Genomic DNA, 111952 nt, shown 5'->3' on the forward strand with positions numbered 1-111952 from the left:
CGCGGTGCGCCTCGAGCGCCTCGCCGAGCGCCTCGAGCAGCCGGATCTCCTCGGCGTGGTCCTCGTTCATGAACGGCAGCGGCAGCTCGGGGATCTGGCTGGGGTCGACGAAGCGCGCATGGGGCGGGCGGCCTCCGGCGGCTCCGGCGCGAGCCGCGGCAGCCCTGATGTAACCCGCCGCGAACCGCGGCGCCTCGCCCTCCGCCGGGGCGGCGGGCGCGCGGCGGACCGGGACGAAGCCCCCCTCGCCGGCGATCCGGCGAGGGGGCTCGAGGGGGGCGGGCGAGCGGGCGGGCTACTTCGCCTGGATGTAGCCGTCGGCGGTGAGGAGCTCGGCGGTGAGCACCGCCCCGCCGGCGGCGCCGCGCACCGTGTTGTGCGACAGGCACACGAACCGGTAGTCGAAGATCGCGTCCGGGCGCAGGCGGCCGATGGTGACCGCCATGCCGTCGCCGGCGTCGCGGTCGAGCCGGGTCTGCGGGCGGGACTCGTCCTCGAAGTACTGGAGGAACGGCTTCGGCGCGGAGGGCAGGCCCAGCTTCTGCGGCTTGCCGGAGAAGCTCTTCCACAGCTCGAGCACGTCCTCCTTCGAGGGCTTCCGCTCGAAGGACACGAACACCGCCGCCATGTGGCCGTCGGAGGCGGGCACGCGGATGCACTGGGCGGTGATGACCGGGTCCTGGGCGGCGACGATCTTCCCGCCCTCCACCCGGCCCCAGATCTTCATCGGCTCCTTCTCGCTCTTCTCCTCCTCGCCCTTGATGAAGGGGATGAGGTTGTCCACCATCTCCGGCCAGGACTCGAAGGTCTTCCCGGCGCCGGAGATCGCCTGGTAGGTGGCGACCGCGATGCGCTTCGGGCCGAACTTCATGAGCGGGTGGATGGCCGGCACGTAGCTCTGGAGCGAGCAGTTCGGCTTCACCGCGATGAACCCGCGCGACGTGCCGAGCCGCCTGCGCTGCGCCTCGATCACCGCGGCGTGCTCCGGGTTGAGCTCGGGCACCATCATCGGCACGTCGGCCGTGCCGCGGTGGGCGGAGTTGTTCGAGACCACCGGCGTCTCGTGCTTCGCGTAGTCCTCCTCGAGCCGCGCGGTCTCGTCCTTCGGCATGTCCACCGCGCAGAAGACGAAGTCCACCTCGCCGGCGATGGCCGCCACGTCGGAGGCGTTCTTCACCGTGAGCCCGGCGGTCGCCGCGGGGAGCGCCGACTTGAGCGCCCAGCGCCCCTTCACCGCGTCGGCGTACTTCTGCCCGGCCGAGTTGGCGCTGGCCGCGACCAGCGTGACCTCGTACCAGGGGTGGTTCTCGAGCAGGGCGACGAAGCGCTGACCGACCATGCCGGTGGCGCCGAGGACTCCGACCTTCAGCTTCTTCTGGCTCATGGCTCCTCTCCTCCGAGGAGGGGCGAACGCGAGGGGAAAGGCGGAGAGGGTAGCACACCGGGGGCGCGGGCCGACGGCTCCCGCGTCGTGGGGAGCGGCGGCCGCCGGGCGGCTCAGTAGAAGACCTCTTCCAGGAACAGCCCCTGCGGCGGCGCCGTCGGCCCGGCCTCGGTGCGATCGCCGCGCGCGAGCAGGGCGAGCATGGAGCCGGGCGCCCGCCTGCCCCGCCCCACCTCCACCAGCGTGCCGACGATGTTCCGCACCATGTGCTTCACGAACGCGGTCGCCTCGATGACCACCTCGACCCGGCCGCCCGCCTCGCCCAGCACCTCCAGCCGGCGCACCTCGCGAACGGCGTGCTCGCAGGCGCAGTCGGCCGCCTGGAACGCGGCGAAGTCGTGGCGCCCGACCAGGTGCGCCGCCGCCTCGCGCACGGCCGCGAGGTCGAGCGGGTGGAAGTGCTGCCAGGCCTGCAGCCGGGTGAGCGGGGCGCGGGTGGGCAGGTTCTCGACGACGTAGCGGTAGCGCTTGCCGCGCGCGCTGCGGCGGGCGTCGAAGCCGTCGGGCTCGAGGCTGGCCGCGCGCACCGCCACGTCGGGCGGCAGGAGCGCGTTCATGCCCATGACGTAGGCCTTCACCGGGAGCGGTCGCTCCTCCGGGAAGGAGACCACCTGGCCGCGCGCGTGGACGCCCGCGTCGGTGCGCCCCGCCGCGGTGACCCGGCGCGGCGCCTTGTGCAGGGTGGCGAGCGCCCGCTCGACCTCCGCCTGGATCGAGGGCCCGTTCGGCTGGACCTGCCAGCCGACGTACGCGGTCCCGTCGTACTCCAGCACGAGCTTCACCACCGGCACGCCGCGAAGGTACCACGCCCTCGCGGCCGGGCGGCCCGATGCGCAGGGTCCCGGCATGCGGACCGCCGCCGTCTCCGCCGTGGCCGTGCTGCGCCCCTTCGCCCTGCTCGCGCTGGCGCTCGTCGCCGCCGCCCTCCTCGCGCGGTGCGGCTCCGGCGGGAACGGGGGCGGCGCGCCGCCGCCCGGCGACGGCGGGCCGAACCCGCCGCCGGGGGCGCCGGGCTGGGCGGTGGCGGCCGCGGAGCGCTTCGAGGCGGCGCTGCCCGACGGCGCGTTCGCGCCGGACCCGGTGCCGGACGACGGCCCGTTCTCGGACGGCGGGGCGTTCTTCGCTTCACGGAACGTCACGCCGCCGGCGGCGTTCCGCGCCTCGACGCCCGCGGGCGCGGGCGGCTGGTTCACGGTCGAGTCGTACACGCGCCGCGCGGGCGCCTCCACGCGCGAGCTCGCCGAGGTGGTCCAGGATCCCGCCGACCCCTCCAACCACGCGCTGCGGATCACCTCGCGCGCGCACACCGACGCGACCGTGCTCCGCCCCTCCGCGCCGCTCCCGGCGCGCTACCGCATCTCGGTGCGGGTGGGGTTCCCGTCGTTCGGCGACGGGGTCGCGGGCGGGCTGAACGGCTACGACGGGCCCGCCGACGCCGGGCCGTGGTGGCCGGGCGAGGACGCCACCCGGCAGAACGGCTTCTACTGGCTGACCATCCTCGACCGGCTGCCGCGGCCGCACGTGAACACCTGGATCCACCACCACCGCAAGGTCGTGGTGGACTCGGACAACCACTACCCGCCGTGGATGGAGATCTGGGACGGGAGCCGCTTCGTGGGGTCGGGCGAGCACCCGGTGATGCTGTTCGCGCTCGACGGCACGCAGCCCGGCACCGAGCGCACCGGCCCGCCGTTCCTGTCCTTCTCGAACGGCGCCTGGCAGCCGTCCGGCGCGATCCGCGCGGTGGACGCGTACCTGCCGGACACCTGGTACCGCGTGACCCTCGAGCGCGACGGGCCGCGCTACACCGTCGAGGTCTCGGGGAAGTTCCGGTACGGCGGCGAGCAGACCTACCGCGCCACGGTCGACGCCGCCGCGGCCTGCGTCTTCCACTACCCCGTGGACGCGGCCGAGGCGGCGGGCGCGGCGCGCTGCGTGGACGAGGGCGCGTTCGCGTCGGTGGGGCCGGCGTACCCGCGCTGGCCGGCGGGCGGCGCCTGGCCGGACTGGTTCATGCTCGGCGATCCGCACGTGAACTACTACGAGGGCAGCGTGCTCTACGACGACCTCGTCCTGGAGACGTGGCGGGAGTGACCCGGCAGGGAGGCCGCCCGCGCGGCCGGGACCGGTAAGCTCGCCGCGTGGATCCGTCCCGCCCCGCGCGCCGGCCGTTCCTCGACGCGCCGCGCGCGCTCGCCGCGCTCGCGTTCGCGCTGCACGCCGCCTGCGGCGGGCGCTACGGGATCTTCCGCGACGAGCTGTACTTCGTCGCCTGCGGGCGGCGCCTCGCGGCCGGCTACGTGGACCAGCCGCCCGGCATCGCGGTGGTGGCGCGGCTCGCCTCGGAGCTGTCCGGCACCTGGGTGCCCGGGCTGCGGCTCCCGGCCTGGCTCGCCTCGGCGGCGACGGTGCTCCTCGCCGGACGCCTCGCCGCGCGGCTCGGGGGCGGCGCGGCCGGGGCGGCGCTCGCGTCGGCGGCCACGCTCGCCTGCGGCGTCCTGCTCGCGCTCGGGCACTACCTCACCATGAACGCGTTCGAGCCGCTGCTCGTGCTCGCGCTGGCGCTGCTCCTGGTCCGGCTCGCGGACGGCGGCGACCCGCGCCTGTGGGTCGCCGCCGGCGCGGTGGCCGGGCTCGCCGCGCTCTTCAAGTACACCTCGGCGCTGGTGGCGCTGGCGCTCCTCGCCGGCGTCGCGGCGACCTCGGCGCGGCGCGCGCTCCGGACGCGCTGGGCGCTCGCGGGCGCGGCGGTCGGGCTGCTCGCGGTCCTGCCCAACCTCGCCTGGCAGCTCGCGCACGGGCTCCCGTTCCTCGAGCTGGTGCGGAACGGGCAGCTCCACAAGAACGCGCCCACCTCGCCGCCCGCGTTCGCGCTCGGGCTCCTGCGCGACGCGAACCCGCTGCTCGCGCCGCTGTGGCTGGGCGGCCTCGGCTGGCTCGTCGGCCGGGCGGGCGCGCCGGCCGCGCGGGCGCTCGGGATCGGGGCCGCGCTCTACCTCGCGCTCCTCGCCGCCACCGGCGGCAAGCCGTACTACGCCGCGCCGGTGCTGCCGATCCTGCTCGCGGCAGGCGGGGCCGCCGCGGCGCCGCTCCTCCGGCGCCCGGCGCTGCGGGTGGCCGCCCCCGCGCTGGCGCTCGCCTCGCTCGCCCCGGGGCTGCCGCTCGCGATCCCGATCCTGCCCGAGCCGGCGTTCGTCCGCTGGCAGGCCGCGCTCGGCCTCGAGCCGGAGCGGATGGAGCGGACCGAGTACGGCGTCCTCCCGCAGATCTACGCCGACCAGCACGGCTGGCCCGAGCTCGCGCGCGGCGTCGCCGAGGCGGCCGCGACGCTCGCGCCGGCGGAGCGCGCCACCGCGGCGGTGTTCGGCCAGAACTACGGCGAGGCGGCGGCGGTGGAGGTGTACGGCGCGGCGCTCGGGCTGCCGCCGGCCGTCTCCGGCCACAACCAGTACTGGCTCTGGGGCGTGCCGCCCGGCCGCGGCGACCCGCTCATCGTGATCTCCGACGCGGACGAGGACTGCGGCGGCGCGTTCCGCGAGCGCGTCCTCGCGGCGCGGCTGCCCGCGAGCCCGTGGGTGATGCCCTACGAGGACGCGCGCTGGATCTGGATCTGCAGGGGGCTGCGGCGCCCGCTCGCCGGGCTGTGGCCCGCGCTCCGCTCCTACCAGTGAGGCCGGGCCGCATTCGTTGACCCCGCGGCGCCAGCCGCGCTATATGCGGCTTCAACTTTCGTTGAAGGTTCCCCCGGAGGCGCGGAAATGGCGGCGCAAGAGCAGGCCATCCTCTCCCAGCTCGACGCGAGCGCGCAGCGCGGCGTGCGCCCGGAGCGCGCGCAGGCGGCGCTCGCCGGCGTGCCGAGCCTCCCGGAGAGCCTGCTCGAGCTGGAGGCGCAGCTCACCCGCGCCACCGAGGACGCCGAGGCGAAGCTCCAGGCGGCCGCGCGCCACCTCGTCTCGGCCGGCGGCAAGCGGATCCGCCCCATGGTCACCCTGCTCGCCTGCGGCGCGTGCGGCGGCGAGATGCGGAGCGCCGTGCCGTACGCGGTGGCCGCCGAGCTGACCCACTCGGCCACGCTGCTGCACGACGACGTCATCGACGACGGCCCGGTGCGGCGCGGCCAGCCGGCCTCGCGCGTCATCTGGGGCAACGCCGTCTCGGTGCTCTCCGGCGACTGGCTGCTCACCCGCGCGCTCGAGATCGTCTCGGCCGAGGCGGCCCGCTCCGCGGCGCTGCCGCCGCTGCTCGCCACCATGCGGCGGCTGGTGGAGGGCGAGGTGCTGCAGCTCTCGCTCCGCGGCGGGTTCTCCGCCACCGAGCAGGCGTACATGGACGTGGTGATGGGCAAGACCGCGTCGCTGTTCGGCTGGGCGGCCGCGGCCGGCGCCTGGGCCGCCGGCGAGGTGGGCGAGATCCCCGCCGCGCTGGTGCGCTTCGGCGAGGGCATCGGGGTCGCGTTCCAGCTGGTGGACGACGCGCTCGACTACGCCGCCGATCCCGCGCTCCTCGGCAAGCGGCTCGGCACCGACCTCATCGAGGGCAAGGCCACGCTGCCGCTCATCCGCGCCTGCGAGGCGGAGCCCGCGCTCCGCGCGCGGCTCGGGGGCGTGGTCGACGGCACCGCCGACGTGGAGGCGGTGGCCGGCGAGGTGATCGAGGTCGTGAAGCGCGTGGGCGGGGTGGACGCCGCGCGCGCGCTCGCCCGCGAGCACACCCGCAGCGCGCTCGAGGCGCTCGAGCAGGTGCCGGACGGCGTGCACCGCCGCGCGCTGCATGCCGCCGCGCTGCAGCTGACGGAACGGGCGTTTTGATCGGATCGTAACGAGGGCTGCGCCCCTCCCCCGCTGCGCGGGGGCCCCACCCTGCTCGCCTTCGTCCGGCGTGGATTCGCCGGTCGGCGGGATGCGAGAGCGGTCGCCCCGACGCTCCGTCCGGCACCAACCGGGGACTCCGCTTCGACGGTTCGGGTCCATACTTGCCCATCGATGCGCGCCCGCGTCGCCGCGCTCGCCCCGTTCCTGCTCGCGTCCTGCGCCTTCGGCAGGCCCCGGCTCTCCACGCCGGCCTGCGCCACCGGCGCGGAGGCGCTGCCCTCCGGGATCCAGCTGGTCGCCTACGCGCTGCCGCACCGCCCCGACACGCTGGTGGCCGCCTCGTACCGGGTCGGCAGCGCGCGCGACCCCGCCGGGAAGGAGGGCCTCGCGCACCTCGTCGAGCACCTCTCCTTCCGCGCGCGCCACGGCGAGGGGCGCGCGCTCTCGGCGCGCCTCGAGGCGGAGGGGGTCGAGTTCGACGGGCGCACCTCCGCGGACGCCACCGACTTCCACGCGGTGGGCGATCCCGAGCAGCTCGACGCGCTGCTCCGCATCGAGGCCGACCGGCTGCGCGACCCGCTCGCGGGGGTGGACGAGCCGGAGCTGCGCCGGGAGCGCGAGGTGGTCCTGCAGGAGCTGGCGCTGCGGGGCGACCCGGACGCGCTCTGGTCGCAGGTGGACCGGCTGACCGCCCGCGCGCTGGCGGGCCACCCCTACGGGCGGATCGCGACGCCGGAGTCGCTGCGCGCCATCACGCTCGAGGACGTGCGCGCCTTCGCGCGCGCGCACTACCGCCCGGAGAACCTGCTCCTGCTCGTGGCGGGGCCCGCGCCGGCGGCGGCGGTCGCCGCGCGCGCCCGCGCCGCGCTCGGCGAGCTGGCCACGCGGCCGGCCGGGGCCGCCGATCCGCCCGTCCCGCCGCCCGAGCTCCGCGCGTCGCGGCCCGCGGCGCTCGACGTGGTGCGCGCGCCGGTGGAGCGCGCCTGGCTCCTGCTCACGGTGCCGCTCCCGGGCGACGCGGGCGCCGGCGGCGCGCGGGCCTACCTGGCGCTCCGCGCGCTCGAGGCGCAGGTGGAGCAGGTGCTCTCCGGGCCGGACCGCGACCGCGCGCTCTCGGTGGAGCTGCTCGTGCACGGGATGGACGGCGCGTCGCTGCCGGTGATCCGGATCGGCCTGCGCGGGCCGGACGACGCGCGGCCGCTGGTCGAGCGGCTCCGCGCCGGGCTGCGCTTCGCCGGCTGGCAGGGCGGCCCGGACCCGGGGGGCGAGGAGCTGCGCGACCGGCTGGTGATGGACGCGCACGTGCGGCTCGAGGCGCTCGACGCGTCCGAGGTCGCCCGCTGGATCCGCATCACCGGCCGCACCGACTACCTCACCGGCATGCCCGAGGCGGTCGGCGCCGCGGTGACGCCGGACCGCGCCGCGTTCGCCCGCCACTGGCTGCGCGAGGAGCACCTCGTGGCGCTGGCGATCGTGCCGGGCGAGGCCCCGCGGGACGAGGCGCCGCCGCGCCTGCCCGGCGCGAGCGCGCTCGACGACGACGACCCGCACGGCGCCGCGGCCGCCGGCGACCCCGCCCCGGCGCGCGACGCGGCCCGCGCCATGCGCCCGCCGCACCTCGACAGCGCGCGCCGGCGCAAGCTGAAGAACGGCGTGCGCGTGATCGTGTCGCCGCGCCCCGGCTACCGCGTGCTCTCGGCCCACCTGGTGGTGCGCACCGATCCCGCCGGGCCGCTGGAGCGCGTCTTCGAGGTGCTGGCGCTCCGCGCCGCGCGCTGCGCCGACCGGCCCGCCACCGTGGGCGGCGACCGGCTGGAGTTCGGCGCGCGCGCCCCCACCGAGCTCGTGGACCTGGCGCTCGCGCAGGTGGCCTGCCGCGCGGGCGACCTCACCGTGGACGCCGCCGCGTTCGAGCGCGAGCGCGACGCGATGGCGGATGCGCTGCGCCGCCGCCCGCCCACCCTGCACGAGGCCGCCGGGCAGCAGCTCGTCGAGCTCCTGTACCCCGGGCACCCCTACTCGGCCGAGGTCACCGAGGCGCGGGTGCGCGCGTTCCGCGCCGCGGACGCCGCGAAGTGGCTGGGGCTGAACGTCCGGCCGGAGCGGGCCGCGCTCGTCATCGCGGGCGACGTCGCGGCCACCGACGCGCTGTTCGAACGGATCGAGCAGCGGCTCGGGCGCTGGCGGCCGCGCGGCGGCGACGGCACGCTGCGGGCCCGTCCCCCGGCGCCGCTGCCCGCCGGCCGGGAGGTCGTGGTGGTGGACCGTCCCGGCTGGCGCGTCGCCGAGGTGCTGGTGGGCGTGCGCGTCCCGCCGCGCGGCGCGCGCGACGAGGCGGCGTTCCGGACGCTGTCCTGGCGGCTCCAGCACGCGCTCACCGCCCGGCTCCGCGACGGCGCGGGCCTCACCTACCGCGTGTCCATGTCCCTGCTGGAGCAGTCGCTGGGCAGCGCGCTCGTGCTCTCCACCGCGGTGGACCGCGCGCGCGCCGGCGAGGCGCTCGCCGCCGTGCTGGAGGAGCTCGGCGGCTCGGCGCGGCCGCTCGACCCCGAGGCGCTGGCGCAGGCCCGCTGGCGCGCGGTGCGCCGCGCCGGCCGCGGCCTCGGCACCTCCTGGCGGAACGCGCTCCGGCTCACCGAGATGTTCGTCCACGACCTGCCGCCGGACGAGTGGGACACCTTCGCGGCGCGCGCCGCGGCGCTCGACGCCGGCGCGCTCGTCGCCGAGGCCGGGCGCTGGGCGCTCGGGCGCGAGGCGATCGTGGTGGTGGGGGACGCCGCGGCGATCGCGCCGGAGCTGCGGGGCGCGGGCCTGCCGGCGCGGGTGCTGCCGGGGATGGCGCGGCGATGGCCGCCCCAGCCCGCGGAGCCCGCGCCTGGGGCGCGCGCGGCGGTGCCGTGAGGACGTGGGCGCGCGGCGCGCGGGGCGCGCGCCCGGGTCAGGCGTTTCGCCAGGCCCGCTCGGCGCGCAGGATCACCTGTCCGAGCGGCACGTCGTAGGGCCAGGAGTCGAGGATCAGCCGGCCCAGGTCCTCCGCCCGCTCGCGCTTCGGCGGGAGGGCGTCGCCGTCCAGCGCGGACAGGTAACCCTGCAGGCGCGACCGGCAGGTCCCGAGCTGCTCGGGGCAGAGCCGGTGCTGGTTGGTGGACAGCTCGCCGTCGAGCTCTGCGAGGGCGAGCACGATGAGGTCGCGGGCGCGGTTTCGGCGTTCCATCGCAGGGCACCATCACGCGTCCGCTTGACCGAAGTCAAGCGGCCCGGGCCAGCGTCCCGGAATCATGAGGCTCTCCCGGCCGGCGCGGCGGCCGGGGATGCTTTCAACGAACATTGAAACCCCCGGGAACCTGGGGTACAGATCCGCGCCATGGCCTACCGCTCGCTGCGTGAGTTCCTCGCCCGGCTCGACGAGGCCGGCGAGCTGGTCCGGATCACCGAGCCCGTCGACCCGGTCCTCGAGATGGCCGCGCTCGCCGACCGCGCCGCCAAGCAGGGCGGCCCGGCGCTGCTGTTCGAGCGCCCCGGCGCCCTGCCGGTCGCGATGAACCTGTTCGGCACCCGCCGGCGCACCAGCTGGGCGCTCTCCTGCGACGACTTCGAGCAGCACGCGGACGAGCTGCGCGCGCTGCTCCGCACCGCGCCGCCCCAGTCGTTCTGGGACAAGCTGAAGATGCTCCCGAAGCTGGGGAAGCTCGCGGCGATGGCGCCGAAGCACGTCTCCTCCGGCGCCTGCCAGGAGCTCGTCGATCGCGAGCCGGACCTCCGCACGCTGCCGGTGCTCACCACCTGGCCGCACGACGGCGGGCCGTTCATCACGCTCCCGCAGGTCATCACCCGCGACCCGGAGACCGGGATCCGCACGTGGGCATGTACCGGCTCCAGGTGCTCGGCCCGCGCCGGCTCGCCATGCACTGGCAGCTCCACAAGACCGCCACCGCGCACTACCGCGCCTACCAGCAGCGCGGCGAGCGGATGCCGGTCGCCATCGCGCTCGGCGGCGACCCCGCGCTCACCTACTGCGCCTCGGCGCCCCTGCCGCCCAACGTGGACGAGTACCTGTTCGCCGGCTTCCTGCGCGGCGCCTCGGTCCACACCGTCACCGGCGTCGCCACCGGGCTCGACGTGCCGGCCGACGCCGACCTCGTCATCGAGGGCTTCGTGGACACCGCCGCGCCGCTCGTCCGCGAGGGCCCCTTCGGCGACCACACCGGCTTCTACTCGCTCGCCGACGACTACCCGGCGCTCGACGTGGTCGCGATCACCCGCCGCAGGGACGCGGTCTACCCGGCCACCGTGGTGGGCCCGCCGCCGGTCGAGGACCAGTGGCTCGGCAAGGCCACCGAGCGCATGTTCCTGCCGCTCATGCAGATCGTGGCGCCCGAGATCGTGGACATCTGCATGCCGGTGGAGGGCGTCTTCCACAACCTGTGCCTCGTCTCCATCAAGAAGGAGCACCCGGGCCAGGCGAAGAAGGTCATCCACGGGCTGTGGGGCTCCGGCCAGATGGCGCAGACGAAGACGCTGGTGGTGTTCGACGAGGACGTGGACGTGCAGGACGTGCCGCAGGCCGCCTGGCGCGCGTTCGCGAACGTGGACGTGAAGCGCGACCTCGTGATCGCCGACGGGCCGGTGGACGTGCTCGACCACGCCGCCTCCGGCTTCGCCTACGGCGGCAAGATCGGCGTGGACGCCACGCGCAAGTGGCGCGAGGAGGGCGGGCGCGAGTGGCCGGAGGTGTGCGTCCACCCGCCCGAGGTGATCGCGCGGATGGACGCGCTCTACGACCGGCTGGTGCCGGGCGCGGCGCCGCTCCGCCGCCCGCGCATCGCCCCGCCCCCGGCGGCGTCCTGGACGCCGCGCCGCGGAGGGATCCTCCAGTGAGCGTGAACGTGCCGCTGCCCGGCGAGGCGCACCGCGCCTCCGCGGTCCGGGCCATGTTCGACCGCATCGCCCCGCGCTACGACCTGCTGAACCGGGTCATGACGCTGAAGGTGGACCAGGCCTGGCGCCGCCGCCTGCTCTCCGACCTCGCCCCGAAGGACGGCGAGCGGATGCTCGACCTGTGCGCCGGCACCATGGACGTCGCCGACCTGGCCCGCCGCCGCGCCCCGGGCCTGCGCGTCACCGGCGCCGACTTCTCCATGCAGATGCTCCGCCGCGGGGTGGAGAAGACCGCGCTGCCCGCCTCGCAGGCGGACGCGATGGCGCTGCCGTTCCTCGACGCGCGCTTCGACCTCGCCACGGTGACGTTCGGCATGCGCAACCTGGAGCGCTACGAGGTCGGGCTCGCCGAGCTGGCGCGGGTGCTGCGCCCGGGCGGGCGCCTCGGGGTGCTGGAGTTCTTCCGCTCCGAGTCGCGCGGCTCGCGCCTCGTGCACGGGGCCTACAACCGGCTGGCGCTGCCGGTGCTGGGCCGCGTCCTCTCGCCCGACCCGGAGGCGTACCGGTACCTGGTGGCCTCGATGGAGCGCTTCGCCTCGCGCGCCGAGTTCGAGGAGGCGGCGCGCCGCGCCGGCTTCCGCGAGGTGCGCGGCGAGACGCTGTTCCCGGGCGTGTGCGGGCTCGTCACGGCGGTGCGCGCGTGAAGCTGGTGGTCGCCGTCTCCGGCGCGTCGGGCGCCCCGTACGCGAAGCGGCTCCTCGACTTCCTGGCCGCGAACGCGGACCTGGGCGTGTCGGCCGACCTCGTCTTCACCCAGACCGGCAAGCAGGTCTGGAAGCAGGAGCTCGGCGCCGAGCCGCGCTACCCGTTCAAGATCTGGAAGAACCAGGACTTCACCGCGCCGTTCGCGTCGGGCTCGTCGATGTACGACGCCATGGTGGTGATCCCCTGCTCGGCGGGCGCGCTGGCACGCATCGCTACGGGATCTCGGTGGACCTCGTCGGCCGGGCCGCCGACGTGATGCTGAAGGAGCGCAAGCGCCTCGTGCTGGTGCTGCGCGAGACGCCCATCTCGCTCGTCCACGCCCGCGCCATGACGCAGGTGATCGAGGCGGGCGCGTTCGTGATGCCGGCCTCGCCCTCGTTCTACTCGGGGCCGAAGACGGTGGACCAGGTGGTGGACACGGTGGTGGCGCGGGTGCTCGACCGGCTGGGCATCCCGAACGAGCTGATGAAGCGCTGGGACGGCATCTCGCCCCGCGCCCCGGAGCCGGTGGAGGAACCCTGACATGCTCTCGACCCTGGCGAACCGCGCGCTCGAGCGCGACGGCCTCGGGCCCATCCGCGACAAGGTGCTGGCCGGCGAGCGGCTCACCGACGCCGACGGCCTGAGGCTGTTCGAGGCCGCGGACCTGCCCGCGCTCGGCGCGCTCGCGAACCACGTGCGCGAGGCCCGCCACGGCGCGCTCGCGTTCTACAACCGCAACGTCCACCTCAACCCGACCAACGTCTGCGTCGCGTCGTGCAAGTTCTGCTCGTTCGCGCGCAAGGACGACCAGCGCGCCTCCGACGGCTACACCATGTCGGTGGACGAGGCGGTGGCGAAGGTGCTGTCGCGCAAGCCGCTCGGCGTGACCGAGGTGCACATCGTCTCCGGCCTGCACCCCGACCTGCCGTTCGAGTACTACACCGAGCTGCTCTCGCGGATCCGGGCGGGCTGGCCCGAGGTGGCCATCAAGGCGTTCACCGCCATCGAGATCCACTTCTTCGCCGAGAAGTTCGGCATGAGCTACGAGCAGGTGCTGCGCCGGCTGATGGACGCCGGGCTGCAGACCATGCCCGGCGGCGGGGCCGAGATCTTCGCGCCGCGGGTGCGCCGGAAGATCTGCGACGACAAGGCCACCGCCGACCAGTGGATCGAGATCCACCGCACCGCCCACCGCCTCGGCGTGAAGACCAACTCCACCATGCTCTACGGCCACATCGAGCGCCTGGACGAGCGGGTGGACCACATGCGCCGGCTGCGCGAGCTGCAGGACGAGACCCACGGCTTCCAGGTCTTCATCCCGCTCGCGTTCCACCCCGAGCACAACATGATCGGCAAGGCGTTCCCGAAGCCCACCGGCTACGACGCGCTGCGCTCGCTGGCGGTGGCGCGCCTGTACCTCGACAACTTCGACCACGTGAAGGCCTACTGGGTGTCGCTCGGCGAGCGGCTGGCGCAGACCGCGCTCTCCTTCGGCGTGGACGACCTCGACGGCACCGTGCTCGAGGAGCGCATCTACCACATGGCCGGCTCCACCGTGCCGCAGGCGCTCAGCGAGCGCACGCTGCACCAGCTCATCCGCGCCGCCGGCCGCGTGCCGGCCGAGCGCGACAGCCTCTACCGCGTGCTGAAGGTCCACGACGCGCCGCTCCCCGAGGAGCCGCCCGCGCGCCTCCAGGTCACCGCCTGATCCCCCAGAGAGCTCCCATGCCGAAGAAGATCCGCGCCGCCGCCGTCTCGTTCCTGAACGCCTGGCCGCTCACCGCCGGGCTGGAGGGCTCCGAGCGCATCGAGCTGGTCCAGGCCGAGCCGTCCCGCTGCGCGGCCATGCTGGAGGCGGGCGAGGTGGACCTGGCGCTCGTGTCGGTCGCCGCGCTCACCAAGGGCCAGTACGACATCGTGCCCGGAATCGCCATCGGCGCCGACGGACCGGTGCAGACGGTGGTGCTCGCCGGCGAGCAGTCGCCGGCCATCTGGGACGAGGTGTTCCTCGACACCGCCTCCCGCACCTCGCACGTGCTCGCGAAGCTGGTGCTCGACGCGAAGGGCGTCCACCCGAAGTTCACGCCCATGCCGGCGGAGGAGGGGCTGGCCCGCGCCAAGGGCACCAAGGGCGCGCTGGTGATCGGCGACCGCGGGTTCGGCGTCCGCGCCAACCACGTGCTCGACCTGGGGCGCGAGTGGACCCAGCTCACCGGGCTGCCCATGATCTTCGCGCTGTGGGCGGCGCGCCCGGGCGCGGTCTCGCCGGAGGACGTGCAGGAGCTGACCCGGGCCGCGCAGCACGGGCTCGGGATCCGCACCGAGCTGGCGCAGAGGTTCGCCGCGCTGAAGGGCGGCGACCCGGAGAAGTACCGCCGCTACCTCACCCAGAAGATCCGCTACGGCCTCGGCCCCTACGAGCTGCAGGGGCTGGAGGCGTTCCTGGAGCGCGCCGCCGCGAAGGGCTTCCTGCCGCCCATGCCGCTCCGCTTCGTGGACGACGTGGTCAGGACCCGGCGCGCGCGCCGCGCCGTCTCGGTGGACACCGCGCTGCAGAAGGGCGCCGACGGCGAGCGCCTCGACGCCGACGAGGCGGCCACGCTCGACGAGAAGGCGCCGCTGCTCGAGCTCGGGCTGGCCGCCGACGCGCGCCGGCGCGCGCTCCACCCCGGCGATCTCGTCACGTACATCGTGTCGCGGAACGTGAACTACACGAACGTGTGCACCACCGCGTGCCACTTCTGCGCGTTCTACCGGCCGCGCGGCCACGGGGAGTCCTACGTCCTCACCCGCGAGGAGCTGACGCAGAAGATCGACGAGACCGTGGCGCTCGGCGGCATCGAGATCCTGCTGCAGGGCGGCCTCCACCCCGACCTCGGCGTCGAGTGGTACGAGGACCTGTTCCGCTGGGTGAAGCAGACCTGGCCGGTGATCAACCTCCACGCGCTCTCCCCCGAGGAGATCTGGCACATCGCCCGGACCAGCGAGCTCGGGCTCGAGGCCACCATCGACCGGCTGATCGCCGCCGGGATGGACTCCATCCCGGGCGGCGGCGCCGAGATCCTGGACGACGAGGTCCGCCGCCGGATCGCGCCGCTCAAGTGCTCCACCGACGAGTGGCTCACGGTGATGAAGGCGGCCCACGTGAAGGGGCTGAAGAGCACCGCCACCATGATGTTCGGGGTGGGCGAGGGGCCGGAGCACCGGGTGGCCCACCTCATGCGCCTGCGCGAGCTGCAGGACGAGACGCACGGCTTCACCGCGTTCATCTGCTGGCCGTTCCAGTCGCAGAACACCCGGCTCGAGCCGGGCGACGGGAGCGCCCACGCCTACCTGCGCACCAACGCGCTCTCGCGGCTCGTGCTCGACAACGTCCCCAACCTGCAGGCGTCCTGGGTGACCATGGGCGGGGGCGTCGCGCAGGCCGCGCTGCACATGGGCTGCAACGACTTCGGCCAGGTGATGATCGAGGAGAACGTGGTCTCCGCGGCCGGCACCACCTTCAAGATGGACTCGGAGGAGGTGGAGCGGCACATCCGCGACGCCGGCTTCCGCGCCGCCCGCCGCAACATGAGGTACCAGCTGGTGGAGGAGACCCGCGCGTGATCCGCGTGGTGGCCGCCCCCTGGGTGCTCCCCGGCCTCGCGCCCGGCGCGCCCGCCGCGTCCGCGCCGGCGATCGCCGACGGCGCGGTGGCGCTGGAGGGCGACCGGGTGCGCGCGGTCGGCCCCGCGCCGAGGTGGAGGCGCGCTTCGGGCGGGCGGAGCCGCTCGACGCGGTGCTCCTGCCGGCGCTCGTGAACGCGCACCTGCACCTCGAGCTCTCGCACATGAAGGGCTGGGTGGCGGGCGGCGAGGGGCTGCCCGCCTGGATCCAGCTGTTCGTGGCCGCGCGCCGGCGCACCCGCGAGGGCGAGCCCGCGGAGGCCATGGGGATGGCCGCCGAGGACCTGGTCCGCGCCGGGGTGGCCGCGGTGGGCGACATCGGCAACTCGCTCGACTCGCTCGCCCCGCTCGCCGCCGCCGGGCTCGGGGGCACGATCTTCCACGAGGTGTTCGGCTTCACGCCGGGTCGCTTCGAGGAGGCCCGCGCCGCCGCGCGCCAGGTCCGCGAGGCCGCCGCCCCGCCGCCCGGGCTCCGGGTGGTGGAGAGCCCGCACGCGATCTACTCGACGAACGCCGACGGCCTGCGCGCGCTGCTCCGCGGCGGCCCCGGCTCGCTGCACCTCGCCGAGGACCCGGCCGAGCGCGCCTTCTGCGCGACCGAGTCGGCGGGCGCGTTCGGGCGCATGTACGCGAGCCTGGGCGCGGCGCTGCACGAGCTGCGGATCACCGGGCGCTCGCCGGTGGACGCGGTGAAGGACGAGCTCCGCCCGCACCACCTGGCGGTGCACTGCGTGGACCTCGACGACGAGGACCTGCGCCTGCTCGCCGCCACCGGCGCCACCGTGGTGCTCTGCCCGCGCTCGAACCGCTACATCCTGGGCGCGCTGCCGCGGCTCGAGGCGCTCCTCGCGGCGGGGATCCCGCTCGCCGTCGGCACCGACTCGCTCGCGAGCGCCCCCTCCCTCGCGCCCCTCGCCGAGCTGGCGCTCCTGCGCCGCGAGGTGCCCGCCGTGTCCGCGGCGCGGCTGCTCCCGCTCGCCTGGAACGGCGCCGCGCTGGGGGCGCCGCACGTGGGCCGGCTCGCGCCGGGCGCCGCGCCGGGCGTGCTCGCCGCGCCGCTCGAGGGCGCGCGCCCGCCGGATCCGGCCGAGTGGCTGGTCTCCACCTTCGGCGCCGAGGAGCGCCCGTTCACCTGGCTCGCCCGGCAGCGCCCGGGCCCGGAGCGTCCCGAATGACCGTCGCCGCGCTCGCGCGCATGGTGAAGCTCAGCCACTCGCTGTTCGCGCTGCCGTTCGCGGCCGCGGCGGTGGCGCTCGTCGCCGCCGAGGCCCGCCTGGACCCGGCGCGCCTCGCCCTGGTGGCGCTCGCGGTGGTGGCGGCGCGCACGGCCGCCATGGCGATGAACCGCATCGCCGACCGGGCCTTCGACGCCCGCAACCCGCGCACGCAGCGGCGCGAGCTGGTCACCGGCGAGGTCTCGTCGGCCGCCGCCTGGGCGCTGCTCGTCGGCTCCTCGGCGGCGTTCGTGGCCGCGGCCGCGCTCATCTCGCCCGTCTGCGGCGCGCTGGCGCTGCCGGTGCTCGCCATCCTGCTCGGCTACTCGTACGCGAAGCGGTTCACCTGGGCCTGCCACCTGTGGCTCGGGGTGGCGCAGGCGCTCGCGCCGGTCGGCGTGGCGATCGCGCTCACCGGGACGGCCCCGCTCGCCTCGGTGGTGCTGGGGCTCGGCGTGGGCGCGTGGATCGCCGGGTTCGACGTCTTCTACTCGATGCAGGACATGGACTACGACCGCGGGGCGGGGCTGAGCTCGATCCCGGCGCGGTTCGGCGTCCCCGGCGCGCTCCGCTGGGCGCGGGGCCTCCACCTCGTCGCCGCCGCCGCGATCTTCGCCGCCGGGGCGCTGGCCGGCCGCGGGGCGGGCTGGATCCTCGGGTCGGTGATCCTCGCCGCCACGCTCGCCGCCGAGCACCGCTACGTGGCGCCGGGGGGCGCGCTCCGGCCCGAGCGGATCAACGTCGCGTTCTTCAACTACAACGCCTTCGCGTCGATCGCGTTCGCGCTGTGCGCGCTCGCCGATCTGGCGCTTCGGTGACCGGGGGACCCGCATGACCGCCGCCGCGCAACGCGCCGCCGCGCCCACCTCCCACGCGCTGCAGAAGGCCGACCTCGCCGTCGCCGACGCGGTGGGCGCGCTCATGGAGCTGTGGGGCTTCCGCCGGCAGCTCGGGCGCATCTGGGCCGTGCTGTTCCTGTCCGACCGGCCGCTCGCCGCGCCCGACCTGTGCGACCGGCTGCAGATCTCCACCGGCCTGCTCTCCATGAGCCTCGCCGAGCTGCGCCGCTGGGGCGTGGTGCGGACGGTCGAGGTCCCGGGGGACCGCAAGGAGCACTTCGAGGCGGAGACCAACGTCTGGAAGCTGGTGGCCCGGGTGCTGCGCGAGCGCGAGAAGCGCGCGGTGGAGCAGGCGCTCGCGGCGTTCGAGCGCGCGCTCGGCGAGGTGCGGGCCGCGCTCGCCGACGTGGACCCCGCCGTGAAGGCGCAGGCGCGCTTCAAGGCGCGCCGGCTCGAGGTGCTCTCGGACCTCGCGCGCGCGGCGCTCACGGTGCTGAAGCTGCTGGTGGACTCGAGCCGGGCCGACGTCGGGCCCATCAAGGCGCTCTCGGAGGCGCTGGCGCGGCGGGACTGACCGCGGCGCCCGCCGTCTCGGCCTGCTCCGCCTCCGGCCGCGGGAGCGGCAGCGAGACCGTGAAGGTGGCGCCCTCCCCGGGCGCGCTCTCGGCGCAGATGGTGCCGCCGCTCGCCTCCACGATCTCCCGCGCGATCCAGAGCCCCAGGCCCAGCCCGCCGTAGTGGCGTGCCTCGTGGGCGCGCTCGAAGCGCCCGAAGATCCGCTCCAGGTCCGCCGGCGGGATGCCGATGCCCCGGTCGCGCACCCGCAGCACCGCGCGCCCGCCCTCCCGCCGCAGCGCGATGGTGACGGGCCGGCCGGCCCCGTACTTCAGCGCGTTCGAGGCGAGGTTGGTGAGCACCTGCTCGATCCGGAGCCGGTCGCCCTCGCAGGCGACGTCCGGCTCCACCTCCAGCTCGAGCGCGCTGCCCGCCCGCGCGGCCGGCTCGGCGAGCCGCGCCGCCGCCTGCCGGACCGCGTCGGAGAGGTCGTAGCGGCGCCGCTCCAGCGCGGTGCGCCCGGTGGCGAGGCGCGAGACGTCGAGGAGCGCCTCGACCAGCCGCCCGAGCCGCTCCACGCTGCCGGCGGCCGCCGCGACCTGCCCGCGGGCGCGGCCGGCGTCGGGCGGGTCGCGATCCAGCGAGCGGAGCGCCTGCTGGGCCTGGAGGAGCGCGGCGGTGACCGGCGTCTTCAGCTCGTGGCTCGCCACCGACAGGAACACGTCCCGCGCCGCGATGGCCTCCGACTTGTGGCGCTCGACCTCCTTCTGCGCCTCGATGTCGGTGAACGTCCCGAACCACTTCACCACCCGGCCGTCGGCCGCCCGCAGCGGCACCGCGGACACCAGGAACCAGCGGTAGCCGCCGTCGCGCCCGCGGAGCCGGTACTCGCCGCAGACCGTGCGCCGCGCGGCGAAGCCGGCCTCCCAGTCGGCGCGGGCCCGGGCCCGGTCGTCCGGGTGGAACTGGGCCGCCCAGCCCGCCGCGAGGATCGCCTCGTTGTCGAGGCCGGTGTAGGCCTCGAACTGCGGGCTGTGGAAGTCCGGCGTGCCGTCGGGCGCCAGCGTGAAGACGAGCTGGGGGATGGTCTCGACGAGCGTGCGGAAGCGCGCCTCGCTCTCGCGCACGGCGCGCTCGCGCGCCGCCCGCTCGGCGAACCCGTCCCGGATCGCGCCGATGGCCGCCACGAGCAGCGCCGAGAGCGCCACGAAGGCGGCGGTCGCGGAGAGCTCGCGGTCGCCCAGCCTCCAGCCCGCGGTGGGCCCGATCACCGCCAGGTTCACGAGCACTGCGGAGAGCGCGGCCGCCAGCACCCCGGGGCCGACGCCGCCGAGCCAGGCGGCGAGCACCACGGCCGGCACGACCGGCAGGAAGGGCGCGCGCTCGAGGTGATCCGCGCCTGCCGCTGCGAGCGCCGCGCCGGCCACCGCCAGCCCGGCCGCCAGCGCGTAGGCGGGCCCGGGGCGGAGCGTCGGCGGAGGCGGGATGCGGAGCGGCGGGCGCATGTCCATCCGGCAGGGCGGCTGCCTCCCATCTGCGAGGGTACCCACGCCCGCGCCGAACGCCACCGCCCGTCCCGGCCCTCCGGGGGTGACCCTCCCCGGCGCGCCGCACCGGCGGTGCGCGTGCGGCGCTTCGCCCGGCCGGCGCGCACCGGGCCGCCCCCGGGGCCGGCCGGCGGCCACACGCCTTGCCCATCCCCGCGTGGAAACGGTAAGAAGTCCCCCCCATGCTGTCCCCCGACGTCCTGAAGAAGCTCGAGGCCATCGAGCAGCGGTTCGAGGAGCTGACGCAGCTCCTCTCGGACCCGGCCGTGGCCAGCAACGGCGACCGGTTCCGGAAGGTGGCGAAGGAGCGCGCCTCCATCGAGCAGACCGTCACCGCGCTGCGCGCCTACCGCAAGCTGCTCGACGACGTGGCGGGCAACGAGGCGCTGCTCGGGGACAAGGACGCCGACCTCCGCGAGCTCGCCAAGGAGGAGCTGGCGCAGCTGCGGCCGCAGGTCGAGCCCGCCGAGGAGCAGCTCAAGCTGTACCTCGTCCCGAAGGACCCGAACGACGAGAAGGACGTCATCGTCGAGATCCGGGCCGGCGCGGGCGGCGACGAGGCGGGCCTGTTCGCGGCCGAGGTCATGCGCATGTACGTCCGCTACGCCGAGCGCCGCGGCTGGCGCGTCGAGCTGATGGACACCTCGGGCGGCGCGCTGGGCGGCGTGAAGGAGGCGACGCTCACCGTCTCGGGCGACGCGGTCTACTCCTCGCTCAAGTACGAGTCCGGCGTGCACCGGGTGCAGCGCGTCCCCGCCACCGAGGCGCAGGGGCGCATCCACACCTCCACCGTCACCGTGGCGGTCATGCCCGAGGCCGAGGAGATCGACGTCCAGGTGAACCCGGCCGACGTCGAGATGGACGTGTTCCGCTCCACCGGCTCGGGCGGCCAGTCGGTGAACACCACCGACTCCGCGGTGCGCCTCACCCACAAGCCCACCGGTATCGTGGTGAAGTGCCAGCAGGAGAAGAGCCAGCTGAAGAACCGCACCATGGCCATGAAGATGCTGCGGGCGAAGCTCTTCGAGATCGAGCAGGAGAAGCAGCGCAGCGCGCGCGACGCGACCCGCAAGTCGCAGGTGGGCACCGGCGACCGCTCCGAGAAGATCCGCACCTACAACTTCCCGCAGGACCGGCTCACCGACCACCGCGTGAACTACACGCGCCACAACCTGCCCGCGGTGATGGACGGGGACGTGCAGGACGTGATCGACGCCTGCCGGACCTTCTACGCGGCCCAGGCGCTGCGCGAGGCGTCGCGCGGCGAGGCCGGGGCGGCGGAGCGGCGGGCGTGAGCGAGGGCGAGGCCTGGACCACGCTCCGCCTCCTCGCCTGGACCCAGGAGTTCTTCGGCCGCAAGGGCGTGGACGCGCCGCGGCTCACCGCGGAGCTGCTGCTCGGGCACGCGCTGCGCTGCGAGCGGATGCGGCTCTACCTCGACTTCGACAAGCCGCTCGCCGCGCCGGAGCTGGCCGCGTTCCGCGAGCTGGTGCGCCGCCGGGCCGAGGGCGAGCCCACCGCCTACCTCACCGGCCGGCGCGACTTCTACGGCCGGCCGTTCCGGGTGGACGCGCGCGTGCTGGTGCCGCGGCCCGAGACCGAGCTGGTGCTGGAGGCGGCGCGCGACGCGCTGCCGGAGGGCGGGGCCGCGCTCGACCTGTGCACCGGGTCCGGCGCCCTGGGCGTGTCGCTCGCGCTGGAGCGGCCCGGCGCGCGGGTGGTCGCGACCGACCTCTCCGCCGACGCGCTGGCGGTCGCCGCGGAGAACGCGCGCGCGCTCGGCGCCGCGGTGGACCTGCGCCAGGGGGACCTGTGGGCGCCGCTCCGCGAGGGCGAGCGCTTCGACGTGATCGTGTCCAATCCGCCCTACGTGCCGCGTGGCGAGCTGGACACGCTCCCCCGGGAGGTGCGGCGCGAGCCGCGGCTGGCGCTCGACGGCGGACCCGACGGCCTCGCCCTGCTCCGCCGCATCGTGGAGGGCGCGCCCGCCCGGCTCGTGCCCGGCGGCACGCTCGTGCTGGAGATGCACGAGCAGCACCTGGACGTCCTGCCGCGGCTCTGCCGCGAGGCGGGGTTCGAGCAGGCGGAGGCCCGGCGGGACCTGGCCGGCCTGCCCAGGCTCACGGTGGCGCGCCTGGCGGGCGCCGCGTAGAATCCGCGCCGCCGCTCGCATCCCGCTTGCACGCAGCACCGTCCGGGCGATCCCCCGCCCGGACGCCGAAGGAGCCATTCGTTGGACAAGATCGTCATCGAGGGAGGCGTCCCGCTCCGCGGGAGCGTGGACGTCTCCGGCGCGAAGAACGCCGCGCTGCCCGTCCTCGCCGCCGCCCTGCTCGCCGAGGGCGAGCACGAGGTGCGCAACGTCCCCGACCTCGCGGACGTGCGCACGCTCGGCAAGCTGCTCGGGCACATGGGCGCCGAGGTGGCGCGCGGCGAGGCGGACCGGCGGACGGTCCGGCTGCGCGTGCCGGCCGCGGTGACGCCCGAGGCGCCCTACGAGCTGGTGAAGACCATGCGCGCCTCGGTGCTGGTGCTCGGGCCGCTGCTCGCGCGCTGGGGCAAGGCCCGCGTCTCGCTGCCCGGCGGCTGCGCCATCGGCGCCCGCCCCATCGACCAGCACCTGAAGGCGCTCACCGCGCTCGGCGCCGAGATCCGCCTCGAGCACGGGTACGTGAACGCCACCGTGCCGCGCGGCCGGCTCCGGGGGACGGTGTTCACCTTCGACGCCCAGACCGTCACCGGCACCGAGAACGTCATGATGGCGGCGGCGCTCGCCGAGGGCGAGACGGTGCTGCGCAACTGCGCGCGCGAGCCGGAGGTGAAGGACCTCGGCGACGCGCTGGTGGCGATGGGCGCGCTGGTGGAGGGCGCCGGCACCGACGAGATCTGGATCGAGGGCGTCCCGTCGCTGCGGCCGCTGTCGCACGCGGTCATCCCGGACCGCATCGAGGCGGGCACGTTCCTGGTGGCGGGCGCGCTGCCCGGCAACGACGTGACCGTCCGCGGCTGCGTGGCGGCCCACCAGGAGGCGCTCGTCGAGAAGCTCCGCGCGGTCGGCGCCGAGGTGACGAAGGTCGAGGGCGGCCTGCGGGTGGTCGGCGACGGTCGCCCGCGGCCGGTGGACGTGCGGACCGCGCCGCACCCCGGGTTCCCCACCGACATGCAGGCGCAGCTGATGGTGCTGCTCTGCCTCGCCGACGGGACCTCGCGCATCACCGAGACCGTCTTCGAGAACCGCTTCATGCACGTCCAGGAGCTGATCCGCCTGGGCGCGCACGTCGAGGTGGACGGGCGCGTCGCCATGGTGAAGGGCGTGCCGGAGCTGTCCGGCGCGCCGGTGATGGCGTCCGACCTGCGGGCGTCGGCGGCGCTGGTGCTGGCCGGCCTCGCGGCGAGCGGGACGACCGAGGTGCTGCGCGTGTACCATCTCGACCGCGGCTACGAGCGGATCGAGGAGAAGCTGGCGCCCCTCGGGGCGCGCATCCGGAGGGTGAGAGGCTGATGCCGGGCACGAGCGAGCTCATCACGGTGGCGGTGCCGAAGGGGCGCCTCCTGCAGGAGTCCTCGGCGCTGTTCGAGCGGGCGCTCGGCGTCTCGCCGCGCAAGCTGCTGGAGGGCACGCGCAAGCTGGCGGCCGACGCCCCCGAGGCCGGCCTGCGCTTCATCTCCATCCGCGCCGGCGACGTGGCGAGCTACGTGGAGCACGGCGCCGCCGAGGTCGGCATCGTCGGCCTCGACGTGCTGCGCGAGGAGCCGCGCGATCTCTACGAGCCGCTCGACCTGGGGATCGGCCGCTGCACCGTGATCGTGGCGCGCCCGAAGGGCGCCCGGCCGCTGCCGCGCGGGGTCGCGCCGCGGGTGGCCACGAAGTACCTGTCGCTCGCCGCCCGGCACTTCGCCGCGAAGGGGGTGCCGGCGGAGATCATCCCGCTGCACGGGTCCATCGAGGTGGCGCCCTCGCTCGGGCTCGCCGACTCGATCGTGGACATCACCGAGACCGGGGAGACGCTGCGCGCCAACGGCCTCGTCATCGAGGAGAAGGTCCTCGAGGTGTCGGCCCGCCTGGTGGTGAACCGGGTGGCCCTGAAGCTCCACCCGGAACGGCTGCGTCTCCTGATCGAGGCATTGCGCGCCGCCGTCGCCGCCGCGGGCGCCGAAGCCCGTTGAAACGTGGCACGGCTTCTGCCTAGTATGACCAGGACTCGGCAAGAGCCGGCCCTCGCTTGAAACCCCGATCCCAACCCGTCGTGTCACCGGTCCGAGGAGGACCCGCTACGTCATGGATTGCCCGCGGTGCAGCGTCGAACTGAACGAGATCGCGCATGAAGACAGCGCAGTCCAGCGCTGCGCCGAGTGCGGGGGCATCTGGGTGGGCGACGCCGCCGATCTCAACAAGGTGCTGCTGCACGCCAACCTGCCGGCGCTGTCGGCGCTCGGCGGCTACGTGAACGCGGACGAGATCTCGGGGATGTGCCCGGCCTGCAACGTGGACCTGGTCGTCGTCGAGGGGGGCGAGAAGCGCTCGCTCGCCTACGACACCTGCGAGTCCTGCGGCGGCATCTGGGTGGACGGGACCGAGGACGAGCCGCCGGCCGAGCTCGACTGGAAGGGCGCCACCTCGCAGGTCGTGGCCTTCTTCAAGGCGTTCGCGAAGAAGAAGTAGCCGGCGCCCGCGCGCGCGGGCCCCCGCTCACCAGGTCCGGTCGTCGCGCCACGGGTACGCGGTGTTGGAGTAGCCGCGGATCTCCCAGTAGCCGCGGCGGTCCTGCGTCATGAGCTCGAGGCGCGTGAGCCACTTCGCGCCCTTCCAGGCGTAGAGCTGCGGGACCACCATCCGCACCGGGCCGCCGTGATCGCGCGCGACCGGCTCGCCCTCGACGGCGTGCACGAGCAGCACGTCCGGCTTCAGCGCCTCCTCCAGCGGCAGGTTGGTGGAGTAGCCGTCGGCGGAGTGCGCCATGAGGTGCGTGGCCTCGGCGGTGGGCCGCGCCAGCGCCAGCACGGTCTCGAGCCGCACGCCGCGGAACGCCACGTCGAGGATCGACCAGCCGGTCACGCAGTGGAAGTCGGCCTCCTCGTCCACCTGCGGGAGCGCCAGCAGGTCGGCGTAGGAGAGCTCGAGCGGCGCCTCCACCGCGCCGTCCACCACCAGCCGCCAGCGCTCGGGGGCGACGTCCGGCGTCTCGGTGCCGAGGTCCATCACCGGCCACTCGTGCTTCTCGAACACGTTCTGGCCGGGCGGCTCCTTCGGCATGCCGTGCCGGTTCGCCGGCCCCTCGCCCTGCGGGCTCGCGTCCGCGAGCGAGGGGGTGGCCTTCATCCTCTCGCCGAAGCGCGCGCGCAGGAGCGCCACGCCCTCCGCGATCCGCCGCTGCTGGTCGTCCACCGGGTGCCCTTCCCCGGGCCCGCCGCGGGCCCGGCGCGACGAGCCTAGCCCGGCTCGCGCGCCGGCGCAGCCCCGATGCATCGGAGCGCGGCCGCGATCGCGCGCCGCCCGGCGCGCCCGCGGGGACCTCGCGCGCGCCCGCGAAGGCGGGCGCGCGAGGTCACGGGCCCCGCGCAGCAGGAGTGGGGCCCCGATGGCTCCGCCAGCGGGGCGAGGGCGCAGCCCTCGTCGGATCGGATCAGAACGGATACTTCTCCGTCTCGAGGACCGCGTCCGCCAGGCGCCGCTTCGCCTGGAGCAGGCCGGCGGCGTCGTACTTCGAGAAGCGGCGGATGCCGCCGAGCAGGATGGTGAGCGTGTCGCCCTCGCCCACGTAGAACGCGGCGCGGCGGGCGGCGGTGGCGGCCTTCTCGGCGGCGGCGAAGGTGTGGACCTTCACGGCGGCGGCGGCGAGCGCGCGGCGCGCCTCGGGCTGCGTGGCCGCGGTCTTCTCGGCGCGGAGCACCACGCTCTCCGCCGCGAACGCCTGGATGGCGACGTCGGCGAGCGCGAGCAGCACCTCCTGCTCGTCCTTGAGCGCCTCGCCGTACTTCTGCACCGCGGCGCCGGCCACCACCAGGAACGCGCGCTTCAGGTTGGCGACGGTGGCCTTCTCGGCCGCGAACGGCACCGCGGGGTCCACCTCGTCGAGCGACGGGTTCATGAGGGCGTCCATCGCCTTCATGACCTCGCGCTGCAGCGGCAGCTCGCCCTTCAGCGCGCGGCGCAGGATGGTGCCCGGGACGAGCAGGCGGTTGATCTCGTTGGTGCCCTCGAAGATCCGGTTGATGCGCTCGTCGCGGTAGTACTTCTCCGCCGGGTACTCCTGGATGAAGCCGTAGCCGCCGTGGATCTGCACCACCTCGTCCACCACGTCGGCGAGCACCTCGCTGCAGAACACCTTCGCGATCGCGCACTCGATCGCGTACTCCTCGATGCCCTGCTGGTAGGCCTCGTAGTAGCCGGGCTGCTCCGCCGGGATGGTGGCCAGCCGGTCGTCGATGAGGCCGGCCAGCCGGTAGATGAGCGACTCCGAGGCGTAGACGCCGGCGGCCTGGTCGGCGAGCTTCTCGCGGATCGCGCCGAAGCGGGCGATGGGCGTGCCGAACTGCTTGCGGGCGTTGGCGTAGGCGGCGCCCGTGGCGAGCGCGAGCTTCGCCGCCCCGGTGACCGCGGCGCCCAGCTTGAAGCGGCCCACGTTCAGCACGTTGAAGGCGATCTTGTGGCCCTTGCCGATCTCGCCGAGCACGTTCTCGACCGGCACCCTGGCGCTCTCGAAGATCACCGAGGTGGTGGAGGAGCCCTTGATGCCGAGCTTCTTCTCCTCGGGACCGACCGTCACGCCCGGGAAGGTGCGCTCCACCAGGAAGGCGGTGAAGTGCTTGCGGTCCACCTTCGCGAACACGGTGAACAGGTTCGCGAACGAGCCGTTGGTGATGAACTGCTTGGTGCCGTCGAGGAGGTAGTACTTCCCGTCGGGCGAGAGCGTGGCGGTGGCCTTGCCGCCCATGGCGTCGCTGCCCGCCTCCGGCTCGGTGAGGCAGTACGCGGCGGACCACTCGCCGGTCACCAGCTTCGTGAGGTACCGGTCCTTCTGCGCGTCCGTCCCGTAGTAGACGAGCGGCAGCGTGCCGATGCCGGTGTGCGCCGCGTAGGAGACCGAGAAGGAGCCGCCCATGCCCATGCGCTCGGCCGCGAGCATGCTGGTGGCCTTGTCGAGCGCCAGGCCGCCGTAGGCCTCGGGCGCGTCGATCATGAGCAGGCCCGCGTCGCCCGCCTTGCGCATGAGCGCCGCGGCCACGCCGGGCTCGTGCTGCTCGAGCGCGTGCTCGGCCGGGAGCGCCTCGGTCTCGGCGAACTGCTCCGCGGTCTCGGCGATCTGGCGCTGCTCCTCGGTGAAGTCCTCCGGGGTGAAGACGTCGTCCTTCGTCGCCTCGGAGATCAGGTACTCCGCGCCCTTGAACAGCCTGGCCATGGTCGCTCCTCCTCGTCGCCTTCCGTGAGCCGCCCGCGCGCCGTCAGGCGCGCTCGAACACCGCCGCCGCGCCCATCCCGCCGCCCACGCACATCGACACGATCCCGTGCCGCGCGCCGGTCCGCCGCATCCCGTGCAGCAGCGTGGCGGTGAGCTTCGCGCCGGTGCAGCCGAGCGGGTGCCCGAGCGCGATGGCGCCGCCGGTGGGGTTCACCTTCGCCGGGTCGAGCCCGAGCGCCCGCACGCAGGCGAGCGACTGGGACGCGAACGCCTCGTTCAGCTCGATCTGCCCGACGTCCTCGAGCCTCAGGCCGGCGCGCTTCAGCGCCGCCGGGATCGCCTCGACCGGGCCGATGCCCATGATCTCCGGCGGCACCCCGCGCACCGCGTACGAGACGAAGCGCGCCAGCGGGGCGAGGCCGGTGCGGGAGAGGAACGCCTCGGAGACGACCAGCGCGGCCGCGGCGCCGTCGGTGGTCTGGGAGGCGTTGCCGGCGGTGACCGTGCCGTCAGCTTGAACGCCGGCTTCAGCCTCGCGAGCGCCTCGAGGCTGGTGCCCGGGCGCACGCCGTCGTCGGCCGTGACCTGCTCGGTGCGCCGCACCGCCTTCCCCTTCTCGACGGTGACCTGCTCCACCTCCACCGGCACGAGCTCGTCCGCGAACAGGCCCTCCGCCTGCGCCCTCGCGGCGCGGGCGTGGCTCTGCACCGCGAACGCGTCCTGGTCCTCGCGGCTGACGTGGTCGCGCGCCGCCACCAGCTCGGCGGTGATGCCCATGGCCGCGAACGACTCCGGCCAGGAGGCGACCAGCGACGGGTTGGCGCTGAAGTGCGAGCCGCCCATGGGCACGAGGCTCATGCTCTCGGCCCCGCCCGCCACGAGGCAGTCCGCCTGGCCGGCCATGATCCGCTCGGCGGCGGTGGCGATGGTCTGCAGGCCGGAGGCGCAGAAGCGGTTCACCGTCTGGCCCGGCACGCCCACCGGCAGCCCGGCCCGGAGGGCCGCGACGCGCCCGAGGTTCATGCCCTGCTCGCCCTCGGGGAACGCGCACCCGAGGATGACGTCCTCCACCTGCCCCGGGTCGACGCCGGTCCGCGCCAGCAGCGCGCGGATGGCGACGGCGGCCAGGTCGTCCGGGCGGACGTCCTTCAGCTTCCCCTTCTTCGCCTTGCACCCGGGGGTCCGCACCGCTGCGAGGACGTAGGCTGCGCTCATTCCAGGTCTCCTCTCGCGCTCGCGCGCTCGACGCCGTGCCCGACCGCTAGTTCCGGAGCGGCTTGCCCTTCTTCAGCATGTGCTGGATGCGCTCGAGCGTCTTCCGCTCGCCGCACAGCTTCAGGAACGCCTCGCGCTCGAGATCGAGCAGGTCCTGCTCGGTGACGAGCGTGCCCGCCGGCACGTCGCCGCCGGTCATGACGCCGGCGATGGTGCGGCCGAGCTTCTCCTCGTACTCGGTGATGAAGCCGCCCATGCGCATGTTCCAGAGCTGGGAGGCGATGCTCGCGGCCGCGCGCGGCCGGGGGCGCGCAGGCCGGTGGCGGGCGTGCCCGGGCGGAAGTTCGCGGCCAGCGCCAGCGCCTTCTGCTTCGCGTCGTGCACCAGCCGATCCGGCGAGAGCGTCACCGCGTCGCCCTCGCGGAGCATCCCCATGGCGGCGAGCTCGTCGGCGGAGGCGCTCACCTTGGCGAGCGCGACGGTGTTGAAGTGCTTGAACACGAACGGCGAGGCGTCGATCTCGTACTTCTCCGCCAGGCGGATGGCCCGGAGCGCCATCTCCTTGGTGCCGCCGCCGGCGGGGAGCAGCCCCACGCCGATCTCGACGAGCCCCATGTACGTCTCGGCGAGCGGGTTCAGCGCGGTGGCGTGCAGGCACACCTCGCAGCCGCCGCCCAGCGCCAGCCCGTGCGGCGCAGCCACCACCGGCACCCGCGCGTACTTGAGCGCCATCATCGCCTTCTGGAAGGCGCGGATGGTGAGCGCGATCTCGTCGAAGGCGCCCTCGGCGATGGCCACCGCGATGAGCATCAGGTTCGCGCCGGCCGAGAACGCCGGCTGGCCGCGGTTCGCGACGACGAGCCCCTGGCCGTCGCGCTCGGCGCGGGCCACGGCCTTGTGGACCATGGCGAGCACGTCCGGGCCGATGGCGTTCATCTTGGTGTGGAACTCGAGGCAGAAGACGCCGTCGCCGAGGTCGAGCACCGAGGCGCCCGCGTTCCGCTCCACCACCGCGCCGGACTTCTCCAGGATCGCGAGGTCGATCTGGTCGGCCGGGCGCGGCACGTCGCGGTACCCGCCGCCGGCGGCGAGGTCGAGGTAGCGGCGCCGCCCGCCCTCCTCGACGTAGAACCGCTCGATCCCGCGGAGCCGGTCCGGCACCGCCACGCCGTCCTTCTCCGCGCGGGCCACGAACGCGGGGACGCCCACCGCGTCGAGCATCTCGAACGGGCCGAGGTCCCAGCCGAAGCCCCAGCGCATGGCCGCGTCCACATTCACCACGTCGTCGGCGATCTCCGGGATCCGCTCGAACGCGTAGAGCAGCGTGTCGCGCAGGTTGCGCCAGGCGTGCTCGGCGACCTTGTCCTTCCCGGCGAGCGCGGTCCGCAGGCGCTGGGCCGGGTCGTCGATCCCCTTCGTCGCCTCCACCGCCGCGCTGCGCGGCTTCGCCGCCGGCACGTACTCGCCCTTGCGGTGGTCGTAGAAGGAGAGCCCGCCGCCCTCGCCCTTGTCCTTCTTGAAGAAGCCGCCCTTCGACTTGTTGCCGAGGATCCCCTTCGCGACCATCTGCTCGAGGAACGCGGGGAGCCTGAACTCGTCGCGGCGCGAGTCGCCCGGGAGCAGCTCGTACGAGTTCTTCGCCACGTGGAGCAGCGTGTCGAGGCCCACCAGGTCGGCGGTGCGGAACGTGGCGCTCTTCGGCCGCGCGGTGGGCGGGCCGGCGATCGCGTCCACCTCCTCGACGGTGAGGTCGAGCTCCACCATGTGCCGGATGGCGTTGCACATCGCGAACACGCCGATGCGGTTCGCCACGAAGTTCGGCGTGTCCTTGCCGGTGACGATGCCCTTGCCGAGGCGCACGCGGATGAGCTCGGCCATCCCCGCCGCGATGGCCGGGTCGGTGTGCCGGCTCGAGACGATCTCGACGAGCCGCATGTAGCGCGGCGGGTTGAAGAAGTGGGTGACGAGGAAGCGCGGGCGGAGCGCCTCGGGCAGCGTGTCGGCGATGGCGTTCACCGAGAGGCCGCTCGTGTTCGTGGTGAGGACCGCCGTGGGCTTGAGGTGCGGGGCGATGCGCCCGAGGAGCTGGCGCTTCACCTCGAGGTTCTCGAGCACCACCTCGACCACCCAGTCGCAGGTCGCGAGCCGCGGGAGGTCGTCCTCGAGGTTGCCGACGTCGATGCGCGAGGCGTAGGCGGGCAGGTAGAGCGGCGCCGGCTTCAGCTTCTCGAGGCCGGCGCGCGCCGCGGTCGCGAGGCGGTTGCGGACCACCGGGCTGTCGAGCCCGAGGCCGGCCGCCTTCTCCTCGGCGTTCGGCTCCTTCGGGACGATGTCGAGGAGCAGCACCCCGAACCCCGCGTTGGCCAGGTGCGCGGCGATGGTGCTGCCCATCACGCCCGACCCCAGCACCGCCACCCGCTCGATCCGGTCCATCGTGGCCTCCGTGGTGCGTTCGCGTCCGCTGCGCGGCCCCTGCCGGCCGCCGCGCCGACGCGCACAAGTTGCACGTGCCGCACCACGTCATCGGCCGCGGCCGGCCGAGCGGCCAAGGCGGCGGGTTGACATGCGAATCAACGCATGGTCCCCGCGCGGGTCCCACGCCCCGATATGTTCCGATCCGTTCCGTAGCTGGCGCACCTCGTTCCGGTTTCGGTACACTTCCCGGCACACCATGCCCGCCGCTCCCGAACCCAGAGTCGTTTCCTCCTGACCCAGAGTCGTTTCGCGAGGTGCCGTCATGACCCCCGCCGACCGCCGGCCCATCGTCTGGGCCTTCAGCACGAGCCGACTCCGGCACGTGTTCGAGAGCGTGGCGCCGCTCATGGCCGACGTCGCCGAGGTCCGGGTCTTCGACAAGGGCTTCGAGGAGGCGCTCCAGATCGCGCGCGAGCTCCGGCAGGCCGGCGAGGAGGTGGACGCGTTCGTCGCCGCCGGCACCAACGGCGCGTACCTGCGCGACCACGCCGACGTGCCGGTGGTGGTGGTGACCGCCTCGACGGTGGACGCGCTCCAGGCGCTGGTGCAGGCGCGCAAGCTCTCGAAGCGCATCGGCGTGGTGAACTTCCGGCGCACGGTGGCGGGCCTCGAGGGCGTGCACCTCATCGACGACACCGTCATCGAGCAGCGGCCCTACGTGACGCCGGAGGAGGGGCAGGCCGCGGTGGACGACCTCTCCGCGCGCGGCTTCAAGGTGATCGTCGGCCCCGGGCCGATCTGCTCGGTGGCGGAGCGCGCCGGACTGCGGGCGGTGCTGCTCTACGGGCAGGACTCGCTCGAGGAGGCGATCCGCCAGGCCGCCGAGGTGGCGCGCATCGCGCGCGCCGAGGTGGCGCGCCGCACGCACCTCCAGGCGATGTTCCAGCACCTCGAGGTCGGGATGGTGGCGGTGGACACCGAGGAGCGCATCCAGGCCATCAACCCGGCGCTGCAGCGGCTGCTCGGCGTGACCGCGGCCGAGGTGCAGGGGCGGAGGCTCTCCGCGGTGGCGCCGGAGCTCGCGCTCGGCCCGGTGCTGGAGGGCGGCCCGCCGGAGGTCGAGACGGTGCAGCGCATCGGCGTGTCGGCCGCGGTGGTGAGCCGGTTCCCGCTGCACGAGCACGGCGTCCAGCTCGGCGCGGTGCTCACCTGCCAGCCCGCCCCCATGATCCAGCGCCTCGAGCGCGGGCTCCGCTCGACGCACCGCCCGCCCCGCTTCGTGGCGCGCTACGCGCTCTCCGGGCTGGTGGGCGACTCGCCGGCCATGGTGCGCCTCCGCGAGCTGGCCGGGCGGTACGCGCGCACCGACGCCACCGTGCTCATCACCGGCGAGAGCGGCACCGGCAAGGAGATGGTGGCGCAGGGCATCCACGGCGCGAGCCGCCGCCGCGACCGGCCGTTCGTGGCGGTGAACTGCGCAGCCTTCCCGGAGACGCTGCTCGAGGCCGAGCTGTTCGGCTACGAGGAGGGCGCGTTCACCGGCTCGCGGCGCGGCGGCCGCCCCGGCCTGTTCGAGGCGGCGCACACCGGCACGCTGTTCCTCGACGAGATCGGCGACGTGCCGGTCACCTTGCAGACGCGGCTGCTGCGCGTGCTGCAGGAGCGGCAGGTGCTCCGGCTCGGCAGCAACGATCCCACGCCGGTGGACGTGCGCGTCATCGCCGCCACGCACCGCGACCTGCGCCAGGCCATCGCGCGCGGCGAGTTCCGCGAGGACCTCTACTACCGGCTCGACATCCTCCCGCTGCACCTGCCCCCGCTCCGCGAGCGCGGCGAGGCGGACGTGGAGCTCATCGCCTCCGACCTGCTGAAGCGCGCCCTGCTCCGCCACGACGCCGCCGACGCGCACCGGCGCGCGCTCTCGATGGTGCTGCCCCGCCTGCGCGGGCACGCCTGGCCCGGGAACGTGCGCGAGCTCGAGAACGTGCTCGAGCGCGTGGCGGTGCTGTTCGCCGACCGCGACCCGCGCGCGAGGGTGACCGAGGAGGAGCTCGCCGCGGTGATGCCGGAGGTCTCGGAGTCCGCGCGCGCCGCCGTGCCCGTGGATCCCCCCGCGCCGCTCGCCGCGCCCATCGACCTCCGCGCCGCCCGCGCCGCCCAGGAGCGGGCGCTCATCGAGCGGACCGTGGCCGAGTGCGGCGGCAACCAGGCCGAGGCCGCCCGGCGGCTCGGGATCGGGCGGACCACGCTCTACCGGAAGCTCGGGAGGGCCCGGACGTAGGCGCCGGCCGCCCCCTCCCGAGCGCGCCGCCGATCTCCTTGACTCCCGCCCGGCTTCACGGCAAAAACGGGGTCGCGACGCGGGAATAGCTTGGTAGAGCATCAGCTTCCCAAGCTGAGGGTCGCCGGTTCGAATCCGGTTTCCCGCTCCAACCTTGAAGGCCGGAACTCGTGAGGCTTGGTCGCCCGGGTTCCGGCCTTCGTCTTTCCCGCGGTGGGTTCGGGTAGCAGCCGGGTAACAGACTCGCGCGTCTCCACCCCCGTTCGCCCTGAGCGTAGCGCCCGCGCAGCGGGCGCGGAGTCGAAGGGCCCCGGCGTGCCCGGCACCGTCTCCAGCACCGCCGCCCCGAACGACAGCCGGTCCACCTCCGCCCGCAGGTACTCCGGTGCAAGGTGGGCGTAGACCTCGGTCGTGAGCTTCGGGTCGCTGTGGCGGAGGATCCGCTGCACCGCCGCGAGGTCCACGTCCGGCATGATGAGCAGGCTGCCCATCGTGTGGCGCAGGCCGTGGAACCGGATCGGCCGGACCACTGGCTTGACCCAGAGCTTCCGGCCGTCCTCCGGGCACCGATGCTGCTCCTGGTCGGCCGCGGCCTCGATGTGGCCGCAGTCCTTCCGGCGACACACGTGCCTGTAGCCGTCGACCACGCCGGTGCGTCCCAGGGCGCGCCGGAGCGTGTGCTCCAGGTTCACGTTCCGCCGCATCATCGAGCCATCCGTCTTCGGGAACACGAGCGCGGACGGCGACGCCGCGATCGCGACCTTCAGAAACGGCACGAGCTCGGTCGCGATCGGGATGCCGTCCTGGTAACCGCCCTTCGTCGTCGCTCGCTCGTGCGAGCGCGCGACGGTCAGGACCTGGCGACCGAGATCCACGTCCGACTTCCGGAGCGCGAGCAGCTCGCCCTTGCGCAGACCCGTGTAGATCGCGGCCGCGAACAACGGACGCCAGCGCGGGTCGAGTGCCCTCAACAGCAGCGGGACCTCGTGGACGCGCAGGAAGTCCGGCTTCCGCTTCGGCACCTTCCGCTTGCGCACGTCGAGCACGGGGTTCGGCCCAGGATACCGCCCCGCGCGCCGGGCCGCGTTGAACGCGCGGCTCAGGTAACCGCGGAGGTGGTTCACCATCTGCGGCGACACCTCGCCCGTCTTCGCCTGCAGGAAGCTCTCGACCCGCCCCGGACTGATCGCGGCGAGCGGCAGCGCCGCGAGCTCGGACTCCAGGAAGTGGACGCGGATCGCGCTCTCGTTCGTCGCGTGCGACGCGAGCGGCTTCGAGTAGGTCTCGAGCCACCACCGCAGCAGCTCGGCGAGCGTGCCGCCGCCGTCCTCAGGGATCCCGACCTCCACGCCCAGCCGGACCCGTTCCGCCCGTCGCTCGAGCTGCGCCTGGAGCTGCCGCGCCTCCGCCTTCGTGCGCGCACCGCACGCCTTCGCGCGCCAGCGCCCGGCCTCGTCCTTCCACCGCAGGTACCACGTGCCGCGCTTCAGGTACGGAGACGCCATGGCTGCACCTGCCTTGCTGGCATTCTGTAGAGGCCCGACCGTGCGTGACAACACCGGAGCGTCGTGCTCCGATGCGCTCCGTGCGCTGGTCGTTCGAGGTTCTGCCCGGTCTTCCGGGAACCGGACCCTACCCGGAGCAGTTCACGGCAAGCGGAGGGACTCACCGAGAAGGTTTCGTCGTGCGCTTCACCGCGGAAGAGGGCGAGACCTGGGTCGGCAACTTCCAGCGCGGGTTCGGCGGCTGGTATCTGTCGGCTGCATTCGAACATCCCGCGATGGAGCGATTCGTCGTGATCTCGGGCGGCCAGGCGTACGTCGTCGCCCCATCGACGCGAGCGTGCGTCGAGACGTTCGGGGGAAACATCCGGGAAGCAGTTCGCGACGACCAGAGGCTCATCCTGGCGACGGACACCGAAGCGATCGTCCTCGAACGGTCTGGACGGTGGGTTTCGGAGCGCCTGGCGTGGGACGGACTCGCAGACCTGAAGGTCCAGGGAGACCTGCTCAGAGGCCAGGGCAGAGACGCGCTCAACGACGAGTGGCGTCCGATCGAGCTGGACCTGCAGACACACGCCGTCCTCACGTCTGCTTACGAGTTCCGAACTGCTCCACTCCCGCGCCCACGCGAACGGGACTGGCGAGCACTCGTTTCGCGGTTGGTGTCCCGCTTCCGAGCGCGAAGGCCCTGATTCGCTCCGGCACGAACCGCACGAGCCCGCCGACCTTGAGGTACGGGAGCAACCCGGCTTCCGCCTTCTGGTAGACCCACGAGCGGCTGACCTTCAGGTAACGCGCAACGTCGCGCGCGTCCCACAGCGTCTCGATCCCGTCCGGCCCGTCGTCCATGCTGCTCACCTCTTCGTCCGCTTCGCGTCGAACCCGGGCCCCTTCTCCCGGACGGCGATGCTGCGCTCGTAGAGCAGGTGCAGGAGGTAGTCGGCCGGGTCGAGCCCGAGCGCCTCGCGGTCCTGGTCGAGCAGCCGCGCCGCCGGCGGCGGCAGGCCGAAGTGGTTCCGCAGCCCTTCGAGCACGCGCGTCACGTAGCCTGTGAGGTCGCTCCCTCGCCTCGTCGCCTCGCCCTTCAAGAACGTCACGAGGTCCCGCGACATCCGGAACGTCTGCATGAGCTTCTCTGCGGAAGGGAGCGGCTCCGTCGCCGATGACTTGCGCTGCGCCATGTATAGATATCGTCTATACGTCGCATGTACGCCGTCGCAACCCCCTGCCCCATCTGAACCACGCCTCCTCGACGAACGCCCAGCTCACAGCCGCCCGTCATCCCGTCACCCACCGTCACACCACCACCCTCACCATCACGCCCCGTCTGCTCCATCTTGAACCACGTGGTTCAGAGAGACCCGGCCCCGCCGCCCAGCGTCACTTCGATGCTCAGAAGCCAACAGCCCGACCCCTCGATCCGGTGGTTGGGAGCGAGGGGTCGGGCTGATGGCGCCCTCCGCGACGCGGCGAACGTCGCGACAACGCGGCGGGGCCGGGCTGCAGGGTTCTCGCGTAGTTACATCCGCGAGCCCTCCTCCCAAACCTGATCCCATTCCTGCGCCCAACCCTGATGACTCCGGGGCACAGGCCACGAGAGCAGCCCTTCCGAGCACTTTGGACCACGTGGTCCAACGATCAGGCCGCCGGCACTTCGCCTCTTACGCTCCGCGTGTACCCGTTTGCTCCATTTTGAACCACGTGGTTCAAGGTGGCGGATTCGGGCACCCGCACGCAGCTCTCAGCGCGGTACCGTCCTTCCCGGCAGGTGCCTGCATGGAACACGAGACGTTGATCGTTCCGGCGAAGCCGGATGTGGAGCGAGACGCGGTCGCCGACGCGTGGGTGTCGGGTGGCGGCAAGGTCCTTCGCATCGATCGCTTCTGGGCTCGACCCGACGTCGAGCCGGCGCGCGTCGCGCTGTACGGAGCGGACACGTTCTGCCTCGTTCTGGCACAGCTGCTCGGAATCGAGCTCGTCTCTCCCCCGGATGACCTGCTCCTCGGCGCGGACCGTCGCCTCACCCGTCGCACGGTTCGCGGGGTCAGCCTCGACGAGGCGCTCCGTGGTCCGTTCCCGCTGTTCGTGAAGCCCCCTCGTCCCGAAGCAGTTCCGCGCTCGCGTGTGGCGAGCAGCGGACGAGCTTCGAGCCGAGTGCGCTGGCCTCGCGCTCGATACGGCCGTCATCACCTCGAAGGTGGTGGAGATCCGCGCGGAGGCGCGCGCGTGGGTTCTGGATGGTCAGGTCCTCTCCTGTGCCGTGTACGACGGGGTCGGGGATCGAGATGATGCATCGAGCTTCATCGCCGCGGGCGTCACGGGACTCGACCTGCCCAGCACATGCGTCATCGACGCGGCACTCGTCGAAGGTGGCTGGTGCATCCTGGAGGCGAACGCTTCCTGGGGCGCCGGGCTCAACGGCTGCGACGCAACCGCAGCCGCTAGATGCATCGACCGCGCGACGCAAGTGCACGCCAACGGTGGCTAATCCCGCAAGAGTTCCCACCCGCTGCTACTCTTTGCCAAGTGGAGCATCGTCCAAAGGGCCTTGCGCCGATCGACCCGCTCTCCGTCCCGCTACCGCACGGGACGGAGGTGACCACACGCGTGGAGCGGCTCGCGGGTGACCGCCGCGTTCCTCAGGGCGTCGTCGGCCGAGTCGTTGCGATCCGCGACGACGGGTTCGACGTCCTCATCACCGGCATCGGAACCCTGCGGTACGCACGCGACGAACTGCTCCCTCGCCGTCCTGGCCAGGTCCGGTTCGCGGAGCAGCGTGCAGCAGACTGGGAGACCCTCCGGCCTTGCGTCGTCCTCGAGGCGACGGTCGGCTCCCGCGCGTGGGGGCTCGCAGAAGACGGGTCCGACACCGATCTGCGCGGCGCGTTTGCGTTGCCGTTCCCGTGGACGACCGGGCTCGTCGATCCGCCCCACACACTGACCAGCGCGGACGGCAGCGTCACCTACTGGGAGTGCCGGAAGACCGTCCACCAGGCGATCCGCGCCGATCCCAACACGCTCGAGCTCCTGTTCGTCGCCACGGCCCGGCCGCTCGACCCGATCGGCGAGTGGCTCCTGGCCGAGCGCGACGCGTTCGTTTCGGCCGACCTCTTCGGCAGCTTCGGGCGGTACGCGGTGAGCCAGCTCGGCAAGCTCGCGCGGTCGGCGCGCCTCGCGGAGCACCGCGGCCTCGTCCTCGACTGGCTCCGCGAAGAGCCCCCGCCCGACCTGGATGCCGTCGCGGCGAGGCTTGCGCAGGTCTCGCCGCGTCCCGCTCCGACGAAGGCAGACGCGATCCTCGCGGCGAAGGAGTACGTGAAACAGCTCTATCGGTCGCTCCACGATCAAGGCGTCATCGAGGCGAACGACTTCGCGTCGCTGATCCGGTATGCGCGCGAGGGCGGAGCGCAGCCCGAGCCGGCGCGCGAGCTCCGCCCGAAGAACGCGTACAACCTCCTGCGGCTCATCCACGTCGCGACGGGGTGGCTGAGGACCGGCGCGCCCGAGCTCGAGATGAAGGGCGCCGTTCGCGAGCGGCTCCTCGCGATCAAGCGCGGCGAGGTCGGGCTCGATGCTGTGCTCGCCGAAGCGGAGGGGCTTGTGCCCGACCTCGAGGCCGCGCGCGACGTGACCCGCCTTCCGCGTCGTCCCGATCTCGGCCGGGCAGACGCGCTCCTCCGGCGCATCGCCGAGGAAGTCGCCCGCCGCTGGCTGGAGCGCGTCCCAGGCCCGTTCGGCGCCGACGCGCCACCCCCGCCGGCCGTACGGGAGGTCAGCTCGTGATCGACAAGGTGCTCGACCCGAAACAGCGTGCCGCCGCCGCCCGGCTCCTCGACGAGGAGTCTGCGGCCCGTCGGCACGTGGTGGTGTCGCTGTCCGGCGCGCACGCCTACGGGTTCCCGTCCCCGGACTCCGACCTCGACCTGAAGGCGATCCACGTCGCGCCCACCGAGCGGCTCCTAGGCTTGTCGCCGCCGCCCCAGAGCGCGCCCGACCGGATCGAGGTCCTCGATGGCGTCGAGGTCGACTACTCGTCCAACGAGATCCAGCCCGCGCTCGTCGGCATTCTCCAGGGGAACGGCAACTTCATCGAGCGGGTCCTCTCGCGCTTCGTCCTGCGGTCGTCACCCGAGCACGACTCTCTTCGCGAGGTCGTGAAGCGCAGCCTGTCGCGTCGAGTGCATCGGCACTACCGCGGCTTCGCGACGGGTCAGCTCCGAGAGTGGGAGAAGGACGGGTTCCGGTCTGCGAAGAAGCTCCTGTACGTGCTGCGCACGACGCTCACGGGGACACACGCCCTCCTGACGGGCGAGATCGAGACGGACGTCACCCTCCTGCTCGATGCGCACGGGTTCGCGGCAGCCAGCGAACTCGTGGAGGCGAAGCGCCGCGGTGAGAAGTCGGAGCTGGCTCCTGATGTCGCCGAGCGCTGGAAGGGAACCGTCGGCCGAGCTTTCGACCTGCTCGACTCGGCGCTCCAGAGGTCCGCGCTGCCGGACGAGCCAAGCAACGCTGCAGAGGTGGACGCATGGCTTGTGACGCTTCGTCGGGCAAGCTTGGTCGGTTAGCGCGGTGACGTTTCGGGCCGAAAACGCCTGAAAACGTGCGGCTGTCGGTCACCCGCGGTATCGTCTGGCTCGGCCGCCCGGTAGCGGGCTCGGGGGACCTCGGACGTGGCGACAGCTGAACAGCTTAAGGCGCTCGTTCGGAGCTTTGGCGAGGGCGACCAGGCGACCTTCCTTGCGGTCGCCATGCAGGTCGCTGCGTACGCGGCGCGCCAGGGCCACGGCAAGCTTGCCGAGGAACTTCGCGCGGCGATCGACGAGGTCAAGGCCAGAGGCGCCGTCCTCCCCCGCAGGCACGAGCCCCCCACCCCCCTCGTCCAGCCACGCGGCGAACTCGCCGGCATTCTGTCCGTTGCGTATCCGAAGACGCGGCTCAGTGAGATGGTTCTCGATGCGTCCGTTCGCCGGAAGCTCGACCGCGTCCTGAAGGAGCATCGGCAGTCGTCGAAGCTCCAGGCGCATGGCCTCGCACCGCGGCATCGCCTCCTCCTCGTCGGTCCGCCGGGAAGCGGGAAGACGATGACGGCCGCGGCGCTCGCCGGAGAGATGAACCTTCCGCTGTTCACGATCCAGCTGGACGGCGTAATCACGAAGTTCATGGGCGAGACGGCCGCCAAGCTCCGGCTCGTATTCGACGCGATTCGCACCACGCGCGGCGTGTACCTGTTCGACGAGTTCGACGCCATCGGCGGTCGCCGGACGGCATCGAACGACGTTGGCGAGATCCGGCGCGTGCTCAACTCCTTCCTGCTGTTCCTCGAGCAGGAGCGGTCCGACAGCCTCGTTGTCGCGGCGACGAATCACCCCGACCTATTGGATCGAGCGCTATTCAGACGGTTCGACGACGTCGTCGAGTACGGAGCGCCGGAGGGCGCTGCCATCGACCGCGCCATCCGAGCGAAGCTCGGCGCATTCGACATTACCGGCCTGAGCTGGCCTCGCGTTCGCACCGCGGCACGAGGGCTCAGCTACGCCGAGATCGCGAAGGCGTGCGAGGACGCTTTGAAGGAAGCGGTCCTGGCCGACGGCCGGAACGTCTCCACGCAGTCGCTCGTTGAGGCGTTTCGCGAACGACGCAGGACCCGACGAAAGTAGGTCCGTCGGCCGAGGGGGGCCGTGGCCAAACCGAGAATTCGCCGACATCTCTTCGTTAGAGACGCTCCGAAGACGGAGCGTTTCACGTCTGTGCATGGGGGCGGGGGGAAGCGGCGGGTGAAGGCACAGGATCGCGGCGCTCACGCGCGCGACCTGAAGACGGAACTCGACGCCGCGACTGCGGCGGCGGAAGAGGCAGACCGCCCCATCCGGATCGACTTTCAAAGCGAACCCGGGTTCGAGCTTGCCCTCGCGAGCCTCGACTCGACGCGGCCCGGCACCTACGAGCTGCTGTCGGTCCGGCACGATGGCGACGTGACGATCGCGACGGTCCTGATCGAGCGGAAGGGAATCAAGCACTTCAGAAAGGCGATCGAGGAGTACGCGGCGAAGGACACGCGGAAGGGCCTGCCGGCACGCGAGCAGCTGGTCGCAAACATCGCGGCGATCCGCCGGGCATCCGTGCAGTCCATATGGACGGATGAAGGCTCGCCGTTCCCATCGCATGGGGAGGCGATCTGGTGGGAAGCGTGGCTCCGCCGCCGCGCGGGAGCGGTCGATGGTTTCCGGGTTCGCGCCATCGAGCAGGGACTGCGGCCCGGTCCTCGAACACTGGCTTTCATCGACCGGCTCGTCACTACGGTTTACGGCACCATCCAACAGATGGGCGCTCTGTTCGAGGAGGATGACGCCCTCGCCGAGCTCAGACGCGCGAAGGAACTCTCGACGGAGTTTCTGAGCCTCACGCCGCGTGAACAGGCCGAATGGGCGCGAGATCTAAGGCGCAGAATGGTCCTCCCGGGCTCCGACGCGCCTGTCGTGTGTCTCCTCGATACTGGGGTCAACCGCGGGCACATCCTCCTGGAACCGCTCTTGGACGAGAGGTCTACGTTGACCTGCAACGGGCAATGGGGCGCGAACGACCACGACGGCCACGGAACGGAGATGGCTGGCCTGGGAGGGTTCGGAGACCTTGCACCGCTTCTGCTGTCTGGCGGCCCCGTTCCGATCGGTCACCGGCTCGAGAGCGTAAAGATCCTTCCTCCTGCCGGTGACAACGAGCGGGACGTCTACGGCGCCATCACTCAGGAGGCCGTGGCACGAGCAGAGGCCGCAAACCCGAACCGTGCTCGGGCCGTATGCCTCACCGTGACGACCCGAGACGGCCGCGACCGCGGAAAGCCTTCCTCATGGTCCGCCGCGATCGATCAGTTCTCCGCCGGGGGGCTCGATGATCAGCGGCGCCTGTTTTGCGTTTCCGCGGGGAACGCGGACGTCGATGACGCGGTGAACTACCCGACGAGCAACGAGACCGACTCGATTCACGACCCCGGGCAGTCGTGGAACGCCATCACGGTGGGCGCGCTCGCCGACCGCGTCGACATCACAGAGCCCGAGTTCCACGGCTGGTCCGCGGTGGCGCCAGCCGGTGATCTGGGACCCTGCAGCACGACGTCATCGACGTGGCCTGCGCAAAGGCGTTGGCCGATCAAGCCCGAGATCCTGATGCCGGGAGGCAACGTCGCGATAAGCCCGGACCGGACCATCGTGGACGCGACGAACAGCCTGTCACTCCTGACGACGCACTGGATGCCCGTCGAGCGACAGTTCACGACCGCTGGGGACACGAGCGCCGCCGCTGCCCTTGCGGCGCGCCTCGCTGCGCGCATCCATGCGGACTACCGTCAGCTCTGGCCCGAGACGGTTCGCGGCCTGATCGTCCACGCCGCCGAGTGGACCGAGGCAATGCGACGGCGATTTCCCGCCAAGGGCGACGTCGAGAAGCGGCTCAGGTTGTACGGGTTCGGTGTCCCCGACGAAGCTGCCGCGGTTCGAAGCGCCGATGACGCGCTGACACTCATCGCGCAGAACACGATCCAGCCCTTCATGAAAGAGAAGAAGGGCAAGAGCACACGGTTCGTCACCGCCGATATGCACGTTCATCGGCTGCCATGGCCGACGGACGTTCTCACCGAACTCGGAGAGCGCGACGTGGAGCTCCGCGTGACGCTCTCCTATTTCGTCGAGCCAAGCCCCGGTGAGCGGGGATGGAAGCAGAGGCACCGGTACGCGTCGCACGGCCTCAGGTTCGAGCTCAAGACCGCCACCGAAACGTTCGAGCAGTTCCGAACTCGCATCAACCGCGCGGCACGCGCGGACGATGAGAAGCCTACGAGCAAGGGTGACCAACGCGGTTGGACGCTTGGTCCCGACCTGCGCACCGCGGGGTCGATTCACTCCGACACGTGGACCGGCCCTGCGATCGACCTCGCGCGCCGCAGCGCGATCGCCGTCTACCCCGCAATCGGTTGGTGGCGGGAACGGCATCACCTAGGTCGATGGAACAAGCAGACGAGGTACTCCCTCGTGGTCTCGATCCGGACGCCCGGCATCGAGACGGACATCTACACGCCTGTCGCCGTGCAACTCGGGATTCCGATCGCGACCGGGATCGTCACGCGGTAAGGCATCAGAGCCGAAGGACCATTCGCATGCCCGCTGGCACCATTCTCGAACGATGGCGCACAAGCCGCCGTCAAGCGCGGTTTCGGATCCTCACGGAGTGGCGTGAGGAGCTCAACGGCTTCGAGCGGGACCTCCTGGTTCCTGAGGTCCGCAGTCGACTGGAACTGATGCTGAAGTACTTTGAGAAGTTAGTCGCGGACTGCGAGGAGCAAAGGGGCAGTGCGGAATGGGCGGCCCTTGTTGACTCGCTCTTGAACCCGCCCGGGTCGGACCCTCGTGGACATCGCAGAGCTTCGGCGGAGATGTACTTCGGCGCGCTGATACCGCAGTTGCAGTCGAACTACATCGACCCTATCAAGGCAGTGCTGCCGCAGCTTGATCGCATTGAAACGTTCAAGACTCTGGGGGCGGCGCTCAACGAAGTGAACCTCATCTGCGAATCGGTCACGGGCGTCCATGAACTACTGTTGAAGTTCAAGATGCGTGGCATTGCGATCGTACGCGACATCGCTACGGGTGAGGCCGTAGTGCAGCCACCGCGCGAACTGCATCTCATCATGCTCCCGTTCGAGCAGATCTTGGGTCAGCTTGTAATGCTCGCCTCGTCGACCGCTGACTCGCTGAAGAGCTGGCGAAACGGAGAAGCACAGGCGAAACCCAAATTTCTTGAGCTTGAGAATGCGCGGACAAGTTTGGCGAACAACACCCGCGTGCTCTGGGTGAACATCGCCACGGTGCTCGTTGCCATAGCCTTGTCGGCCTTCTTCCTTGTCGCTGGGGATCCATTCGCACTCGCGAAGACGAACCGCGTTCTGAAATCGGATCTTGCCGCTGCACAAGCTGAACAGAATCGACTCGCGTCCGAGCTCGCTACCGTTCGCGCTGCCCAGTCGCTGCAGCTAACTCCGTCCGCCACGCCGAGTGCCGCCGACCCGAAGCCCTGACCTCCGGCTCGCCAGGAGTTCGGCTACTGCACGTGCCGGAACGCGAATGACGTTGAGGACTCTCTGGCGAGAGAGTGCGCCTGACGCGCACATCTTGTAGACAGTCGCCGTCGAGACCCTCAGCGAGCGCGCTACCTCCCGGACCGTCAGAAGCGCATCTGATTCGCGGATGGCTTCGTGACCGGGTAGCAAGCGGGTAGCAAAATGCCTGAAACGCGGGTCGGCGGGGTGGGACGGCTGGACGTCAGGCCGGTCCCCCGCTCCAGCATCTCCAAGGCCTTGCGAACCGCTGTGAACGCCTGGAGCAAGAGGGGATCCGTTTCCCAAGCTGAGGCTCGCCGGTTCGAATCCGGTTTCCCGCTCCAACCTTCGATGGACCGAACGCCCGGCGACCCCGGGCGTTTCGTCTTTCTGGCGACACCAGGGTACGGTGTGCACTGCGGGTCGAAGCCGAGCCCGCCGCAAGCGAACCCGATGCGCGACCGATGATGAACCTCCTCCCCTTCGCCCGCGCCGAGCTTCGATCGACCTCGACGCCCGAGGAGGTGACGGCGCGGGTCGCGGAGATCGTGACGCAGGGGCACTGGGCGCCACAGCGCCCGCTCCGCGGGAGGATCCAGAGGCGACGGCTCGAGCTCGTGCGAAACATCGCCCGCACGCACGCCGTGGTCCTCGGTGAGATCGAGGGCGCAGGGGCTGGCTCCGTCGTCCACCTCCGCTTCCGCCTTCGCTGGTGGCTCGCCGCGATCCTGGCACCTGGTTCGCGTTCTTCTCGTATGCGGCCGCGGCGAACCTGCGCTGGCTCGCATCCGGTGTCGCGGGGATCGTCCTCGCGCTCGCGGCCGGGGCCGTGACCGTCGGCTTCGCCGCCGCCCTGCTCACGGCGCCGTTCCGGCGCGACGTCCGGGCGATCCTCGAGGCGCTGCGGGACGCGGTCGAGCGCGGCTGAGCCACGCCTCGGGGAATCAGCCCCGCCTGCCGCGCCCAGACGCGAAGGGCATCCCGCCCCCGTCGTCGCGAGCACGATCCGCCTGGCCTCGTTGCGCCTGCCCCGCCCGGACCCGCGCGCCCGCTGCGCGTCACGCTTCGGGCGGCTACGTCGTCTCCCCGGGATGACCGACACGGGGGAGACCTTCGAGGCGCAGCGCCCCGCCCTGCTCGCGCTCGCCTACCGGATGCTCGGCGAGCTGGCGCGCGCCGAGGACGTGGTGCAGGAGGCATGGATCCGGTGGCAGCGGCGCCCGGGCGAGGTCGACTCCCCGAAGGCGTTCCTGCTCACCACGGTCGCGCGGCTGTGCCTCGACGAACTCGGCTCGGCCCGCGCGCGGCGCGAGGAGAGCCGCAGCGATCGCTTGCCGGAGCCGGTGGAGCTCGATCGCGCCGGCCTCGGGCGCGTGGAGCTGCTCGACCGGATCTCGATGGCGTTCCTGGTCCTCCTGCAGCGCCTCACGGCCGCCGAGCGCGCCGTGCTGCTGCTGCACGACGTGTTCGACATGACGCACGCCGAGATCGCGGCGCGGCTCGAGAAGAGCGAGCCGGCGTGCCGCCAGCTCCTGCGGCGGGCGAGAGAGAACGTCGCCACGGAGCGCCGCACGCTCCGGACGTCGCGGGACGAGCACCAGCGGCTCCTCGCGGCCTTCATGGAGGCGAGCGCGCGCGGCGATCAGGGCGCGCTGCTCGACCTGCTCGCGGAGGACGCCGTCCTCGTCGCCGACGCGGGTCCCGGCGTGGTGCGCTACGGGCGCATCCGGAACGTCGGACGGCCCGTGGTCGGCGGGCTCAAGGTCGCGGCGCTGCTCGCGTCCGTCGCGCGGCAGCGGGTCGGGCCGCCGCTCGAGCTGCGCGAGCGCACGCTCAACGGCGAGCCGGCCGCGGTGGCGTTCGAGGGCGGGCGCCCGGTATCCGCGATCCTGCTCGGGGTCGCCGAGGGGAAGGTCCGGCACGTGTACCTCCAGGCAGACCCGGAGCGGCTCCGGCATGTCGGCTCGCTCGACTGAGCGGCGCCGCGTCACGCTCCGCGGGGCTGCGTCGTCTCCGCGGCAAACCCAGCATGGAGGTTTGCCCAGATGACGGTGATGCCCTCGACTGCCGAAGCAGCCTCGCGCTCCGCGCCCCGCGGCGCGCGGCGCGCGGCGCTCGCGTACTGGATCAGCACCGGCCTGGTCTGTGCGGTGATGGTGTTCAGCGTCCTGTCGTTCACGTTCTACGACCACTTCCCCTTCCCGAATGGCAAGGAGGGCGCGTTCGTCCACCTCGGGCTGCCCCCGTACTTCAAGGTGGAGCTCACGATCGCGAAGGCGCTCGGCGTGCTCGCGCTGCTCGTCCCCGGCGTGCCGCGCAAGATCCGGGAGTTCGCGTACTTCGGGTTCGGCCTCACGCTCCTCTCCGCCGCCGTCGCGCACTTCTCGGTGGGCGACGCCCGGCTCAGCCCGCTCTACGTGCTCGACCCCCTGCTGTTCCTCGGGTGCCTCACCGTGTCCTACGCCGGGTTCCTCCGCGGCGGGCCCGAGGCGTTTCGCGGCCCCTCCGCGCAGCCGAGCGTCGAGTCGAACGGCGCCGCGACTGTCCGCTCCGTCCGCGTGGCACGCCCGCCTCCGCCCAGCGAGGCCTCGCCGAGGTGACGCGCTCCGGGTGAAGGGGTGTGCCGATCCGCGGCTCAGCCACCGCCCGCACGCTTCACGAAGGGTTCCGTCGGCACGCGGGAGTCCCTTCGCTGTACTCTCGGCGCCATGCCTCACCTCTTGCCCGTCCCGTATCTCGTGGCGCTCGGGATCCTCGTCGTCGGAGTCGCGCTCGGTGGCGCGCTCACGCAGCCGCGCTGGCCCCGGGCGGCAGGATTCCTGGCCGCGATCCTCGTGGCGTCGTTCGTGGCCCTCGCCGCCACCGCGACGGCGCTCGGCTGGCAGAAGGCAGGCTGGCTCGGTGAACGGCTGGTCCCGGACCTCGCCGCGGTGGGACTTCCCCTCGTCCCGGTGCTGGCGACGCTGGCGGTGTTCCGTCGCGCAAGAGCGCCCGTCCGGATCGCCTTCGCCCTCGCGCTCGGCGCGGCCGGGCTCTCGTATGCCGGGATGGCGGCCGTGGCCACTGCCTGCTTCGTGATCGGCGATTGCCTTTGACGTGCACGGGATCGCCTTCCCGGCGATCCCGTTCGCCTCTTCCCGAACGGCAAGCAGGGCGCGTGCGTCCACCCCGGACTGCCGCCGGAGCGAGGAGCCGAGCGCGCCGGATGACTCCGGATCGGGGGCCGTGGTCTATCTCGTTCGCGCGTCATCCTGCGAGCAGCGAGAGCGCCGCGGCGATCCGGTGCCAGCTGCATCGCTCGGCGTGGGTCCGTGCCGTGTCGAGCTCGGTCATGGCGCGCTGGCGAGCGCGGTCGGCGCGACGCCGCGCTAATGCGAGCCGAACTCCTGCAACCACGACCACGCGAGCGCGATCGTGAGACCGGCGTAGCTCACGGCGTTCATCACCCAGCTCACGTATCGCGGGTCAGGGCCCGCGGCGGCGCCGCGCGCCTCCCACCTGCGGCGAAGCGCCGGCGCCGCCATCCGCCGCCGCGATCCCGGGGAACGCGAGGAGGCTCAGAACGGCGGGCGCGTCCCGCGCACCTCGTCCGTTCGAGCTCGCGGCCGGCACGTTCGCGCATCGCCGCTCTCGCGGAGGGAGATGGGCGAGCGCGGCTGAACCGCGCCTCAGGGAATCAGGCCAGCCTGCCGCGCCCAGAGGCGCAGCTCGCCGTGATCGGAGCCCGTCTCGCTCGCCGCGGCCACGATGCGCCTGGCCTCGTCGCGCCGCCCTGCGAGCAGGGCGAGCGCCGCGGCGACCAACCGTTCGCCGCGCCCCTCGGCGCGCGTCCGCGCCGCCTCCGGGTCGGCCATCACCCGCAGCCACGGCAACCCGTGCGCGCGCACCGCCTCGGTGAGCTCCGCCGAGACCTCGTTCCAAGACGCTCCGACCTCGAGGTCCCACCAGTGGTCGCCGCCCTGCGCCGGCATGAGGGCACCGATTCGCTCGCGGACCTGGCAGTGCACCTCGGTTGGACCGGCCGCGGCCGGCACGGCCCAGCTCCCGAGCTGCAGGATGTCGATCAACGCCGGATAGAACACCCCGAGGTTGATGGTGAACCGCAGCGCGTCCCGCGTGCTGGTCGTGCTCGATTGCACGTTCACGACGAGCACGCACCCGGGGACGGTGCTGCGGAAGGTGTGGCCTGCCTTGCGGAAGCCCTCCGCCTTCAGCATCGGCGCGAGCCCGGACCGGACCACCTCGTCGAGCAGCTGCTGCGCGGGCGTCTTCGTCATTGGCGTACCCCGTGGCTCAAACCAACCCGCTCGCGGCTGCCAGCAGCTCCCGGGTCAGGCCGTCCGGGCTGCGCATGCCGATGGGACCGCAGGGAGTCTCCGCCAGCTCCAGCGCCACCGCCGTGAGAGATCCAGGCGGCCACCGGTAGGGCATGAGCCGCAGGAACTCGTTCATCGACCCGAGCACTTGACGGCTGGCGGTCTTGCCGATCCGTGGCTCCGCCATGGACCGCACCTCGCGGTCGATCACGGCCGAGGGAACCTTCAGCTGCGCGAGGACCTCGGCCAGGGCCGGCGGGAAGCGCGCGGCCAGCGTCCGAGCTTCCCGCGCCGGGACCACCACCGGAAGCAGGGTGCGCTCGCTCACCAGCAGGACCACCTGCATCCCCGGCGCGTGGACCAGGGTTCCGTACCAGTCGCCGAGGCGCGTGGTCGGCGGCTCGCGGACCCGCTCGGTGGCGGGGCCGACGCGCTTCAGCAGCTTGCCGGTGCAGCGGAGGGTGTACACGCGCGCATCTTGTCACGGAGCGTCGGCGCGACGGCAGCCCTCCTCACCTGGCCCGCTCGCCCTCGCGGCCGTGCCCGGCCGCGTACGCCCGCGCCAGCTCCGCCGTGTGCTGCAGCAGCTCGGGACCGCACGCCGCGCCGTGGCCCGGGACGACGGTGTGCGCCTGCGGATAGCGACGCGCGGCGGCATCGGCGCCCTTCGCCCACTGCTCCGGATCGATCTCCTCGAGGTTCCCGAGCGTCGTCGCCTCCGCTGCCTTCACGAAGCACCCGCCCACGAGCAGCGCGTCCGCCGGGACCCAGACGACGAGGTTGTCGGCGGTGTGCCCGTGCCCGGGGTACCAGGTCTCGAGCTTCACGCCTGCGAGGACGAGCCGTTCCTCGGGCCGAAGCTCGCGCTCCGGCACCACCAGGCCGTGGCTCCGCGCGAGCGCACGCGTCTGCCCGAGTGCGTACGTCTCGATGCGGTTCGGCCGGGCCAGCCCGATCCCGCCCATCCGGTCGGCGTGCCAGTGGGTGACGACGAGGTGGCGCACCGGCCGGTGCAGCGTGTTCGCCGCCCACGCGAGCACGGGCGCGGTCTGCGCCTCGGTGGCCGGCGTGTCGATCAGGACCGACTCGGCGGCGCCCGCCACCAGGACCGCGTTGGACTCGACGTCCCCGAATCCTTCGATCGGGCTCACCGACCGGATGATCCAGGCGTCCCTCGCGACGGGCCGCACCCACACGCGCTGGCCGAGGTCGACCTCCGCCTCGCCGTGGGCGTGAGCGTCGGCCAGGCTCGCGACAGGGAGGACCGCCAGCGCGACGGTGAGCAAGGTTCGCATGGGCGGCGAAGCTAGCGGCCTTCGGCGCGAGCAGGAAGCGCTGAGTCGAGTCCTCCGCGGAGCACGGCGCCGCAAGCGATCCCGGCTCGGGCCAACGAAGGCCGGATCCGCTACCCTGCCCCCATGCCCCGCCTCGATCCGCGCCGCCTGCAGTCGTTCCGCGAGGTCGCGCTCGCCGGCCGCATCTCGGTGGCCGCGCGCACGCTCCACCTGTCGCCGTCCGCGCTCTCGGAGCAGGTCCGCGAGCTGGAGCGCGAGTGCGGGCGGCCGCTCCTCCTGCGCACGGCCCAGGGGGTCCACCTCACCGCGGACGGGCAGCGGCTCCTCGAGCACGCGCAGCGCGTGGACGAGGCGCTGCGCGCGGCGGAGGCGTCGATGGACCGGGAGGCGGAGGAGGGCGGCACGCTGGTGCTGGGCGCGAGCCAGACGACCGCGGCCTGGGTGGTCCCGCACCTCGTCGCGGAGCTGCGCCGCGCGCGCCCGGGCGTGGCGGTGCGCGTGGAGGTCGGCAACACCGACGCGGTCCTCGGCTGGCTCGCCAAGGGCACCGTCCCGCTCGGCCTGGTGGAGGGGCTCTCCCGCGCGCCGCACGTCCGGCTGGAGCCGTTCGCGCGGGACGAGCTCGTCGCGGCGGCGTCGAGCGCGGCGCCGGCCGAGATCCTGCGGCTGCGCCGCGTCGCCGACCTGGACCGCGTGCCCATCGTGTGGCGGGAGGTCGGCTCGGGCACGCGCGCGGTGGTGGAGAAGGCGCTCCGGCGCGCGGGCGTCCGCCGGACGCGGCGCCACGCCGACCTCGAGCTCGGGACGAACGACGCGGTGAAGGCGGCGGTCCAGCTCGGCCTGGGCCTGGGCTTCCTGTCGCGCTGGGCGATCCGCACCGAGCTCGCCACGGGAGCGCTGCGCGCGATCCCGCTCGACGGCCTCCACATCGAGCGCGCGTTCTCGTGGGCGCTGCCGGCCGGCGGGGTGTCCGGGATCGCCGGCCGCTTCCTGCGCGAGGCGCAGCGGCTCGCGGCCGGGGCGGCGCGGCCGGCCTGGTTCCCGTGAGGCCGGCGGCGCCGCCGATGCCCCTTCGGAAATGCCGGCGGGCCTCGGCGCCGCCGAGCGGCTAGGTTCCCGCCGCATGGAACGGCCCACCCCCGAACCCCGCACCTCGCCGCCCCGGTCGATCGCGTCCTTCCTCGTGCCGGCCCTGGGCCTGGCCTGCGTCGCCGTCCCGCACGTCTCCCCGGCGCTCGCGCTCACCGCCGGCGTCGCGCTCGCGCTCTCCACCGGGAACCCGTACGCCCCCGCCACGCGCGCGCTGGCCCGCCGGCTCCTGCCGCTCTCGGTGGTGGCGCTCGGCGGCGCCATGGACCTCCGCGTGGTCGCGCACGTCGGCGCGCGCGGCGTGGGCTACACGTTCGTCAGCATCGCCGCGTGCCTGGCCCTGGGCGCGCTCCTCGCCCGCGCCGCGCGGGTGGAGGCGCGCACCGCGGCGCTCATCTCGGTCGGCACCGCCATCTGCGGGGGGAGCGCCATCGCCGCGGTCGCGCCGGTGGTCGGGGCGGACGAGCACGAAACCTCGATCGCGCTCGGCGCGGTGTTCCTGCTCAACTCGGCCGCGCTGCTCGTGTTCCCGCTGGTGGGCCACGCCGCCGGCCTGGCCGAGCCGGCGTTCGGCCTGTGGGCGGCGCTCGGCATCCACGACACGAGCTCGGTGGTGGGCGCCACGCTCGCGTACGGCCCGCAGGCGCTCGCGGTGGGGACGACCGTGAAGCTGGCCCGCGCGCTCTGGATCGTGCCGGTGACGCTCGCCATCGCGATCGTGGCGCGGCGCGCGCGCGGCGGCGGGGCGGCGACCTCGGCGCGCCCGCCCTGGTTCATCCTCGGCTTCGTGGCGGTGGCCGCGCTCGCGACCTTCCTGCCCGTCCTGCGTCCCGCCGGGCTGCTCGCCGCCGAGGCCGGGCGCCGCGCCCTGGTGCTGACGCTCTTCCTGGTGGGCCTCGGGCTCTCCCGCCAGGCGCTGCGCTCGGTCGGGGCGGGCGCCCTCGCGATGGCGGTCGCGCTCTGGATCGCGGTCGGGACCGCCACGCTCGCCGCCGTGCGGGGCGGCCTCGTGCACCTCTGAAGCGGGCACCACGGGATCACGCCGCCCCGGCCCGCGCCGCGCGCGGCACCTCGCGGACGCGCTCGAGCGCGAACGTGAGCGAGGGCAGCGTGGGCAGCTCGATCACCTCGGCGAGCCGGGCGCGCAGGAGCGGCGCGGCGCGGGCAAGCGCCTCGGCCGCCTCGCGCTCCGCGCCGGGTCCGTCGCCGCGCAGCACCTCGAGCGCGTACCCGATGCGCGCCTCCGCGCCCTCGGACGAGAGGCGGAGCGCGACGAGGTCGACGCCCTGGAGCCCGGGATCGGTGGACTCCTCGCGCACCACCGAGCGGAACAGGGCGAGGAGGATGCGCTCCAGCCGCTGGGCGCGGAGCGCGGCAGCGTCCGCCGCAGACGCGGCGGGCTGCGGGTCGGACGAGGTGGCGCGCGCGGGCGCGCCGGGACGGTTCGGGCGTTCTGGGGTCATCACGACGGGTTCCTGGCGCGCGCTCCCGCGGGAGCGCGGTCGCGTGGACGTGCCTGGGCGCAGCGCTTCGGAGGAGAGCGCGCGCAGCGAGAGCCGGTCGTGGACGATCGATCGGGTCGGCTAGGCGCGCTCCGAGGGACATCCCGGGCGGGCGACGAGCTCCAGCTTCATGGGACACCTCCTCCGGCGCGAACACCGAGCGTGAGAAGGGCGGACGGATACCTCACGGCTGGGCGGGCGTCAAGCGCGCCTTGACGATGCGTCGCCTCGCCGCGAGGGCGCGGGCGCGAACGCGCGGCTACATTCGCGTGGCGATGATCACGCCCTCGCTCGTGTTCCTCCCCGGCGCCGGCGGCCGGGCCGCCTTCTGGGCCCCGGTCGCGGAGCGGCTCGCCGATCTCGGCCCGCCGCGCTGCCTCGACTACCCGGGCTTCGGCGGCTGCCCGCCGGACCCGGCGATCCGCTCCACCGGCGACCTCTTCGGCTGGGTGCTGGCGCAGCTGCCGCCGGGAAGGAGCCATGTGATCGCGCAGTCGATGGGCGGCGCGCTGGCGGTGCGGCTCGCCCTCGAGCACCCGGAGCGCGTCGAGCGGCTCGTCCTGGTCGCGACCTCGGGCGGCGTGGACCTGCGCGGCACCGGCGCCGCCGACTGGAGGCCGGACTACCTGGCGTCGCTGCCGGGCGTGCCGCGCTGGTTCGTGGACGACCGGAGCGATCACACGGCGCGGCTCTCCGAGCTCGCCGCGCCCACGCTGCTCCTGTGGAGCGACGCCGACCCGGTGAGCCCGCTCGCCGTCGGGCGCCTGCTCGAGGCGCGGATCCCGGGCGCCGCGCTGCGCATCTTCCCGGGCGGCACCCACGCGTTCGCGCAGGAGCGGCCGGACGAGGTGGCGGCCGCGATCCGCGCGCACCTCGCCGGCGCCCCGACGCCGCCCCTGAGCGACGCGGGCGGCTAGAGGGTGATCCGCGTCCCGAGGACCTGGAGGAACTTCGCGATCCAGTCCGGGTGCGCCGGCCAGGCGGGCGCGGTCACGAGGTTCCGGTCCACCGCCGCCTTGTCGATCGCGATCTCGGCGTACTCGCCGCCGGCCAGCCGCACCTCGGGCGCGCAGGCGGGGTACGCGGAGACGAGCCGGCCCTTCACCACCCCCGCGGCGGCGAGCAGCTGCGCCCCGTGGCAGATGGCGGCGATGGGCTTCGCCGCCTCGGCGAAGTGGCGGACCACCTCGATCACGCGCGCGTCGAGCCGGAGGTACTCGGGCGCGCGGCCGCCGGGGATGCAGAGCGCGTCGTACTCCTGCGGCCGCGCCTCGTCGAACGTGGCGTTCAGCGCGAAGTCGTGGCCGCGCTTCTCGCTGTACGTCTGGTCGCCCTCGAAGTCGTGGATGGCGGTGCGCACCTTCTCGCCCGCCTTCTTGCCCGGGCAGGCGGCGTGGACGGTGTGCCCCACCGCCTGCAGCGCCTGGAACGGCACCATCACCTCGTAGTCCTCGACGTAGTCCCCGACCAGCATCAGGATCTTCTTCGCCATGGCTCGCCTCCTCGTGCGTGGCCGCATAGCCGCGGGGGCGGCGCGGATCAACGCAGTGAGGGGGTGTGGCGAGGGTGCTACCGGGCGCGGCCCGGCGGGGCGCCGGGCCGGGTCCGCGGGCGCGGTCAGTCGCAGAGGTCCACGACGAACCAGCGCGCGCCGAGCGCGCCGGGCCGCAGGTGCGTGCAGACGACGTCGCCGACCTCGACCTCGCCGTACAGCTCCGCGCCCACGTCCACCTCCTGCGGCTCGGCGACCGGTCCCCAGGGCGGGAGCCGGAGGTCGTAGCTCGTGTGCTTGCCGCTCGAGACGTGCTTGTGCAGCACCGGGACCTCGTGGACCTCGGCCGGCGCCCGGTCGAGCAGCACGTCCGCGGCGTTGAGCGCCCCCCACGGATACGGGGCCACGAGCGCGAGGATCAGGACGGGCACGAACCAGCGCCGCCGGAGCGCCGCGTCGCCCCGCACCAGCAGGGCGGTGAGCGCCACCGCGCCGACGGCGCTCCACCCGAGCACCCGCGAGACGTCCACCACCTGGTAGTCGAGCAGGGCGCGGAGCATGAGCACCATGCCCGGCCCGAAGACGGGCACCCCCACGCCCGGCCGGACCTCGTTGCGCTTCTCCTCCACCGCGTAGCGGCCTCGGCCGGCCAGCACGAGCGCGATCGTGGCGAGCGGGATCGCGGCCAGCGCGGCCATGGCGATCGGGTACGGCCGCGGGAAGAGCAGCCCCCAGCCGCACGCGACGACGGCGACGCCCTTCAGCGCCTTCGCGGCGCGGTGCGACCGCGCGAGCGCGGCCCGACGGGCTCCTCGTCGGCGCCGAGCCCGGTCGAGGCGAGCAGCGCCGCCTCGGCGCCGGCCCGGTCGGCCGCGTCGAGATCGGGGACGGACGCGAGCCACGCGTCGAGCGCGGCGTCGCGCTCGAACAGGAAGTTCACCGTGAGCGGCTTCGCCCCGGGCTCGCGCCGCTCCAGCACGAGCTTCTCCATCCCGTACTGCAGCGGGACGGTGCGGCGCCCCGCGATCTGGTCGGTGCGCAGCCGCCGCGGCGCCCGCCCCAGCGTGATCACCTCGACGCCGTCGGCGTGCAGGAGGAAGCGCTCGACGCGCGTCGCGGCGACGAGGTACGCGCCCAGCGCGCCGAACCCGAGCGCCACGACGAGCCCCGGCGCCGGGAGCGCGCCGCGGAGCGCCGCCACCGACGCCGCCGCGGCCGCCGCGAGGCCGATCGCGCCGAGCCCCTGGTTCAGGACGCGCCAGCGCCGGGCCAGCCGGTAGGTGCGCGGCCAGACGCCGTCGCGGCGGGCGGGGATGCCGAGGTATCGGTCGGATCGCATGCGCCGCATACAGAGCATGGGGCCGCGCGCGCCGTCCACGGAGCGTGCGGGCGGCGTTCGCCCACACCGGCGCACCGCGGCGGCGCCGCGGGACACGCCGGCCGCGGCCACGGGCCGCGGGCACGCCTCGCCCGGCCCGTGGAGCGCGGGCGCGCGCCCGCTTACGATCTCGGCCCATGCCCGCGCCCCCCGCCGTCGCCGCCGCCGCCCGCGCGCTCCAGGCCGGGGATCCGCTCGCCGCGCTCCGGCAGGTGGCGCTGCGGCGCGACGCGACCGGGCTCGCGCTGCGGGGCATCGCCATGGCCCAGCTCGGCGAGCTCGACGCGGCGCGGCGGCTGCTCCGGCGGGCGGCGCGCGCGTTCGGGCCGGCGGCGCCGCTCGCCCGCGCGCGCTGCGCCACCGCGGAGGCGGAGATCGCGCTCGCCGCGCGCGGACCGGCCGGACCGCCGGGCGCGCTCGAGGACGCGGCGCGCGCGCTCGAGGCGGGCGGCGACCGGGCCAACGCGGTGCACGCCCGGCTGCTCGCGGTGCGGCGGCTCGTCCTCGCCGGCCGCGTGGCGGAGGCGGACCGCGCGCTCGGCCGGCTGGATCTGCGCGGCGCGCCGCCGGCGCTCGCGGCGGTCGCCGGGCTCGCCGCGCTCGACGTCGCGCTCCGATCCGGGCAGGGCGCGGCCGCCGCGGACGCGCACGCGCGGGCCCGGCGGGCGGCGGCGCGCGCCCGGATCCCGGCGCTCGCGGCGGAGGTGGAGCGGGCCGGCCACGCGCTGGCGAGCCCGGCCGCGCGGCTCCTCTCGGCAGGCGCGGAGCGGCCGCTCCGGCTCGACGAGGTCGAGGCGCTCCGCCGGGGCGACCGGCTGCTCGTGGACGGCTGCCGGCGCAGCGCGGGCCGGGGCGGGGCGGGGGTGGACCTGGCGCGCCGGCCGGTGCTGTTCGCGCTGCTCCGGGCGCTCGCGGAGGCCTGGCCGGGCGACGCCTCGCGCGAGGCGCTGGTGCGCCGCGCGTTCGGCGCGGCCCGCGCCAGCCCGTCGCTCCGCGGGCGGCTGCGGGTGGAGGTGGCCCGCCTGCGCCGCGCGCTCCGCGGGCTGGCGTCGGTGCGGGCCACGCCGGCGGGCTTCGCGCTCGCGCCGCGCGCGGGGGCCGGCGTGGCGGTGCTCGCGCCGCCGGCCGCGGCCGGGGACGCCGACGGCCACGCCGCGGCGCTCGCGGCCCTGCTCGCCGACGGCCAGGGCTGGTCGTCGTCGGCGCTGGCGCTCGCGCTCGGGGCCAGCCGGCGCACGGTGCAGCGCGGCCTCACGGTGCTCGCCGAGCGCGGCGCCGTCCGCGCCCTCGGCCGCGGGCGCGCGCGCCGCTGGGTCGCGGCACCCGTGAGCGGCTTCAACCCGGCGTTGCTGCTGCCGCTCCCCCGCGCTATCGGGCAGGGATGAGCCCCGGGGCGAGGAAGGGCGCCGCGCGCGCGGCGCCGCGCGAGGACGTCGGCGAGGCCGAGGTGGTGCGCGAGTACGGCCCGTTCGACGGCGCCCCGGTGCACGGCGTCAGCTTCGACGGCGAGCGCGTCTGGGCCGCGACCGGCGCGAAGCTGGTCGGGTTCGACCCGGCGAGCGGCGAGGCGGTCCGCACGCTGGAGGTCGCGTGCGACGCGGGCACCGCCTTCGACGGCCGGCACCTGTACCAGCTCGCGGGCGACCGGATCCTGCGCCTCGACCCCGCCACCGGCGCCGTCCTGGGCAGCGTGCCCGCGCCGGCGGGCGCCGGCGGCTCCGGCCTGTGCTGGGCCGAGGGGAGCCTGTGGGTCGGACGCTACGGCGAGCGCCGGATCCTGCGGGTCGATCCCGCGACCGGCGCCGTCCTGCGCACCATCGAGTCGGACCGCTTCGTCACCGGGGTGACCTGGGTGGACGGCGAGCTGTGGCACGGGACGATGGAGGGCGGCGAGAGCGAGCTGCGCCGGGTGGATCCCGAGGGCGGCGCGGTGCGGGCGCGCCTCGCCATGCCGCGCGGCGTGCTGGTGAGCGGGCTCGAGTCCGACGGCGCCGGGCTCTTCTTCTGCGGGGGCGGCGCGAGCGGCAAGGTGCGCGCGGTGCGGCGCCCCGCGCCCGCCGGCGGACGGACGGCGAGCCGGGCGCGGCGGAGCGGCCCCCGGCGCCGGCGCGGGCGCTAGGCCTGGCCGGACAGCGCCGGCCGGGCCCGCTCCACCAGGCCGTCCAGCCAGTCGATGACCGCCCGCACCCGGGGCGTGCGGCGCAGGTCGCCGTGCACGAGCAGCCAGAGCTCGTGCGGCGCCGGCTCCGGGCCCTCCAGCCGCGCCAGCGCCGGATCGCGATCGGCCACGAAGCGCGGGAGCACCGCCACCCCGAGCCCGAGCCGCGCCGCCTGGAGCAGCGCGGTGGTGCTGTTGCAGCGGAAGACGATCCGGCGCGACGGCGCGACCCGCTCCAGCCAGCGCTCCTGCGGCACGGCGGCGTGGCCCTCGTCGAGCCCGACGAACGGATCCGCCGCGAAGTCCACCGCCCGCGGCTTCCCGCCCAGCGTGGCGCGGCCGGCGTACAGCCCGTAGGCGACGTCGGAGAGCTTGCGCGTCACCAGCCCGGCGTCGCGCGGGCGGCCCATGCGGACGGCCAGGTCGGCCTCGCGCCGGGTGAGGTCGAAGGCGCGCTGGTCGGCGGCGATCTCGAGGACGAGCCCGGGGTGCCGCTCGCGCAGGACGCCCACCGCCGGGAGGAACAGGTGCGTGGCGAGGTGCGAGGCGGTGGTGAGCCGCACCGTACCGTCCAGCGCGCGGTCGCGCGTGTCGGCGTGGCGCGCGAGCGCGAGCACGTCCTGCTCCACCCGCGAGGCGAGCTCGGCCAGCTCCTGGCCGGTGGTGGTGCACGCCCAGCCCTGCGGCCCGCGCTCGAAGAGCGCCAGGCCCAGGGCGCCCTCCAGCGCCGCCACCCGGCGCGCCACGGTGTTGCGGTCCACGCCGAGCCGCCGCGCCGCGCGGGCGTGGCTCCCGGTGCGCACCAGCTCGAGGAAGAACTCGAGGTGCCCCCAGTCCAGCCCCGCGCGTTGCTGCGCGGGGCCCGCGCCCCCCTGCGCGTTCAAGCCGCGCTTCGACATCGGTACATCCTCCACGTGCCGCGCAGCCCCGCGCGGCGAGCACGAGGGAGAAACCACATGAAGTCGCGAGCGTCACCCTCCACCGCAGCGCCCTCCTGGGGCGCCCTCTGGCTGACCGGCGGCCCGCAGGCCCTCGCCCCCCGGGTCCCCCCGCCGGCGCCGCGGCCGGCGCCGGCCGGCCCTCCGGCTCCGGCACGCCTGCCCGCCGCCCGCTTCGCACGCGCCGCCCGGGGCTCGCCGGACCTCGCGGTGGGAGCGCTCCTCGCCGCGCTGTGGATCGGCCTGTGGGCCGTCTTCACGGCCGGCGTGGCCGGCGCGCTCGGCGAGGTCGCGGCGGGCTCGGGCGCGGGGTGGACCGCCTCGGCGCCCGGGACGGCCCACGCCCCGGCGGCCGCCGCGCGCCGGCCCGCGCCGCCACCGCGGGTGCGGCGGTGAGCGTCGGTCGGCGGGGGCCGGGGTCGCCCGCGGCGCCATGCCGCGCACCGCCGCCGCGCCACCGTCCCCCGGTTGATCGAAGCTGTGGGGGTGAGCACGCCATCGCCCCGTCTCCCGGGCCAACCCGAGGAGCTCGCCGCCGCCGGCGCCGTCCCTGCCGTCTCGGCGCGGAGCATCTGGGTGGACCTGCTCGTGTATCCCACGCACTCGCTCCCCACCGCCGCGCAGCCGGTGCTGGTCGGCCTGGGGCTGGCGGTGCACTTCGGGGTGCTCTCGCCCTGGCCGGCGCTGGTCGGCCTGTTCGGATCGTGGGTCATCCACGTGGCGGGGCTGTTCACCGACAACCACGAGCTGCTCCGCCTCCACCCGAAGCTCCCGGAGCACCCCGAGCTCGTCCACGCGGTGGAGACGGGCGCGCTGCGGCTCGCCACCCTGCGCCTGGCGGTGGTCGGCTGCCTGCTGCTGGCGGTGGCGACCGCGCCGTACCTCTACCGGATCGGCGGCGCGCCGGTGCTGGCGTTCGGCGTCCTCGGCGTCGTGACCAGCCTCTCCTACAACGGCGGCCCGTGGGCGTACGCGCGCCGCGGCCAGGCCGATCCGCTGTTCGTGGTGATGTTCGGCGTGGTCGGCGTGGTGGGCACGTACTTCATCCAGGCGGCCGCGGTGCAGGGCGCGCCCCAGCCGTGGCGGCTGCTCGCGTCGCTGCCGCTGCCGGTCTACCTCGTCGGCCTGCCGGTCGGCGCGCTCGTCACCGCGGTGCTGCTGGTGGACGACCTCCGCGATCACGAGTTCGACCGCGTGAAGGGCTGGCGGACCGGCGCGGTGCTCCACGGGCCCGACTTCAACCGCGTCGAGATCGCCCTCCTGCTCGCGTTCGCGTACCTCGCGCCGCTCGGCTCGTGGTTCCTGCTCGACCTCGGGCCGTGGATGCTCCTGCCGCTCGCCTCGGCGCCCCTGGCGATCGGCGCGCTCCGGACGCTCTTCACCGTGCGCGAGCGCGTGCGCCTCATCCCGCTCACGCCGCGGATGGCGCGCGTCGGGCTCGTCTACTCCGCCCTGCTCGGCCTCGCGCTGGCGCTCGCGCCGCGGTGAGGCGGGCCCCGGGCGCGCACCTTCGTCACGTCCCTGACGCCGCGCCCGCGACGCGCTCGATCCGTCGCCGCGACCCCAGCCCGTCCACCCTGGGGCGCACGCCACTCGACCCGGGACGCGGGACGGCGGCGGGCGGCGCGGGTCCGGAAGCGCCCGGCGCGCGGCCGATCCGCCCGCCCGTGACGGGCTGGCACGCAGGGTGCTGGGACGCCCTCGGATGGCCGCGCCTCCCTCCGCCGGAGTCCCGACATGCGCCGCTCGCTCCCGGTCTCGACGAAGATCCTCGGCTCCTCCCTGCTCGCCGCGGGCGCCACGCTGGCGGCGGGCCTCGCCGGCTGGCTCGCGACCCGGCGCGGCCTCGCCGATGGACCGGCCATCGGGCTCGCGGCCTCGGCCGCGGTCGCGGCGGTGATCGCGGGCGGCGGCCTGTTCGTGGCCCGCGTGGTCGGGCGCGCCATCCGCGCCATGCGCGGCGAGTCCGCGCGCGTGCGCGACGCGGTGCGCGCCGGGACGCTCACGGTGCGCGGCGCCGAGGGGCACATCGACCCGGAGTTCCAGCTCATCATCCGCACGCTGAACGAGACGCTGGACGCGTTCTCGACCCCGTTCGCCGCCACCGCGGAGGCGGTGGAGCGCATCTCGCGCGGCGACCTCCCCGGGCGCATGACGGCGCCGTTCGAGGGCGACTTCGACCGTCTGCGCGACGCGGTGAACGCGGTCATCGAGGTGGTGGAGCAGCGCAACGACGACATCCGGCGCCTGGTGGAGGCGGCCACCGCGGGCCGCCTGGACGTCCGCGCCGACGTCTCGCGCTACCACGGCTACAACGGCGCGATGATCGGCCGGATCAACCTGCTCCTCGACACGGTGATCCGCCCGATCGAGGTCGCCACCGACCGCGTGGTGCGGCTGGCGGCGGGCGAGGTGCCGCCCGACGTGGACCTCGAGGTGCAGGGCCGCTTCCTCGACCTGAAGCGCGGGGTGAACGCGCTGCTCGAGGTGGTGCGCCTGCGCAACGCGGACCTGGCGCTGCTCCTGCGCGCGGCGGCGGAGGGGCGCCTCGACGTGCGCGCCGATCCGTCGCGCTACCCGGGCCAGAACGGGGAGCTGGTGCGGGGGATGAACGCGCTGCTCGACGCGGTGGTGGCGCCGCTCCGCGCGGCGGCGGACGCGCTCGAGCGGCTGGCGCGCGGCGAGGCGCCGGCGCCGATCGAGGAGACCTACCGCGGGGAGTTCGACACGCTCCGCCGCAACGTGAACGCCTGCACGGCGGCCGTCGGCGCGCTCGTCGCCGAGGTGGACGTGGCCATCGAGGCCGGGCGCGCCGGCGACCTGGGCCGGCGGGGCGATCCGGCGCGGTGCCAGGGCGACTATCGGCGGGTGCTCGCCGGCGTGAACGAGATCCTCGACGCGGTCTCCGCGCCGGTGCGCGAGGCGAGCGACGTGCTGGCCCGGCTCGCCGCGCGCGACCTGCGCGCGCGCATGGGCGGGCGCTACCAGGGTGACCACGCGCGGCTCCAGCAGGTGGTGAACGGCACCGCCGGCGCGCTCGACGCGGCGCTCGGGCAGGTGGTGGAGGCGGTGGGCCAGATCTCGGCCGCGGCCGCCCAGATCGCCTCGTCGAGCCAGGCGGTGGCGGGCGGCGCCGCGGAGCAGGCCTCCGCCATCGGGCGCACCGGCGCCAGCCTCGAGGTGGTGGCCGGCCAGGCGCGCACCACCTCCGAGCACGCCGCCGCCGCCGACGGCCTCTCCGCCTCGGCGCGCGCGGCCGCGGCCGAGGGCGCCGCCACCGTCTCGCGGATGACCGCCGCCATGGCGCAGGTGCGCGGCGCGGCCGAGCAGACGGCGCAGATCATCAAGGACATCGACGAGATCGCGTTCCAGACCAACCTGCTCGCGCTGAACGCGGCGGTGGAGGCCGCCCGCGCCGGCGACGCCGGGCGCGGCTTCGCGGTGGTGGCCGAGGAGGTGCGGTCGCTCGCGCTCCGCGCCAAGGCGGCCGCCTCGCGCACCGAGGCGCTCATCGGCGAGTCGGTGCGTCAGGCGGCGGACGGCGACGCCATCACCCGCGCGGTCGCGGAGCGGCTCGAGGTGATCCGCGCCGGCGCCGAGCGGCTCGCCGGGCTCGCGGCCGGGATCAGCGCCGCGGCGCGGGAGCAGGCCGGCGGCGTGGAGCGGATCACCGGCGCGGTGGCGGAGATCGACCGCGTCACCCAGCAGAACGCCGCCAGCGCCGAGCAGTCCTCGGCGGCGGCGGCGGAGCTGTCGGCGCGCTCGGGCACGCTGGCGGAGCTGCTGGGCGGGTTCCGGCTGGGCGGCGCCGGCGCCTGAGGGCGCCCGCGCCCGGACAGCCGAGGAGCGCCCCGGCCGCGGAGGAGGGCGGCCGGGGCGCCCCTCGTCCCCGCGCGCTCTACGGGGAACCCTTCGGCGCGCCGACGTTCGCCGTCGCCGCGAAGGTGTAGAGCAGGCCCACGCCGAAGCCGCGGGTGTCGCCGCCCGGCGCGACCGCGCCCGGCCCGCCCACCACGCCGTAGCTGGCGGAGCGGTCGTTCCGGGTCTCGTAGTAGGCGACGTAGACGTCCGCGGCCTTGGTGAGCGCGTACGAGTAGCCGGCGTTCCACTGCGTGGCGCCCAGGCCGTTGGTGGTGCACGCGCCGCCGCCCACCACCTCGCACTCGCCCGCGTCGGCCTGGCCGAACGAGCCGAACAGCTGGTGCGGGCCGAAGCGCTGCTGGAGGAGCGCGTAGTACGCGAAGCGCGCGTACTCGCGGACGGCGCCGGCGGTGCGGTCGTCGTTCTCGTAGGAGAGCCGCTCGCCCACCAGCGAGACGCGCGTCCCGGTGGGCAGCGACACCTGCGCGATGGCCTCGTGGCCCTGGTCGGTGGACGACCCGTTCGTCAGCGACACCGGGGAGCCGCCCAGCTGCGTGAGGCCGAAGTAGTCCTCGTGCCGCTCGTAGGCGTAGCGGAGCAGCAGCGGGCCGTAGGCCCAGCTCACCAGGGCCGAGTAGACGCTCGGGCTGATCGACGGCGCGGTGGCCGAGGCGGCGGTCTTCGTCTCGTTGGCCGAGTACGCGAGCCGGGCCGAGAGGCCGTGGAGCTCGGGCGTCCAGTACTGGACGCTGTTGCCCTGGCGGCGGTTGAAGGCCGCGTCGGCCTTGCCGTTCGCGCGGCCGCTCTGGGTGGTGGTGCCCGGGACGCCGAAGCCGGGGCTGGCGGTGATGGTGTTGTCGAACGGGTTCAGGCCGCGGACCGCGCCGACCAGCAGCACCGGGTACTTGTACGGCGTGTCCCAGTTGCCGAAGAAGGCGCGGCCGAACCTGCCCTTCACGCCCACCGCGCTGTTGCGCGAGGCCCACGCGTTCGGCGCGTCGCCGTCCGGGCTGACGGCGCTCTCCACCTGGAAGAACACCTGGAGGTCCTCGCCCAGCACGTCGAACCCGCCCTTGAAGCCGATGTTGGACGTGCCGGAGGTGAGGCGGAAGCGCTGCGGGATGGCGACGCCGGTGTAAGCGGCGTCGGCGACCTGGGTGGCGCCGCCGGCCGCGGGCGACAGGCCCGGGCGCGTCGGGTCGGACACCCGCGCGTTGTCGAAGAACGGCATGAGCGTGCCGTAGATGGTCACGTCGCCTTCCAGCGCGGAGGCGGCCGCGGGGAGGAGGAGCGCTGCGAGCAGCGCCAGGGAGCGTCTCGAGGTCATGTGCTTCTCCGTGTGAGGTCGTGGGTCACGGCGCGGCGCTACGGCACCTTGAAGTCGAACGTGTGGCAGTGGGCGCACCAGTTGACGGTCGCCTCGTGCTGGCGGTGGCAGACGGAGCACTCCATCTGCGGGCCCCAGTGCGGCGAGTCGTGCGGGTTCTCCGGCTTCACCGCGGCGGTCTTCTTCACCAGCTCGGCGGCCGGGCCGTGGCAGGCGAGGCACGCCTCGACGCTGGCCGGCTGCGGCTTCGCGGCCTTGCCGTGGCAGTCGGCGCAGCCGACGCCGGCGAGGCCGTGGCGGTGGCCGGAGGGGAGCTTCGCGCCGAGCGCCTTCGGGCCGGCGGGGTCGTGGCACCTGGCGCAGTCGGCGGCCTTCATCGCGCGGGTGGCGACGTGGCCGGGCGGCAGCACCTTGGCGGCGCCGTGGCAGGCGGCGCAGTCGCCGGGCCTCGCCTTCGGGTCGAGGCGGACCGTGGCGCCGGCGACGCGGGGCGCCAGGGTCACGAGGAGGGCCGCGAGCAGCGCCGGCCCGGACGTCTTCAGGAGCTTGGAAGCCATGATGTTCCTTTCGAGGAGCCGGAGGTTCACGCCCAGGCCTTCCCGCCGCCCGCGTTCCTGCCCGCGATCCGGCCGAAGACCACGCAGTCCGCCATCGCCACCGAGCCGAGGCGCACCGCGCCGTGCACGCCGCCGGTCACCTCGCCGGCCGCGAACAGCCCCACGATCGGCTTCATGTCGAAGCCGATGACGCGGGCCTCGGTGTCGATGACCAGGCCGCCCATGGTGTGGTGGACGCGCGGCCACAGCCGCATCGCGTAGAACGGCGGCGCGACGTTGGGCTTCGCGTCGGGGAAGATCATGCACCCGAGGTCCGGGTCGCTCTTCTTCTCCACGAACCCGTTCCAGCGCGTCACCTGCTCCAGGAACGGCTGCACCGGGATGCCGTACGCCTGCGCGATCGCCTCGAGCGTGTCGAACCTCCGGACCGCGCCGGCCTCCATGGCCTTGTTCAGGACCTTCGGCACCACCTGCTTGCCGACGTTGACCGAGTCGCCCAGGATCACGGCCGGGTGGCCGAGCAGGACGATCGCGTCCGCCCGCTCCTTGCGGTTGCCGGTCTCCTTGAAGAAGCGCTTGCCGGTCTTGGGATCGACCATCAGGCCGTAGCCCACGATGCGCTCGCAGACCTGGGGCACCTGCCCGAAGCCCTTCTCGTCCGGGCTCGTCCACGGGCCGAGCTGGATCCAGTCCATCTGCACGTCCATGGCGCCGGCCTGGCAGGCGGCGAGCAGCGCCTCGCCGGTGGCGCCCGGGTGGTTGGTGGACTCGAACTTGTCGGTGAGGCGGGGATCGTGGACCTGGCGGAGCTTCACGTCCTGCGAGAAGCCGCCGGTCGCGAGCACCACGCCGCGGCGCGCCTTCAGGAACGCCGGCTCGCCGGAGTCCTCCCTGGGCCAGGCGTAGCCCTTCCGCACCTGGAGCCCGAGGACGCGGCCGTCCTTCACCACCAGCCGCTCGAGCTTGGTGCGGAGGCGCACCTCCACGCCGAGCGATCGGGCCTTGGCGAGGAGCTTGTTGACCAGCTCCGAGCCGGACTGGTTCGCGGTCTGCACCGACCGCTTCACCGAGTGGCCGCCGTGGAAGTTGAGGCGGTTGAAGTTCGCGCCCACGTAGGTGCGCGACCACTCCAGCGCGGCGTTGGCGTTCTCCGCCACCATCCGCGCCAGCTCCACGTGGTTCAGGTAGGCGCCCGCCTTGAGCATGTCCTTCAGCATCAGCTCGGGCGAGTCCTGGACGCCGGCGTCCTTCTGGAAGGCGTTCGCGGGCGCGGCGAAGTCGCCGCCGTTGATGATCGAGTTGCCGCCGTGCACCGGCATCTTGTCGAGCACGAGGACCTTCGCGCCCGCGTTGCGCGCCTCGATCGCCGCGGTCAGGCCGGCGAAGCCGGTCCCGACCACGACCACGTCCACGGTCTCGTCCCAGCGCTTCGGGACCGCGCCCGCCTCCGCCGCCCGGGCGGCCCCGGGGATCGCCGCCGCGGCCGCGCCCGCCAGCGCCGCGGCGCCGCCGGTCGTCAGGAACCTCCGTCGAGACAGATCCGTCCCGCCCTTGCCGTCGTTGCCCATCGCTCCTCCAGGCGACGCGCCAGCGCGCCGCGTTCGTGTGCGCCGCGGCGGCGCGCCCCTGGCTCCGGCGCGCGCGCGGCGAGGGCGGCTTGAGCACCCCACGTGCCACGCGGGGTCCCCCGCGCCGCTCGCGGACTTCACGGGTCTTTCTTCCGGGGCCGGCGCCTGCGCGTCGCTCGTTTCGAGAACCGATCGCTCGTTTCGAGAAGCGGCTGCGACCGTCGGTCCGCGCGTCCCTGCCGCACCTCGCGCGTCATCGCGCCGCATGCACGGAAGGTGGACCGCGTCGCCACGTGGAGTCCTGCGACCTCACGCCCCTTTTCGCGCGCCGGGGCGCGGCGCATCACTCGTCCCGAGAAGCGGACCTCTCGTTTCGGGAAGCGGAGCGGCGATGCACATCGAGGACCTCGACCTGCGGGAGATCCTCTCCTTCGACCCCAAGGGCGGCGTGATCCGCTTCATGGGGCAGCGCGCGGTGCTGTTCGACGCGGTGGCGCTCGGCCTGCTGCGCAAGGAGCTCATCGACGCGTTCGGCACGTTCGCGGCCCGCGGCGTCCTGACGCGCTTCGGCTACGCGCACGGGTGGCGGGTGGGCGAGGCGCTCGAGCACGAGCACCCGGATCTCTGGAAGGAGGGGAAGGCCGGCCCGTTCCTGCCGCCGCTCAAGGGCCAGTTCATCCTCGGGAAGAACGTGCGCACCGACGGGCTGGGCGACGCGCCGCTGGTGGAGACGGTGTGGAGCCGGTCCTACGAGGCCGAGCAGCACCTCCTGCACATCGGCCTGTCCGAGGACCCGGTCTGCTGGACCTCGGCGGGCTTCGCGAGCGGCTACCTCTCCTACAAGGAGCGGCGCGAGGTCTACGTCATCGAGGACCGCTGCGTGGGCAAGGGCGACCCCGAGTGCCACATCGCGGCGCGCTTCAAGGAGCGCTGGGGCCCGGAGCTGGAGCGGCACCTGCCCTACTACCACATGGAGTCGATCGACCACGCGCTGCACGAGGTATCGAGCAAGCTGCGGCGCCGGAGCGGCGCCTGCGCGAGCGCCAGCAGGAGCTGGAGCGGCTCGCGACCTGCCCGGACGAGGTCACCGGGCTGGTGGCGCGCAGCGAGCCGATGCGCCGGGTGCTGGAGCGCGCGCGCAGCGTGGCCCGCACCGGCTCGTCGGTGGTGGTGACCGGGGAGAGCGGCGTGGGGAAGGAGGAGGTGGCCCGCCTCGTCCACCGCTCCTCCGACCGCGCCGCCGGGCCGTTCGTGGCGGTGAACTGCGGGGCGATCACCGAGACGCTGCTCGAGCGCGAGCTGTTCGGCCACGTGAAGGGCGCGTTCACCGGCGCCGAGACGGACGGGCTGGGGCTGTTCGAGGCGGCCGGCGGCGGCACGCTCTTCCTCGACGAGGTCGGCGAGGTCTCGCCCGCCATGCAGGTGAAGCTCCTGCGGGCGCTGCAGGAGCGCGAGGTCCGGCGCGTGGGCGACAGCCGCTCGCGCAAGGTGGACGTGCGGATCATCGCGGCCACCAACCGCGACCTCGCCGCCGAGGTGGCCGCCGGCCGCTTCCGCCAGGACCTCTACTACCGCCTCAACGTCATTGAGCTGCGCGTGCCCCCGCTGCGCGAGCGCCCCGACGACGTCGTGCCGCTGGCGCGCTGCTTCCTCGCGAAGCTCTCGCGGAGCGCGCACCGGCCGGTCACCGGCTTCACCGCCGAGGTGGCGGACCTCCTGGCGCGGTACCCCTGGCCCGGCAACGTCCGCGAGCTCCAGAACGCGATCGAGTACGCGGTCGCGCTCTGCGCCGGCAACCAGGTCGGGGTGGACGACCTGCCCGAGGCCCTGCGCCACGCGCCGCCCGCCCCGGCGCGGCCGGGGCTGATCCGGCCGCTGCACGAGGTGGAGCGCGAGCACGTGCTCGCGGCGCTGCGCACCGCGGGCGGCAACAAGGTGGCGACGGCGGCCGGGCTCGGGATCGGCCTCGCCACGCTCTACCGGAAGCTGAAGGAGTACGGCGAGCCGGCGTCCTAGCGTCCCCGCACGGACCGCCCACGCGCGGGGCGCGCGGGCGCGGGCGCGGTTACGTTCCTGGCGGCGTGACGCGCGCCTACCCACCGCGCGCGAGGTCCGCCGCGAGGTGCCCCGAGGTGCCCATGGAAAAGCTCATCCTCTCCGACGCCGAGTGGCGCGACCGGCTCACGCCGGAGCAGTACCAGGTGCTGCGCGGCCACGGCACCGAGCCCCCCGGCACCGGCTGCTTCCTCGGCACGCACGAGCCGGGGACCTACGTCTGCGCGGGCTGCGGGAACCCGCTGTTCCGCTCCGGCGAGAAGTTCGAGTCCGGCACCGGCTGGCCCTCGTTCACCCGGCCGGTGTCGGAGGACGCGGTGGTGGAGGTGCACGATCGCTCGTACGGCATGCGCCGCACCGAGGTCCGGTGCGCCCGCTGCGACGGTCACCTGGGCCACGTGTTCCCGGACGGTCCGCCGCCCACCGGGCTGCGCTACTGCATGAACTCCGCCGCCATGCAGCACGTCAGGGACGGCGAGGGAACGAAGTAGGCCGCCTCGGGTTCCGAGAGCGCCGGGCGTCAGCCGAACGCGCGGAGCGGCACGTCGCAGTCCGTACAGCGCGTGGTTCCCGGCACGAAGCACGCCCTACAGGCCGGGCACCAGGAACCGTCGCGGGCGTCGCGCTCGGGTGGGCGAGAGAGATCTCGTTCCTCCATCCCGGCGCGCTTCGCCGACGCGACGATGACCTGTACGCGCCGGGCCAACGCCTCGGCGAGCACGCCGTCCGCGAGCTCCAGGCTCGCCTTCGCCCGGCCGAACTCCGTCGCGGCGAGCTCGCGTGACGCTTCGGCGGGAAGCACGGCCGCCGCCGCCTCGAGCGCGGGTCGGGACCCCGCTTGACGGAGCGACAGGTGGAGCAGCGGGTGCAGCGCCGCCACGGGCCAGAGCACGAGCCAGCTCGCCTGCGACACGGCCTCTGCCCGGCTTGCCCCTCCTGCGCGGGCGTACGCGACGGCGAGCGCCAGCTCGAGGAGGAGCAGCAGCGCGAGCAGCTCGACCCCCGTTCCCGGTGGAAGGGTGAGCCCACCGTACGCAACCAGCGCGCCGAGCCCGAACGTCCACAGGAACAGGAGCGTGGCGACCGCCCTCAACCCGCGCCGGAGCCAGCGCTGTCGCGCGCGAATCTCGGCGAGCCCGGAAGCCGCCGCCTCTGGCTCGCTCGCGGTTCCGAGTCCTGCCTTCAGCGACCGGAGCGCTCCCGCGAGCTGCGCCGCAAGGTACGGCTGCGCCGCCACGACGAGCGTCCGTCCCCGCGAGCGCACCTGCTTGCCGACGGCCTCCGGGTCGACGGCCGCCCACGGGAGGCAGCTCACGTCTCCCTCACGGATCGTGACGAGATCGAAGCGTCGCTTCGGATCGAAGGCCAGCAGCGCGTCCCGGGTCGCGAGCCAGGGCAGGTTCATCACGGCGATGGCCTCCGCCGCGGGCGCGAGCCCGAGGTGGCGCAGCCCCGGGCGCAGCAGCCGGAAGCCGCCGCCCCAGGCCGACGACAGGTAGAACTGCCCGCCCCGGATCTCGGCCAGCCCGTCGAACCAGTAGAACACCGCGATCCAGGGCAGGATGTCTGCGAGGAGCGCCTGCATGGGCGATCACGGCCCTCCGCGATCAGCCATCGGAAGGCGCCCCCCCGGAGCGCGGCTTCCGGGCGAAGAGGCTCTTCACGGTGCGCGCGATGCCCGCGCCCAGCGCCACCAGCGCGACCGCCACCGCCTTCCAGGCCTTGGCGATGAATCCGCCGAGCGCCGCCAGGAGGCCCGTCTTCACCGCGGCGGCCCCGGCTCCGGCCGCGACCAGCGCCGTCAACCCGTACGCGGCGACCTTGTCGCCCGGGACCCACTCCGCGTACGTCTTGCCGCGCTTGAAGCTGAACCCCTGGATGACGGCGTCGACCTTGGGCTTTGCGTTCGCGATTCCCGCCGGATCGTCCACGTAGGTGACCGACATGACGCCCTCTCGCCCCAGCAGCCGGACGTTGTAGTTCACGACCTCCTCACCGTCGTCGGTCTTCCCGCGGATCGCCCAGGTCAGGTTGTGGGAAGCCTGGTCGTAGTGGGGAGCCTCGGCCCAGCCGACGACGTGAAGGGCGCTTGCCCCGGTCTTCTTCCGCTCCTTGTTGGCGGCCTCGGTCGCCCTCTGGATGTTCTTCAGGAGCGCATCCGCGTCGATGGTGTTGCGCTCGTCGTCCTTGACGAATCCGATGCCCTGCCACTCGAGGATGACGAACCAGCTCTCGCCGTCCACGGTCGGGACGACGAGCCCCACCTCCGAGCCGTGGGTCGGGTTCCCCATCTCGCGGAGCAGGCGTTGCGTGTCCTCCTCGCCGGCCAGCGCCAGGCTGTCGCCCAGGGCGATCTCGCCCACGTCCTTTCCGACGTCCGCCGTCGCGGGTCCGCGCGTCCAGTTTACCGGAGCTTCGGCCTTCTCCTGGGCGTGGGCGGGAGCGGCGGTGCTCACCGCCAGGGCCGCGACCAGCACGCCGAGCCTGCGCAGAAGTCCCTCGTTCATCTCGCCGCCCTCCCGGGGCACGGGGATGTGCCGGCGCGCAGGCTAGCACTGTGCGAGCGGGTACACGAGCAGTGACGTCCCCGGCGGCCGGTGCTCGGCGCCGCTCGCGTTCACCCGCGTCGCCTGGTGTCCCACACCGGCGGCGGTCGGGAGGCGAGGTGGTCGGCCGCCGCTACCGCGCCAGGAACCGCGCCACGGCGGGCCCGTTGCGGGCGCGGGCGGCGCGGCAGGCCCCGGCGTCCTCCAGGGCACGGGCCAGCGCCCGCGGCGCCCCGTCGAACGCCTCGGCGCGGGGACGAAGGAACGCGGCGACCTCGCCGGCGCGGCCGGGATCGCAGGCGAGCCCGGCGGCCTGCTCCACCAGCCACGACCCCTCGTCGCTCCGCAGCCGCGGCGCGATCGCCTCCCAGCGCGTGCGCAGGAGCTCCCAGGCGCGCCAGCGCGTCTCCCGCCCGGCCAGCGCCACGCGGAGGATCGCGGCGGTGTCGCGGAGGTCCTCCGCGCCGGAGGCGACCAGCGCCAGCGCGCGATCGACGAGCGCGGGCCGCTCGAAGCGCCCGAGGATCGCGAGCAGGCGCGCCCGGTCGGTCCGGTCCCGCGCGCCGCGCGCCGCCGCGAGGATCCGGTCGAACAGCGCCGCGTCCCCGGTGCGCGCCGCCACCTCCAGCGCCGGCCAGGCCGCCTCGGCCGGCACCGACCGGCGGTCGGCGAGCCACCGCCGCGCGAGCCGCGCCGCCTCGCCCGCGAGCGCCGGGTCCTCGCCCTCGCCCGCCACCCGCGGCAGGAGCAGCCGCCGCAGCGCCGTCGCCTCGTCCGGCTCGCCGCGCCGGGGCATCCAGCCGATCGCGCGCGCCCGCGGCCCCCAGGTCTCGCGCACGAACGCCCGCCAGCGCGCGTGATCGGCGGCGTCGAGCCACTCCGGCTGCGCCAGCCGCGCCAGCTCCAGCGAGGCCTCCACCTGCAGCCCGTCCTCGCTCCCGGCGAGCGGCGCCACCAGGCCGAGCGCCGCCTCGGGCGGGAGGTCGCCGCGCCGCGCGAGCAGGGAGGCGTCGGTGGCGAGCGCGAGCCGCTCCGCCGGCGCGAGGTGCGGCCAGAGGCCGGGGAGCGCCGCCGGATCGAGCGCGGTGAGGTGGTACCCGGTCCCGCCCGCGTTGGGCCAGAGCCACTCCGGGCAGAACGGCAGCGCCACCTCGCCCTCGGGCCCGTCGCCGCCCACGAGGCCGCACGCCGTCTCCACCCGCGCGCCCGCGCCGGCGCGCACGCAGAGCGGGATCGACCAGGTGGCCGCGGGGTCGCGCGCGCCGGAGGCGAGGAAGCGCTCCTGGCGCACCACCGCCGCGGCGCCGCGCCCGTCGCAGCGGACCGCGGCGCGGACGAGCGGCACGCCCGGGCGCTCCAGGAAGCCGCGCAGCGAGGCGGCCACGGCCGGCGACGAGCGCGACGCCAGCGTGGCGAGGAGTCCTCGGTCGTGGCGGTGCGGTGCGCGTGCGCGAGCAGGTGGTCGCGCAGCACCGCGCGCCACGCCTCGCGCCCCAGGAACCGCTCGTACATGGCGGCCACCGCGGCGCCCTTGTCGTAGGTGATGGCGTTGTCGAACGCGCCCTCGATCTCGTCGCGCGAGCCGACCGGCTCGCGCAGGCGCTTCGCCGCGGCGAGCACGTCCGCCTCGAGCGCCGAGGCCCGGCCCTCGGCGCGGCGGCGGGCGGTGCGCCGCCAGGCCGGCTCGAGCGCGTCCACGACCACCGAGTCGAGGAAGCTGGTGAGCGACTCGTTCAGCCAGGTGTCGTCCCACCAGGCCATGGTGACGAGGTCGCCGAACCAGTGATGCACGAGCTCGTGCATCGCGATGGTCGCGTAGCGGAGCCGCCGCTCGCGCGTCTCCTCCGCCGGCGGGATGAGCGTGAGCGGCTGGCCCAGCGCCACGATCCCGGGGTGCTCCATGGTGCCCCAGAAGCGCGGCACCACCGCCACGTCGCACTTCTCGTAGGGGTACGGGACGCCGGTCTCCGCCTCGATGAGGTCGAGCATGCGCGCGGTGACCGAGGCCGCGTAGCGGGTCTCGCCGCCGCGCCCGCGCGGCACCACGAAGCGCACCGGCACGCGGGCCGCGCCCCCGGCGCCGCCGTCCACCAGGTCGAACGGGCCCACCACGAACGCGACCAGGTAGGAAGGCAGCGGCCGCGTCTCGGCGAACTCCACGCGCGTCCCCCCGCCGTCCGGGGCCTCGCGGGCCGCCGGGGTGTTCGCGAGGGCCCGATCCCCCGGCTTCACCGTCAGCGAGAGGCGCCAGGGGATCTTGAAGCCCGGCTCGTCGAAGCACGGGAAGGCGCGCCGGGCGTCGGCGGGCTCGAAGAACGTGTACGCGTACCAGCGCCCCGCCTCCGGCACCGCGTACAGGCCGCGGCTCCGCACCCGGTCCACCGCGCCGGCGAACGCGATCTCCACCGTCGCCTCGCCCGGCGGCTGCGGGGCGTCGGGCACGAGGCCGAGCAGCCCGCCGTCGGCGAGCACCGCCCGCGCCGGCCGGCCGCCCACCCGCGCCTCCTCGATCTCCAGCCCCTCCGCGTGCAGCCAGACCACGCGCGCCGGCGCGTCGAGGACCACCGGGTAGCGGACGCGGCCGCGGTAGCGCTCCGCGGCGGGATCGAGGGTCAGCGACACCTCCCCGCGGACGGGCCGCACGCCGGCGGGGAGCCGCAGCGCGGGCGGGACCTCGCCGGCGGGGAGCGGCGGCACGGCGGGGGCGGCGGCGGCGAGCGCGGCCACGGCGAGTGCGAGGGCGGGGATCGGCATCGCACCCATTAGCACCCGGCGCTCGGGTCGGGCCAAGTGCCCGACAGCGGCCTACCCCTGTCCCGGGCCTGCCGCTCGACCGCGCGCACCCCCCGTGTACACTGCGCGCCTCCTCGGAGGACCCGCATGCACCGCACTGCTGCCTCGCCGTCCCTCGCCGTCGCCCTCGCCTCCGCCCTCGCGCTCGCCGGCTGCTCCGGCGGCGGCGGCGGCGGCGGCGGCAGCCCCGGCGCCCCGTCCTGCGCGCTCCCCGCCGCGACGTCGCTGCAGGTGGTCGAGTCCTCGCCGGCGCAGGGGGCCGACGGCGTCTCGGTGAACGCGACGGTGCGGATCCGCTTCAACACCTGCGTGGACACGTCCACCCTGCCCTCCGCGCTGTCGTTCCGGCGCGGGGCGACCCCGGTGGCGTTCACGCCGGCCTACGACGCGGCCACCGCGACCCTGGTGCTCACGCCGGCGGCGCCGCTCGCGCTCTCGACCTCGTACGCGGTCCTGATCCTGCCCACCGCGCGCGGCGCGCGCGGCGAGCCGTTCAGCGGCTGGGTGCTCGGCTTCGACACCCGCGGCGCGCCGGACACGGTGCCCCCGACGGTCGCCGCCGACCCCGCCGGCGGCCACTTCAACCACCCCGTGGACGTGACGCTCACCTGCGCCGACGAGCCCGGCGGCTCGGGCTGTGCGCAGACGGTGTACGCGGTGAACGGCGGCGCCGCGCAGACGTACGTCGGACCGGTGCGCCTCGAGGCGAGCGCGACCCTGAGCTTCTTCGCGCTGGACGGCGAGGGGAACCGGAGCACCACCGGCACCGGCACCTACGTCATCGACGTCGATCCGCCCGGCGTCGCCTCGGTGTTCCCGCCGGACGGCGCCACCGGCGTCGCCCTGGACGCGGTGCCGGCGGCCGTGTTCGACGAGGACATGGATCCCGCGACGGTGACCGCCGCCCGGCTGACGCTCTCGCCGGCCCAGGCGACCGGCGCCGCCTACGACGCCGCCACGCGCACCGCGCGCTTCCCGCCCGACCGCCGCCTCGAGTGCAACACCGCCTACACCGCGACGCTCGACGCCGGCGTCACCGACCTCGCCGGCAACGGCCTGCCCGCCGCGGTGTCCTGGACGTTCACCACCGATCCGGACTGCGTCGAGCCGGTCACGACGGCGAGCGTCACCGACGGCGTGTACGCCGCGGCGCAGCAGGTCACGCTCACCTGCACCGACGCGGGCGGCTCCGGCTGCGCGCGCGTGGTGTACACCACGGACGGCAGCGTGCCCGCGCCGGGCAACGGCACGGTGGTGGAGGGCGCCGCCGCCGGGCCCATCGCGGTCGGCGAGGGCGAGACCGTGCTCCGCTACTACTCGGTGGACCGGGCGGGGAACCGCGAGGCGGTGCGCCAGCAGCGGTACTCGGTGTCCACCTCGGGCTTCACCTACGTCGCGACCGCCGGGGGCATCGCGCGCGGCGCCGGGCCGGTGCCGGCCCGGTTCGTGGCCCTGGGCGGCGCCGGGTGGACGTACGCGTTCCACCGGGATCCCGTCACCGGCCGCCTCTGGCGCGCCACCGAGCGCGGCGTCGCCGGCTCCGACGACGGGGCCGCGTGGTCGCTCACGCGCCTGGTGAGCCCCGCGGGCGGCTGGAACCTCCCCGGCCGCGCGGTGTGGGCCGAGGGCAGCCTGGTGCTGGCCGGCACGGAGGAGGGGCTCTACCGATCCGTGGACGGCGGCGCCACGTTCGTCCCCCTCCTGCAGCGCACCGTGGACGGCAACGACGCCTGGGTGACGGCGATCGCCGGCGCCGGCAAGGACGTGTACGTCGCGACCTCGCTCGGCCTCGCGGTCTCGCACGACCGGGCGCGCACCTTCGCGTGGACCATCGCGGACCGGGCCGTCGCCGACGTGGCGCTCGATCCCGGCACCGGCGACGTGTTCGCCGCGACCTCGACCGGCCTGCTCCGCTCCACCGACGGCGGCGCGACGTTCGCCGGGCTCGACACCGGCACCGTCCCTGCCCTCCCCTCCGCCGACGTCCGCGCCATCGCGGTGACCGCCGACCGCGTGTACGCCGCCACCGCCGCCGGCCTCGCCATCCTGGGCCGCGACGCGACCGGCGCGCCCGCCTCGGCCACCTCCGTCGCGCGCCCGTGCCCGGCGGGCGAGACCTCGATCCTGGACGTGGCCGTCTCCGGCCAGGCCGTCTGGGTGGTGAGCGGGCAGCGCTACTGGTCCGGCTCCACCGACGCCTTCTGCGCCTCGACGGACGGCGGGGCGACGTTCGCGCCGCGCTGGTTCGTGGCGCCCGACCGGACCACGGCCATCGCCTCCACGGTGTACGCCGAGGGCGCGCGCGTGTACGTCGGCTACGCGCCCGGCTTCTACCTTTCCACCGACACGGGCGCGAGCTTCCGCTCCGCCGAGCTGCCCGCCGGCGGCGTGCGCGACGTGGCCGCCGCGGGCGGCTCGCTCTACGCCGCGCTCGACTCGGGCGTGGCCGTCTCCACCGACGGGTTCCGCACGTTCGTGCTCCGCACCAAGGCGGACGGCCTCGGGGACGCGGGCGTCGAGGACCTCGCGGCGGTCGGCGCGCGCGTCTACGCGGTCACCACCTTCGGCCTCTCGATCTCCTCCGACGGCGGGGCCCACTTCGCGCCGCCCGCGACGCTCACCGATCCGTCCATGGCCGCCTGCGTGGCCGCGCCGGACGCGAGCACCGTGTACCTCGGGCAGATGTCCTGGCTGAAGGTCTCCACCGACGGCGGCGCGCACTTCACGCAGCGGCTCCCGCCCGCCGGCTCGACGAGCTACCTCTCCGACACGGTCGGCGTGGACGCCCGCGGCGGCACCGTCGCGGTGGCCGCGCGCGACACGGTGTTCGTGTCCACCGACGGCGGCGCCACCTTCGCCGAGCGCGGCGCGGCGGCCGGGCTGGCCGCGCCGAGCGGCTCCACGCTGTCCCTGCGCGGCGTCGCGATCGCGCCCTCCGGCGCGATCCACGTGGCCTCGAACGTGGGGCTGTTCAGCTCGACGGACGGGGGCGCCACGTTCGCGCCGGCGTCCGGCGGTCCGGCGTGGCTGGAGGCGGTCTCCACCGGCGGCCCGGCGCTCTACCTCGGCGGCGACCTGCTCCACGTCTCGACCGACGACGGCCTCACCTTCGTCTCGCGCAGCGAGGTGGACGGGCTGCCCGGCCGGCCCGGGCCCGCGGTGTACGTCCCCTGAGCCGCAGCGCGCGGCGGGGACGCGGCGGAGGGACCGGCGCCGTGCCGGCCCTCCCCGCGCCCCCTCCCTCGCGCGAGCGCTAGCGCTAGCGCTTCGGCGCGACGACGACCTGCATGAAGTCCCCATGCGCCGAGGTCCCGACCACGCGGATGGTGGTCCCGGTGTTCGGCACGATCACGCTCGACCAGCCGTAGTGGTTGAGCGACGGATCGGGCGGCACCCAGTAGCTCTGCGTGTCGTCGAAGAGCGGGTTGCCGGCGAGCCCGCCGAAGCAGCCCTCCTGGCTGTTCGCGTGCAGGCACACCACGTCGGTCGGCTCGAGCCCGAACGTCGAGTCGTACGCCTGGAAGCGCGGGCGCCAGGCCTTCCCGTTGTCGGGGCGCAGGACGAGCCCGGGGTGCGCGTCCACCGGCAGGAACAGGCCGCCGCAGCGGCCGCTCGCGCACGCGTCGCCCACGTTGTTGTTGGCGAAGGAGGTGTCGTAGTACCAGACGAGCAGGCCGTCCTGGTACGGGAAGTGGTCCACCCAGTTCTGCAGCGCCGGGTCGTTCAGGTAGCCGAACGTGTACGGGCCGGTGGCGAGCGACCGGTCGTACCCACGGTACTGCCGGTACTCGGCGAAGTAGGCGTTGAAGTACGGGGTCGCGAACGTGCCGTCGGTGCGCACGAAGCCGTGGTAGGTCCAGCCCGCGTCCGTCTCGCCGCCGTCCACCGCCTGGCCGCTGACGGCGATCTCGTCCACGAAGAAGCCGGGCCGGACCTCCGCCACGTCGGTCCAGTAGCGGAACCCGAGCGTCACCGTCTGGCCCGCCCACGCCGACAGGTCGGCGGTGAGGTCCACCCAGGCGCCGCCGGACGAGCCGGTGATGCCGTCGCCGAAGTTCTGGCCGTTCGGGTTCGTCGAGGTCGAGAGGTTGGTGGCGACCGGCGCGCCGTTCACGGTCAGGTACGCGTAGTCCCAGTCCAGCTCGATGTCGAACCGCACCTTGGCGGTGAGCGCCGCGGTCCCCGCGGGCAGCGTCACCTGGCGCGTCATCGAGTGGTCGAGGTCGTTCCCGGCGCCCGAGTAGTAGAAGTACGTGCCGGCGTACGGCGCGCCGACGTTGCTCTCCACCACCTTGTCCGGCAGCAGCACCACCAGCGTCTGCGCCTGCTTGGTGCTCGCCTCCGCCGGGCCGAGCTTCAGGGAAGCGTACTGGCCGGCGCGCACCACCTGGTAGTTCGACCAGCCGAGGAAGATCTTCTCGTACGCGCTCATGTGGATGGGCTTCGTGCCCAGGCCGTCCTCCGGCCGTCCCGAGGCGCCGTAGGAGCCGACCGAGTAGAGCGTCCAGAAGCCCGTGGAGTTCTCGGCGCCGCCGGTGTTGCCGGAGGTGTCGTAGAGGTCGGGCAGGCCGAGGTCGTGGCCGAACTCGTGGGCGAACACGCCCACGCCGCCGTTCTCCGGCTCGATGGTGTAGTCGCCGATCCAGTAGCTGCTGTTGCCGATGCGGATGCCGCCGGCGCGGTTGAACGACGGGCCGGTGACGCCGATGTTGTTGTAGAAGGCGTACCAGCGGTGGCTCCAGATCGCGTCGGTGCCCTGCGCGCCGCCGCCGGTCTCCTCGCCCTCGCCCGCGTGGATCGCCTGGAAGTGGTCGATGTAGCCGTCCGGCTCGTTGAAGTTGCCGTCGCCGTCGTGGTCGTACCGGTCCCACACGTCGTACTGCGCCAGGTACGCGTCGATCTCGGCCGGCGTCCGGCCCGCCGCGATCTGCCGGGCGTACCAGGCGTTCACCGCGTCGCGCACGAACAGCCAGGTGCGGGCGCACACGATGCCGCCGCAGTAGTTCGCGCCGTAGCTGGCCTCGTTGAACGGCACCTTCACCCAGTCGGTGACCTCGCCGTCCACCGTGTAGCGGTTCGCCGAGAGCTCCTTGTAGAAGTTCCGCATGGAGACGTCGCCGGGCGCGTCGGAGAACAGCAGCGCCTCGTAGTACGCGCGGCTGAAGTCCCGCGCCCAGATGGTGGAGTTGTCCACCGCGCGGTCCGGCTCCGGGATCTGGTTGCGCAGCGGGCCGGCGGTGCCGCCGTAGCTCGGGTTCACCTGCTCGCCGAACTCGCCCACGACCGTCCAGATCCGGTCCTCGCCCTGCCGCTCGAGCTCGACGTACTGGCCGCGCGCGACCTGGTGCGTCTTGCCCTTCGCCTTTCCGTTCAGCTTCGCCTGGATCGCGATCGCCTTGCGCGCCGCCTGCGCGTCGCCGAGCGGGTGCGACGGGTTGTCGGTCGTCGGAGCGACGTCCGGGAGCTGCGGCTCGTCGGCCGCGGCGGACGCGGCGGACGGCGCGAGCGCCAGCGCCGCGAGCAAGGCCAGCGTGGTGGTGCGTGTGGTGCGCATCGATTTCCCCCGAGTGAGCGTGCGTGTGGGTGAGGCGAGCTGTCAGTGTTCCCTACTTCGCGCCAGCATCGCCGCGCCCCAAGGGCGGAACCCGAACGTCATCTGACGAGCAGAAAACCGTCGGGGAATCGCGCCCCGCGCCCGTTCCTTCGGCGCGTCGAGCGTGGCGTCGTTCCCGCCCCGACGAGGGACCGCGGCCTAGAACGGCCGCGGGACCCCGTGCTCGAGGCGCTCCAGCTCGAAGCGCGCGTACGGCCGGTCGCGGCCGTCGACCTCCCAGCTCGCCTCCATCCGGAACGGGACGCGCACGCCGCCCACCTCGCGCCAGTCGGCGCAGCGCCCGGTCCACGGCGTGAGCACGCCCCGGCCCTTCACGTCACGGTAGCGCAGCGCGGTGATCCGCTCCGGCAGGCCGTCGCCCCCGAAGTGGAAGGTCACCTCCACCTCCCGCCCGCCCACGCGCAGCCGCGCCCGCGCGCTCGAGGCGTCGCGCGGCAGCCACGCCACGTGCCGCGCGTCGAGCAGCGCCGTCGGGAGCCACACCAGCTCGCCGAGCAGGCGTTGCAGCGCGGCCGCGTCGAGCTCCGGGCCGGAGACGTCGGCCACCACCAGCGCGGAGGCGAGCGCGATCCGCATGCCGCCCTCGCCGCCGGCCGAGCGATCCCGCGCCGCGACCTCGACCCCGGGCGCGAGCCGCACGCGTCCCCACCACACGAAGCCCGGCGGCTCGGCGGCGAGGTACTGCACGCCGCGGATCGGCCGCCACGCGCCCTCGAGCGCCGGCCGGAAGGCGCCGCCGTGGCGGAGCCGGGCCGCGGTGAGCGGCGCCGCCCCAAGCGCCCCGGCCAGCCCGAGGTAGCGCCGCACCGGCTCGGGCAGGGTCCCGGGGTCGAGGCGGGAGGGCGGCGCGTCCTCCCGGAGCGCCCAGAGCGATCGCGCCTCCGCCGCGACCTCGCGCGCGAACCGGGCGCGCCGGACGCCGACCAGCGCGGCGGCGGCCGCGAGCGCGAGCGCGCTGATCCACCCGATCATCGGCCTCCCCCGTTCCGGCGGCCGGCGCCGCCACCGGCGCGCCGCCGCCCGGTCCAACCTCGCAGGATCCGGGGCGCCCGCCAACGGCCGCGACGCCGCACGGGCTGCGGCGGACGGCGGAGCCCACCGTGGCCGCCCGCGACGCCCTCCCTCCGGTCTATGACGACCGGCAGACGCGCCGCGTCAGGCCGCCGTGTCACCGTGTCACACCATGACCGCCTCCGACGGACCGCTGCTCACGCTGCTGCTGCCCGGCCTGGACGGCACCGGGCGGCTCCTCGAACGGTTCGTGGGCGCCGCGAACGGCAGGCTCGAGCTGCGCACGCTGTCGTATCCGCCGGACCGGGCGCTGTCCTACGCCGAGCTCGCCGAGCTGGTCCGGGCCGAGCTGCCGCGCGGGCGGCGGTTCGCGCTCCTGGGCGAGTCCTTCGGCGGGCCGCTCGCGCTGCGCGTCGCGGCCGGGCGGCCGCCGGGGCTGGTCGGGGTGGTGCTGGCGGCGAGCTTCCACCGTCGGCCGGCGGCGCGGCTGGTGTCGGCGCTCCGGCCGCTCTCGCCCGCGTTCTTCCGGCTGCCGCTGCCGGCGCACGCGGTGCGGGTGCTGCTCGCCGGGCACGACGCGCCGGACGCGCTGGTGGCCGACGTGCAGGCCGCGGTCGCGTCGGTCCAGCCGCGGGTGATGGCGCGCCGCGCCCACGAGGCGCTGCACGTGGACGCGACCGGATGGCTCCGCGACTGCCCGGCGCCGGTGCTGTTCCTGGGCGGGCGGCAGGACCGGCTGCTCCGCACCGGCCTCGCCATCGAGATCCGGCTGGTGCGCCCCGACGCCGAGATCCGCATGCTCGACGCGCCGCACCTCGTGCTCCAGCGGCGGCCCGACGAGGCGATGCGGGCGGTGGAGGCGTTCCTGGCGCGCTCGCCGGCGGCCACCGCGCCGGTGCGCGCGGCGTCCGCCGGCGAGCCGGCGTGAGCGGCCGTCCACGCATCGTGAACGGCCGCCCGGTCGCCTAGAAGATCACCTGCGCGAACAGCGTGGTGCGGTCGCCGTTGCGGCCCGCCGCGCCGGTCTGCCCCTGGTCGAGCTCGTGGTTGAGGATGAGCCGGGCGTTCACCGGGACGACGTCCACGTAGGCGCCCAGGGTGTAGCGCTCGAGGCGCCCGCCGGGCGCGGAGCGGTCCGCGTCGAAGCGCTCGGCGCGGAAGATGGGCCCGAGGTTCCACGGGGTCTTGCCGTACGCGCCCGCGTACCAGCCGCGCGCGGTGCGGCTCGTGCGCGTCGCCGTGGTCACCGCCGCGGCGGTGGCGTAGCGCGACTGGTCGCGCTCCGACTGGATGAGCTCGGCGGCCGCGAAGAACCAGGGCGTGTCGAGCGTCGCGTCGGCCCCGTACGTGTGGAAGTAGAAGTACGTGTCGTCGACCGGCGTGCCCACGCCGTCGAAGGCGCCGTTCGCGCCGGTGGCCTGCACCTGCTGGCCGGTGCCGTAGGAGCCGCCCGCCTTCAGCGTGATGGACGGGAGCTTCAGGGTCAGGCCGGCGCGGCCCCAGAAGTTCTTCGTCTCGAGGTCGTCCTTCTTGTTCGGCCCCGCGCCGTTCACGAACGAGCCCAGCACCTCGGCCGACACCGGCCCGAGCTTCGGCGTCTGGACGAGGAGGCCCGCGCCGAGGTCGCGCGAGTCCACGCCGCGGGCGAGCGAGGCGACCACGTACGAGCTGTTCACCCACAGCAGCTTGGTGTCCGACTCGTACTGCTCGTAGCCGAACGGCGTCTTCCACTGCCCCATGCGCACCTCCACGCCGGGCAGGGCGAACACGGAGGCGTACGCGTCCTTCAGCTTGGAGTCGGCGCCGTCGAACAGCAGGCTGTAGCCGACGAGATCGTGGACCTTGCCGCGGGCGCCGATGCGCGCGCGGCGGATCTCGAAGGAGGAGGTGTCGTCGGCGCCGTTCAGCCCCTCGGTGCGCGAGTACTGGGCGTTGACGAAGCCCCAGAACGTCGGCTTCGGGGCGTTGGCGAGCGCGCCCGCGAGCGTGGGCGCGGCCTTCACCGGCGCGGGCGCCGGCTGCGCGGCGGCCGCGGCCGGATCGGCGGCGGGGGTGGTCTGTGCGAGCGAGAGTGCGAGCAGGAATGGGGTCAGCGTCATGATGTCGTTTCTCGGGCGTCGGATCAGATGGCCGGGTGCTTGGTGCCCAGGTTGAAGTGGCACCCTCCGCACGCCATCTTGGCACGGGTGTTCTCGAGGACGCCGCCCTTCTCGTGACACGAGGCGCACTCGGCGGTGGCCTTGTCCTCCAGCACCGGGAACGCCTTCCCGGCGTGCTGCGCGTTGAGGATGATGGCCGCGTGGCGCGCCACCGAGGCGGTGAGCACGCCGCAGCGCTCCTTGCGCTCGGGCGAGTAGGCCTTCTTGCCGGACGCCTTGCACCAGGCCGAGACCGACGCGTGGCAGAGCACCGAGCCCGCCACCGACTTCACGTTGGGGAACTTGGCCGACGCCGGCACCCAGTCCGGCAGCGACGCCTGCTCGTACTGGCGGAAGAGCGCGTCCACCAGCGGCTCCGGCTTCGGCGAGAGGAGCTGGAACGCCGCCGCCGCGCCGTTCAGCGCGCCGCAGAGCGTGGCCCAGCCGGCGACGCCGCCCGCGCCGTAGGTGAACAGCTTCGTCGGGAACGAGGCGTACGGCGCGCCCAGCTTGTCGGCCACCTGGCCGGCGAGCGCGTCGAAGGCGCCGTACATGCAGTGGCCCTCCAGGTAGCCCTTGAACGCGCGCTCCGCGGTGGCGTCCGGGTCGAGCGGCGCGTACGGCCACGGGATGGCCTGCATCCCCTTGCCCGCGGCCGGCGGGGCCGCGCCCGCCTGCCTCGCCACCACCAGCGCCGCGCCCGCGCCCGCGGCGCCGCCCACCAGCTTGATCCAGCCCCTGCGCCCGATGCTCTCGTCTCGCATGTCCCGCTCCGATGGTTGGGCCCCCAACTACGGGGGCGCACCGTACGAGCGGACGCAGGGTCGATCAACGCGGTCTGGGGTCGCGCGGCGGCGCGCCCGGCCCCGCGCGGGAGCTCACATCAGCACGCGGGCCAGATCGGCGCGCGACTCGGCGCCGAGCTTGCGGAGCAGGTTCGCCTGGTGGAACTTCACCGTTCGTAACGTGATCCCGAGCGCCCGCCCGATGTCGGCGAGCCCCTCGCCCTGCAGCAGCCGGTTGAGCACCGCCTCCTCGCGCTCCGACAGCCCGGCCCCGCGCGCCAGCGCGCGGGCGCGGGCCTCCACCAGCCCGTGCACGGCGGCCTCGGCCAGCCGCCGCACCGTGAGGCGCACGCGCTCCGCGCCCTCCGGCGCGGCGGTGACGACCTCGTACCCCGGGGCGGGCGCGAGCGTGCGCGCGTGGACGCGCGGCCAGGCGCCGCCGCCGCGGACCGGGCAGTCGGCACAGGGCTCGCTGCGGCCGTGCAGGGCCTCGTGGCAGCGGGCCGCGGGCACCGGCTCGAGCGCGGCCCCGCCCAGCGGCCTCACCCAGGCCAGGCGGCCGAACGCGCCGGGCCCGTCTCGATGGCGTAGTCGAGCTCCCCCGCCCCGAGCCCGGGGAGATCGCCGAGCACCTCGAGGACGCGGAGGAGGGCGCCCGGCTCGCACGCCGGCTCGATGCCCGGCTCGAGCGCGACGCGCAGCCGCCGCCCTGCCGCCGTGGTCACCTCGCGCTCCACCCGGCCCTCCGCGGGCGCGGGCGCGCCGGCGAGCACCGCCGCGACCGGCCGCCCCTCCAGCGCGCGCGGCGCCGCGCCGAGCAGCCGCTCCAGGCTGGCGGTCGCGAGGCGCACCGTCCCGGCCGCGTCCACCCACGCCGCCGGCTCGCGACCGCGCTCCAGCATGGCGAGCGCGACCGCGCCCCAGTCCGGCTCGCTCCGGGCGCGGGTCACGAGGCCAGCCCCAGCAGGTCCCGGCGCGAGGACGCGCCGAGCTTCCGGAGCACGTTCGCCTGGTGGAACTTCGCGGTGCGCGGCGTGATCCCGAGCGCGGTGCCGATGTCCGCCGCCTGCCGGCCGATGAGGAGCAGCCGCAGCACCTCCTCCTCGCGCGGCGAGAGCTCGAAGCGGCGCACCAGCTCCGCCGTGCGCGCCTCCCGCACCGCAGCGAGCGCGGCGTCGTCCACGCGCCGGACCGAGACCAGCACCTCGTCGCCGGGCAGCGCGGTGGCGGTCGCGACCTCGAAGCCGCCGGTGCGCGGCGCCCGCCGCACCTCCACCCGCGGCCACGCCTCGCCGCCGCCCCGCAGCGCCGGGCAGCCCGGGCACGGCGACGGCCGCCCGTGCAGCACCTCGTGGCAGCGGCGCCCCACCCGCAGCGCCGCCTCGGCGCCCGCGCCGGAGAGCGCCAGCAGCCGGCCGAAGTCCGAGGCGCCCGCCGAGATCCGGTAGTCGAGGTCTCCCGCCGTGCCGCACGCCACCGGCGCCGCCGCGCGCTCCACCACCTCGTGCACGTCGATGCACAGCGCCGCCGAGGCGCCGCGGCCCACCGCCGCGAGCTCGACCTTGAGCCCGTACGTGCGGCCGCCGCGGACGGCGGTGAGCTCGGTCCGGTGCAGCGCGCCGCGGAAGGCCGCCCGCAGCAGCGCCTGGGCGCGGCCCGGCGCGTCCGCGCAGAGCAGGTCGCAGGCGCTGCGGCCCTCCAGCGCGGCCGGCTCCGCCCCGAGCAGGGCCGCGAAGGCGGCGTTCGCGAGTCGCAGCACGCCGTCCCGGTCCACCCACGCCAGCGGCCGGCGCTCGGCGCCGGCGATGGCGCGAGCCACCGCCGCCGGCGCGGGGCCGGCCGGGGCACGGCCCGCGGACGCGGTCCCGTCCGGCGCGTCCGCGGAGATCAGCCGCAGGAGCGATCGCCGCGCGGACGTGGCGCCTTGCGCCGGCAGGGCGCGGCGCGGGTGTGCCTCGGGACTGCGGATCATGCGGTTTCCCCCCCAGGGAACGGCGCGGGCCACAGGGCCCCGGCCAGTGCGGGTCATAAGACCGGGGGCGTGACCGGGGCGTGACGGGCGCCGGGAGGGGCGGGGGTGGTGTGGGGGGACCGGATGGGGCGGGAGCGCGGTGCCTTCGGCGGCGAATGACTCTGGGTGAGGTGCCGGCACCCGCTCGATGACTCTGGGTGTGGAGCGGGACGCCTCGAGCGGGACGGGAGAGCGGTCGGAACGACTCCGGGTGAACGCCAAACGACTCTGGGTCAGGAGGAAGCAGCGCCGAAGCGGCGGTGGACGCCCCCTGGTCGGGCACAGCCCCAATGGCCCGTTCGGGTTTGACGAGTGGTAGGCGAGAAACCCACGCCTTGCCGCCCCAGGAAGAGATGATGCCCGCCTCACCGAACTGGACCGTCCACCTGCTCGGCGCGCCCCGGCTCGCGGGCGCGACCGCAGTGGTCCGGCTGGATCGCCGGACCGCGGCGCTGCTCGCGCTCCTCGCGATCGAGGGCCCGCAACCGCGCTCGCGCGCGGCGGGGCTGCTGTGGCCGGAGTCGCCGGAGAAGACGGCGCGCGCCAACCTCCGCCAGCTGCTCCGGCGGCTTCGCGAGGCCGCGGGTGGGGATCTGGTCGGCCCAGGCGACCCGCTCGAGCTCTCGCCGGCGGTGACCGTGGACGCACGCGGCGGATCGCTCCCGGAAGAGGCCTGGCCGGACGGACGGCTGCTCGACGGCGTCGACCTCGACGAGGCGCCGGAGCTGTCGGAGTGGCTGACCGGCGCGCGCCGGACGCTCGACGCCGCACGGCTCGACGCGGCGCTCGCGGCCGCGGCCCGGCTCGAGGCGGCGGACCAGCTCGGGGCGGCGCTCGCGCAGGTCCAGCGCGCGCTGGTGCTCGAGCCGCTCTCGGAGGAGGCGTACCGCCGCGAGATCCGGCTGCGCTACCTGGCCGGCGATCGGGCCGCCGCGCTCGCCGCCTACGAGCGCTGCCGCGCAGCCCTCCGAGGCGCGCTCGGGGTCGAGCCCTCGCCCCAGACGTCCCGCCTCGCCGAGGAGGTGGCGCGCGGGCGGCGCGTCCCGGCCCGATCCGCCGGCGGCACCCGCTTCCCCTCTCCGTGGCCCGCCCACCGGCGCTCGCCGGCCGCGAGCGCGAGTGGGCGCTCATGGAGGAGGCGTGGGCCGCCGGCAAGGGCATCGCCCTCGGCGGCGCGCCCGGCGTGGGGAAGAGCCGGCTCATGCAGGACTTCCTGTCCACGCACGCCCGGCCGCTCTTCTTCGAGGGCCGGCCCGGAGACCGCGCGGTGCCGTACGGCACGCACGCGCGAACGTTCCGCGAGACGCTCGGGGCGCTCGCCACGGCCGGCGCGGCGCTGCCGCCGTGGGTCCGGACGGAGCTGGCGCGGATGCTCCCCGAGCTCGGCCCGTCCCCAGGCCCGCTCGCGACCGAGGCGGACCGCGTCCGCTTCTGGAACGCGAAGCTCGAGGCGATGCGCGTCGCGTTCCGGGCCGGGTTCGACGCGCTCGGCTTCGACGACACGCAGTTCGTCGATCCGGCCAGCGCCGCGGCCGGGACGTACGTCCTGGAGCAGCTGCTGCGGGACGCGGAGACGCCGCTCCGGACCGTGCACTGCTTCCGGACCGCGGAGATGGCGCCGGAGGTCCTCGCGCACATCCGGGCGCTCGCCGAGGCGGGACGCGCGCTCTACCTCGAGCTCGAGCCGCTGGCGGACGACGCGGTCGAGGAGCTGGTGCGGAGCCTGGACGTGCCGGGGATCGAGCGGGTGGCGGCGGACGTGGCCCGCTACGCGGGCGGGAGCCCGCTCTTCGCGCTCGAGACGGTGAAGCACCTGGTGGAGACCGGCGCCGTCGAGCGCGGGGTCCCGGACCGGACGCCGCCGCGGCTGGAGGCGCTGCTGCGCGCGCGCTTCGAGCGCCTCTCCGCGCCGGCGCTGCAGCTCGCGCGGGCGCTCGGCGTGCTCGGCACCGACTTCACCCTGGAGCGCGCCGCGGCCGTGGTGGAGGCGCGCGCGATGGACGTGGCGGTGGGGTGGAGCGAGCTCGAGGCGGCGCAGCTCGTCCGCGGCACCGCCTTCGGCCACGACCTGCTCGCCGAGGCGGTGGTGACGGCCACCCCGGCGCCGCTGCGGAGCTTCCTGCACCGCCGCGCCGCCGAGGTGCTCGCGGCGACCGGCGGCGCGCCGGGCCGGATCGCGGCGCACTGGGAGCGCGCCGGCGATCCGATCCGGGCGGACGCGTGCCGGCAGGAGGCCGAGTCCATCGCCCGCACCACCCTGCTCGCGACGGAGGCGGCGGGGTACTTCCGGGCCGCCTAGGCTGCCCCGGCCGCGGCCGCCGCGGTCGGGGCCGCGGCGTGCCCGGCGAGCTCGAGCGCCACCGCCGCCGCGTGCACCACCGCGGCGATCCGGACGGCGTCGTGGACCTGGTCCTCGGACACTCCGGCGGCGACCACCACCTGCTCGTGCGAGCGCACGCAGGTCTCGCACCCGTTCACCGCGCTCACCGCGAGCGCGAACAGCTCGAAGTCCACCTTGCTGGCGGCCGGCTTCACGAGCCGGTTCATGCGCAGGCGCGCCGGCTTCTCCGAGTACGACGGCTTCCCGACCATGTGCCGGAACCGGTAGTACACGTTGTTCATCGCCATCACGGCCGCGGCCGCGAGCGCGTCCTCCACCACGGCGGGCTCGACCTCCGACCGCGCGTCGGCCAGCACCGCCGCGAGCAGCCGCTCGTTTCGCGCCGCCGCGGCGGTCGCCACCGCCACGCCCCAGCGCTGCGCCGGGGTGAGCGGCCCGGGCTGCAGCACCGCCTGCAGGTTCAGCTTGATGTCCCGGGCCGGCTCGGGGAGCGCCTCCCGGATCGCGTCGAGGGCCGCCATGGCTCAGGCCACCTGGAGCGTGGACTCGCCCTTCTTCCAGTTGCAGGGGCAGAGCTCGTCGGTCTGCAGCGCGTCGAGCGTGCGCAGCACCTCGTCCACGTTGCGCCCCACCGAGAGGTCGTTCACCGACACGTGCCGGATGACGCCCTCGGGGTCGACGATGAAGGTCGCGCGGAGCGCCACGCCGTCCTTGTGCAGCACGCCGAGCGCGGCGGAGAGCTCGCGCCGGGTGTCGGCGAGCATGGGGAACGGCAGGTTCTTCAGGTCGGGGTGGCTCTTCCTCCAGGCCAGGTGGACGTAGTGCGTGTCGATGCTCGCCCCGAGCACCTGCGTGTCGCGGTCCTGGAACTCGCCGTTGCGGCGGCCGAACTCCGCGATCTCGGTGGGGCAGATGAAGGTGAAGTCCATCGGCCAGAGGAAGACCACCTTCCACTTGCCCGGGTGGCTCGCCTGCGTGACGGTCTCGAACTCGTTGCCGCTCTCCAGGCTGGTCACGGCCTGCAGCGAGAACTCGGGGAAGCGGTCGCCCACGGTCAGCATCGGTGTCTCTCCTCGTCGAATCGGTTCGGGCGCGGCGTCCATCGCCGCGACGGGAGACAACATGGCCTCCGCGTGCTGATTGAGCCATTACATCGTTTCGATTAGGTTGTTAGTCCATGGCTATCACTCGCCTGCCCCCGCACCCGTTCTCGCTGCGCCAGCTGCAGTACGCGATCGCCGTCGCGGACACGCTCTCGTTCCGCCGCGCGGCCGAGCGCTGCCGCGTGGCCCAGCCCTCGCTCTCCACGCAGCTCGCGCAGCTCGAGTCGGCGCTCGGCGTGCGCCTCTTCGAGCGCGACCGCCGCCGCGTGCTCGTCACCGGCGCCGGGCGGCCGCTGCTCGAGCAGATGCGCCGGCTCCTGCTCGAGGCGGACGACCTGCTGGAGGCGGCGCGGCAGGCCGGCGATCCGCTCGCCGGGGCGCTGCGGGTCGGGGTCATCCCCACCATCTCGCCCTACCTGCTGCCCGCGGTCGCGCCCGCCCTCCGCGCCGCGTACCCGGCGCTCCGCCTCACCTGGCTCGAGGACCGCACCGCCGAGCTGGTCCGCAGCCTCCACGCCGGCACGCTCGACGCGGCCCTGCTCGCGGTCGAGGCGGAGCTCGGCGACGTGGAGGTGGCGCCGGTGGCGCGCGACGCGTTCGTGCTCGCGACGCCGCCCGGCCACCCGCTCGGCGCGGCGCGCGGCCCGGCCTCCGCCGCCGAGCTGCGCGACGCGAGCGTGCTGCTGCTCGAGGACGGGCACTGCCTGCGCGAGCAGGCGCTGGCGTTCTGCTCCCGCGCGCGCACCCGCGAGCTGGAGTACCGGGCGACCAGCCTGTCGACGCTCGCGCAGATGGTGGCCGGCGGGGCCGGCGTGACGCTGCTGCCCGAGCTGGCGGTGCCCACCGAGACCCGCCGGGCGGACCTGCGGCTGCGCCCGTTCGCCGACCCGGCGCCCTTCCGGACGATCGCGCTGGTGTGGCGCCGAAGCTCGCCCATCGCCGAGGCGCTGCGGCGGCTCGCCGCCACCGTCAAGGCGGCGTACCCCACGCCCGCGGGCCGCGCGCCGGGATCGGAGCGTCAGCGGCCGCGCGCGCCGCGGGCGTGAGGTCGCGGGCCGCGTCCGGCGTCGCCTTTGCGAGGCGGGGCGGCCGGCCTGCGCGCGCCAACCTGGACCGGGGCGGTCGCGACGAACACGACGTGCCGCACGCCTCCCCCGCCGCCCTGCGTCGCGGGCCCGCGCGCCGGGACCGTCACCGATCGCGCCTCGAGGCCGGCGCGCTCGAGCCGCGACAGGTACCGCTCGTCCGGCCCCCCCGACCAGACCGCGAGCACGCCGCCCTGGCGCAGCGCCGCGCGGCAGGCGTGCACCCCCGCGTCCCCGTAGAGCCGGTGGTTCCCGGCGTGCGCGAGCGCGGACGGGCCGTTGTCCACGTCGAGGAGGATGGCGTCGTACGCGCCGCGCGCCTCGGAGATGCGGGCGAGCACGTCGCCGTGCTGGACGCGCACGCGCGGGTCGTCGAGCGGCCGGCCGGCGAGATCCGCCACCGGGCCGCGGTTCCACGCGGCGAGCTCCGGGACCAGCTCGGCGACGACCACCTTCGCGTCGCCCGGCAGGCGGTCGAGCAGCGCACGCAGCGTGAAGCCGAGGCCCAGGCCGCCGAGCAGCACCGCGCGCGGCCGGGCGCAGCGCTCGAGGGCGAGCGCGGCGAGCGCCTCCTCGGAGCCGTGGGCGCGCGAGGACATGAGCACGTGGCCCGCGGCGCGGACCACCCACTCGTCCCCGCGGCGCGCGAGCACGAGCTCGGTCCCGTCCGGCGCGCGGGCGCGTTCGACCGTCTCCCAGGGTTGCATGGCTGGATTCCTCGGGGCGCCGCCGGCGGGCGCGCCACCCCCTTACGTCAGCTCCCGCGCTTGCGGCGGACCGTGACCGACTCCCCGCCGATGCCCCAGTTGTCCGTGTCCACCTCGTCGATGACGACGACCGTGGTGGACGGGTTCTTCCCGAGCTCGTCGCGCAGCAGCTCGGTGACCTTGCGGATGAGCGTGGCCTTCTGCTCCGCGGTCGCGCCCTCGCGGGTGATCTTGATGTTGACGTACGGCATCCGTGCCTCCTCGCCTCGCGTCCCCGACCCCGCCACTTCCCCGCTCTTCTCTTCTTCCTTCCCCGACCCAGAGTAATGCGTTTCGGCCGGTGCGTCCGCGGCTCGGACGGCCACCGGGCGCAAGGCCGCGGATCGGGCGCCGTATCCGGCGGCACGGCGCGTGCCTTGGGCCTTGGCATGACCGCTCCGCGCCAGATTCTGTCCGGTGTCACCTACCACGTCACGCGCCGCTGCGCTCAGCGCGAGCTGCTATTGCGTCCCTCGGAGCTCGTCAACGAGACGTTTCTGTACGTCCTCGGCGTCGCGCTCCGCCGATACGGGCTCCTGCTGCACGGCTTCTGCGTGCTCTCCAACCATTTCCACCTGGTCGTCACGGACCCCGGTGCGCACCTGCCCGCGTTCGAGCAGTACCTGGACTCGCTCGTGGCCCGCTCGCTGAACGCCGCCCTGGGCCGCTGGGAGGCATTCTGGGCGTCCGGGAGCTACAGCGCGGTGGCGCTCGCGACGCCGGACGACGTGGTCGACAGGCTTGCGTACTCGCTCGCGAATCCGGTCGCCGCTGGGCTGGTACAGAGGGCAGCGGAGTGGCCGGGGCTCTGGTCGTCGCCCGAGCGGATCGGCGCCGGGCCGATCGCCGCGAGGCGGCCGGAGCACTTCTTCCGCCGCAACGGCAGCATGCCGGAGTCGGTCGAGCTCGAGCTCACGCTGCCGCCCGGCTTCGACGACGTGCAGCAGTTCCGGGATCGCCTCGTCGAGGCGATCGGGCACCGCGAGCACCTCGCCGCCGAGCGCTTGAAGGCCGAAGGGCGGAGCTTCCTCGGCGTGCGCCGGGTGCTCGCGCAGAGCCCGAACGCGCGGCCCGCGACGGTGGCGCCGCGCCGCGGCCCGAAGCCGAGGGTGGGCGCGCGCGACAAGTGGAAGCGCATCGAGGCGCTCGGGCGGCTCCGGTCGTTCCTCGATGACTACCGCGAGGCGCTGAAGGCCCTGCGCGCCGGGCTGCGCGACGTGGTCTTCCCGAGCGGCACGTACTGGCTGCGCGTGGCGCACGGCGTGCGCTGCGCGCCCGGGTAGCGCGCCTCGCGCGCTCAGCGTCCCTGGTCCGGCACCGGGGCGACGCGCGAGCGGGAGGGCACGACGAGGACGACCGCGCCGAGGGCGACCGCGGCGGCGGCGGCGAGCACGGCGGGCCTCGGGTCGCCCAGGTGCTGCGCGACGGCTCCGGCGGCGAGCGGGCCGACGATCTGGCCGACGCCGTAGATGGCGGTGAGCGTTCCCACGGCGCGCCCGAGCGCGCGTGGTCGGACCTCGCGCGCGGCCGCCACCGTCAGCGTGGTGATCCCGATGAACGTTCCTCCGAACAGCGCCGCGCCGGCGAGGGCGGCCCAGGCCGCGGAGGACAGCGACGGCAGCGCCATGCCCGCCGCCTGGACGAGGTGCGCGGTGACCAGCGCGGAGCGGACCCCGATCCGGCGCCCGAGCGAGGCCCAGAGCAGCGCGGACGGGGCGGCCGCGAGGCCCGCCAGCGCCCAGGTCCACGGCGCGAGCGCCTCCAGCCCAGGCGTCCGCCGGACCGCTGCCACCGCGAACGTCCCGCTCACGATGTAGCCCAACCCCTCGAGGAAGTACGCGGTCGCAAGCCGTCCGAAGCCGACCGGCGCGCGGCCCCTCCCAGCCGCAACCGCCCCTCCCGACCCCGCAACCGCCCCTCCCGACCCAGAGTCGTGCGCGAGCGGGCCCGACAGGTCCCTCCACCCCGGCACCGCCAGCGCAGCCGCCGCTCCCCCCAGCACCCACCACGGGACGCGCCAACCCCCGGCGGGTGGCGCGAGCGCGGCCACCACGGCCGCGAGCGCGATCCCGACGCCCACCCCGCCGTAAAGTACTCCGGGTCGGGGAAGGTGGCCGGGCGCGACCTCGAGCGCGGCGGCGGACGCGAGCACGAACACGAGCCCGCTCGCGACACCGGAGCCGAAGCGCACCGCGGCCCAGCCCGCCTCCGAACCGACCGCGGTCACCGCGGCGGTGAGCACCGCGGTCGCGGCGAGGCCGAGCCGCAGCGCCGCGCCGCGCCGCGCGCTCCCGGCCAGGCGCCGCGCCCAGAGCACGCCGGCGAGGTAGCCGACCAGGTTGGCCGAGGCGATGGCCCCGCCGACGGCGTCGTCGAACCCGAGCCCATGCTGCACGCCGGGCAGCAGCGCGGTGTACGCGAACCGTCCGATGCCCATCGCGGCGGCGAGGGCGAGCGCGCCGGCGAGCGCGCGGCGTGTGGCGGCGCCCAAGCTATCGGACCAGCTTCTCGAACGCGGCGTCGCCGCGGAGGGCGGCGAGGTCCGCGTCGGTGCGGGCCTGCGCGGTGAGCTTCGGGTTCGCGGCGAGCGCCCGGCGCAGCGCCTCCAGCGCCCCCGCCCGCTGCCCCGCCGCGAGCCGGATGACCGCGAGGTCGTACAGCACCTCCCCGTTCGCCGGCGCCCGGGCCGCGGCGCGCTCCTGCGCCGCGAGCGCGGCCGGGAACTGCTTGCGCCGGAACGCGGACCACCCCTCGTTCCACGCTGCGTTCATCTGCGCGTAGTCGAGCAGCCTTCAGCTCCTCGAACGGCCGGGGGTGGTCGTCCACCCGCACGTCGATCTCGCGGTCGTCGAACCCGCCGTACCCGGCGCCCTCCTTCACCACCAGCAACGCCGCCGACTGCCGCCCCCGCGAGTCGCCCCCGGCCGCGTCGCCGGCGGCGAGCGCGGCGTACAGCCGGTCGGCGAGCGAGCCCTTCCCGCCGACGAACGCGCGCTCCATGGCCGCCACCACCGCCTCGCCGGCCAGGATGTTCCCCTGGATCGCGTAGTCGGGCCCGCTCCGCCCGCCCGCCCACGCGTTCGTGCCCTTGCCGGTGTACGTCGCCGAGGCGCCGGCCGCCGAGACGATGCCGACCTGCCGCAGGTCGCGCTCCGGATCCGCCCGCAGCAGGATCTCGAGCGCCTCGGCGGGCGTGGCGCCCCTCGCGAGCAGGTCGAGGCCGCGCGGGCCGTAGCTCGTGTTGCAGAACGCCTGCGTCGCCACGGCGCCGACGCCGGCCCGGGCCCACGGCACCACCGTGCCCACCGCGAAGAAGCGCGAGGCCACCGCCACGCCGAGCTCGCCGGTGGCGGGGTCGCGGGCGGCGATCGAGAAGGTGGCGACGGGCTCGCGCGGCGTGCCCCCGCGGGCGGCCCCGGCGGCGAGCGCGCAGGCGAGCGCGAGGACGAGGCGGCAGGCGGGCAGGTGGGACATGCGATCGCTCCGGCGGTGGAGCCGCCGACGCTAGCATCCCGCCCCACCGGGCGCACGCGCGGGCGGGCGCACGCGCCGCGGGGACGCGTTCCCAGGTGGGGCCGGCGTCGATTCGACCGGCCGCGCGCCCTCGCCGGCGACAAGAGATCGCGCCGCCCCATGTCCTCGCCCCAGCGCCACGCCCCGCGCCCGAGCCCCGGCCGCCCCCCCGCCGCGCCCCCTGGATCCCTGGCGCCGGATCAGCCGTGACCGACACCGCCGAGACGCTGGGATTCGGCGGGCTGGTCCTCGCCGCGGGGCCCTCGGTCCGCATGGGCGAGCCGAAGCAGCTGCTTCTCTGGCGCGGCGAGCCGCTCGTGCACCGGGCCGCGCGCGCGGCGGTCGAGGCCGGGCTGTGGCCGGTGGTGGTGGTGGTGGGCGCGTGCGCGGAGGAGGTCCGCGCCGCGCTCGCCGGGCTGCCGGTGGCGACGGTCCTGAACCGCGACCACGCGGCGGGCGTCTCGGGGTCGCTGCGGCGCGGGCTGGCGCGGCTCGGCGAGTGCGCGCCGTCGCTCGCGGGCGCGGTGATCCTCGCCTGCGATCAGCCCGGCGTGGACGCCGCGCACGTGGCGGCGCTGGCGGGCGCGCTCCGCGTCACGGGGCGGCCGGTGGCGGCCTCGGCCGACGGCGGCGCGCTCATGGTCCCCGCCCTGTTCTCCACCGCGCTCTTCCCCGAGCTGCGCGCGCTCGAGGGCGACGAGGGCGCCGAGCGGCTGCTGTCCCGAGATCCGGCCCGGGTCGCGCCGGTGCCGCTCGCGCACGGCGGCTGCCACGTGGACACGCCGGAGGACTGGCGGCGCGCCCGGCTCATGGGCGGCGGCTCATAGGCGGCGCGTCCAGGCCACCCCGAGCGCCAGGTCCGGCGCGTTCGAGTCGTAGAACCAGCGCTGCCCGCCCTCGCGCGCGTCGCGCGCGTGCTGCGTGCCGGGCGTGAAGTCCTCGGAGAAGTACACCGTCACCTCGCCGGCGCGCACGCCCGCCGAGAGCTGGTTGTGGGCGCGGAACAGCGCGTACCACGCGCTCGCCTGCGGGCGCTCCACCTCGGGCGAGAGCGTCCACCCGTGGCTGCCGAACGCGGGCGCGAGGAACCGGTCCTCCACGATCAGCGCGACGCGGCCCCCGAGCCGCGCCACGAGCGACGCCTCGATCCCGGCCTGCAGCGGGCGCGGCCGCAGCGCCGCGCCGCGGGGCAGCGGGCCGAGCGCGCGGAGCGAGGCGAGCGCGTGCCCGGTGAGCCAGCGCGCCGGTGCCCAGGTCGCCGCGAGGCCGAGGCCCGCGTCCGGCGAGCCCGAGCCGCCCAGCCGCGACGCGGCGCCGGTGGGGAGCTTCACGTCGAGGCGCAGCGCCAGGGCGAGCCGCCCCGGGCCGCCGGGGCCGTCGCCCGCGATCCGGAGCGCCGTCCGGACGGCCACGTCGCCGAGCGCGGTGCGCGGCCCCGTGACGGTGATGCCCCGTCCGTCCGCTCGCCCGAGCCGCACCTCCACGGCGTCGCGCGGCCAGGCCTCGCGCTGGAAGTTCCAGCTCCCGACGACCCCGTGCCACGCCTCGATGGGCCGGTCGGTCCAGCCGCCCCAGGTCCGCAGCAGGCGCACCTCGACGCGGGTGGTGAGGCGCTCCGGGAGCGAGCCGGCCCAGGCGCGCCGCCACGGGATCGCGACCGCCGCCTGCAGCACGTCGGTCTGGGCGTCGAGCCGGACCACCACCCGGTCGCCGCCGCGCTCCAGCACGGTGGGCACGGACCAGGCGTTCGCCGCGACCCACCGGACATCCACGGTAGGTGAAGCCACCCCGCGCGCGTCCTCGAGCGGCATGTCGAGCGACAGCCCGCGCAGCGGTCCGGGCGTCCAGGCGCCGAGCGGCGCGTCGGGCGCGAGGGCCGCGGCGCCCACCGGCGCGAGCGCGGCGAGGACGGTGAGCGCGGCCGCGCGGAGGCGCGCGAGGCGTGGGCGGCGCGGCATGGGCGGGAGATGGTATCCGAGCCGGCGCGACCAGCCGCCGTGCCGCCCGCGGACGGCACCTCCTGTCGCACCCGTCGGCGCGAGCCCGTCCCCCGCCCCCGTGTCAGGGCGGGCCGAAGGAGGCGTGCTAACGTTCCGGCGGGTGCGCGGTGGCCTCGCCGCGCAGCGGTGCTCCCGGATCCGGGGCGCCGCACTGGGGGGAGGCAATGATCGGCTCGCGTGTCGTCGTCCTCGCGTCCGTGCTCGCCGCCGCGCTCGCCTGCGAGCGCGCTGCGCCGCGGCCCGGCCCCTCGCCGGCGTCGGTGGCGCCCGCCGCCGCGCCGCGGACGCCGGACACGCCCGGCGAGCTCGACGCGCGCGCCGTCACGGACCGTCACGTGGTGCTGCGCTGGAAGCCCGTCGCGGGCGCGACGGGCGCGGCCGCGTACGAGGTCCTGGCCGGCGAGCGCGTGCTCCGCGCCGAGGCGCCGCCGCTCGACGATCGCGGGGTGGGCCCGGCCCGCGTGTACTGCTACGCGGTGCGCGCGGTGGACGCCGCCGGGAACCGCTCGCCGGCGTCGCCGGCCGCGTGCGTGCGCACGCCGGACCTGGTCGCGCCGACCGCGCCCGGTGCGCCCGCGGCGAGCGCGCAGGGGACGGAGAGCGCGGTCGTCTCCTGGTCGCCCTCGCACGACGACGTGGCGGTGGTGGGCTACGAGGTCCTGCGCGACGGGCACGTGGTGGCGCGCGCAGGCGCCGCCGCGACGCAGGCGATGGAGGCCGGGCTCGTGCCGGGCCGGGAGCACTGCTGGTCCGTCCGCGCCCGCGACGCCGCCGGCAACGCCTCCGCGGCGGCGGGCCCGGCCTGCGCGCGCACCTCCGACGCCTCCCGGGCCGGCCGGCTCGGTGCGCCGCGGCCGTAGGGACCGAACCGGCGCGGCCTACCAGATCAGCGCGAGCGCCACGGCGCCGACCACGGCGAACGCGAGCGCCACCTTCACGGCGCTCCCCAGCACGAAGCCGAGGAACGCGCCCGCGCCCGCCTTCAGCGCCCGCTTCACGTCGGGGTTGCGCGCGTACTCGAACGCGACGGCGCCCACGGCGGGCCCGAGCACGATCCCGGGCAGCCCGAGGAAGAAGCCCACCAGCAGCCCCACGCCCGCGCCCGCCACGGCCCAGCCCGACGCGCCGAACGCCTTCGCGCCGAGCACGCTCGCGAGCCAGTCCACGGCCCAGATCGCGACCGAGAGCACCGCCGCGACCGCCACGGTGCCCCAGCCCACGCGCTGGAAGTCCCCGGCCCAGGCCACCAGCACGGCGCCCGCCACGAGCAGCAGCGACCCCGGCAGCACCGGCAGGACCACGCCGGCCACGCCCGCGACGAGCGCCGCCGCGCCGAGCGCGTAGAGCAGGATCTCCATCGCCACCTCCGCCCCCGGTATGCCGCGCCGCGGCGCCGCCGTCCACCGGCGCGGGCGGCGCGCAGCGCCCGCGGCGGGGCCTACTTGAAGTCGTCGGAGCGGAGCCCGTACCGGCGCAGCAGCCGGTGGAGGCTCTCGCGCTCCATCCCGGCGCGCTCGGCGGCGCGCGTCACGTTCCCGCCGAACTCGGCCAGCAGCGCCACGAGGTACTCGCGCGAGGTGCGGTCGCGCGCCTCCGCCACCGCCTCCTTGTACGGGAGCTTCGCGAGGTCCGCCGGCTCCGGCCCGGCCGGCGCCGCGCCGGCCACCTCGGCCGGGAGGTCGGCCACCCGGACCCGGTCGCCCGAGGAGACCGCCACCGCCCGCTCCACCGCGTTCTCGAGCTCGCGCACGTTGCCCGGCCACGGGTAGCCCGCCAGGCGCCGGAGCGCCTCCGGCTCGAACCCGCCCGCCAGCTCGCGCCGGAGCGCCCGCGCGTGCTTCGCGAGGAAGTGCTGCGCGAGGAGCGGCACGTCCTCGGCCCGCTCGCGGAGCGGCGGGAGCGTCACCGGGAACACGTGCAGCCGGTAGAACAGGTCCTCGCGGAAGCGCCCGGCCCGCACCTCCTCGCGGAGGTCGCGGTGCGTGGCGGCGATGACGCGCACGTCCACCTTGAGCGGCTGCGTGTCCCCCACCCGCCGGATCTCCCGCTCCTGGAGCGCCCGGTTCAGCTTCACCTGCGCCGGGAGCGGCAGCTCGCCGACCTCGTCGAGGAACAGCGTCCCGCCCTGCGCCTCCTCGAACAGGCCCGCCTTCGCGGCCGCGGCGCCGGTGAACGCGCCGCGCGCGTGCCCGAACAGCTCGCTCTCGACCAGCTCGGCGGGCAGCGCCCCGCAGTTCACCGGGACGAAGCGCCGCTCGCGGCGGGCCGAGTGGTAGTGGATGGCGCGGGCGGCCAGCTCCTTGCCGGTGCCGGTCTCGCCGAGCAGCAGCACGGTGATGTCGAGCCCGGCCGCCTTGTCGAGGAGCCCGTACACGGCGCGCATGCGCGCGCTGCGCCCCACCAGGTTGTGGAACGACGACGGCTCGCCGGCAGCGGCGTCGTCGCGCCGGGCCGCGTCGGCGAGCCGCTTCTGCTCGGCGGCGCGCGCCACCACCGCCAGCGCCGCGTCGGGGTCGAACGGCTTCTCGAGGTAGTCGAACGCGCCCATGCGCATGGCCCGCACCGCGTCCGGGATGGTGGCGTAGCCGGTCATCATCACCACCTCGGTGTCGGGCGCGCGCGCCTTCACCGCGCCGAGCAGCTCGAACCCGTCCGCGCCCGGCATGCGGATGTCGGTGACGACCACGTCGTACGCGCGGGTGGCGACCAGCGAGAGCGCGCGGGCGCCGTCCTCGGCCTCCTCCACCGCGTAGCCGTCGGCGAGGATCTTCGCGAGCAGCTTGCGCATGTTCTCCTTGTCGTCCGCCACCAGCACGCGCACCGGCCCGCCCGTCATGGCTTCGCTCCTCCCGCGGCCCGCCGCCGGGCCGGCGCGGGCGCGACGGGCAGCGTGAGCGCGAAGCAGGCGCCGCCCTCCGCGGCGGCCGCCACCGCCAGCTCGCCGCCGTGGGCGCGGGCGATGGCGCGCGAGACCGCGAGCCCCAGCCCCGTGCCGCCCGGCTTGGTGGTGAAGAACGGCTCGAACATCTTCCCGCGCGCCGCCGCGGGGACGCCGGGCCCGGAGTCCTGCACGATCAGCTCCGCCACGCCGTCGCGCTCCCGGAGCCGCACCGCCACGCGCCCGCCCGGCCCGGCCGCCTCGCCGGCGTTCCGCACCAGGTTCACGAGCACCTGCCGCAGCTTCTCGGCGTGGCCGGGCGCGCTCGCCGCGCCCTCCACCTCGGCCGACACGCCGTCCAGCAGCCGCGCCTCGCGCAGCCGCGCCACCACGTCCTCCGCGAGCGCGCGCAGGTCCACCTGCTCCGACGGCGACGGGAGCGGCCGGGAGAGGTCGAGCAGGCCGTCCACGATGTGCTTGGCGCGGAGCGCCTCCTCCTCGACCACGGCCAGGTCCTCGGCGAGCGTGCCGTCCGCCTTCTTCCGCAGGAGCTTCGCGTACCCGAGGATCACGCCGAGCGGGTTGTTGATCTCGTGGGCCACGCCGGCGGCGAGCCGGCCGATGCCGGCCAGCTTCTCGGAGCGGACGAGCTGCTCCTGGTGGTCGCGCAGCGACGCGGTCATCTCGTTCCAGCGCCGCGCCAGCGACACCAGCTCCGGCGCGCCGCGCACCTCGATGCGCGTGTCGAGGTCGCCCTCCGCGATCCGGGCCGCGCCGGCCTGGAGCTGGGCCACCGGCACCGCGATGGACCGCCCGATGGCGAGGCTCACCGCCGCGGCCACGAGCGGCGCCGCCACCAGGATCGCGACCAGCACCGCGAGCGTGCGCCGCTCGGCCTGGTCGGCGCCGGCGCGCGCCTGCGCGATCTGCGCCTCGAACCGCGAGACCAGCTCCTGCGTGAGGTCCTGGATGTGCGTCACGACGAGCTGCGCCCGCCCGTGCTCCTCCTGCACGCTCTGCCGCTCCCCGCGCAGCACCGCGGGCACGATCGAGTCGCGGAAGATGCGGTCCAGCCGGCCGCTCTCCGCCTCGATGCGGTCCACGAGCGAGCGCTCCTCCGGGCGGTCGGCCGCCTCGCGCAGCGCGCGGGTGAGGCGCAGCACCGTGTCGCGCGCCTCGGCGTAGAAGCCGAGGTGGCTGGCGTCGCCGATGATGATGGTGTGCGCCTGGTGGGCGTACTGGTCGCGCACCGCGCTCGCCAGCTCGAGGGAGAGGCGCACGCCCTCCTCGCGCCGCATGGTCTCGGCGATGCCGCGGTGGATGCGGGCCGAGCCCACGATCGCCGCGGCGGAGGCGATGGCGAGCAGGAGGACGAGCGCCCCGAGCCCGAGGGCGAGCCGCTTGGCGGTACCGGTGGCGTGCATCATCGCGGGAGGTCTCTCGCCCTGCAGGATCCGAACCGGCGGCGCCTGCGCCGCCTTCCGGGCGCCCTGGGCGGCGGCGGGGCGCCGCGGCCGTGACCGCCCCGGTCACAGTGTAGCGGACGGCGGCACCTCGCGCCCGGCCGCGGGCGGCGGATCCCGGGCACTTCGGCGACTTCGCGGCCGGCACGCCCCATGCTGTGGTGACGCATCCGAACCCTGTCAGGAGACACGCATGAACCTGTGGAAGCTCGCCCCCGCCGCCCTGCTCGCCGTCGCCGCCCCCGCGCTCGCCTCCGCCGGCGAGGAGGGCGGGTGCGAGAACTGCCCGGCCCACAAGGCGCACGCCGAGCACGGCGCGAAGGCGGTGCCGGCCGCCGCCACCGCCGCAGCCGGCTCGGTCAAGAAGGGCGTCCGGACGATCCCGATCACCGTGACGTCCGACGGCTTCACGCCCGCCGAGGTGAAGGCCAAGGCCGGCGAGACGGTGAAGCTCGTGGTGACGCGCAAGGTGCAGCGCACCTGCGCCACCGAGATCGTGATGAAGGACTTCGGCGTGAACCAGCCGCTGCCGCTCGACCAGGCGGTCACGGTGACCGTGAAGCCGAAGCAGGCGGGCACGTACCGGTTCGCCTGCGGCATGGACATGATCGCCGGCAACCTGGTGGTCGAGTAGCCGCCGCGCCACGCGCGCCGCGCCGAGGGCTCGCCGTCCACCGGGCGGCGGGCCCTCCGCGTTCCCGGGCACGCTCACACGAGGTCGAACCGCTCGGAGTGGATGTCGCGGAGCGGGACGCCGAGCCGCACCAGCGCCGTCTCCACCGCGTCCATCATCGCCGGCGGCCCGCACACGAAGCAGCCGCGGTGCCCGCGGGGAAGGTGCCGGCGCAGCACGTCCTCGCCCACCACGCCCACCTCACCGGTCCAGCCGTCCGGCGGGTGCTCGAGCACGTGCACCACCGTGAGGTCGAGCCGCGTCGCGAGCTCGGCCAGCACCTCGCGGAACGGGGTCCGCTCCCAGCGGCCGGTGCCGAACACGAGCTGGTGCGGCCGGCGATCGCCGCGGTCCGCGAGCGTGCGGAGCATCGAGAGGCACGGCGCGATGCCGATGCCGCCGGCGACGAACAGGTACCCGTCCGCGTCCGGGAACGCGTCCACGCTCATGGTCCCGTAGGGCCCGTCCACCCAGGCGCGCGCGCCGGGAAGGGTCGCCTGGACGCGGCGGGTGAAGTCGCCGAGCGCCTTCACGGTGAGCTCCACGCGCGGCGCCCGCTGCGAGCTGCCCGAGATCGAGAACGGGTGCTCGCGCGCCGCGAACGGCGAGGCGCCCAGCGTGAGCCAGGCGAACTGGCCGGCGCGGAAGCGGAAGCCCTCGTGGCCGTCGGGATCGAGCACCAGCGTCACCGCGTCGCCGCGCTCGGGCCGGACCTCGCTCACGCGGTACGGGCGGGCGCGGAGCGCGAGCGGCTTCGCGACGCGCACGCGGAGGAGCAGCGCCACCCAGGCCAGCGTCCAGGCGATCCACATCACCCGGGTGACCGGGCCGGCGAGGAGCCGCCGCGCCGCGGCCGCGTGCCAGAGGCCGAGCAGCACCGCCGCCGTCGCGGCGAGGCCGTGCAGCACGCGCCAGGCCTCGTACGGCAGGCGCAGGCGCCGCCGGCCGTAGGACGTCACCGCGAGCACGACCAGCGCGTACAGCGACCAGACCCCGGCGCCGACCGCGCCCGTGGCGCGCCAGGGCAGGAGCCACTCCGCCATCCCGCCCAGCCCCGGCCCGAGCAGCACGAGCGGGTGGAGCACCAGGAACGCGAGCGCGACCGCGGTGACGTGGCGGTGGAACGCGTAGACGACGTCGGTCCCGAACGGCGGCGCGAGCCACTGGAAGCGCGCGGTGAGCAGGAACTGCATCGCCATGATCGACAGGCCCAGGAAGCCGAGCGCCGCGGCCAGCTCCTGCCGGAACCGGCCGTCGCCCGGCGCCGGCACCGCGGCGAGCCAGAGCAGCGGGTACAGCGCGAGGAGCACGTAGAGCGCGATCCAGAGGCCGACCCGGGTCAGGTCCTGGAGGCGGACCGCCCTCACGGCGCGAGGCTCCGGGCGAGCGCGAACAGCGCCGCCGCGGCGAGGAGGATCACCCCCACGGCGAGCGCGGCGACGAGCGCGAGCTTCTGGCGCACGGCCCCGTTCTACCACCCCGGCGCGGCCGTTCGCGCTGCGTGACGCCGTGCCGCAGGCGTGCTTTCCTGCCCGCTCCGGAGGAACCCGCATGCTCGCGCCGCTCGCCACGCTCGCCGCCCTCGCCCTCGCCGCCGGCCCCGCCGCGCCGCCGCTCGAGCTCACCACCTTCTCGCTCCCGAACGGGCTGACGGTGGTGCTCGCGCCCGACCACCGGCTGCCGCAGGTGGCGGTGGACACCTGGTTCCAGGTGGGCTCGAAGGACGAGGCGCCCGGGCGCACCGGGTTCGCGCACCTGTTCGAGCACCTCATGTTCATGGGGACGAACCGCGTCCCCGGGAACCGCTTCGACGTGATCATGGAGTCGGGGGGCGGCTCCAACAACGCGTCCACCTCGTCGGACCGGACCAACTACTACAGCGTCGGGCCCTCGCAGCTCCTCCCCACGCTGCTGTGGCTGGACGCGGACCGGCTGCAGGCGCTCGCCGACGCGATGACGCAGGAGAAGCTCGACCTGCAGCGCGGGGTGGTGCGCAACGAGCGGCGGCAGAGCTACGAGAACACGCCCTACGGCGCGGCCGAGCTGGTGATCCCCGAGGTCATGTACCCGGAGGGCCACCCGTACCACCACCCCGTCATCGGCAGCCACGCCGACCTCGAGGAGGCCACGCTCGACGACGTGAAGGGCTTCTTCCGGACCTGGTACGTGCCGGCGAACGCGACGCTGGTGGTGGCGGGCGACTTCCGGCCCGACGAGGTGCGCCCGCTGGTCGAGAAGCTGTTCGGCGCGGTCCCGCTGCGCGCGCCGCCCGCGCCCGCGCGCGCCGCGCCGGCGCGGCTCGAGCGCGAGGTCCGCCGGATCCTGTCCGACCGGGTGGAGCTGCCGAAGCTCATCCTGGTGTGGCACGCGCCGGCCGCCTACGCCGACGGCTCGGCGGAGCTGGAGCTCCTCGCCGACGTGCTGGCGGAGGGGCCGTCCTCGCGCCTCGACCGGCGGCTCGTGCAGGAGCTGCGGCTCGCCGAGTCGGTCACCGCCTACCTCGACCCCGGGCGGCTCGGCTCGCTGTTCCGCGTCGAGGTGACCGCCACGCCCGGAGCCGACCTGGAGCGGGTGAAGCGCGAGGCGCTGGCGGTGCTCGCGGAGCTGCAGGCGAAGGGGCCCGAGGCGCGCGAGCTGGCCCGCGTGCGCGCGCAGGCGGAGCGGCGGCGGCGCGAGGAGCGCGAGCACCTCGTGCACCGCGCCGACAAGCTGAACGAGTACCTCGCCTACTACGGCGAGCCGGACGGCTTCGCCCGCGACCTCGCCCGGGTCACCTCCGCCACCTCCGGCGGCCTGCGCGAGGCCGCCCGCGGGCTGGGCGAGGGCCGGCTCGACCTGCGCGTCCTCCCCGCCCGCGCCGGCGTCGCGAAGGCGGAGATCCCCGACGCGCCGCCGCCGCCGCTCGCCACGCGCCCGTTCGACCCGCCCGCGCCGGAGGTGTTCCGGCTCGCGAACGGCCTCGAGGTGCGCGTCGCCCCGCGCCCGGGCACCGGGCTGTTCGCCGCCCACCTGCTCCTGCCCGGCGGCGCCGCGGCGGTCCCGGCCGAGAAGGCCGGGCTCGCGCCCATCCTCGCCGAGCTGCTCACCTCCGGCGCCGGCGGGCGCAGCGCCGCGGAGTACGCCGACGCCATCCGCGCGCTCGGCGCGACCGTCGAGGCCGAGGCGCGCCCCGCGTCGCTGCAGGTGTCGGTGAGCGGGCTCTCCGCCCACCTCGCCCCCGCGCTCGACCTCTTCGCGGACGCGGTGCTGCGCCCGAACCTGGCGCGCGCCGACTTCGAGCGCGAGGCGGCGCTGGCGCTGGCGCGCGTCGAGGCCCGGCCCGACGATCCGCGCAAGGTGGCGCCGGTGGTGGCCGCGGCGGCGATCTTCGGCCGGGACGACCCGCGCGGCCGCCCGGTGGACGGCTGGGCCGCCACGGTGCGCACCGTCGCGCTCGACGACGTGCGCCGGCTCGCGCCGCGGCTGCTCGACCCGCGCGGCGCCACGCTGGTGGTGGCGGGGGACGTCGACCCGGCGACGCTCCGGCGGCTGCTCGCGCCGCGGCTCGGCGCCTGGCGCGGCGCCGGCCCCGCGCCCGCGGCGACCCCCGCCGCGCTGACCGCCGCGCCGGGCGGGCGCATCCTGCTCGTGGACCGGCCCGGCGCCCCGCAGACCCGCATCCTCCTGGCGCGCCCGGTCGCCCCCGCGGCCGAGCCGGCGCGCGCGCTCCGCGAGCTCGTGAACGTGGTGCTGGGCGGCAGCTTCACCTCGCGCCTCAACCAGAACCTGCGCGAGAAGCACGGGTACACCTACGGCGCGCGGAGCGCGTTCGCGACCGAGGGCGGGCAGGGGCTGTTCACCGCCGGCGCGGCGGTGCAGACCGAGGTGACCGGCGCGGCCCTGGTGGAGCTGCGGCGCGAGCTGGACGGGCTCGCCGCCGCCGGCGTGGACTCGGCCGAGACGGCCAAGGCGCGCGAGACGGCCCGGCACCGGACGGTGGAGGAGATCCAGACCACCGCCGGGCTCGCCGACGCGCTCGCCGCGGCCGTCCTGGAGGGCCGCCCCCCCGACGCGCTCCGGCGCGAGGCCGAGGCGCTCGCCGCCGTCGAGCCCGCCCGCGCCGTCGCCGAGGCGAAGACCGGGCCGTACGCCTTCGGCGGCCTCACGGTGGTGCTCGTGGGCGACCGGAAGGCGGTCGTGCCCCAGCTCGAGAAGGCCGGGTTCCCGCGGCCGGTGGTGGTCGACCCCGACGGCACCCCCGTCCCCGCCCTCCCCGACCCCGCCATACCCGACCCGGAGTAATTTTCGGGATGGGGGGCGGGGCGGGTGCGGAACGTTCGTTCCGCGACCGCTCACGCTGGAATGCCCGCAGATCGGCGGCCGCGCGACGGACGGTGGGCCGCGCGGCGGGCGCCATTCCCGGGACGCCCGCCCGGCGAGGCTCGCTTCGGGGTCGCCGCCAACGACTCTGGGTTCGGCGGAAACGACTCTGGGTCGGGGGGCGAACGACTCTGGGTCGGGGGACGTGGGGACGGGACGGGGGGTCGTGAACGGGCGCCGGGGACGGCACCACGGATGCCCGCCGGGGGCCCCGCGTCAGGCGCCGCGGCGGCGGACGGCGCGCGCCACCTCGGCGGCGAGCTCCTCGACGCTGAACGGCTTGTGGAGGATCCCGCGGAACCCGCCCTGGAGCGCCTCGCGGACCCGCGCGTCGAGCCCGTAGCCGGTCATGAGCACGGCGGGGAGCTCGGGCTGGGCGCGCCGCAGGGCCCGCAGCGTCTCGGGGCCGTCGCCGGCGGGCATGGCGAGGTCCACCAGCGCGAGGTCGAGCGCGCCGCGCCCCTGCACCTCGAGCGCCTCCGCCAGCGAGGCGGCGGGGAGCGCGTCGTAGCCGAGCCGGCGCAGGAGCCGCGCCGTGGTCTCCCGCACGCCGCGCTCGTCGTCCGCCACCAGGACGCGCCCGGCGCCGTGCTCCGGCGCGCCCGCCGCCACGGCACCGTCGTCGCGCTCGATCGCCGGCGACTCGGGCAGGAGCACGGTGAACCGCGCCCCCTTCCCCTCCTCGCTCTCGAACCCGACCCAGCCGCCGTGGTTCTGGACGATGCCGTACACCATGGCGAGGCCCATCCCCGTGCCCTGGCCGGCCGGCTTGGTGGTGAAGAACGGGTCGAACACGCGCTCGCGCACCGCGGCGGGGATGCCGACGCCGGTGTCCGCCACCGTGATCGCCACGTGCCGGCCGGGCGCGAGGCCGGGGCGCGCGCGCGTCGCCTCGGCGTCGAGCTCCACCTCGGCGGTCTCGAAGGTCAGCGTCCCGCCGGACGGCATGGCGTCCCGCGCGTTCACGGCCAGGTTGAGCACGACCTGCTGGAGCTGGTCGGGGTCGCCGCGCACCACCGCGGTGCCGGCCGCGAGCTGGTGCCGGATGGCGATGCGCTTGTCGAGCGTGCGCTCGAGCAGCGCCGACACCTCGCGCACCAGCGCGTGCAGGTCCACCGGCACCTGCTGGTACTTGCCCCGGCGCGCGAACCCGAGCAGCTGCCGGGTGAGCGCGGCGCCCCGGCGCGCGGCCTGGCGGATCCCGACGGCCGCCTCGTCCGCGGCGGTGCCGGGCTCGCCGAGCAGCTCGGCGTAGCCGAGGATCCCGGTGAGCAGGTTGTTGAAGTCGTGCGCGATCCCGCCGGCGAGCAACCCCACCGCCTCCATCTTCTGCCCGTGCCGCGCCTGCGCCTCCGCCGCCTGCCGCGCCTCCTCGGCGCGCTGCCGCTCCACCAGCTCCGCCGCCAGCCGCCGGTTCGCGAGCGCGAGCGCCGCGGTCCGCTCGTCCACCGCGCGCCGGAGCTCCTCGGGCAGCCGCAGGAGCCGGTGCGCGAGCAGCCCGCTCGCCCCGGCCACCAGCACGAGCAGCGCCGCCGGCATGACGAGCCCGCCCCAGCGCACCCAGCCCTCCCGCGGCGCCACGTCGAGCTCCCACGCCTCGCCCGGCAGGCGGACCTTGACCGCGACCGCGCCGCGCGGGAGCGCGCCGCCCGAGGACGCGAACGGCTGCGCCGCGCCGTCGCGCCGGAGCGCCCAGTCCAGCCCGGCCGCCGACAGGGCCGCCACCCGCGTCCGGCTCACCACGTCCGGCAGCCGCACCGCCACCGCCACGAAGCCCCAGAACGCCTCGCCGCCCCCCGGCGCCGGGCGGAACACCGCGATGCGCCCGACCACGCCCTGCCCGCCCTGGCGCAGCTCGAACGGCCCCTCCGCGGTGAGCTGGCGCGACTCGATGGTGCGCTCGGCGGAGGCGCGGTGCCCGGGATCCGCGAGCAGGTCGAGGCCCAGCGCCGCCTCGTTTCCGGCGAGCGGGTGGATGCGGGTGAGCACGCCGCCCGGGGCGAGCTGCAGGCTGCTGATGCCGCCGTAGTGGGCGAGCAGGTCGTCGGCGACCTGCTCGAAGCGGTCGAGGTCGGTGTGGCGCACCAGCGCGGCGAGCGCGTGCGCCGCGGCGAGGCTGCGCGACAGGTCGTCCTCGATGGCGCGGGCGGCGAGGTCCGCGCGCTCGAGGATGGCGCGCCGGCGGCCGCGCTCCTCCGCGATCTCGTGCTGCTGGAGCAGCGCGCCGCCGAGGACGAGCACCGCCGCGGCCACCGCGACGCCGCCCCACGGCGCCCTGCGACCGGGTCGCGGCGCGTCACCGAGGCCCGGGGCCGCGGCCGGCGCTGGTGCGTCGGGCGCCATCAGTGGATGCGGGGCAGGAGCGGCAGGGCCGCCACCACCCGCGCCTCCTCCTCGGCGAGCGCGTCGAGCCGCGCGTCGGCGGCGGGGTCCACCTCGCGCGCCAGGTCCACGAACAGCCGCTCGTGGCCAGCCTCCGACTGCGCCAGGCGCGCGTACAGCTCACGCAGCCGCGCGTCCGGGAGCGCGCCCGCGAGCAGCCACAGGCGCTCGCAGCTCCGCGCCTCGATGAGCGCGCCCACCAGCAGCCGGTCCACCAGCCGGTCCTCGGGCCGCGGGCCGCCGCGGACCTGGCGCAGGAGCGCCTGCGCGTACGGATCGCCCTCGTCGGGCGGGAGCGGGGTGCCCCGCCGGCCCAGCTCGGCCAGCACCGCCAGGAAGTGCTGCAGCTCCTCCTGCGCGAGCTTCGCGAGCGCCCGCACCATCCCGGCGCGCTCGGGGTGGTCGGCCACCAGCTTGAGCGCGCTCGCCGCCGCCTTCTTCTCGCAGTGCGCGTGGTCCTGCAGCGTGCGGTCCAGCTCCGCGAGCGCGACGTCGGTCCAGCGCGGGTCGGTGGGCGAGCGGAGCAGGCGCACCCGCGCAGTGTACGCGATCACGAGAGGAGCGCCGCGAGCCGTTCCGGGGAGAGGACCGCGGGTGCCCGCGGCAGCCGCGCCAGCGAGAAGCGGCCGACCAGCTCCCGCGGGGTACACGCGGCGTGTGGGTCACCATCCGCCAGCCCCGAGAGCTCGGCCAGCAGCGCGACCACCGCGCGAGGGTCCGCGCCGCGCGCCCGGAGCTCGCCCAGCGAGAGCGCGCCGTGCCGCTTCGCGAGCCGTGCGCCGTCGGGCCCGACCACGAGCGGCACGTGCGCGAAGCGCGGCGCCGCGAGCCCCAGCGCGCGGTAGAGGAGGAGCTGGCGCGCGGTGGACGGCAGGAGATCGTCGCCGCGGACCACCTCCCCCACCTCCATGGCCGCATCGTCCACCACCACCGCGAGCTGGTAGGCCGGCACGCCGTCGGCCCGCGCCACCACGAAGTCGCCCACCTCCGCCGCGACGTCGTGCGCCACCGGGCCGTGCACGCCGTCCTCGAAGGCGACCGGCCCCGGCTCCACGCGCAGGCGCCAGGCCGGCCGCCGGCCCGCCGCGCGCCGGGCCACCTCTGCGGGGGAGAGCGCGCGGCAGGTGCCGGGGTAGCGCGGCCCCTCGTCCGAGGCGCCGTGCGGCGCCTGCGAGGCGGCGGCGATCTCGGCGCGCGAGCAGAAGCACGGGTAGGCGAGCCCCGCGGCGCGGAGCCGCTCCAGCGCGGCGGCGTAGCGCGGCAGCCGCTCCGACTGGCGATAGGGGCCGAGCGGGCCGCCCACGTCCGGCCCCTCGTCCCAGTCCAGCCCGAGCCAGCGCAGCTCGTCCAGGATCCGCGCCTCCAGGCCGGGCCGCACGCGCGGGCCGTCCAGGTCCTCCACCCGCATGACGTAGGCCGCCCCGGCGGTGCGCGCGGCGAGCCACGACAGGAGCGCGGTGCGCGCGTTGCCGAGGTGCAGGGGTCCGGTGGGGGAGGGAGCGAAGCGGCCGCGGCTGGACACGGGTGCCCCGGGAGGTCGGTGCCGGTTGGGCGCTGCGATGATATCCGCTGCCCCCGGCCCCCACGCGTCGAAAACTTGTGAGGGCGGGGGAACCGCCACACTACTCCACCCATGGCCCGCCAGGCAGGCGTCCTCCTCCCCCTCTTCTCGCTCCGCTCCCAGGCAGACTGGGGCGTGGGCGAGATCCCCGACCTCGTCCCCTTCGCACGCTGGTGCGCCGACGCGGGCTTCTCGCTGGCGCTGCTCCTGCCGGTGAACGAGGCCTCGCGCGGGCAGAACAGCCCGTACGGCGCGCTCTCGGCGTTCGCGCTCGACCCGGTGTACCTCGCGCCCTCCGCGCTCCCCGACTTCCAGGCCGCCGGCGGGCTCGACGCGCTCTCGCCCGACGAGCGCGCCCGGCTGGCCGCCGTTCGGGCCGCCCCGACGGTGCGCTGGGACGAGGTGCGCCGGCTGAAGCGCCGCGCGCTGGAGATCGCCTTCGCGCGCTTCGAGCGCGACGAGTGGAACCGGCGCACCGAGCGCGCCCGCGCGCTGGAGGCGTTCGCGCGCCAGGAGGCGGGCTGGCTCGACGACTACGCGCTGTTCGTGGCGCTGCACGACGAGGCGGGCGGCCGCGCCTGGACCGACTGGCCGGCGCCGCTGCGCGACCGCGACCCGGCCGCGCTCGCCACCGCCCGCGCCCGGCACGCGCGCGAGATCCTGTTCCAGGCCTGGGTGCAGTGGCAGGCCGAGGAGCAGTGGCGCCGCGCCCGCGCGGCCGCGAACGGCGCCGGGGTGGAGCTGGGCGGCGACCTCCCGTTCATGGTGGCGCCGGACTCCGCCGACGTGTGGGCCCGCCGCGGCGACTTCCGGCTCGACGCGCGCGTGGGCGTGCCGCCCGACGCGTTCAGCGCCACCGGGCAGGACTGGGGGCTGCCGGTCTACCGCTGGGACGTGATGGAGCGGGAGGGCCACCCCTGGCTCACCGCGCGCGCGCGCCGGATGGCCGACCTGTTCGACCTCTACCGCGTGGACCACGTGGTCGGGCTGTACCGGACCTACTACTTCCCCAACGACGGCGGCCCGCCGGCGTTCGTGCCGTCCGAGGAGGGCGCGCAGATCGCGAACGGCGAGCGCGTGCTCGGGATCTTCTCCGAGGGCGCGCGGGTGGTGGCGGAGGACCTCGGCGTCGTGCCCGACTTCGTGCGCGCCTCGCTGGAGCGGCTGCGCATCCCCGGCTACCGGGTGCAGCGCTGGGAGAAGAACTGGGAGGCCGGCGGGACCGCGTTCCGCGATCCGGCGCGCTGGCCGCCGGTGTCGGTCGCGACCACCGGCACGCACGACAGCGAGTCGGTGGCGGACTGGTACGAGGGGCTCTCGCGGGAGGAGCGCGCGCAGCTGCTCGCGCTGCCGGAGCTGGAGCCGCTCCGCGCCCGGGCCCCGGAGCGCTGGGACGACGGCGTGCGCGACGCGCTGCTGGCGCTCGTGTACGGCGCCGCCTCCGATCTCGTGCTGGTGCCGTTCCAGGACGCGCTCGGCATGCGCGACCGGGTGAACGTGCCGGGCACCGTCACCGGCGAGAACTGGACGTTCCGGATCCCGATGGACCTGGGCGCGCTCGCGGCCGACGCCGCGGCGCGGACCCGGCTGCGAGAGCTCGCGGTGCGGGCCGGGCGGGCGCCGCCGGGGTAGCGGGCGCGGGCCGCGCGGGCGCGGCGAGGGGGGCGGGTGGGGGCGGAGAACGGGGCGGGCGCGGCGAACGCAGCGAAGGTCGAGGAGCTCCTGGGCGCGCTCGCCGAGGCGCTCGCCCGCGGCGAGGGCGTGACGCCCCGGCCGGCCTCGACCTACCGGCTGCAGCTCCACCCCGGCTTCGGCTTCGACGCCGCCGCCGCGCTGGTGCCCTACCTCGACGCGCTCGGCGTGTCCGACGTGTACCTCTCGCCGGTGCTCGCCTCGGCGCCGGGCTCCACGCACGGCTACGACGTGGTGGACCACGCGCGCCTCGACCCCGAGCTGGGCGGCGAGGAGGGCTACGCGCGGCTCGCCGCGGCCTGCCGCGCGCGCGGGATGGGCATCCTGCTCGACTACGTGCCCAACCACATGGGCATCGGCCCCTGGAACGCCTGGTGGATGGACCTGCTCGAGAACGGGCCGTCCTCGGTGCACGCCCCCGCGTTCGACGTGGACTGGACGCCGCTCAAGTCCGAGCTCGCGAACAAGGTGCTGGTGCCGGTGCTGGGCGACCAGTTCGGCCGGGTGCTGGAGCGCGGCGAGCTGCGCCTGGCGCGCGACGGCGGCGCGCTCGCGATCCGCTACTTCGACCACACCTTCCCGGTGGCGCCGCGCTCGGTGCCGCTCGTCCTGCGCCACGGCATCGAGCGGCTGCGCGAGGCGCTCGGCCCGGAGGACCCGAGCCTGCAGGAGCTGGAGTCGATCTGCACCGCGCTCGACAAGCTGGCGCCGCGCAGCGAGACCCGGCCCGAGGCGGTGGCGGAGCGCGCGCGGGAGAAGGAGGTCGCGAAGCGGCGGCTGGCCGCGCTCTGCGACGCGAGCCCGGCGGTGCGGGCCTTCGTGGACGAGGACGTGGCCGCCTTCAACGGCACGCCCGGCGATCCGCGCAGCTTCGACCTGCTGCAGCGGCTGCTCGACGCGCAGGCCTACCGGCTCGCCTTCTGGCGGGTGGCGGGCGAGGAGATCAACTACCGGCGCTTCTTCGACGTGAACGCGCTCGCGGCGCTGCGCATGGAGGAGCCGCGGGTCTTCGCCGAGGCGCACCGGCGGGTGCTGGCGCTGCTGCGCGACGGCGACGCCACCGGCCTGCGCATCGACCACCCGGACGGCCTCTACGCGCCGGCGGCGTACTTCCGGCGGCTGCAGGCGTGCTACCTCGCCGAGCGCGCCCGCGCCCTGGCGCGCGCGCGGGGGATCGCGCTCGAGAACGGCGCCGAGGCGCTGCTGCTGGAGCGGCTCTTCGCGGAGCTGGAGGCGGGCCGGCTGCCGGCGCGGCCGCTCTACGTGGTCGCCGAGAAGGTGCTGGCCGCCGGCGAGCGGCTGCCGCAGGGGTGGGACGTGGACGGCACCACCGGCTACGAGCTCCTGGCGGCGGTGAACGGGCTGTTCGTGGACCCCGCCGCGCAGCGGGCCTTCGACGCGCTCTACGCGCGGGTGGCCGGCGGGCGGCAGGACTACCGCCGCACCGTGGAGGAGAAGAAGCGGCTGGTGATGTCGTCGTCCATGGCGAGCGAGATCAACATGCTCGCGCACCGGCTCTCGCGGATCAGCGAGACCGACCGGCGCACCCGCGACTTCACGCTGAACGAGCTCACCCGGGCGCTGGTGGAGTACGTGGCGCTGTTCCCGGTCTACCGCACCTACGTCACGCGCCGCGGCGAGGTGGACGCCCGCGACCGGGACTACGTGGAGGCGACCATCGCCCGCGCCCGGCGGCGCAGCCCGTTGGTGGACCCGTCCATCTACGACTTCCTCCGCGACGTGCTCCTGCAGCGCTACCCGGACGGCCTGCCCGAGGCGGCGCGCTGCGCGTGGCTGGAGTTCGCCCTGAAGCTGCAGCAGGTCACCGGGCCGGTGACGGCCAAGGCCGTGGAGGACACCGCGTTCTACTGCTACGTCCGGCTGGTCTCGCTGAACGAGGTGGGCGCCGACCCGGACCGCTTCGGCAGCTCGCCGGACGAGCTGCACGCGCTCCTCGCCGAGCGCCGCGCGCGCTTCCCGGGCTCGCTCTCGGCCAGCTCCACCCACGACACGAAGCGCAGCGAGGACGTCCGGGCGCGCATCTCGGCACTGTCCGAGCTGCCGGGCGAGCTGCGGGCCGCGGTCTCGCGCTGGGGCCGCGTGAACCGCCCCCACGTC

At 75.2% G+C, this 111952-nt stretch carries 98 protein-coding genes, 1 tRNA gene and 6 pseudogenes (2 of these 105 only partly in view); 54 read left to right on the top strand and 51 right to left on the bottom strand.

The features are described from left to right. From ACOQFB_RS19355 to truA, 3 genes are all read right to left on the bottom strand, one after another. Positions 1-70 carry the start of a hemerythrin domain-containing protein gene (locus ACOQFB_RS19355; protein WP_494492322.1) on the bottom strand. It extends 326 nt beyond the left edge of the window, so 70 of the gene's 396 nt are visible here — the first part of the coding sequence; its start codon is at positions 68-70; the stop codon falls past the left edge of the window. A gap of 225 nt (positions 71-295) precedes the next feature. Then, complete coding sequence (gene asd, locus ACOQFB_RS19360; protein WP_059438166.1) at positions 296-1384, bottom strand: aspartate-semialdehyde dehydrogenase; 1089 nt, start codon at positions 1382-1384, stop codon at positions 296-298. 113 nt (positions 1385-1497) lie between these two features. After that, positions 1498-2235, bottom strand: coding sequence for a tRNA pseudouridine(38-40) synthase TruA (truA, locus tag ACOQFB_RS19365; protein ID WP_421609586.1), 738 nt, complete (start codon positions 2233-2235; stop codon positions 1498-1500). Positions 2236-2290: 55 nt separating this feature from the next. Here truA and ACOQFB_RS19370 point away from each other — a divergent pair, with 55 nt between their 5' ends. The 4 genes from ACOQFB_RS19370 (at position 2291) to ACOQFB_RS19385 (ending at position 9156) form a co-directional block, all read left to right on the top strand. Continuing rightward, positions 2291-3538, top strand: a complete 1248-nt coding sequence (locus ACOQFB_RS19370; protein WP_421609587.1) for a hypothetical protein — start codon at positions 2291-2293, stop codon at positions 3536-3538. 47 nt (positions 3539-3585) lie between these two features. Next, positions 3586-5115, top strand: coding sequence for a glycosyltransferase family 39 protein (locus tag ACOQFB_RS19375; RefSeq protein WP_421609588.1), 1530 nt, complete (start codon positions 3586-3588; stop codon positions 5113-5115). A gap of 87 nt (positions 5116-5202) precedes the next feature. Next, positions 5203-6252: a polyprenyl synthetase family protein gene (locus tag ACOQFB_RS19380; protein WP_059438170.1), complete on the top strand. Its 1050-nt coding sequence runs from the start codon at positions 5203-5205 to the stop codon at positions 6250-6252. A 174-nt stretch (positions 6253-6426) separates the two neighbouring features. Beyond that, positions 6427-9156 (top strand): M16 family metallopeptidase, encoded by a 2730-nt coding sequence (locus tag ACOQFB_RS19385; protein ID WP_421609589.1) that lies wholly within the window; start codon positions 6427-6429, stop codon positions 9154-9156. A gap of 37 nt (positions 9157-9193) precedes the next feature. On the opposite strand, the gene ACOQFB_RS19390 is transcribed toward ACOQFB_RS19385, so the two are convergent. Beyond that, positions 9194-9469, bottom strand: coding sequence for a hypothetical protein (locus tag ACOQFB_RS19390; protein WP_011419435.1), 276 nt, complete (start codon positions 9467-9469; stop codon positions 9194-9196). 150 nt (positions 9470-9619) lie between these two features. On the opposite strand from ACOQFB_RS19390, the pseudogene ACOQFB_RS19395 reads away from it, so the two are divergent. The 9 genes and pseudogenes from ACOQFB_RS19395 (at position 9620) to ACOQFB_RS19435 (ending at position 18172) form a co-directional block, all read left to right on the top strand. After that, a pseudogene (locus ACOQFB_RS19395) lies at positions 9620-11133 on the top strand (menaquinone biosynthesis decarboxylase). 2 nt (positions 11134-11135) lie between these two features. Continuing rightward, the gene (locus tag ACOQFB_RS19400) at positions 11136-11837 is read left to right on the top strand and encodes a ubiquinone/menaquinone biosynthesis methyltransferase (protein ID WP_237757857.1); all 702 of its coding nucleotides are present in this window, start codon (positions 11136-11138) and stop codon (positions 11835-11837) included. Continuing rightward, the gene (locus ACOQFB_RS19405; protein WP_494492323.1) at positions 11834-12154 is read left to right on the top strand and encodes a flavoprotein; all 321 of its coding nucleotides are present in this window, start codon (positions 11834-11836) and stop codon (positions 12152-12154) included. The genes ACOQFB_RS19400 and ACOQFB_RS19405 overlap by 4 nt, the downstream gene beginning before the upstream one ends. After that, positions 12124-12420, top strand: a complete 297-nt coding sequence (locus tag ACOQFB_RS19410; RefSeq protein ID WP_494492324.1) for a hypothetical protein — start codon at positions 12124-12126, stop codon at positions 12418-12420. Before ACOQFB_RS19405 ends, ACOQFB_RS19410 begins: the two co-directional genes overlap by 31 nt. 1 nt (position 12421) lies before the next feature. After that, entirely contained in the window at positions 12422-13588 is a 1167-nt protein-coding gene (gene mqnE / locus ACOQFB_RS19415) for an aminofutalosine synthase MqnE (RefSeq protein ID WP_059436925.1), read from the top strand. 17 nt (positions 13589-13605) lie between these two features. Then, positions 13606-15486: a cyclic dehypoxanthinyl futalosine synthase gene (mqnC, locus tag ACOQFB_RS19420; RefSeq protein ID WP_059436926.1), complete on the top strand. Its 1881-nt coding sequence runs from the start codon at positions 13606-13608 to the stop codon at positions 15484-15486. Between the two features lie 133 nt (positions 15487-15619). After that, positions 15620-16720 carry an amidohydrolase family protein gene (locus tag ACOQFB_RS19425; protein ID WP_494492325.1) on the top strand — a complete coding sequence of 367 codons (1101 nt, stop codon included), beginning with the start codon at positions 15620-15622 and terminating at the stop codon, positions 16718-16720. Further along, positions 16717-17577, top strand: coding sequence for a UbiA-like polyprenyltransferase (locus tag ACOQFB_RS19430; RefSeq protein ID WP_059436928.1), 861 nt, complete (start codon positions 16717-16719; stop codon positions 17575-17577). Before ACOQFB_RS19425 ends, ACOQFB_RS19430 begins: the two co-directional genes overlap by 4 nt. A gap of 13 nt (positions 17578-17590) precedes the next feature. Continuing rightward, positions 17591-18172, top strand: a complete 582-nt coding sequence (locus ACOQFB_RS19435; protein WP_059436929.1) for a GbsR/MarR family transcriptional regulator — start codon at positions 17591-17593, stop codon at positions 18170-18172. Here the strand turns inward: ACOQFB_RS19435 and ACOQFB_RS19440 are convergent. Continuing rightward, entirely contained in the window at positions 18135-19664 is a 1530-nt protein-coding gene (locus tag ACOQFB_RS19440) for a PAS domain-containing sensor histidine kinase (protein ID WP_421609591.1), read from the bottom strand. The genes ACOQFB_RS19435 and ACOQFB_RS19440 overlap by 38 nt on opposite strands. 218 nt (positions 19665-19882) lie before the next feature. Here ACOQFB_RS19440 and prfA point away from each other — a divergent pair, with 218 nt between their 5' ends. The 5 genes from prfA (at position 19883) to ACOQFB_RS19465 (ending at position 24363) form a co-directional block, all read left to right on the top strand. Beyond that, positions 19883-20995, top strand: a complete 1113-nt coding sequence (prfA, locus tag ACOQFB_RS19445; protein WP_059436931.1) for a peptide chain release factor 1 — start codon at positions 19883-19885, stop codon at positions 20993-20995. Continuing rightward, positions 20992-21852, top strand: a complete 861-nt coding sequence (gene prmC / locus ACOQFB_RS19450; protein WP_059436932.1) for a peptide chain release factor N(5)-glutamine methyltransferase — start codon at positions 20992-20994, stop codon at positions 21850-21852. The genes prfA and prmC overlap by 4 nt, the downstream gene beginning before the upstream one ends. Positions 21853-21933: 81 nt before the next feature. Beyond that, positions 21934-23202 carry a UDP-N-acetylglucosamine 1-carboxyvinyltransferase gene (gene murA / locus ACOQFB_RS19455; protein ID WP_421609592.1) on the top strand — a complete coding sequence of 423 codons (1269 nt, stop codon included), beginning with the start codon at positions 21934-21936 and terminating at the stop codon, positions 23200-23202. Continuing rightward, positions 23202-23867, top strand: coding sequence for an ATP phosphoribosyltransferase (hisG, locus tag ACOQFB_RS19460; protein WP_059436934.1), 666 nt, complete (start codon positions 23202-23204; stop codon positions 23865-23867). The genes murA and hisG overlap by 1 nt, the downstream gene beginning before the upstream one ends. Positions 23868-23979: 112 nt before the next feature. Beyond that, positions 23980-24363: a TFIIB-type zinc ribbon-containing protein gene (locus tag ACOQFB_RS19465; protein WP_059436935.1), complete on the top strand. Its 384-nt coding sequence runs from the start codon at positions 23980-23982 to the stop codon at positions 24361-24363. A gap of 27 nt (positions 24364-24390) precedes the next feature. On the opposite strand, the gene ACOQFB_RS19470 is transcribed toward ACOQFB_RS19465, so the two are convergent. From ACOQFB_RS19470 to ACOQFB_RS19490, 5 genes and pseudogenes are all read right to left on the bottom strand, one after another. After that, positions 24391-25086, bottom strand: a complete 696-nt coding sequence (locus ACOQFB_RS19470) for a sulfite oxidase-like oxidoreductase (RefSeq protein WP_421609593.1) — start codon at positions 25084-25086, stop codon at positions 24391-24393. Between the two features lie 238 nt (positions 25087-25324). Beyond that, entirely contained in the window at positions 25325-27100 is a 1776-nt protein-coding gene (locus ACOQFB_RS19475; protein WP_059436937.1) for an acyl-CoA dehydrogenase FadE, read from the bottom strand. Between the two features lie 43 nt (positions 27101-27143). Further along, a pseudogene (locus ACOQFB_RS19480) lies at positions 27144-28315 on the bottom strand (thiolase family protein). Between the two features lie 46 nt (positions 28316-28361). Continuing rightward, the gene (locus ACOQFB_RS19485) at positions 28362-28571 is read right to left on the bottom strand and encodes a hypothetical protein (RefSeq protein WP_494492326.1); all 210 of its coding nucleotides are present in this window, start codon (positions 28569-28571) and stop codon (positions 28362-28364) included. After that, positions 28511-30748, bottom strand: coding sequence for a 3-hydroxyacyl-CoA dehydrogenase NAD-binding domain-containing protein (locus tag ACOQFB_RS19490; protein ID WP_494492327.1), 2238 nt, complete (start codon positions 30746-30748; stop codon positions 28511-28513). Before ACOQFB_RS19490 ends, ACOQFB_RS19485 begins: the two co-directional genes overlap by 61 nt. 304 nt (positions 30749-31052) lie before the next feature. Here ACOQFB_RS19490 and prpR point away from each other — a divergent pair, with 304 nt between their 5' ends. Both prpR and ACOQFB_RS19500 read left to right on the top strand, forming a co-directional pair. Next, complete coding sequence (gene prpR, locus ACOQFB_RS19495) at positions 31053-33011, top strand: propionate catabolism operon regulatory protein PrpR (protein ID WP_421609596.1); 1959 nt, start codon at positions 31053-31055, stop codon at positions 33009-33011. 79 nt (positions 33012-33090) lie between these two features. Further along, positions 33091-33162, top strand: a tRNA-Gly gene (locus tag ACOQFB_RS19500). Between the two features lie 292 nt (positions 33163-33454). On the opposite strand, the pseudogene ACOQFB_RS19505 reads toward ACOQFB_RS19500, so the two are convergent. Further along, positions 33455-34516, bottom strand: a pseudogene (locus ACOQFB_RS19505) (tyrosine-type recombinase/integrase); the annotation flags it as partial. Positions 34517-34695: 179 nt separating this feature from the next. Here ACOQFB_RS19505 and ACOQFB_RS19510 point away from each other — a divergent pair. Beyond that, positions 34696-35205, top strand: coding sequence for a hypothetical protein (locus ACOQFB_RS19510; protein WP_421609659.1), 510 nt, complete (start codon positions 34696-34698; stop codon positions 35203-35205). On the opposite strand, the gene ACOQFB_RS19515 is transcribed toward ACOQFB_RS19510, so the two are convergent. Both ACOQFB_RS19515 and ACOQFB_RS19520 read right to left on the bottom strand, forming a co-directional pair. Beyond that, on the bottom strand, positions 35096-35362 hold the full coding sequence (locus tag ACOQFB_RS19515; protein ID WP_421609597.1) for a helix-turn-helix domain-containing protein: 267 nt from the start codon (positions 35360-35362) through the stop codon (positions 35096-35098). The two genes, ACOQFB_RS19510 and ACOQFB_RS19515, sit on opposite strands and share 110 nt — an antisense overlap. Positions 35363-35367: 5 nt before the next feature. Next, on the bottom strand, positions 35368-35640 hold the full coding sequence (locus tag ACOQFB_RS19520; protein WP_421609598.1) for a hypothetical protein: 273 nt from the start codon (positions 35638-35640) through the stop codon (positions 35368-35370). Positions 35641-36635: 995 nt separating this feature from the next. Here ACOQFB_RS19520 and ACOQFB_RS19525 point away from each other — a divergent pair. The 6 genes from ACOQFB_RS19525 to ACOQFB_RS19550 all read left to right on the top strand — a co-directional run bounded on the left by ACOQFB_RS19525 (position 36636) and on the right by ACOQFB_RS19550 (position 43583). Then, positions 36636-37001 (top strand): ATP-grasp domain-containing protein, encoded by a 366-nt coding sequence (locus tag ACOQFB_RS19525; RefSeq protein ID WP_494492328.1) that lies wholly within the window; start codon positions 36636-36638, stop codon positions 36999-37001. 119 nt (positions 37002-37120) lie between these two features. Further along, positions 37121-38296 carry a DNA polymerase beta superfamily protein gene (locus ACOQFB_RS19530; RefSeq protein WP_421609600.1) on the top strand — a complete coding sequence of 392 codons (1176 nt, stop codon included), beginning with the start codon at positions 37121-37123 and terminating at the stop codon, positions 38294-38296. Beyond that, a complete protein-coding gene (locus ACOQFB_RS19535; RefSeq protein WP_421609601.1) occupies positions 38293-39081 on the top strand; it encodes a nucleotidyltransferase domain-containing protein in 789 nt (262 codons plus the stop codon). Before ACOQFB_RS19530 ends, ACOQFB_RS19535 begins: the two co-directional genes overlap by 4 nt. Before the next feature lie 105 nt (positions 39082-39186). Next, positions 39187-40173 carry an AAA family ATPase gene (locus ACOQFB_RS19540; RefSeq protein WP_421609602.1) on the top strand — a complete coding sequence of 329 codons (987 nt, stop codon included), beginning with the start codon at positions 39187-39189 and terminating at the stop codon, positions 40171-40173. 117 nt (positions 40174-40290) lie between these two features. Continuing rightward, positions 40291-42639 carry a S8 family peptidase gene (locus ACOQFB_RS19545; protein ID WP_421609603.1) on the top strand — a complete coding sequence of 783 codons (2349 nt, stop codon included), beginning with the start codon at positions 40291-40293 and terminating at the stop codon, positions 42637-42639. A gap of 26 nt (positions 42640-42665) precedes the next feature. Then, positions 42666-43583 (top strand): hypothetical protein, encoded by a 918-nt coding sequence (locus ACOQFB_RS19550; protein WP_421609604.1) that lies wholly within the window; start codon positions 42666-42668, stop codon positions 43581-43583. Here ACOQFB_RS19550 and ACOQFB_RS19555 read toward each other — a convergent pair. Next, positions 43539-43676, bottom strand: coding sequence for a hypothetical protein (locus ACOQFB_RS19555; protein WP_494492592.1), 138 nt, complete (start codon positions 43674-43676; stop codon positions 43539-43541). The genes ACOQFB_RS19550 and ACOQFB_RS19555 overlap by 45 nt on opposite strands. Positions 43677-44316: 640 nt before the next feature. Between ACOQFB_RS19555 and ACOQFB_RS19560 the strand changes: the two genes are divergently transcribed. The 4 genes from ACOQFB_RS19560 to ACOQFB_RS19575 all read left to right on the top strand — a co-directional run bounded on the left by ACOQFB_RS19560 (position 44317) and on the right by ACOQFB_RS19575 (position 46699). Further along, on the top strand, positions 44317-44532 hold the full coding sequence (locus tag ACOQFB_RS19560) for a hypothetical protein (RefSeq protein ID WP_421609606.1): 216 nt from the start codon (positions 44317-44319) through the stop codon (positions 44530-44532). A gap of 163 nt (positions 44533-44695) precedes the next feature. Further along, positions 44696-45580, top strand: a complete 885-nt coding sequence (locus tag ACOQFB_RS19565; RefSeq protein ID WP_059436941.1) for a sigma-70 family RNA polymerase sigma factor — start codon at positions 44696-44698, stop codon at positions 45578-45580. Between the two features lie 78 nt (positions 45581-45658). Continuing rightward, on the top strand, positions 45659-46204 hold the full coding sequence (locus ACOQFB_RS19570) for a DoxX family protein (RefSeq protein WP_421609607.1): 546 nt from the start codon (positions 45659-45661) through the stop codon (positions 46202-46204). A gap of 138 nt (positions 46205-46342) precedes the next feature. Beyond that, positions 46343-46699 (top strand): hypothetical protein, encoded by a 357-nt coding sequence (locus tag ACOQFB_RS19575; protein WP_494492329.1) that lies wholly within the window; start codon positions 46343-46345, stop codon positions 46697-46699. A 573-nt stretch (positions 46700-47272) separates the two neighbouring features. Here the strand turns inward: ACOQFB_RS19575 and ACOQFB_RS19580 are convergent. Genes ACOQFB_RS19580 through bla form a run of 3 tightly spaced genes read right to left on the bottom strand, consistent with a single transcriptional unit; the run spans position 47273 to position 49215 of the window. Further along, positions 47273-47881: a DUF4304 domain-containing protein gene (locus ACOQFB_RS19580; RefSeq protein ID WP_059436944.1), complete on the bottom strand. Its 609-nt coding sequence runs from the start codon at positions 47879-47881 to the stop codon at positions 47273-47275. A 16-nt stretch (positions 47882-47897) separates the two neighbouring features. Then, positions 47898-48389, bottom strand: a complete 492-nt coding sequence (locus ACOQFB_RS19585; RefSeq protein ID WP_059436945.1) for a DUF6933 domain-containing protein — start codon at positions 48387-48389, stop codon at positions 47898-47900. 43 nt (positions 48390-48432) lie between these two features. Next, the gene (gene bla, locus ACOQFB_RS19590; protein ID WP_421609609.1) at positions 48433-49215 is read right to left on the bottom strand and encodes a subclass B1 metallo-beta-lactamase; all 783 of its coding nucleotides are present in this window, start codon (positions 49213-49215) and stop codon (positions 48433-48435) included. Between the two features lie 123 nt (positions 49216-49338). Here bla and ACOQFB_RS19595 point away from each other — a divergent pair, with 123 nt between their 5' ends. Beyond that, positions 49339-50262, top strand: a complete 924-nt coding sequence (locus tag ACOQFB_RS19595; protein WP_421609610.1) for a LysR substrate-binding domain-containing protein — start codon at positions 49339-49341, stop codon at positions 50260-50262. A 76-nt stretch (positions 50263-50338) separates the two neighbouring features. Next, positions 50339-51325, top strand: coding sequence for a YeiH family protein (locus ACOQFB_RS19600; RefSeq protein WP_059436949.1), 987 nt, complete (start codon positions 50339-50341; stop codon positions 51323-51325). Positions 51326-51341: 16 nt separating this feature from the next. Here ACOQFB_RS19600 and ACOQFB_RS19605 read toward each other — a convergent pair whose 3' ends face one another. Beyond that, positions 51342-51767, bottom strand: a complete 426-nt coding sequence (locus ACOQFB_RS19605) for a ribosome-binding factor A (protein WP_059436950.1) — start codon at positions 51765-51767, stop codon at positions 51342-51344. Between the two features lie 314 nt (positions 51768-52081). On the opposite strand from ACOQFB_RS19605, the gene ACOQFB_RS19610 reads away from it, so the two are divergent. After that, on the top strand, positions 52082-52723 hold the full coding sequence (locus tag ACOQFB_RS19610) for an alpha/beta fold hydrolase (protein ID WP_059436951.1): 642 nt from the start codon (positions 52082-52084) through the stop codon (positions 52721-52723). Here ACOQFB_RS19610 and ACOQFB_RS19615 read toward each other — a convergent pair. The 3 genes from ACOQFB_RS19615 to ACOQFB_RS19625 form a co-directional block, all read right to left on the bottom strand. Continuing rightward, the gene (locus tag ACOQFB_RS19615; RefSeq protein WP_059436952.1) at positions 52720-53298 is read right to left on the bottom strand and encodes a DJ-1/PfpI family protein; all 579 of its coding nucleotides are present in this window, start codon (positions 53296-53298) and stop codon (positions 52720-52722) included. The genes ACOQFB_RS19610 and ACOQFB_RS19615 overlap by 4 nt on opposite strands. Before the next feature lie 125 nt (positions 53299-53423). Further along, complete coding sequence (locus ACOQFB_RS19620) at positions 53424-53996, bottom strand: hypothetical protein (RefSeq protein ID WP_494492330.1); 573 nt, start codon at positions 53994-53996, stop codon at positions 53424-53426. 62 nt (positions 53997-54058) lie between these two features. After that, positions 54059-54637 (bottom strand): hypothetical protein, encoded by a 579-nt coding sequence (locus ACOQFB_RS19625; RefSeq protein ID WP_494492331.1) that lies wholly within the window; start codon positions 54635-54637, stop codon positions 54059-54061. Between the two features lie 176 nt (positions 54638-54813). Between ACOQFB_RS19625 and ACOQFB_RS19630 the strand changes: the two genes are divergently transcribed. Then, positions 54814-56061, top strand: a complete 1248-nt coding sequence (locus ACOQFB_RS19630) for a helix-turn-helix domain-containing protein (RefSeq protein WP_421609612.1) — start codon at positions 54814-54816, stop codon at positions 56059-56061. After that, positions 56058-56795, top strand: coding sequence for a Vgb family protein (locus tag ACOQFB_RS19635; RefSeq protein WP_059436809.1), 738 nt, complete (start codon positions 56058-56060; stop codon positions 56793-56795). Before ACOQFB_RS19630 ends, ACOQFB_RS19635 begins: the two co-directional genes overlap by 4 nt. On the opposite strand, the gene ACOQFB_RS19640 is transcribed toward ACOQFB_RS19635, so the two are convergent. Next, positions 56792-57733 carry a LysR family transcriptional regulator gene (locus ACOQFB_RS19640; protein WP_059436810.1) on the bottom strand — a complete coding sequence of 314 codons (942 nt, stop codon included), beginning with the start codon at positions 57731-57733 and terminating at the stop codon, positions 56792-56794. The genes ACOQFB_RS19635 and ACOQFB_RS19640 overlap by 4 nt on opposite strands. Before the next feature lie 249 nt (positions 57734-57982). Here ACOQFB_RS19640 and ACOQFB_RS19645 point away from each other — a divergent pair, with 249 nt between their 5' ends. The 3 genes from ACOQFB_RS19645 to ACOQFB_RS19655 all read left to right on the top strand — a co-directional run bounded on the left by ACOQFB_RS19645 (position 57983) and on the right by ACOQFB_RS19655 (position 61591). Then, positions 57983-58168, top strand: a complete 186-nt coding sequence (locus tag ACOQFB_RS19645; RefSeq protein ID WP_237757848.1) for a hypothetical protein — start codon at positions 57983-57985, stop codon at positions 58166-58168. 90 nt (positions 58169-58258) lie between these two features. Next, entirely contained in the window at positions 58259-59260 is a 1002-nt protein-coding gene (locus ACOQFB_RS19650; protein ID WP_237757849.1) for a prenyltransferase, read from the top strand. Positions 59261-59509: 249 nt separating this feature from the next. Continuing rightward, complete coding sequence (locus tag ACOQFB_RS19655; RefSeq protein ID WP_421609613.1) at positions 59510-61591, top strand: methyl-accepting chemotaxis protein; 2082 nt, start codon at positions 59510-59512, stop codon at positions 61589-61591. A 79-nt stretch (positions 61592-61670) separates the two neighbouring features. Here ACOQFB_RS19655 and ACOQFB_RS19660 read toward each other — a convergent pair whose 3' ends face one another. Genes ACOQFB_RS19660 through ACOQFB_RS19670 form a run of 3 tightly spaced genes read right to left on the bottom strand, consistent with a single transcriptional unit; the run spans position 61671 to position 65085 of the window. Further along, positions 61671-62960 carry a porin gene (locus tag ACOQFB_RS19660; protein ID WP_421609614.1) on the bottom strand — a complete coding sequence of 430 codons (1290 nt, stop codon included), beginning with the start codon at positions 62958-62960 and terminating at the stop codon, positions 61671-61673. Between the two features lie 38 nt (positions 62961-62998). After that, positions 62999-63517, bottom strand: a complete 519-nt coding sequence (locus ACOQFB_RS19665) for a cytochrome c3 family protein (protein WP_059436814.1) — start codon at positions 63515-63517, stop codon at positions 62999-63001. A 26-nt stretch (positions 63518-63543) separates the two neighbouring features. Then, positions 63544-65085, bottom strand: coding sequence for a flavocytochrome c (locus ACOQFB_RS19670; protein ID WP_059436815.1), 1542 nt, complete (start codon positions 65083-65085; stop codon positions 63544-63546). A gap of 391 nt (positions 65086-65476) precedes the next feature. On the opposite strand from ACOQFB_RS19670, the gene ACOQFB_RS19675 reads away from it, so the two are divergent. The 3 genes from ACOQFB_RS19675 (at position 65477) to msrB (ending at position 67631) form a co-directional block, all read left to right on the top strand. Further along, positions 65477-66259, top strand: coding sequence for a XylR N-terminal domain-containing protein (locus ACOQFB_RS19675; RefSeq protein WP_494492332.1), 783 nt, complete (start codon positions 65477-65479; stop codon positions 66257-66259). Further along, positions 66181-67101 carry a sigma 54-interacting transcriptional regulator gene (locus tag ACOQFB_RS19680; protein WP_494492333.1) on the top strand — a complete coding sequence of 307 codons (921 nt, stop codon included), beginning with the start codon at positions 66181-66183 and terminating at the stop codon, positions 67099-67101. Before ACOQFB_RS19675 ends, ACOQFB_RS19680 begins: the two co-directional genes overlap by 79 nt. 122 nt (positions 67102-67223) lie before the next feature. Beyond that, positions 67224-67631, top strand: coding sequence for a peptide-methionine (R)-S-oxide reductase MsrB (gene msrB / locus ACOQFB_RS19685; RefSeq protein WP_421609615.1), 408 nt, complete (start codon positions 67224-67226; stop codon positions 67629-67631). Between the two features lie 29 nt (positions 67632-67660). On the opposite strand, the gene ACOQFB_RS19690 is transcribed toward msrB, so the two are convergent. The 4 genes and pseudogenes from ACOQFB_RS19690 to ACOQFB_RS19705 form a co-directional block, all read right to left on the bottom strand. Beyond that, complete coding sequence (locus ACOQFB_RS19690; RefSeq protein WP_059436818.1) at positions 67661-68725, bottom strand: hypothetical protein; 1065 nt, start codon at positions 68723-68725, stop codon at positions 67661-67663. 22 nt (positions 68726-68747) lie between these two features. Further along, complete coding sequence (locus tag ACOQFB_RS19695; RefSeq protein ID WP_152643318.1) at positions 68748-69647, bottom strand: DUF2167 domain-containing protein; 900 nt, start codon at positions 69645-69647, stop codon at positions 68748-68750. A gap of 172 nt (positions 69648-69819) precedes the next feature. After that, on the bottom strand, positions 69820-71070 hold the full coding sequence (locus ACOQFB_RS19700; protein WP_494492334.1) for an ERAP1-like C-terminal domain-containing protein: 1251 nt from the start codon (positions 71068-71070) through the stop codon (positions 69820-69822). A gap of 95 nt (positions 71071-71165) precedes the next feature. Then, positions 71166-72449, bottom strand: a pseudogene (locus ACOQFB_RS19705) (M1 family metallopeptidase); the annotation flags it as partial. Positions 72450-72566: 117 nt separating this feature from the next. Between ACOQFB_RS19705 and ACOQFB_RS19710 the strand changes: the two are divergent. Continuing rightward, positions 72567-75653 carry an Ig-like domain-containing protein gene (locus ACOQFB_RS19710; protein ID WP_421609616.1) on the top strand — a complete coding sequence of 1029 codons (3087 nt, stop codon included), beginning with the start codon at positions 72567-72569 and terminating at the stop codon, positions 75651-75653. 85 nt (positions 75654-75738) lie between these two features. On the opposite strand, the gene ACOQFB_RS19715 is transcribed toward ACOQFB_RS19710, so the two are convergent. Together ACOQFB_RS19715 and ACOQFB_RS19720 are read right to left on the bottom strand one after the other, a co-directional pair. Continuing rightward, the gene (locus ACOQFB_RS19715; protein ID WP_421609617.1) at positions 75739-78033 is read right to left on the bottom strand and encodes a M6 family metalloprotease domain-containing protein; all 2295 of its coding nucleotides are present in this window, start codon (positions 78031-78033) and stop codon (positions 75739-75741) included. A 198-nt stretch (positions 78034-78231) separates the two neighbouring features. After that, on the bottom strand, positions 78232-79065 hold the full coding sequence (locus ACOQFB_RS19720) for a DUF6544 family protein (RefSeq protein WP_059436823.1): 834 nt from the start codon (positions 79063-79065) through the stop codon (positions 78232-78234). A 211-nt stretch (positions 79066-79276) separates the two neighbouring features. On the opposite strand from ACOQFB_RS19720, the gene ACOQFB_RS19725 reads away from it, so the two are divergent. Next, complete coding sequence (locus tag ACOQFB_RS19725; protein WP_059436824.1) at positions 79277-80032, top strand: alpha/beta fold hydrolase; 756 nt, start codon at positions 79277-79279, stop codon at positions 80030-80032. A 37-nt stretch (positions 80033-80069) separates the two neighbouring features. Here the strand turns inward: ACOQFB_RS19725 and ACOQFB_RS19730 are convergent, their stop codons facing one another. From ACOQFB_RS19730 to ACOQFB_RS19750, 5 genes are all read right to left on the bottom strand, one after another. After that, positions 80070-81203, bottom strand: coding sequence for a porin (locus ACOQFB_RS19730; RefSeq protein WP_421609618.1), 1134 nt, complete (start codon positions 81201-81203; stop codon positions 80070-80072). 23 nt (positions 81204-81226) lie between these two features. Continuing rightward, positions 81227-82006, bottom strand: a complete 780-nt coding sequence (locus ACOQFB_RS19735) for a C-GCAxxG-C-C family protein (protein WP_059436826.1) — start codon at positions 82004-82006, stop codon at positions 81227-81229. Between the two features lie 114 nt (positions 82007-82120). After that, positions 82121-82573 carry a LuxR C-terminal-related transcriptional regulator gene (locus ACOQFB_RS19740; protein WP_494492335.1) on the bottom strand — a complete coding sequence of 151 codons (453 nt, stop codon included), beginning with the start codon at positions 82571-82573 and terminating at the stop codon, positions 82121-82123. Next, entirely contained in the window at positions 82570-82977 is a 408-nt protein-coding gene (locus tag ACOQFB_RS19745; protein ID WP_494492336.1) for a hypothetical protein, read from the bottom strand. Before ACOQFB_RS19745 ends, ACOQFB_RS19740 begins: the two co-directional genes overlap by 4 nt. Continuing rightward, positions 82974-83846 (bottom strand): helix-turn-helix transcriptional regulator, encoded by an 873-nt coding sequence (locus ACOQFB_RS19750; RefSeq protein ID WP_421609620.1) that lies wholly within the window; start codon positions 83844-83846, stop codon positions 82974-82976. Before ACOQFB_RS19750 ends, ACOQFB_RS19745 begins: the two co-directional genes overlap by 4 nt. A 548-nt stretch (positions 83847-84394) precedes the next feature. Between ACOQFB_RS19750 and ACOQFB_RS19755 the strand changes: the two are divergent. Beyond that, positions 84395-85003: pseudogene (locus ACOQFB_RS19755) on the top strand (BTAD domain-containing putative transcriptional regulator); the annotation flags it as partial. 116 nt (positions 85004-85119) lie between these two features. Then, positions 85120-86337 (top strand): AAA family ATPase, encoded by a 1218-nt coding sequence (locus tag ACOQFB_RS19760; RefSeq protein ID WP_494492337.1) that lies wholly within the window; start codon positions 85120-85122, stop codon positions 86335-86337. Here ACOQFB_RS19760 and ACOQFB_RS19765 read toward each other — a convergent pair. Further along, the gene (locus tag ACOQFB_RS19765) at positions 86334-86900 is read right to left on the bottom strand and encodes a carboxymuconolactone decarboxylase family protein (protein WP_059436829.1); all 567 of its coding nucleotides are present in this window, start codon (positions 86898-86900) and stop codon (positions 86334-86336) included. The two genes, ACOQFB_RS19760 and ACOQFB_RS19765, sit on opposite strands and share 4 nt — an antisense overlap. 3 nt (positions 86901-86903) lie before the next feature. Continuing rightward, positions 86904-87440, bottom strand: coding sequence for a peroxiredoxin (locus ACOQFB_RS19770; protein WP_059436830.1), 537 nt, complete (start codon positions 87438-87440; stop codon positions 86904-86906). 116 nt (positions 87441-87556) lie between these two features. Here ACOQFB_RS19770 and ACOQFB_RS19775 point away from each other — a divergent pair, with 116 nt between their 5' ends. After that, positions 87557-88528: a LysR substrate-binding domain-containing protein gene (locus ACOQFB_RS19775; RefSeq protein WP_059436831.1), complete on the top strand. Its 972-nt coding sequence runs from the start codon at positions 87557-87559 to the stop codon at positions 88526-88528. On the opposite strand, the gene ACOQFB_RS19780 is transcribed toward ACOQFB_RS19775, so the two are convergent. Together ACOQFB_RS19780 and ACOQFB_RS19785 are read right to left on the bottom strand one after the other, a co-directional pair. Further along, a complete protein-coding gene (locus tag ACOQFB_RS19780; protein WP_421609622.1) occupies positions 88501-89274 on the bottom strand; it encodes a polyamine aminopropyltransferase in 774 nt (257 codons plus the stop codon). The genes ACOQFB_RS19775 and ACOQFB_RS19780 overlap by 28 nt on opposite strands. Before the next feature lie 47 nt (positions 89275-89321). Then, a complete protein-coding gene (locus tag ACOQFB_RS19785) occupies positions 89322-89525 on the bottom strand; it encodes a 2-hydroxymuconate tautomerase family protein (RefSeq protein ID WP_011419369.1) in 204 nt (67 codons plus the stop codon). A gap of 177 nt (positions 89526-89702) precedes the next feature. Between ACOQFB_RS19785 and ACOQFB_RS19790 the strand changes: the two genes are divergently transcribed. Continuing rightward, the gene (locus tag ACOQFB_RS19790; RefSeq protein ID WP_421609623.1) at positions 89703-90596 is read left to right on the top strand and encodes a transposase; all 894 of its coding nucleotides are present in this window, start codon (positions 89703-89705) and stop codon (positions 90594-90596) included. Positions 90597-90610: 14 nt separating this feature from the next. Here ACOQFB_RS19790 and ACOQFB_RS19795 read toward each other — a convergent pair whose 3' ends face one another. The 3 genes and pseudogenes from ACOQFB_RS19795 to ACOQFB_RS19805 form a co-directional block, all read right to left on the bottom strand. Next, positions 90611-91804: a YbfB/YjiJ family MFS transporter gene (locus ACOQFB_RS19795; protein WP_421609624.1), complete on the bottom strand. Its 1194-nt coding sequence runs from the start codon at positions 91802-91804 to the stop codon at positions 90611-90613. A gap of 1 nt (position 91805) precedes the next feature. Next, positions 91806-92084, bottom strand: coding sequence for a TPR end-of-group domain-containing protein (locus ACOQFB_RS19800; protein ID WP_494492338.1), 279 nt, complete (start codon positions 92082-92084; stop codon positions 91806-91808). A gap of 82 nt (positions 92085-92166) precedes the next feature. Then, positions 92167-92787, bottom strand: a pseudogene (locus tag ACOQFB_RS19805) (DUF1028 domain-containing protein); the annotation flags it as partial. 245 nt (positions 92788-93032) lie between these two features. On the opposite strand from ACOQFB_RS19805, the gene ACOQFB_RS19810 reads away from it, so the two are divergent. Beyond that, positions 93033-93653 carry a nucleotidyltransferase family protein gene (locus ACOQFB_RS19810; RefSeq protein WP_082100163.1) on the top strand — a complete coding sequence of 207 codons (621 nt, stop codon included), beginning with the start codon at positions 93033-93035 and terminating at the stop codon, positions 93651-93653. Here ACOQFB_RS19810 and ACOQFB_RS19815 read toward each other — a convergent pair. Beyond that, positions 93648-94784: a hypothetical protein gene (locus ACOQFB_RS19815; protein WP_421609625.1), complete on the bottom strand. Its 1137-nt coding sequence runs from the start codon at positions 94782-94784 to the stop codon at positions 93648-93650. The genes ACOQFB_RS19810 and ACOQFB_RS19815 overlap by 6 nt on opposite strands. Before the next feature lie 206 nt (positions 94785-94990). On the opposite strand from ACOQFB_RS19815, the gene ACOQFB_RS19820 reads away from it, so the two are divergent. After that, complete coding sequence (locus tag ACOQFB_RS19820; protein ID WP_421609626.1) at positions 94991-95686, top strand: hypothetical protein; 696 nt, start codon at positions 94991-94993, stop codon at positions 95684-95686. An 18-nt stretch (positions 95687-95704) separates the two neighbouring features. Here the strand turns inward: ACOQFB_RS19820 and ACOQFB_RS19825 are convergent, their stop codons facing one another. The 3 genes from ACOQFB_RS19825 to ACOQFB_RS19835 all read right to left on the bottom strand — a co-directional run bounded on the left by ACOQFB_RS19825 (position 95705) and on the right by ACOQFB_RS19835 (position 99131). Then, positions 95705-96184, bottom strand: a complete 480-nt coding sequence (locus tag ACOQFB_RS19825; protein ID WP_421609627.1) for a DUF456 domain-containing protein — start codon at positions 96182-96184, stop codon at positions 95705-95707. Between the two features lie 80 nt (positions 96185-96264). Further along, on the bottom strand, positions 96265-97662 hold the full coding sequence (locus ACOQFB_RS19830) for a sigma-54-dependent transcriptional regulator (RefSeq protein ID WP_059437591.1): 1398 nt from the start codon (positions 97660-97662) through the stop codon (positions 96265-96267). Beyond that, positions 97659-99131: a sensor histidine kinase gene (locus ACOQFB_RS19835; protein ID WP_421609628.1), complete on the bottom strand. Its 1473-nt coding sequence runs from the start codon at positions 99129-99131 to the stop codon at positions 97659-97661. Before ACOQFB_RS19835 ends, ACOQFB_RS19830 begins: the two co-directional genes overlap by 4 nt. Positions 99132-99360: 229 nt before the next feature. On the opposite strand from ACOQFB_RS19835, the gene ACOQFB_RS19840 reads away from it, so the two are divergent. After that, a complete protein-coding gene (locus ACOQFB_RS19840) occupies positions 99361-99801 on the top strand; it encodes a cupredoxin domain-containing protein (RefSeq protein ID WP_059437589.1) in 441 nt (146 codons plus the stop codon). Positions 99802-99875: 74 nt separating this feature from the next. On the opposite strand, the gene ACOQFB_RS19845 is transcribed toward ACOQFB_RS19840, so the two are convergent. Beyond that, positions 99876-101207, bottom strand: coding sequence for a ferredoxin reductase family protein (locus ACOQFB_RS19845; RefSeq protein ID WP_421609629.1), 1332 nt, complete (start codon positions 101205-101207; stop codon positions 99876-99878). 184 nt (positions 101208-101391) lie between these two features. Here ACOQFB_RS19845 and ACOQFB_RS19850 point away from each other — a divergent pair, with 184 nt between their 5' ends. Next, complete coding sequence (locus ACOQFB_RS19850; RefSeq protein WP_421609630.1) at positions 101392-104121, top strand: M16 family metallopeptidase; 2730 nt, start codon at positions 101392-101394, stop codon at positions 104119-104121. A 294-nt stretch (positions 104122-104415) separates the two neighbouring features. On the opposite strand, the gene ACOQFB_RS19855 is transcribed toward ACOQFB_RS19850, so the two are convergent. From ACOQFB_RS19855 to gluQRS, 3 genes are all read right to left on the bottom strand, one after another. After that, on the bottom strand, positions 104416-106440 hold the full coding sequence (locus ACOQFB_RS19855; RefSeq protein ID WP_421609631.1) for an ATP-binding protein: 2025 nt from the start codon (positions 106438-106440) through the stop codon (positions 104416-104418). A 101-nt stretch (positions 106441-106541) separates the two neighbouring features. Continuing rightward, a complete protein-coding gene (locus tag ACOQFB_RS19860; protein ID WP_421609632.1) occupies positions 106542-107114 on the bottom strand; it encodes a MiaE family protein in 573 nt (190 codons plus the stop codon). 17 nt (positions 107115-107131) lie between these two features. Next, positions 107132-108103 carry a tRNA glutamyl-Q(34) synthetase GluQRS gene (gene gluQRS, locus ACOQFB_RS19865; RefSeq protein WP_421609633.1) on the bottom strand — a complete coding sequence of 324 codons (972 nt, stop codon included), beginning with the start codon at positions 108101-108103 and terminating at the stop codon, positions 107132-107134. Between the two features lie 111 nt (positions 108104-108214). On the opposite strand from gluQRS, the gene ACOQFB_RS19870 reads away from it, so the two are divergent. After that, the gene (locus ACOQFB_RS19870) at positions 108215-109774 is read left to right on the top strand and encodes a 4-alpha-glucanotransferase (protein WP_421609634.1); all 1560 of its coding nucleotides are present in this window, start codon (positions 108215-108217) and stop codon (positions 109772-109774) included. Between the two features lie 36 nt (positions 109775-109810). Further along, positions 109811-111952 carry the 5' portion of a malto-oligosyltrehalose synthase gene (locus ACOQFB_RS19875; RefSeq protein ID WP_421609635.1) on the top strand. 888 nt of this gene lie beyond the right edge of the window, so 2142 of the gene's 3030 nt are visible here — the first part of the coding sequence; the start codon lies at positions 109811-109813; its stop codon lies beyond the right edge, outside the window.

It is taken from the genome of Anaeromyxobacter sp. Red801 (genome assembly GCF_049201065.2).
Taxonomy (GTDB): Bacteria; Myxococcota; Myxococcia; order Myxococcales; family Anaeromyxobacteraceae; genus Anaeromyxobacter.

Bases quoted from the DNA above. Each gene is read 5' to 3' on its own strand.
- ACOQFB_RS19690 (WP_059436818.1), bottom strand. From the start codon at position 68,725: ATGCAGGCGCTCCTCGCAGACATCCTGCCCTGGATCGCGGTGTTCTAC.
- ACOQFB_RS19465 (WP_059436935.1), top strand. From the start codon at position 23,980: ATGGATTGCCCGCGGTGCAGCGTCGAACTGAACGAGATCGCGCATGAA.
- ACOQFB_RS19440 (WP_421609591.1), bottom strand. From the start codon at position 19,664: ATGGACATGCGCCCGCCGCTCCGCATCCCGCCTCCGCCGACGCTCCGC.
- ACOQFB_RS19670 (WP_059436815.1), bottom strand. From the start codon at position 65,085: ATGGGCAACGACGGCAAGGGCGGGACGGATCTGTCTCGACGGAGGTTC.
- ACOQFB_RS19630 (WP_421609612.1), top strand. From the start codon at position 54,814: ATGCCCGCGCCCCCCGCCGTCGCCGCCGCCGCCCGCGCGCTCCAGGCC.
- ACOQFB_RS19730 (WP_421609618.1), bottom strand. From the start codon at position 81,203: ATGACGCTGACCCCATTCCTGCTCGCACTCTCGCTCGCACAGACCACC.
- ACOQFB_RS19785 (WP_011419369.1), bottom strand. From the start codon at position 89,525: ATGCCGTACGTCAACATCAAGATCACCCGCGAGGGCGCGACCGCGGAG.
- ACOQFB_RS19565 (WP_059436941.1), top strand. From the start codon at position 44,696: ATGACCGACACGGGGGAGACCTTCGAGGCGCAGCGCCCCGCCCTGCTC.
- ACOQFB_RS19830 (WP_059437591.1), bottom strand. From the start codon at position 97,662: ATGACGGGCGGGCCGGTGCGCGTGCTGGTGGCGGACGACAAGGAGAAC.
- ACOQFB_RS19550 (WP_421609604.1), top strand. From the start codon at position 42,666: ATGCCCGCTGGCACCATTCTCGAACGATGGCGCACAAGCCGCCGTCAA.
- ACOQFB_RS19780 (WP_421609622.1), bottom strand. From the start codon at position 89,274: ATGCAACCCTGGGAGACGGTCGAACGCGCCCGCGCGCCGGACGGGACC.
- ACOQFB_RS19725 (WP_059436824.1), top strand. From the start codon at position 79,277: ATGACCGCCTCCGACGGACCGCTGCTCACGCTGCTGCTGCCCGGCCTG.
- ACOQFB_RS19765 (WP_059436829.1), bottom strand. From the start codon at position 86,900: ATGGCGGCCCTCGACGCGATCCGGGAGGCGCTCCCCGAGCCGGCCCGG.
- ACOQFB_RS19655 (WP_421609613.1), top strand. From the start codon at position 59,510: ATGCGCCGCTCGCTCCCGGTCTCGACGAAGATCCTCGGCTCCTCCCTG.
- ACOQFB_RS19610 (WP_059436951.1), top strand. From the start codon at position 52,082: ATGATCACGCCCTCGCTCGTGTTCCTCCCCGGCGCCGGCGGCCGGGCC.
- ACOQFB_RS19775 (WP_059436831.1), top strand. From the start codon at position 87,557: ATGGCTATCACTCGCCTGCCCCCGCACCCGTTCTCGCTGCGCCAGCTG.
- ACOQFB_RS19475 (WP_059436937.1), bottom strand. From the start codon at position 27,100: ATGGCCAGGCTGTTCAAGGGCGCGGAGTACCTGATCTCCGAGGCGACG.
- ACOQFB_RS19840 (WP_059437589.1), top strand. From the start codon at position 99,361: ATGAACCTGTGGAAGCTCGCCCCCGCCGCCCTGCTCGCCGTCGCCGCC.
- ACOQFB_RS19790 (WP_421609623.1), top strand. From the start codon at position 89,703: ATGACCGCTCCGCGCCAGATTCTGTCCGGTGTCACCTACCACGTCACG.
- ACOQFB_RS19580 (WP_059436944.1), bottom strand. From the start codon at position 47,881: ATGACGAAGACGCCCGCGCAGCAGCTGCTCGACGAGGTGGTCCGGTCC.
- ACOQFB_RS19485 (WP_494492326.1), bottom strand. From the start codon at position 28,571: ATGGGCGGCTTCATCACCGAGTACGAGGAGAAGCTCGGCCGCACCATC.
- ACOQFB_RS19380 (WP_059438170.1), top strand. From the start codon at position 5,203: ATGGCGGCGCAAGAGCAGGCCATCCTCTCCCAGCTCGACGCGAGCGCG.
- ACOQFB_RS19435 (WP_059436929.1), top strand. From the start codon at position 17,591: ATGACCGCCGCCGCGCAACGCGCCGCCGCGCCCACCTCCCACGCGCTG.
- ACOQFB_RS19385 (WP_421609589.1), top strand. From the start codon at position 6,427: ATGCGCGCCCGCGTCGCCGCGCTCGCCCCGTTCCTGCTCGCGTCCTGC.
- ACOQFB_RS19715 (WP_421609617.1), bottom strand. From the start codon at position 78,033: ATGCGCACCACACGCACCACCACGCTGGCCTTGCTCGCGGCGCTGGCG.
- ACOQFB_RS19695 (WP_152643318.1), bottom strand. From the start codon at position 69,647: ATGAACGAGGGACTTCTGCGCAGGCTCGGCGTGCTGGTCGCGGCCCTG.
- ACOQFB_RS19370 (WP_421609587.1), top strand. From the start codon at position 2,291: ATGCGGACCGCCGCCGTCTCCGCCGTGGCCGTGCTGCGCCCCTTCGCC.
- prfA (WP_059436931.1), top strand. From the start codon at position 19,883: ATGCTGTCCCCCGACGTCCTGAAGAAGCTCGAGGCCATCGAGCAGCGG.
- ACOQFB_RS19825 (WP_421609627.1), bottom strand. From the start codon at position 96,184: ATGGAGATCCTGCTCTACGCGCTCGGCGCGGCGGCGCTCGTCGCGGGC.
- prpR (WP_421609596.1), top strand. From the start codon at position 31,053: ATGACCCCCGCCGACCGCCGGCCCATCGTCTGGGCCTTCAGCACGAGC.
- ACOQFB_RS19640 (WP_059436810.1), bottom strand. From the start codon at position 57,733: ATGTCGAAGCGCGGCTTGAACGCGCAGGGGGGCGCGGGCCCCGCGCAG.
- hisG (WP_059436934.1), top strand. From the start codon at position 23,202: ATGCCGGGCACGAGCGAGCTCATCACGGTGGCGGTGCCGAAGGGGCGC.
- ACOQFB_RS19555 (WP_494492592.1), bottom strand. From the start codon at position 43,676: ATGTGCGCGTCAGGCGCACTCTCTCGCCAGAGAGTCCTCAACGTCATT.
- ACOQFB_RS19820 (WP_421609626.1), top strand. From the start codon at position 94,991: ATGATCGGCTCGCGTGTCGTCGTCCTCGCGTCCGTGCTCGCCGCCGCG.
- ACOQFB_RS19720 (WP_059436823.1), bottom strand. From the start codon at position 79,065: ATGATCGGGTGGATCAGCGCGCTCGCGCTCGCGGCCGCCGCCGCGCTG.
- ACOQFB_RS19620 (WP_494492330.1), bottom strand. From the start codon at position 53,996: ATGGCCGCGCTGGCCGCGATCCCGCTCGCCACGATCGCGCTCGTGCTG.
- ACOQFB_RS19515 (WP_421609597.1), bottom strand. From the start codon at position 35,362: ATGGACGACGGGCCGGACGGGATCGAGACGCTGTGGGACGCGCGCGAC.
- ACOQFB_RS19660 (WP_421609614.1), bottom strand. From the start codon at position 62,960: ATGACCTCGAGACGCTCCCTGGCGCTGCTCGCAGCGCTCCTCCTCCCC.
- ACOQFB_RS19710 (WP_421609616.1), top strand. From the start codon at position 72,567: ATGCACCGCACTGCTGCCTCGCCGTCCCTCGCCGTCGCCCTCGCCTCC.
- ACOQFB_RS19735 (WP_059436826.1), bottom strand. From the start codon at position 82,006: ATGCGAGACGAGAGCATCGGGCGCAGGGGCTGGATCAAGCTGGTGGGC.
- ACOQFB_RS19605 (WP_059436950.1), bottom strand. From the start codon at position 51,767: ATGACCCCAGAACGCCCGAACCGTCCCGGCGCGCCCGCGCGCGCCACC.
- ACOQFB_RS19595 (WP_421609610.1), top strand. From the start codon at position 49,339: ATGCCCCGCCTCGATCCGCGCCGCCTGCAGTCGTTCCGCGAGGTCGCG.
- ACOQFB_RS19490 (WP_494492327.1), bottom strand. From the start codon at position 30,748: ATGGACCGGATCGAGCGGGTGGCGGTGCTGGGGTCGGGCGTGATGGGC.
- msrB (WP_421609615.1), top strand. From the start codon at position 67,224: ATGGAAAAGCTCATCCTCTCCGACGCCGAGTGGCGCGACCGGCTCACG.
- ACOQFB_RS19635 (WP_059436809.1), top strand. From the start codon at position 56,058: ATGAGCCCCGGGGCGAGGAAGGGCGCCGCGCGCGCGGCGCCGCGCGAG.
- mqnE (WP_059436925.1), top strand. From the start codon at position 12,422: ATGCTCTCGACCCTGGCGAACCGCGCGCTCGAGCGCGACGGCCTCGGG.
- ACOQFB_RS19835 (WP_421609628.1), bottom strand. From the start codon at position 99,131: ATGATGCACGCCACCGGTACCGCCAAGCGGCTCGCCCTCGGGCTCGGG.
- mqnC (WP_059436926.1), top strand. From the start codon at position 13,606: ATGCCGAAGAAGATCCGCGCCGCCGCCGTCTCGTTCCTGAACGCCTGG.
- ACOQFB_RS19675 (WP_494492332.1), top strand. From the start codon at position 65,477: ATGCACATCGAGGACCTCGACCTGCGGGAGATCCTCTCCTTCGACCCC.
- asd (WP_059438166.1), bottom strand. From the start codon at position 1,384: ATGAGCCAGAAGAAGCTGAAGGTCGGAGTCCTCGGCGCCACCGGCATG.
- bla (WP_421609609.1), bottom strand. From the start codon at position 49,215: ATGCGAACCTTGCTCACCGTCGCGCTGGCGGTCCTCCCTGTCGCGAGC.
- ACOQFB_RS19815 (WP_421609625.1), bottom strand. From the start codon at position 94,784: ATGCCGCGCCGCCCACGCCTCGCGCGCCTCCGCGCGGCCGCGCTCACC.
- ACOQFB_RS19625 (WP_494492331.1), bottom strand. From the start codon at position 54,637: ATGCGATCCGACCGATACCTCGGCATCCCCGCCCGCCGCGACGGCGTC.
- ACOQFB_RS19770 (WP_059436830.1), bottom strand. From the start codon at position 87,440: ATGCTGACCGTGGGCGACCGCTTCCCCGAGTTCTCGCTGCAGGCCGTG.
- ACOQFB_RS19665 (WP_059436814.1), bottom strand. From the start codon at position 63,517: ATGGCTTCCAAGCTCCTGAAGACGTCCGGGCCGGCGCTGCTCGCGGCC.
- ACOQFB_RS19850 (WP_421609630.1), top strand. From the start codon at position 101,392: ATGCTCGCGCCGCTCGCCACGCTCGCCGCCCTCGCCCTCGCCGCCGGC.
- ACOQFB_RS19390 (WP_011419435.1), bottom strand. From the start codon at position 9,469: ATGGAACGCCGAAACCGCGCCCGCGACCTCATCGTGCTCGCCCTCGCA.
- ACOQFB_RS19800 (WP_494492338.1), bottom strand. From the start codon at position 92,084: ATGAACGCAGCGTGGAACGAGGGGTGGTCCGCGTTCCGGCGCAAGCAG.
- ACOQFB_RS19520 (WP_421609598.1), bottom strand. From the start codon at position 35,640: ATGCAGACGTTCCGGATGTCGCGGGACCTCGTGACGTTCTTGAAGGGC.
- ACOQFB_RS19570 (WP_421609607.1), top strand. From the start codon at position 45,659: ATGCCCTCGACTGCCGAAGCAGCCTCGCGCTCCGCGCCCCGCGGCGCG.
- ACOQFB_RS19600 (WP_059436949.1), top strand. From the start codon at position 50,339: ATGGAACGGCCCACCCCCGAACCCCGCACCTCGCCGCCCCGGTCGATC.
- ACOQFB_RS19615 (WP_059436952.1), bottom strand. From the start codon at position 53,298: ATGGCGAAGAAGATCCTGATGCTGGTCGGGGACTACGTCGAGGACTAC.
- ACOQFB_RS19870 (WP_421609634.1), top strand. From the start codon at position 108,215: ATGGCCCGCCAGGCAGGCGTCCTCCTCCCCCTCTTCTCGCTCCGCTCC.
- ACOQFB_RS19430 (WP_059436928.1), top strand. From the start codon at position 16,717: ATGACCGTCGCCGCGCTCGCGCGCATGGTGAAGCTCAGCCACTCGCTG.